This window comes from Aminobacter sp. MDW-2 (assembly GCF_014250155.1).
Taxonomy (GTDB): domain Bacteria; phylum Pseudomonadota; class Alphaproteobacteria; order Rhizobiales; family Rhizobiaceae; genus Aminobacter; species Aminobacter ciceronei.
Genome location: NZ_CP060197.1, coordinates 4,758,289 through 4,866,718, shown reverse-complemented (window position 1 = coordinate 4,866,718; position 108,430 = coordinate 4,758,289). Strand labels below are relative to the sequence as shown.

The 108,430-nt window shown below is 64.6% G+C and carries 115 protein-coding genes and 1 tRNA gene (2 of these 116 running past the window's edge); 69 read left to right on the top strand and 47 right to left on the bottom strand.

What is annotated here, in order from left to right; genetic code table 11:
- The 6 genes from H5P29_RS24115 to H5P29_RS24090 form a co-directional block, all read right to left on the bottom strand.
- Positions 1–188, bottom strand: the beginning of a protein-coding gene (locus tag H5P29_RS24115) for a type I secretion system permease/ATPase (RefSeq protein ID WP_067964256.1). It extends 1,552 nt beyond the left edge of the window; only the first 188 of its 1,740 coding nucleotides appear in the window; it begins with the start codon at positions 186–188; its stop codon lies beyond the left edge, outside the window.
- Between the two features lie 83 nt (positions 189–271).
- Positions 272–1,501, bottom strand: coding sequence for a CAP domain-containing protein (locus tag H5P29_RS24110; RefSeq protein WP_067964254.1), 1,230 nt, complete (start codon positions 1,499–1,501; stop codon positions 272–274).
- A 195-nt stretch (positions 1,502–1,696) separates the two neighbouring features.
- Positions 1,697–2,806 carry a pyridoxal phosphate-dependent aminotransferase gene (locus tag H5P29_RS24105; protein WP_067964252.1) on the bottom strand — a complete coding sequence of 370 codons (1,110 nt, stop codon included), beginning with the start codon at positions 2,804–2,806 and terminating at the stop codon, positions 1,697–1,699.
- Positions 2,807–3,086: 280 nt separating this feature from the next.
- Entirely contained in the window at positions 3,087–3,962 is an 876-nt protein-coding gene (locus tag H5P29_RS24100) for a site-specific integrase (protein WP_067966886.1), read from the bottom strand.
- A gap of 294 nt (positions 3,963–4,256) precedes the next feature.
- The gene (locus H5P29_RS24095) at positions 4,257–5,312 is read right to left on the bottom strand and encodes a porin (protein WP_067964251.1); all 1,056 of its coding nucleotides are present in this window, start codon (positions 5,310–5,312) and stop codon (positions 4,257–4,259) included.
- A gap of 147 nt (positions 5,313–5,459) precedes the next feature.
- Positions 5,460–5,550: transfer RNA gene (locus tag H5P29_RS24090), tRNA-Ser, on the bottom strand.
- Positions 5,551–6,001: 451 nt separating this feature from the next.
- Here H5P29_RS24090 and H5P29_RS24085 point away from each other — a divergent pair.
- Positions 6,002–6,973, top strand: coding sequence for a porin (locus tag H5P29_RS24085; RefSeq protein ID WP_067964249.1), 972 nt, complete (start codon positions 6,002–6,004; stop codon positions 6,971–6,973).
- Between the two features lie 205 nt (positions 6,974–7,178).
- Here the strand turns inward: H5P29_RS24085 and H5P29_RS24080 are convergent, their stop codons facing one another.
- Both H5P29_RS24080 and H5P29_RS24075 read right to left on the bottom strand, forming a co-directional pair.
- Positions 7,179–8,099: an alpha/beta fold hydrolase gene (locus tag H5P29_RS24080; RefSeq protein WP_067964247.1), complete on the bottom strand. Its 921-nt coding sequence runs from the start codon at positions 8,097–8,099 to the stop codon at positions 7,179–7,181.
- 142 nt (positions 8,100–8,241) lie between these two features.
- Complete coding sequence (locus tag H5P29_RS24075) at positions 8,242–10,284, bottom strand: lytic transglycosylase domain-containing protein (RefSeq protein WP_154385012.1); 2,043 nt, start codon at positions 10,282–10,284, stop codon at positions 8,242–8,244.
- 231 nt (positions 10,285–10,515) lie between these two features.
- On the opposite strand from H5P29_RS24075, the gene dapA reads away from it, so the two are divergent.
- The 3 genes from dapA to H5P29_RS24060 all read left to right on the top strand — a co-directional run bounded on the left by dapA (position 10,516) and on the right by H5P29_RS24060 (position 12,834).
- Positions 10,516–11,397 (top strand): 4-hydroxy-tetrahydrodipicolinate synthase, encoded by an 882-nt coding sequence (dapA, locus tag H5P29_RS24070; RefSeq protein ID WP_067966880.1) that lies wholly within the window; start codon positions 10,516–10,518, stop codon positions 11,395–11,397.
- A gap of 232 nt (positions 11,398–11,629) precedes the next feature.
- Complete coding sequence (gene smpB / locus H5P29_RS24065) at positions 11,630–12,109, top strand: SsrA-binding protein SmpB (RefSeq protein ID WP_067964246.1); 480 nt, start codon at positions 11,630–11,632, stop codon at positions 12,107–12,109.
- A gap of 503 nt (positions 12,110–12,612) precedes the next feature.
- The gene (locus tag H5P29_RS24060) at positions 12,613–12,834 is read left to right on the top strand and encodes a hypothetical protein (protein WP_154385013.1); all 222 of its coding nucleotides are present in this window, start codon (positions 12,613–12,615) and stop codon (positions 12,832–12,834) included.
- Between the two features lie 168 nt (positions 12,835–13,002).
- Here the strand turns inward: H5P29_RS24060 and H5P29_RS24055 are convergent, their stop codons facing one another.
- Together H5P29_RS24055 and H5P29_RS24050 are read right to left on the bottom strand one after the other, a co-directional pair.
- Positions 13,003–13,677 (bottom strand): uracil-DNA glycosylase, encoded by a 675-nt coding sequence (locus tag H5P29_RS24055; protein WP_154385014.1) that lies wholly within the window; start codon positions 13,675–13,677, stop codon positions 13,003–13,005.
- Complete coding sequence (locus H5P29_RS24050) at positions 13,677–14,258, bottom strand: NYN domain-containing protein (RefSeq protein WP_154385015.1); 582 nt, start codon at positions 14,256–14,258, stop codon at positions 13,677–13,679. The genes H5P29_RS24055 and H5P29_RS24050 overlap by 1 nt, the downstream gene beginning before the upstream one ends.
- A 276-nt stretch (positions 14,259–14,534) precedes the next feature.
- Between H5P29_RS24050 and rpoZ the strand changes: the two genes are divergently transcribed.
- The 7 genes from rpoZ to era all read left to right on the top strand — a co-directional run bounded on the left by rpoZ (position 14,535) and on the right by era (position 21,079).
- Complete coding sequence (rpoZ, locus tag H5P29_RS24045; protein WP_067964237.1) at positions 14,535–14,930, top strand: DNA-directed RNA polymerase subunit omega; 396 nt, start codon at positions 14,535–14,537, stop codon at positions 14,928–14,930.
- Positions 14,931–15,199: 269 nt separating this feature from the next.
- On the top strand, positions 15,200–17,434 hold the full coding sequence (locus H5P29_RS24040) for a bifunctional (p)ppGpp synthetase/guanosine-3',5'-bis(diphosphate) 3'-pyrophosphohydrolase (protein WP_154385016.1): 2,235 nt from the start codon (positions 15,200–15,202) through the stop codon (positions 17,432–17,434).
- A gap of 48 nt (positions 17,435–17,482) precedes the next feature.
- Complete coding sequence (gene pyrE / locus H5P29_RS24035) at positions 17,483–18,061, top strand: orotate phosphoribosyltransferase (RefSeq protein ID WP_154385017.1); 579 nt, start codon at positions 17,483–17,485, stop codon at positions 18,059–18,061.
- A gap of 100 nt (positions 18,062–18,161) precedes the next feature.
- Positions 18,162–18,578, top strand: a complete 417-nt coding sequence (gene acpS, locus H5P29_RS24030) for a holo-ACP synthase (protein ID WP_154385018.1) — start codon at positions 18,162–18,164, stop codon at positions 18,576–18,578.
- 103 nt (positions 18,579–18,681) lie between these two features.
- Positions 18,682–19,428, top strand: a complete 747-nt coding sequence (gene lepB / locus H5P29_RS24025) for a signal peptidase I (RefSeq protein ID WP_154385019.1) — start codon at positions 18,682–18,684, stop codon at positions 19,426–19,428.
- A 2-nt stretch (positions 19,429–19,430) separates the two neighbouring features.
- Entirely contained in the window at positions 19,431–20,153 is a 723-nt protein-coding gene (gene rnc, locus H5P29_RS24020) for a ribonuclease III (protein ID WP_067964232.1), read from the top strand.
- On the top strand, positions 20,150–21,079 hold the full coding sequence (gene era / locus H5P29_RS24015) for a GTPase Era (RefSeq protein ID WP_067964230.1): 930 nt from the start codon (positions 20,150–20,152) through the stop codon (positions 21,077–21,079). The genes rnc and era overlap by 4 nt, the downstream gene beginning before the upstream one ends.
- 27 nt (positions 21,080–21,106) lie before the next feature.
- On the opposite strand, the gene H5P29_RS24010 is transcribed toward era, so the two are convergent.
- Positions 21,107–21,412: a hypothetical protein gene (locus H5P29_RS24010; protein ID WP_115732927.1), complete on the bottom strand. Its 306-nt coding sequence runs from the start codon at positions 21,410–21,412 to the stop codon at positions 21,107–21,109.
- Positions 21,413–21,704: 292 nt separating this feature from the next.
- On the bottom strand, positions 21,705–22,622 hold the full coding sequence (locus tag H5P29_RS24005) for an AraC family transcriptional regulator (protein ID WP_154385020.1): 918 nt from the start codon (positions 22,620–22,622) through the stop codon (positions 21,705–21,707).
- 98 nt (positions 22,623–22,720) lie between these two features.
- Between H5P29_RS24005 and H5P29_RS24000 the strand changes: the two genes are divergently transcribed.
- The gene (locus H5P29_RS24000) at positions 22,721–23,464 is read left to right on the top strand and encodes an SDR family oxidoreductase (protein WP_154385021.1); all 744 of its coding nucleotides are present in this window, start codon (positions 22,721–22,723) and stop codon (positions 23,462–23,464) included.
- 45 nt (positions 23,465–23,509) lie between these two features.
- Here the strand turns inward: H5P29_RS24000 and H5P29_RS23995 are convergent, their stop codons facing one another.
- Complete coding sequence (locus tag H5P29_RS23995; protein WP_210328470.1) at positions 23,510–24,028, bottom strand: GNAT family N-acetyltransferase; 519 nt, start codon at positions 24,026–24,028, stop codon at positions 23,510–23,512.
- Between the two features lie 493 nt (positions 24,029–24,521).
- Between H5P29_RS23995 and H5P29_RS32880 the strand changes: the two genes are divergently transcribed.
- The 3 genes from H5P29_RS32880 to H5P29_RS23985 are packed head-to-tail and all read left to right on the top strand — an operon-like array spanning position 24,522 to position 25,775.
- A complete protein-coding gene (locus H5P29_RS32880; RefSeq protein ID WP_281406736.1) occupies positions 24,522–24,866 on the top strand; it encodes a PAS domain-containing protein in 345 nt (114 codons plus the stop codon).
- Positions 24,867–24,894: 28 nt separating this feature from the next.
- On the top strand, positions 24,895–25,449 hold the full coding sequence (locus tag H5P29_RS32875; RefSeq protein WP_305820780.1) for a sensor histidine kinase: 555 nt from the start codon (positions 24,895–24,897) through the stop codon (positions 25,447–25,449).
- Positions 25,450–25,460: 11 nt separating this feature from the next.
- On the top strand, positions 25,461–25,775 hold the full coding sequence (locus H5P29_RS23985; protein ID WP_115732923.1) for a response regulator: 315 nt from the start codon (positions 25,461–25,463) through the stop codon (positions 25,773–25,775).
- 112 nt (positions 25,776–25,887) lie between these two features.
- On the opposite strand, the gene H5P29_RS23980 is transcribed toward H5P29_RS23985, so the two are convergent.
- Positions 25,888–26,337 carry a helix-turn-helix domain-containing protein gene (locus H5P29_RS23980; RefSeq protein WP_154385023.1) on the bottom strand — a complete coding sequence of 150 codons (450 nt, stop codon included), beginning with the start codon at positions 26,335–26,337 and terminating at the stop codon, positions 25,888–25,890.
- A gap of 68 nt (positions 26,338–26,405) precedes the next feature.
- Here H5P29_RS23980 and H5P29_RS23975 point away from each other — a divergent pair, with 68 nt between their 5' ends.
- Positions 26,406–27,614, top strand: a complete 1,209-nt coding sequence (locus tag H5P29_RS23975) for an MFS transporter (protein WP_154385024.1) — start codon at positions 26,406–26,408, stop codon at positions 27,612–27,614.
- 48 nt (positions 27,615–27,662) lie between these two features.
- On the opposite strand, the gene H5P29_RS23970 is transcribed toward H5P29_RS23975, so the two are convergent.
- A complete protein-coding gene (locus tag H5P29_RS23970; RefSeq protein WP_154385025.1) occupies positions 27,663–28,274 on the bottom strand; it encodes a TetR/AcrR family transcriptional regulator in 612 nt (203 codons plus the stop codon).
- A gap of 88 nt (positions 28,275–28,362) precedes the next feature.
- Here H5P29_RS23970 and H5P29_RS23965 point away from each other — a divergent pair, with 88 nt between their 5' ends.
- On the top strand, positions 28,363–28,968 hold the full coding sequence (locus H5P29_RS23965; RefSeq protein WP_154385026.1) for an NAD(P)H-dependent oxidoreductase: 606 nt from the start codon (positions 28,363–28,365) through the stop codon (positions 28,966–28,968).
- A gap of 9 nt (positions 28,969–28,977) precedes the next feature.
- Here H5P29_RS23965 and H5P29_RS23960 read toward each other — a convergent pair whose 3' ends face one another.
- Both H5P29_RS23960 and H5P29_RS23955 read right to left on the bottom strand, forming a co-directional pair.
- A complete protein-coding gene (locus H5P29_RS23960) occupies positions 28,978–29,637 on the bottom strand; it encodes a pentapeptide repeat-containing protein (protein WP_154385027.1) in 660 nt (219 codons plus the stop codon).
- Between the two features lie 37 nt (positions 29,638–29,674).
- Positions 29,675–30,307 (bottom strand): LysE family translocator, encoded by a 633-nt coding sequence (locus H5P29_RS23955; protein WP_154385028.1) that lies wholly within the window; start codon positions 30,305–30,307, stop codon positions 29,675–29,677.
- Between the two features lie 243 nt (positions 30,308–30,550).
- Between H5P29_RS23955 and H5P29_RS23950 the strand changes: the two genes are divergently transcribed.
- Positions 30,551–31,279 carry a GNAT family N-acetyltransferase gene (locus tag H5P29_RS23950; protein WP_154385029.1) on the top strand — a complete coding sequence of 243 codons (729 nt, stop codon included), beginning with the start codon at positions 30,551–30,553 and terminating at the stop codon, positions 31,277–31,279.
- 28 nt (positions 31,280–31,307) lie between these two features.
- Here H5P29_RS23950 and H5P29_RS23945 read toward each other — a convergent pair whose 3' ends face one another.
- Together H5P29_RS23945 and H5P29_RS23940 are read right to left on the bottom strand one after the other, a co-directional pair.
- Entirely contained in the window at positions 31,308–31,727 is a 420-nt protein-coding gene (locus H5P29_RS23945; RefSeq protein ID WP_185910184.1) for a GNAT family N-acetyltransferase, read from the bottom strand.
- The gene (locus H5P29_RS23940; protein WP_154385030.1) at positions 31,720–32,748 is read right to left on the bottom strand and encodes a serine hydrolase; all 1,029 of its coding nucleotides are present in this window, start codon (positions 32,746–32,748) and stop codon (positions 31,720–31,722) included. Before H5P29_RS23940 ends, H5P29_RS23945 begins: the two co-directional genes overlap by 8 nt.
- Before the next feature lie 209 nt (positions 32,749–32,957).
- Here H5P29_RS23940 and H5P29_RS23935 point away from each other — a divergent pair, with 209 nt between their 5' ends.
- Complete coding sequence (locus tag H5P29_RS23935) at positions 32,958–33,878, top strand: hypothetical protein (RefSeq protein ID WP_154385031.1); 921 nt, start codon at positions 32,958–32,960, stop codon at positions 33,876–33,878.
- Positions 33,879–33,887: 9 nt separating this feature from the next.
- A complete protein-coding gene (locus H5P29_RS23930) occupies positions 33,888–34,283 on the top strand; it encodes a hypothetical protein (RefSeq protein WP_154385032.1) in 396 nt (131 codons plus the stop codon).
- Between the two features lie 32 nt (positions 34,284–34,315).
- Here the strand turns inward: H5P29_RS23930 and H5P29_RS23925 are convergent, their stop codons facing one another.
- On the bottom strand, positions 34,316–34,867 hold the full coding sequence (locus H5P29_RS23925) for a MarR family transcriptional regulator (RefSeq protein WP_182574383.1): 552 nt from the start codon (positions 34,865–34,867) through the stop codon (positions 34,316–34,318).
- A gap of 49 nt (positions 34,868–34,916) precedes the next feature.
- Between H5P29_RS23925 and H5P29_RS23920 the strand changes: the two genes are divergently transcribed.
- Both H5P29_RS23920 and H5P29_RS23915 read left to right on the top strand, forming a co-directional pair.
- Complete coding sequence (locus H5P29_RS23920; RefSeq protein WP_067964201.1) at positions 34,917–35,831, top strand: DMT family transporter; 915 nt, start codon at positions 34,917–34,919, stop codon at positions 35,829–35,831.
- Between the two features lie 28 nt (positions 35,832–35,859).
- Positions 35,860–36,090 (top strand): DUF4287 domain-containing protein, encoded by a 231-nt coding sequence (locus H5P29_RS23915; RefSeq protein ID WP_154385033.1) that lies wholly within the window; start codon positions 35,860–35,862, stop codon positions 36,088–36,090.
- A 78-nt stretch (positions 36,091–36,168) separates the two neighbouring features.
- On the opposite strand, the gene H5P29_RS23910 is transcribed toward H5P29_RS23915, so the two are convergent.
- Both H5P29_RS23910 and H5P29_RS23905 read right to left on the bottom strand, forming a co-directional pair.
- Entirely contained in the window at positions 36,169–37,674 is a 1,506-nt protein-coding gene (locus H5P29_RS23910; protein WP_154385034.1) for an amidohydrolase family protein, read from the bottom strand.
- Positions 37,675–37,829: 155 nt separating this feature from the next.
- Positions 37,830–38,402: a TetR/AcrR family transcriptional regulator gene (locus H5P29_RS23905; protein WP_154385035.1), complete on the bottom strand. Its 573-nt coding sequence runs from the start codon at positions 38,400–38,402 to the stop codon at positions 37,830–37,832.
- 90 nt (positions 38,403–38,492) lie between these two features.
- On the opposite strand from H5P29_RS23905, the gene H5P29_RS23900 reads away from it, so the two are divergent.
- From H5P29_RS23900 to H5P29_RS23830, 15 genes are all read left to right on the top strand, one after another.
- On the top strand, positions 38,493–39,401 hold the full coding sequence (locus H5P29_RS23900; protein WP_154385036.1) for an SDR family oxidoreductase: 909 nt from the start codon (positions 38,493–38,495) through the stop codon (positions 39,399–39,401).
- A gap of 88 nt (positions 39,402–39,489) precedes the next feature.
- Complete coding sequence (locus tag H5P29_RS23895; RefSeq protein WP_154385037.1) at positions 39,490–40,620, top strand: DSD1 family PLP-dependent enzyme; 1,131 nt, start codon at positions 39,490–39,492, stop codon at positions 40,618–40,620.
- A 70-nt stretch (positions 40,621–40,690) separates the two neighbouring features.
- On the top strand, positions 40,691–40,966 hold the full coding sequence (locus H5P29_RS23890) for a metal-sensing transcriptional repressor (protein ID WP_154385038.1): 276 nt from the start codon (positions 40,691–40,693) through the stop codon (positions 40,964–40,966).
- An 84-nt stretch (positions 40,967–41,050) separates the two neighbouring features.
- Positions 41,051–42,370 carry an MFS transporter gene (locus tag H5P29_RS23885; RefSeq protein ID WP_154385039.1) on the top strand — a complete coding sequence of 440 codons (1,320 nt, stop codon included), beginning with the start codon at positions 41,051–41,053 and terminating at the stop codon, positions 42,368–42,370.
- Between the two features lie 66 nt (positions 42,371–42,436).
- Positions 42,437–42,829, top strand: a complete 393-nt coding sequence (locus H5P29_RS23880; RefSeq protein ID WP_185910183.1) for a DUF2946 family protein — start codon at positions 42,437–42,439, stop codon at positions 42,827–42,829.
- A gap of 54 nt (positions 42,830–42,883) precedes the next feature.
- Positions 42,884–44,233, top strand: a complete 1,350-nt coding sequence (locus H5P29_RS23875) for a PepSY domain-containing protein (protein ID WP_154385041.1) — start codon at positions 42,884–42,886, stop codon at positions 44,231–44,233.
- A 121-nt stretch (positions 44,234–44,354) separates the two neighbouring features.
- A complete protein-coding gene (locus H5P29_RS23870; RefSeq protein WP_154385042.1) occupies positions 44,355–44,675 on the top strand; it encodes an SH3 domain-containing protein in 321 nt (106 codons plus the stop codon).
- A gap of 165 nt (positions 44,676–44,840) precedes the next feature.
- On the top strand, positions 44,841–46,022 hold the full coding sequence (locus tag H5P29_RS23865; RefSeq protein ID WP_067964187.1) for an MFS transporter: 1,182 nt from the start codon (positions 44,841–44,843) through the stop codon (positions 46,020–46,022).
- A gap of 81 nt (positions 46,023–46,103) precedes the next feature.
- Positions 46,104–46,880, top strand: a complete 777-nt coding sequence (gene recO, locus H5P29_RS23860; protein ID WP_154385043.1) for a DNA repair protein RecO — start codon at positions 46,104–46,106, stop codon at positions 46,878–46,880.
- Complete coding sequence (locus H5P29_RS23855) at positions 46,877–47,395, top strand: PaaI family thioesterase (RefSeq protein WP_154385044.1); 519 nt, start codon at positions 46,877–46,879, stop codon at positions 47,393–47,395. Before recO ends, H5P29_RS23855 begins: the two co-directional genes overlap by 4 nt.
- 26 nt (positions 47,396–47,421) lie before the next feature.
- Complete coding sequence (locus tag H5P29_RS23850; protein WP_154385045.1) at positions 47,422–50,163, top strand: DUF2339 domain-containing protein; 2,742 nt, start codon at positions 47,422–47,424, stop codon at positions 50,161–50,163.
- A 352-nt stretch (positions 50,164–50,515) separates the two neighbouring features.
- Positions 50,516–51,151 carry an outer membrane protein gene (locus H5P29_RS23845; RefSeq protein ID WP_154385046.1) on the top strand — a complete coding sequence of 212 codons (636 nt, stop codon included), beginning with the start codon at positions 50,516–50,518 and terminating at the stop codon, positions 51,149–51,151.
- A 183-nt stretch (positions 51,152–51,334) separates the two neighbouring features.
- The gene (locus H5P29_RS23840) at positions 51,335–51,799 is read left to right on the top strand and encodes a hypothetical protein (protein ID WP_154385047.1); all 465 of its coding nucleotides are present in this window, start codon (positions 51,335–51,337) and stop codon (positions 51,797–51,799) included.
- Between the two features lie 74 nt (positions 51,800–51,873).
- Positions 51,874–52,119 carry a type II toxin-antitoxin system VapB family antitoxin gene (locus H5P29_RS23835; RefSeq protein ID WP_154385048.1) on the top strand — a complete coding sequence of 82 codons (246 nt, stop codon included), beginning with the start codon at positions 51,874–51,876 and terminating at the stop codon, positions 52,117–52,119.
- Positions 52,116–52,541 carry a type II toxin-antitoxin system VapC family toxin gene (locus H5P29_RS23830; RefSeq protein ID WP_185910182.1) on the top strand — a complete coding sequence of 142 codons (426 nt, stop codon included), beginning with the start codon at positions 52,116–52,118 and terminating at the stop codon, positions 52,539–52,541. The genes H5P29_RS23835 and H5P29_RS23830 overlap by 4 nt, the downstream gene beginning before the upstream one ends.
- A gap of 53 nt (positions 52,542–52,594) precedes the next feature.
- On the opposite strand, the gene H5P29_RS23825 is transcribed toward H5P29_RS23830, so the two are convergent.
- Entirely contained in the window at positions 52,595–53,836 is a 1,242-nt protein-coding gene (locus tag H5P29_RS23825; protein ID WP_371818588.1) for an MFS transporter, read from the bottom strand.
- Positions 53,837–54,083: 247 nt separating this feature from the next.
- Between H5P29_RS23825 and H5P29_RS23820 the strand changes: the two genes are divergently transcribed.
- On the top strand, positions 54,084–54,602 hold the full coding sequence (locus H5P29_RS23820) for a sigma-70 family RNA polymerase sigma factor (protein WP_154385050.1): 519 nt from the start codon (positions 54,084–54,086) through the stop codon (positions 54,600–54,602).
- Positions 54,599–55,393 (top strand): anti-sigma factor, encoded by a 795-nt coding sequence (locus tag H5P29_RS23815; RefSeq protein ID WP_154385051.1) that lies wholly within the window; start codon positions 54,599–54,601, stop codon positions 55,391–55,393. Before H5P29_RS23820 ends, H5P29_RS23815 begins: the two co-directional genes overlap by 4 nt.
- 355 nt (positions 55,394–55,748) lie before the next feature.
- Here H5P29_RS23815 and H5P29_RS23810 read toward each other — a convergent pair whose 3' ends face one another.
- Positions 55,749–55,952: a hypothetical protein gene (locus H5P29_RS23810; RefSeq protein ID WP_154385052.1), complete on the bottom strand. Its 204-nt coding sequence runs from the start codon at positions 55,950–55,952 to the stop codon at positions 55,749–55,751.
- Positions 55,953–56,122: 170 nt separating this feature from the next.
- On the opposite strand from H5P29_RS23810, the gene H5P29_RS23805 reads away from it, so the two are divergent.
- From H5P29_RS23805 to H5P29_RS23765, 9 genes are all read left to right on the top strand, one after another.
- Positions 56,123–57,229 carry a peptidase C39 family protein gene (locus tag H5P29_RS23805; protein ID WP_154385053.1) on the top strand — a complete coding sequence of 369 codons (1,107 nt, stop codon included), beginning with the start codon at positions 56,123–56,125 and terminating at the stop codon, positions 57,227–57,229.
- Positions 57,226–58,686 (top strand): RimK family protein, encoded by a 1,461-nt coding sequence (locus H5P29_RS23800; RefSeq protein WP_154385054.1) that lies wholly within the window; start codon positions 57,226–57,228, stop codon positions 58,684–58,686. Before H5P29_RS23805 ends, H5P29_RS23800 begins: the two co-directional genes overlap by 4 nt.
- A gap of 61 nt (positions 58,687–58,747) precedes the next feature.
- Positions 58,748–59,134 (top strand): helix-turn-helix transcriptional regulator, encoded by a 387-nt coding sequence (locus H5P29_RS23795; RefSeq protein WP_154385055.1) that lies wholly within the window; start codon positions 58,748–58,750, stop codon positions 59,132–59,134.
- The gene (locus H5P29_RS23790; RefSeq protein ID WP_154385056.1) at positions 59,131–59,691 is read left to right on the top strand and encodes an SRPBCC family protein; all 561 of its coding nucleotides are present in this window, start codon (positions 59,131–59,133) and stop codon (positions 59,689–59,691) included. Before H5P29_RS23795 ends, H5P29_RS23790 begins: the two co-directional genes overlap by 4 nt.
- Before the next feature lies 1 nt (position 59,692).
- Positions 59,693–60,484, top strand: a complete 792-nt coding sequence (locus H5P29_RS23785) for an SDR family NAD(P)-dependent oxidoreductase (RefSeq protein WP_154385057.1) — start codon at positions 59,693–59,695, stop codon at positions 60,482–60,484.
- Between the two features lie 63 nt (positions 60,485–60,547).
- Complete coding sequence (locus H5P29_RS23780) at positions 60,548–60,820, top strand: DUF3303 domain-containing protein (RefSeq protein ID WP_154385058.1); 273 nt, start codon at positions 60,548–60,550, stop codon at positions 60,818–60,820.
- A gap of 97 nt (positions 60,821–60,917) precedes the next feature.
- The gene (locus H5P29_RS23775; protein WP_154385059.1) at positions 60,918–61,301 is read left to right on the top strand and encodes a DUF4087 domain-containing protein; all 384 of its coding nucleotides are present in this window, start codon (positions 60,918–60,920) and stop codon (positions 61,299–61,301) included.
- 91 nt (positions 61,302–61,392) lie between these two features.
- Positions 61,393–62,577, top strand: a complete 1,185-nt coding sequence (locus tag H5P29_RS23770) for a low temperature requirement protein A (protein ID WP_154385060.1) — start codon at positions 61,393–61,395, stop codon at positions 62,575–62,577.
- Positions 62,578–62,708: 131 nt separating this feature from the next.
- A complete protein-coding gene (locus tag H5P29_RS23765; protein WP_154385061.1) occupies positions 62,709–63,335 on the top strand; it encodes a glutathione S-transferase family protein in 627 nt (208 codons plus the stop codon).
- Between the two features lie 48 nt (positions 63,336–63,383).
- Here H5P29_RS23765 and H5P29_RS23760 read toward each other — a convergent pair whose 3' ends face one another.
- Both H5P29_RS23760 and H5P29_RS23755 read right to left on the bottom strand, forming a co-directional pair.
- Complete coding sequence (locus tag H5P29_RS23760) at positions 63,384–64,001, bottom strand: HD family hydrolase (RefSeq protein WP_154385062.1); 618 nt, start codon at positions 63,999–64,001, stop codon at positions 63,384–63,386.
- A gap of 3 nt (positions 64,002–64,004) precedes the next feature.
- Positions 64,005–64,871 (bottom strand): folate-binding protein YgfZ, encoded by an 867-nt coding sequence (locus tag H5P29_RS23755; RefSeq protein WP_154385063.1) that lies wholly within the window; start codon positions 64,869–64,871, stop codon positions 64,005–64,007.
- Between the two features lie 71 nt (positions 64,872–64,942).
- Between H5P29_RS23755 and H5P29_RS23750 the strand changes: the two genes are divergently transcribed.
- Positions 64,943–66,274, top strand: coding sequence for a dihydroorotase (locus H5P29_RS23750; RefSeq protein ID WP_154385064.1), 1,332 nt, complete (start codon positions 64,943–64,945; stop codon positions 66,272–66,274).
- A 277-nt stretch (positions 66,275–66,551) separates the two neighbouring features.
- Here the strand turns inward: H5P29_RS23750 and H5P29_RS23745 are convergent, their stop codons facing one another.
- From H5P29_RS23745 to H5P29_RS23730, 4 genes are all read right to left on the bottom strand, one after another.
- Entirely contained in the window at positions 66,552–67,403 is an 852-nt protein-coding gene (locus H5P29_RS23745) for a hypothetical protein (RefSeq protein WP_154385065.1), read from the bottom strand.
- Positions 67,404–67,576: 173 nt separating this feature from the next.
- On the bottom strand, positions 67,577–67,834 hold the full coding sequence (locus H5P29_RS23740) for a hypothetical protein (protein ID WP_067964147.1): 258 nt from the start codon (positions 67,832–67,834) through the stop codon (positions 67,577–67,579).
- A 133-nt stretch (positions 67,835–67,967) separates the two neighbouring features.
- Positions 67,968–68,345: a TIGR02301 family protein gene (locus H5P29_RS23735; RefSeq protein ID WP_371818587.1), complete on the bottom strand. Its 378-nt coding sequence runs from the start codon at positions 68,343–68,345 to the stop codon at positions 67,968–67,970.
- Between the two features lie 143 nt (positions 68,346–68,488).
- Positions 68,489–68,911, bottom strand: coding sequence for an NUDIX hydrolase (locus H5P29_RS23730; RefSeq protein ID WP_154385066.1), 423 nt, complete (start codon positions 68,909–68,911; stop codon positions 68,489–68,491).
- Between the two features lie 114 nt (positions 68,912–69,025).
- On the opposite strand from H5P29_RS23730, the gene H5P29_RS23725 reads away from it, so the two are divergent.
- Together H5P29_RS23725 and H5P29_RS23720 are read left to right on the top strand one after the other, a co-directional pair.
- Positions 69,026–69,802: an SOS response-associated peptidase gene (locus H5P29_RS23725; RefSeq protein WP_154385067.1), complete on the top strand. Its 777-nt coding sequence runs from the start codon at positions 69,026–69,028 to the stop codon at positions 69,800–69,802.
- A gap of 118 nt (positions 69,803–69,920) precedes the next feature.
- Entirely contained in the window at positions 69,921–70,529 is a 609-nt protein-coding gene (locus H5P29_RS23720; RefSeq protein WP_185910421.1) for a LysE/ArgO family amino acid transporter, read from the top strand.
- On the opposite strand, the gene H5P29_RS23715 is transcribed toward H5P29_RS23720, so the two are convergent.
- Positions 70,512–70,667, bottom strand: coding sequence for a transcriptional regulator (locus H5P29_RS23715; RefSeq protein WP_154385068.1), 156 nt, complete (start codon positions 70,665–70,667; stop codon positions 70,512–70,514). The genes H5P29_RS23720 and H5P29_RS23715 overlap by 18 nt on opposite strands.
- Positions 70,668–71,211: 544 nt before the next feature.
- Here H5P29_RS23715 and cysS point away from each other — a divergent pair.
- The 9 genes from cysS to rarD all read left to right on the top strand — a co-directional run bounded on the left by cysS (position 71,212) and on the right by rarD (position 78,956).
- Positions 71,212–72,630 carry a cysteine--tRNA ligase gene (cysS, locus tag H5P29_RS23710; RefSeq protein ID WP_154385069.1) on the top strand — a complete coding sequence of 473 codons (1,419 nt, stop codon included), beginning with the start codon at positions 71,212–71,214 and terminating at the stop codon, positions 72,628–72,630.
- Positions 72,631–72,865: 235 nt separating this feature from the next.
- Positions 72,866–73,255, top strand: coding sequence for an endonuclease domain-containing protein (locus tag H5P29_RS23705; RefSeq protein WP_154385070.1), 390 nt, complete (start codon positions 72,866–72,868; stop codon positions 73,253–73,255).
- Complete coding sequence (locus H5P29_RS23700) at positions 73,252–73,632, top strand: VOC family protein (protein ID WP_154385071.1); 381 nt, start codon at positions 73,252–73,254, stop codon at positions 73,630–73,632. The genes H5P29_RS23705 and H5P29_RS23700 overlap by 4 nt, the downstream gene beginning before the upstream one ends.
- A gap of 42 nt (positions 73,633–73,674) precedes the next feature.
- The gene (locus tag H5P29_RS23695; protein ID WP_154385072.1) at positions 73,675–74,169 is read left to right on the top strand and encodes a GFA family protein; all 495 of its coding nucleotides are present in this window, start codon (positions 73,675–73,677) and stop codon (positions 74,167–74,169) included.
- Complete coding sequence (locus H5P29_RS23690; protein WP_154385073.1) at positions 74,166–74,639, top strand: GFA family protein; 474 nt, start codon at positions 74,166–74,168, stop codon at positions 74,637–74,639. The genes H5P29_RS23695 and H5P29_RS23690 overlap by 4 nt, the downstream gene beginning before the upstream one ends.
- Positions 74,636–75,112, top strand: coding sequence for a GFA family protein (locus H5P29_RS23685; RefSeq protein WP_154385074.1), 477 nt, complete (start codon positions 74,636–74,638; stop codon positions 75,110–75,112). The genes H5P29_RS23690 and H5P29_RS23685 overlap by 4 nt, the downstream gene beginning before the upstream one ends.
- Positions 75,109–76,071, top strand: coding sequence for a prolyl aminopeptidase (pip, locus tag H5P29_RS23680; RefSeq protein ID WP_067964126.1), 963 nt, complete (start codon positions 75,109–75,111; stop codon positions 76,069–76,071). The genes H5P29_RS23685 and pip overlap by 4 nt, the downstream gene beginning before the upstream one ends.
- A gap of 235 nt (positions 76,072–76,306) precedes the next feature.
- A complete protein-coding gene (gene cimA / locus H5P29_RS23675) occupies positions 76,307–77,920 on the top strand; it encodes a citramalate synthase (RefSeq protein ID WP_154385075.1) in 1,614 nt (537 codons plus the stop codon).
- Positions 77,921–78,038: 118 nt separating this feature from the next.
- Positions 78,039–78,956: an EamA family transporter RarD gene (gene rarD / locus H5P29_RS23670; protein ID WP_371818586.1), complete on the top strand. Its 918-nt coding sequence runs from the start codon at positions 78,039–78,041 to the stop codon at positions 78,954–78,956.
- 152 nt (positions 78,957–79,108) lie between these two features.
- Here rarD and H5P29_RS23665 read toward each other — a convergent pair whose 3' ends face one another.
- Positions 79,109–79,720: a TIGR00730 family Rossman fold protein gene (locus H5P29_RS23665; protein ID WP_067964119.1), complete on the bottom strand. Its 612-nt coding sequence runs from the start codon at positions 79,718–79,720 to the stop codon at positions 79,109–79,111.
- A 110-nt stretch (positions 79,721–79,830) separates the two neighbouring features.
- Here H5P29_RS23665 and H5P29_RS23660 point away from each other — a divergent pair, with 110 nt between their 5' ends.
- The 5 genes from H5P29_RS23660 to pssA all read left to right on the top strand — a co-directional run bounded on the left by H5P29_RS23660 (position 79,831) and on the right by pssA (position 85,328).
- Entirely contained in the window at positions 79,831–81,288 is a 1,458-nt protein-coding gene (locus H5P29_RS23660) for a LysM peptidoglycan-binding domain-containing protein (RefSeq protein WP_154385077.1), read from the top strand.
- 67 nt (positions 81,289–81,355) lie between these two features.
- Positions 81,356–81,691 carry a helix-turn-helix transcriptional regulator gene (locus H5P29_RS23655; protein WP_154385078.1) on the top strand — a complete coding sequence of 112 codons (336 nt, stop codon included), beginning with the start codon at positions 81,356–81,358 and terminating at the stop codon, positions 81,689–81,691.
- A 14-nt stretch (positions 81,692–81,705) separates the two neighbouring features.
- Positions 81,706–83,604, top strand: a complete 1,899-nt coding sequence (locus tag H5P29_RS23650; protein WP_067964112.1) for an ABC transporter ATP-binding protein/permease — start codon at positions 81,706–81,708, stop codon at positions 83,602–83,604.
- A gap of 189 nt (positions 83,605–83,793) precedes the next feature.
- On the top strand, positions 83,794–84,492 hold the full coding sequence (locus H5P29_RS23645) for a phosphatidylserine decarboxylase (protein WP_067964110.1): 699 nt from the start codon (positions 83,794–83,796) through the stop codon (positions 84,490–84,492).
- Positions 84,492–85,328 (top strand): CDP-diacylglycerol--serine O-phosphatidyltransferase, encoded by an 837-nt coding sequence (gene pssA, locus H5P29_RS23640; RefSeq protein WP_154385080.1) that lies wholly within the window; start codon positions 84,492–84,494, stop codon positions 85,326–85,328. Before H5P29_RS23645 ends, pssA begins: the two co-directional genes overlap by 1 nt.
- 439 nt (positions 85,329–85,767) lie before the next feature.
- On the opposite strand, the gene H5P29_RS23635 is transcribed toward pssA, so the two are convergent.
- Positions 85,768–87,987: an AMP-binding protein gene (locus H5P29_RS23635; protein ID WP_067964106.1), complete on the bottom strand. Its 2,220-nt coding sequence runs from the start codon at positions 87,985–87,987 to the stop codon at positions 85,768–85,770.
- 559 nt (positions 87,988–88,546) lie between these two features.
- Between H5P29_RS23635 and H5P29_RS23630 the strand changes: the two genes are divergently transcribed.
- Positions 88,547–88,798 (top strand): hypothetical protein, encoded by a 252-nt coding sequence (locus H5P29_RS23630; RefSeq protein ID WP_067964104.1) that lies wholly within the window; start codon positions 88,547–88,549, stop codon positions 88,796–88,798.
- A 282-nt stretch (positions 88,799–89,080) separates the two neighbouring features.
- Here the strand turns inward: H5P29_RS23630 and H5P29_RS23625 are convergent, their stop codons facing one another.
- Positions 89,081–89,989 carry a DMT family transporter gene (locus H5P29_RS23625; RefSeq protein ID WP_154385081.1) on the bottom strand — a complete coding sequence of 303 codons (909 nt, stop codon included), beginning with the start codon at positions 89,987–89,989 and terminating at the stop codon, positions 89,081–89,083.
- Positions 89,990–90,120: 131 nt separating this feature from the next.
- On the opposite strand from H5P29_RS23625, the gene H5P29_RS23620 reads away from it, so the two are divergent.
- The gene (locus H5P29_RS23620; protein ID WP_067964099.1) at positions 90,121–90,627 is read left to right on the top strand and encodes an OsmC family protein; all 507 of its coding nucleotides are present in this window, start codon (positions 90,121–90,123) and stop codon (positions 90,625–90,627) included.
- 138 nt (positions 90,628–90,765) lie between these two features.
- Here the strand turns inward: H5P29_RS23620 and H5P29_RS23615 are convergent, their stop codons facing one another.
- The 3 genes from H5P29_RS23615 to H5P29_RS23605 all read right to left on the bottom strand — a co-directional run bounded on the left by H5P29_RS23615 (position 90,766) and on the right by H5P29_RS23605 (position 94,175).
- Positions 90,766–91,392, bottom strand: a complete 627-nt coding sequence (locus H5P29_RS23615) for a hypothetical protein (RefSeq protein WP_067964097.1) — start codon at positions 91,390–91,392, stop codon at positions 90,766–90,768.
- Positions 91,393–91,477: 85 nt separating this feature from the next.
- On the bottom strand, positions 91,478–93,244 hold the full coding sequence (locus H5P29_RS23610) for an SLC13 family permease (protein WP_067964095.1): 1,767 nt from the start codon (positions 93,242–93,244) through the stop codon (positions 91,478–91,480).
- Positions 93,245–93,428: 184 nt separating this feature from the next.
- Positions 93,429–94,175, bottom strand: coding sequence for an SDR family NAD(P)-dependent oxidoreductase (locus H5P29_RS23605; RefSeq protein ID WP_067966857.1), 747 nt, complete (start codon positions 94,173–94,175; stop codon positions 93,429–93,431).
- 202 nt (positions 94,176–94,377) lie between these two features.
- On the opposite strand from H5P29_RS23605, the gene H5P29_RS23600 reads away from it, so the two are divergent.
- Positions 94,378–94,800: a DoxX family protein gene (locus tag H5P29_RS23600; RefSeq protein ID WP_067966855.1), complete on the top strand. Its 423-nt coding sequence runs from the start codon at positions 94,378–94,380 to the stop codon at positions 94,798–94,800.
- A 27-nt stretch (positions 94,801–94,827) separates the two neighbouring features.
- Here the strand turns inward: H5P29_RS23600 and purF are convergent, their stop codons facing one another.
- From purF to H5P29_RS23580, 4 genes are all read right to left on the bottom strand, one after another.
- Positions 94,828–96,297 (bottom strand): amidophosphoribosyltransferase, encoded by a 1,470-nt coding sequence (gene purF / locus H5P29_RS23595; RefSeq protein ID WP_067964093.1) that lies wholly within the window; start codon positions 96,295–96,297, stop codon positions 94,828–94,830.
- A gap of 81 nt (positions 96,298–96,378) precedes the next feature.
- Complete coding sequence (locus H5P29_RS23590; protein ID WP_067964091.1) at positions 96,379–96,981, bottom strand: CvpA family protein; 603 nt, start codon at positions 96,979–96,981, stop codon at positions 96,379–96,381.
- A 28-nt stretch (positions 96,982–97,009) separates the two neighbouring features.
- Positions 97,010–98,413, bottom strand: coding sequence for a DNA repair protein RadA (gene radA, locus H5P29_RS23585; protein ID WP_067964089.1), 1,404 nt, complete (start codon positions 98,411–98,413; stop codon positions 97,010–97,012).
- 241 nt (positions 98,414–98,654) lie between these two features.
- Positions 98,655–100,154 (bottom strand): replicative DNA helicase, encoded by a 1,500-nt coding sequence (locus H5P29_RS23580; RefSeq protein WP_067964088.1) that lies wholly within the window; start codon positions 100,152–100,154, stop codon positions 98,655–98,657.
- 577 nt (positions 100,155–100,731) lie between these two features.
- Here H5P29_RS23580 and H5P29_RS23575 point away from each other — a divergent pair.
- Entirely contained in the window at positions 100,732–103,068 is a 2,337-nt protein-coding gene (locus tag H5P29_RS23575; RefSeq protein WP_154385082.1) for an autotransporter outer membrane beta-barrel domain-containing protein, read from the top strand.
- 31 nt (positions 103,069–103,099) lie between these two features.
- Here H5P29_RS23575 and H5P29_RS23570 read toward each other — a convergent pair whose 3' ends face one another.
- The 6 genes from H5P29_RS23570 to H5P29_RS23545 all read right to left on the bottom strand — a co-directional run.
- Positions 103,100–103,423: a YnfA family protein gene (locus tag H5P29_RS23570; protein ID WP_067964085.1), complete on the bottom strand. Its 324-nt coding sequence runs from the start codon at positions 103,421–103,423 to the stop codon at positions 103,100–103,102.
- Between the two features lie 101 nt (positions 103,424–103,524).
- Positions 103,525–104,892, bottom strand: a complete 1,368-nt coding sequence (locus tag H5P29_RS23565) for a cyclopropane-fatty-acyl-phospholipid synthase family protein (RefSeq protein ID WP_067964083.1) — start codon at positions 104,890–104,892, stop codon at positions 103,525–103,527.
- Positions 104,893–105,058: 166 nt separating this feature from the next.
- Positions 105,059–105,637: a 50S ribosomal protein L9 gene (gene rplI, locus H5P29_RS23560; RefSeq protein WP_067964082.1), complete on the bottom strand. Its 579-nt coding sequence runs from the start codon at positions 105,635–105,637 to the stop codon at positions 105,059–105,061.
- Between the two features lie 216 nt (positions 105,638–105,853).
- Complete coding sequence (rpsR, locus tag H5P29_RS23555; protein ID WP_018427106.1) at positions 105,854–106,102, bottom strand: 30S ribosomal protein S18; 249 nt, start codon at positions 106,100–106,102, stop codon at positions 105,854–105,856.
- Complete coding sequence (gene rpsF / locus H5P29_RS23550; protein WP_067964080.1) at positions 106,102–106,587, bottom strand: 30S ribosomal protein S6; 486 nt, start codon at positions 106,585–106,587, stop codon at positions 106,102–106,104. Before rpsF ends, rpsR begins: the two co-directional genes overlap by 1 nt.
- A gap of 525 nt (positions 106,588–107,112) precedes the next feature.
- Positions 107,113–108,430: the 3' portion of an LTA synthase family protein gene (locus H5P29_RS23545; protein ID WP_154385196.1), read on the bottom strand. 539 nt of this gene lie beyond the right edge of the window; 1,318 of the gene's 1,857 nt are visible here — the last part of the coding sequence; its start codon lies off the right edge, out of view — the gene reads right to left on this strand; the stop codon is at positions 107,113–107,115.

Sequence of the window (108,430 nt, the reverse complement as noted above, 5' to 3'; positions counted from 1 at the left end):
GTCGGCACGCTGCGGCTCGGCAGCACCCGGTCATAGACCTGCAGCATGAACAGCGAGCCCGACAGCATCAGGATGTTGATCAGGCCGCTGAAGCCGGCAACGGCGACGAAGGCGCCCTTGAACGAATGCAGCGCCTTGAAAAGCTCTGACGTGCGGTTCAGGTCAGTGGACGGGTGAGACAGGGTCATTCCCCTTGATGGCGGTCAATTGATTGACTGCAATACGGCGGGCCTCGCCGAACGAAGCCCGCCTTTTTGGAATCGCCAGAAAATCAGGCGACGACGTCGGCATTCTGATGGCTCGAATGGGCGGCCATCTGCGCCAGGATCTTGGCGACCGCCGCCTGGGCTGCGTCGCCCGCATCTGCCACCGCGTGACCATCCGCCGGCAGATGGGCCTGCAGCGTCGCGACAACGTGGTCGATGGCCTGCTGCACATGGCCGCCATCGACGATGTCGTTGACATGATCGGCATTCACATGTGCTGCCACCTTCGAGCTGAAGTTGAAGTGGTCGCCATCGAACGCCACCGTCTTCTTGGCAGAAGTCTCAGTGGAGCCGGCCACCTCGCGTACGCCACGCGTACCCGGGTCGCTACGCGTACCCTGGTCCTGGCCGAAATGGTCCATCTTCTTGAAGAAGTCGGCGAGCCAGTTGTTCGCAAGGTTTGCGCCGGTATTGTCGCCGCCGGTATCGGTGGTGTCGGCGACGTCGACCGTCTTGGTCGGCGTCGTCGGTGCTGTTGCGCCGGCATCGTCGACCGAAGCGGTGGCTGCCAGCGTGCCCGACTTCATCACCGGGTCGATCAGGTCCTTCTTGACGTTCTTGGTGCCGATCGTGACCGTCTGCGTCGAGGTCGCGATGTTGGCGCCAGTGAAGGTCACCGTGTAAGTGCCGGGCTTCAGCACCAGGTCGTAGCCGCCTGCCGCCGAGGTCGTGGTCTTGAAGGTCTGGCCGGCGGCGTTCTTGGCTGTCACGGTGATCGCGCCAAGCCCTTCGCCGGGATCGTAGAAGCGGTCGCCGTCCTTGTCGTCGAAGGTCACGCCGGTCAGGAACAGGTCGGAACCGGTCTTGCCGAAATCTTCGGTCACGAAGGCGGATGAACGGCCCTTGTAGTCACCGACCTCGAAGCCGAGGCCGACCTCGCGGAAGTTCGGGTTGAGAATGTTCGCCCGATGTCCGGAGGAGTTCATCAGGTTGGTGTGAAGCAGCTTCACTTCGTCGACATAGCCGGTCGGCGCGCGGGTCGTGGCCCAGGCGATGTTCTCGCCCGTCGCCCAGGAGCCGCTGAGCGTGTAGCCGGCCGCCTTCATGCGTGTCGTCGGCGACGAGCCGCCGGAGCCTGTGTGTGAAAAGACATCTGCCGAGAGCATCCACTTGTCGTGGTTTTCGGCGGCTTCGCTTAGGTCGTTGTCGAATGCCAGAGGCTGGGCGCCGACTTTGGCGCGCTCCGCGTTGATGAGCTCGAGCAAATACTGCTCGTTGGCGCTGTGCTGAGGCATAGGGTCTCCCCGGTTTGGTTCTTGATTGCTGATGAACCCCCAAATGTCCCGTCCGTCCCACGTCCGGCCTAGGCAGGAAGTGTGTTGATGATGCGGCGCTGAAATGAATAAATTAGGATATACGCATATATCTTCGCGCGAGACGACAGGGCGCGGATGCGCCGTCTATCGACGGTTGAAAATCCCGTGTCGTGATCAGCCGCGGGCGGCAGCGATCGCCTTGGACAGTTCTTCGGCGAAGATGTCGAGCTCGTGGTCGAGCCCGACGCTCACCCGGATGCAGCGGTCGAGCGCCGGCGCCATCGGTTTGCGGATGAAGACGTCGCGGGCAAGCATGTTGCGCATCACGGCAAGCGCGAAGGCAGCATCGCCGCCGCAGTCGATGGTGACGAAGTTTGTCGCCGAGGGCAGGGGCTTCAGCCCGTTGTCCGCAGCGATTCCAGCGATCCGCTTGCGTCCGGCGTCGACCTTGGCGACCACCTGGGCAAGATAGGCCTGATCCGCGAGCGCTTCCTCGCCTGCGATCTGCGCCATGCGGCTGACGCCGTAGTGGTTGCGCACCTTTTCAAAGTTCGCGATCACCTCGGCATCGCCAAAGGCATAACCGCAGCGGATGCCGGCAAGCCCATAGGCTTTGGAGAAGGTGCGCATGCGCACGACATTGAGGCGCGCAATGTCGACCGGCGGCAGCGCCGAGGCTGGCGCCGTCTCGCCATAGGCTTCGTCGAGCACCAGCATCGTCGTCTCGGGCAAGGCCTCGGCAAAGCGAAGAATCTCCTCCGCTTCCCACCAGCTGCCCATCGGATTGTCCGGGTTGGACAGATAGACGACAGGCGCATTCTCGCGCTTCACCGCGTCGAGCAGGCCCTGGAGATCTTCCTTGTCGTCGCGGAACGGCACCGGCACCAGGCGCGCGCCGACGCTGGCGACGTGGAAATTGAAGGTCGGATAGGCGCCGAGCGAGGTCACCACTGGTGTACCCTCGCGGGCATACATGCGCACGACGAGGTTGAGCAGGCCGTCGATGCCTTCGCCAACAACGACATTGTCGACGCCGAGCCCGAGATGGCGCGCCAGTGCGACCTTGAGATCGTAATTATCCGGATCGCAGTATTTCCACATCTCAGCCGCGGCCTCGGCCATCCGTGCGATCACGCGCGGAGAAGGTCCGAAACCGCTCTCATTGGCACCGATTCGGGCGCGAAACGGCGTGCCGCGATCGCGCTCCTGCGCCTCCGGCCCGACAAACGGCACGGTAACGGGCAGGGCGTCGATGACGGGGGTGAGGGCAGGGCGGTTGGTCATGGCAGCATACTCGATGGCGTCATCCGGCCCTGGCCGGGCGCGGCAATCTCTGGATGTTTTGCCTATACGACAAAAGCAGCCGGGCAGGGATATGATTTGTGAGCCTATTTGCGCGCCAGCGACCGGCTTCACGCCACCGCGACGTGGCGATCCGGCAAAGTCCGAGCGGTCGTGACGGCGTGACGACGAGCAAGCCCGCGAGCCATTGCAACGTGTTGCTGCCGGCGCGCGCGCAGATGCGGCCCGAATCCGGGCGCATCATGCGAATCATTTGCCGGCATCAGTGCCGCTCCAGCACCACCACGCAGCGGTCGAGATCGTTTGTCGCGAGATGGGCGTAACGCATCGTCATCGACAGCGTCTGGTGACCGAGCCACATCTGCACGCGGCGGATGTCGATGCCGCCCTGGACCAGGCGCGAGGCGCAGGTGTGGCGCAGGATATGCGGCACCACCTGATCGTCGGCGCCGAGACCCACTTCCGCCTTGGCCTCGTTCCAGATTGCCCGGAACTGCGGCTGCGTCAGCATGGCGAACGGTCCTTTCGGACGCGGCCCACGATCAGCCGGCCATTTGGCCGTTTCTCTGGCGCGTGCGGTCAGGGGAATCGTCCGGCTGCGCCCGGATTTGGTGATCCAGAAGCTGACGCGTGTGTCCTGGATGTCGTTCCAGATCAGTCCGATCGCCTCGCCGAGGCGGCAACCGGTATCGACCAGGAAAACGGAAAGCCGGTAGGCGTCTTCACTCTTGGCCCGGATGGCAGCAAACAGCCTGTCCTCTTCCTCGAGCTCGAGAAAACGGATTCGTCCCGCCCGCTCCTTCTGGCGGCGGAACTCGGGCAGGCTGTGGACATCTCCCATCTTGTAGGCCTTGCGCAGCAGTTTGCTCAAAGCGGCCATCTTCCGATTGATGGTCGCGTTGCTGTTACCGCGTTGGCGCAGGGAGCCTATCAGGCCGTCGAGTGTCTCCTGGGAAAATGCGCTGAAGCGCTCGCCTAGAAGAATCTCGTCGATCTCGCCGATGAAGGAGCTGACGTTGTATTTGTGCTTGCCGTCGTCCCAGAGAATGTCTTTGTAAGAATTAAAAAGGTCTATGACCCTGAATGACTTTACTTCTTTAATTGTATTGAAATTGTAAGTTACCTTGCAATCAGTCATCAGGGCGGCTGAAATGTGGCCGCTCACAATATCGTCCTTTGAAGTTGCTTTTTTCATAAGTCCTCGGCAACTCCCCCGCGCGCAAAGTTACGCACTCGGGCCGCCAAGGCAAGGGGACTAATGGATCAAGCTTCGGGCTGTTGAACGGGCAGGGGCAGATCGACCCGGGCTCGGCTTCAATAGCCTGACAGCGTCGTGCTTCTCCCTTTCGGTTCGATGTCCCAGCCGCTTTCCGCTGGTAGAAAAACGGCCCGGGTCTAAACCCGGGCCGCTTATGCTTAAGACGTCAGTCGATTAGAACGATGCGTCGAGACGGAGGAAGCCGTTGAACGAGCCGTCCGTGAAGCTGTCGCCGTCGTCGTAGTTGACTGCGAGCTTGGCGTTCAGGTTCTCGACGATCTTGTAGTCGATGACCGCGCCGATCGACCAGTCGTCGTTGCCGACTTCGGTCGTGGTGTTGGTGAGGAAGTTGCCGAAGTGGCTGTCAGCGAAGTACTGACCACCGGCGCCGACGGTCAGGCGATCGTTGACGGCATACTTCAGGTAACCGCCGACCGACCATTCGTAGCCGGCATAGAAGTCAGCCAGACCGAACCAGGTGGCGCCCGACTCATAAGCTGCGAGCAGCTCGAGCGTCAGAGCATCGGTTGCCTTGATCTTGGCGACACCCTTCAGAGCGAACTCCGAGAAGCGGTCGTCATAAGCGGCGAACAGGTCGACCGAACCCCAGCCCTGGGCAACCGAAACCTTGCCGACGACGAGCGGGACGTAGTCGAAGTTGTTGTCTTCTTCTTCGAGAGCCACCGACACTGCGATGCCGTTGCCGGCGTCGAAGGTGTAGCGGATCGAGTTGATGAAGTCGCCGCCGCCGGCGTCGAATTCACCCGACAGGGCGCCGTCGAACAGGGTGTCGTTACGACCGATCATCAGGCCGCCGAGTTCGAAGAAGGCATAACGAATCCAGGAGCCCTGGGTGTCTGACCACTCGGACGAGCCATCGGTCGTGTCAACGACGTATTCCTGGCCGTTGTGCTGGAAGTGCAGCTCGATGAAGCGGCGGAACGTGCCGTATTCGGTTTCCGAACGAGCATCCAGGTTCACGCGCGCAGCAGCGGTCTTGCGCCAACCTTCATCCTGGTCGTCCCAGTCGATCTGGTAGCGAACGAGGCCGCCGATCTTGAGGCAGGTCTCGGTGCCGGGGATGTAGTAGAAGCCCGCGCCGTAAACGTCGCAGATGCGGACGTATTCCATGGGTTCCGGCTCAGCGACGACGACAGCGTCGGCCGCACGAGCGCCGGAGACTGCGAGCAGAGCCGCAGCGGAGCCGAGAAGAAGGCTCTTAATGTTCATTTTCTGACCTCCAGTCAGAATCGCGGCTGGAGATCGAGGAATTCAGGCGGAAAGCCATGAAAATCCGGCTTCACCGCGCGCAATGGCGCCGCAAGCGATTGAAATAGCTGAAGGTTCTGAGATCTGAAAGGGAAGGTAGCCTGAGGCTGGCGGAGAGGATGGGATTCGAACCCACGAGAAGCTTTTGACCTCTACTCCCTTAGCAGGGGAGCGCCTTCGACCACTCGGCCACCTCTCCGTTGCGCCGCTGGATAAAGAAAAGGCGCGGCACAATCAATAAGCCATTCTACATATCGGCATGAAAAAGCACCGCCTGGCGAGCTCGGCGTACGAATCGTCCGCTTAGCCGGGCTCCCGAAGAATCGGATCACCCACGATTCTGCGGAAAGAGTCCTCGATCAGGATCTGTGCCAGGCGCAAAAGCTGCGCTGGAATGGCTCCATTTCTTAATGACTTCTTTATGGGGGGTATCAAATCGTGTCATTTGTGCAACATGCCCCGGCGATCCAGCGTTGCGGGAGGCTTGCGGGCCGTGTTGGCTGTTGAACCGCGAACGCTCATGGGTAATGTCGGGGTCGAAGAGGGAGCGCGGTGCGCATCTTTTTCAAACGGGGATGGGGCAGGGAACGCTGTCCTTCAGCAAAAAATACCCAGACCCTCTTTTGAAACTTTTGACTGGAGGTCAGAAAATGAACATTAAGAGCCTTCTTCTCGGCTCCGCTGCGGCTCTGTTCGCAGTCTCCGGCGCTCGTGCGGCCGACGCTGTCGTCGTCGCTGAGCCGGAACCCATGGAATATGTCCGCATCTGCGACGTTTACGGCGCGGGCTTCTACTACATCCCCGGCACCGAGACCTGCCTTAAGGTCGGCGGCCTCGTTCGTTACCAGATCGACTGGGACGACAACGATGATGGCTGGCGCAAGACGGCTGCTGCTCGTCTGAACCTCGACGCGCGTTCGGAGACCGAATACGGCACGTTCCGTCGTTTCATCGAGCTGCACTTCCAGAACCAGTCGGCATACGATGATACGGCTGTGTGGATTCGCTACGCCTACTTCGAACTCGGCGGCCTGATGATCGGTCGTAACGACACCCTGTGGGATGGCGCGCTTTCGGGCGAGTTCGACAGCGGCGGCGGCGACTTCATCAACTCGATTCGCTACACCTTCGACGCCGGCAACGGCATCGCAGCGTCGGTGGCACTCGAAGAGGCCGACTACGACTACGACTACACCCCGAACGTCGCCGGCAAGCTGTCGATCGCCCAGGGTTGGGGTTCGGTCGACCTGTTCGCCGCTTACGATGCGACCGCTGAAGAGTACGGCCTGAAGGCCGTCGCCAAGTTCAAGGCAACCGACGCTCTGACCCTGGAAGCTCTGGCAACCTACAACTCCGGCCCCAGCTTCTACAGCTTCGGCTACGAGTGGTCGGTCGGCGGTTACGCCAAGTACACCGTCAATGACCGTCTGAGCATTGGTGCTGGTGGTCAGTTCTTCGGCGACGACTTCGTCAACAGCCAGGACGACTGGGCTATCGGCGCTGTGGTCGACTACAAGGTCGTCGAGAACCTGAACGCCAAGCTCGCCGTCAACTACGACGATGGCGACAACTATGCAGACGGCTCGTTCTCGGGCTTCCTGCGTCTCGACGCTTCGTTCTAATCAGCTCACAAGGCTGATTCAGGGAAAACCCGGCGGGCAACCGCCGGGTTTTTTCGTTTTGTCGCGGTGGTCGGGTGACGCATCACAGCGTGCAGGGCGAACCGTTGCCAGTTTGCTCCAACCATGCCTGTTCGTTGTGTGCTCTATGGCAAGTCGACAATCTGGCGGCGAAGCCAGCCCGATATTCGGTCGGCCCCGCCGCCGATCAGGCTTTCACAGCCTTCGCCTCTGCTTGTCGCAGAAAGGCGGCGATTGTCGCCGGCAGGTTTCCCGTCTCCAGCAACGGTGCGTGGCCTTGTCCGTCGACGGTGACCGCTTCAAGGCGCGGATGGCGTCGGCCCATTTCATCAATGGTTTCTGCCGTCAGCAGCCGCGAGTTGGCGCCGCGGATGGCAAGCACCGGCACGGATGCAAGCGCCTCGAACTGCGGCCAGAGATCGGGCAGCGGCTGGCTGAGGTCCATCACCAGCACGGTGTTGAGCAAGGCAGGGTCGTAATCGGCGACGGGCACACCCGCCTCGTTGCGATAGATGGCGTGGACGAAGCGGTGCCAGTCGGTATCAGACAGCGCCGGAAACGCCTCGCCATGGACCGCCTTCTGAATCTGGACGGCATCGGAAAAATCAACGGGGCGAGGGGCGTTTTCCAGATAGGACCTGATATGGGCAAGACCTGCCGTCTCGATCACCGGGCCGATGTCGTTGAGCACGACCGCCTTGATCAGGGCAGGGCGCATCATCGCCAGCACATGGATGATCAGCCCGCCGCGCGACGTCCCGACGAAGGCTGCTTCAGTGACGCCAAGGGCGTCGAGGCCGGCGATGACATCGGTCGCTTCCATGCCGACATTATAGTTCTGCCAGTTCGGGTCATAGGCCGACCGTCCCCGGCCGCGATAGTCGAAGCATATGATTCGGCGAGGGTTTTCGACGTCGTTGGCAAGATGCAGTGCCAGCTCGTGAAAGTCCCTGGCGTTGCGGGTCAGGCCAGGCAGGCAGACGACCGGGCGGTTGCCGCGGCGAGCGGGATCTTCGTGACCAGCCTCGGCGCCATAAAGTCGCGCGTGCAGCCTGAGCCCGTCCTGCGAGGTGTAGAACAAGTCCGCAAAGCCTTGCGCATCGGTCATCAGGCTGCCTCTCCGCTCCCGACACGACCTCGTGTCGGCCCGACCTAGCTAACGAAGCCATGGGGCGCGGTCAAACCCGCCGCCGATCTGCGGGGGCGACGCCGCAATGTGGCTGGATGCACCGAGACCTGCCTGGGCAAGCCTAGCGGCCATTCACCAGGTCGCCATTGATGTCGTAGCTGCCCGACAGCCGCATCTTGTAGACCTGATAGTTCTCCATCACGCGCTGGACGTAGCTGCGCGTCTCCGCATAGGGGATGCGCTCGATCCAGTCGACGACGGTGTCGACATCCTTGCCACGAGGATCGCCATATCTTGATATCCACTGGTCGGCACGGCGCGGGCCGGCATTGTAACCGGCGAAGGTCAGCACATAGGAGCCGTTGAAGCGGCCGAGCTGCTCGCCGAGGAAGCTCGCGCCCAATGTGGCGTTGTAGCCGGCATCCGACGTCAGGCGCTCCTGCGAAAACGCCATGCCGGCTTTCTTCGCCAGATCCCTTGCTGTACCCGGCATCAGCTGCAGCAGGCCGCGCGCGCCGGCGCTCGAGACGGCCGAGACCTTGAACTCGCTTTCCTGGCGCGCGATCGCATAGGCGAGCGCCTTGCCGGAGCCCGAAATGTTGGCCGAGCCGGGGATGACCCCGATCGGATGCGACAGGGCGCCGACGTCGAGCCCGCGCTGGGCCGCGATCTTGCCGACGCGCAGCGCCAGATAATGGTTGTCCTGCTTCTCGGCCATGACGGCGAGCAGCGCGAGTTCGCCTGGGCTGTTCAACTGCGAGGCGAGGTCGCGATAAAGCATCTCGGCGTAAGCGGCATAACCCGCGCCCTCGAGCCGGGTGATCGCGCTGACCGCCTCACGCTGCGCAAAGGCCTGGCGGTCGGCCGAAGTCGGCGCAGGATAAACGACATTGAGCGCCTTGCGGCCGATGCGTTCGGCGGCAAGCTGGCCGTAGAAGCTGGTGCCATAGGTTGCGGCGCGGGCGAAATAGTCCTTGGCATTGCCGGGACCGCCGGCTTCGGCGCTGCGGCCGAGCCAATAATAGGCCCGCGACAGCGAGATCGGGCTGCCGGCGATCTTGGCGATGCGCTCGAAATGGCCTGATGCCAGCTTGGCGTCGTTGAGGCCGCGCAGCGCATACCAGCCGGCGTGGAATTCGGCGTCGGCGGCATTCGTCGCGTTTTCGGCCGAATGGGCCGCGGCAATCCGGTAGGCGGTCTTGACGTCGCCCTCGTCGAGCAGTTCGCGCGACAGCACGCGGCGTTCCACCCACCATGTGTCGGGGTCGATCAGGCTGGCGCGATCCCTGGGCGCCTTCAGCATGACGGCTGCGGCTTCGGTGAACTTCTCCTGCTTGCGCAAGAGGCGCGCCTTGGCAAAGACATAGCCGGCCGAACGCTGGCTTGCGGGCACCGCATCGAGCAGCGCTTGTGCCTTCTTGTCGCCCTTGATGACGGCAGCCCAGGCGTCGGCCAGCGGCTTTGCCCCGGCTAGCTCGGCGACACGCGCGGCGGAATTGACCCGGTCGGCATAGAGCATGCGCTCCATGCGGATGCGATGGTCGGCGGCGGGGATCAGGTTGCCGAAATCCTTGAGGATCGCCACCTCATATTTGGCATCCAGTTTTTCGGTGCGCCAAAAGGGCTGGAGTACCGCAAGTGCCGCCTTGGCATTTCCGAGCTCCTTGTGGGCGCGGGCGAGCAAAAGCGCACCTTCGATGGTTTGCGGTTCGCTGCCGGCAAAGGCCGAAACCACGATATTGGGCCCAGGCGTTTCGCGCGCCATGGCGCGCTCGCTGTTGCGGCGCAATGTGGCAAGGCCCGGCCAGCCCGGCAGGGCCTGGGCCGCCGCCGCGATATCGGCACTCGGCACTTGGTCGCCGCCATTGATGGCGATCGCCCACATCAATATGTGGCGGTCGAGCGCTGTCGCGGGCAGGGCGTCGCGCACCGCGCGCGCCTGCGCCAGATCGCCGCTCGACAGCGCGTCGAGCCCGCTCTTGAGCTGGTCGATGGTGCCGAAGGCGGCACGGGCGGCGTCACCCTTGCCGATGCTGGCGAAGGGGATGGCCGAGGTTGCCTGCGGGTCGAGCGCCGAACTGCCGGCGGGGACGGGCGCCAGGGCGATGAAGGCGCTCAACAGCGCGATATGATGCGGCCTGGCAGCCGGAATGATCCTGGTCATTCCTTATCCTTGCGGGTGACGATCGGGAGCAGGGCTTTCGAGCCTAGGTTCATGTGGTGAAGAGCGGGTTAATGAAAGGTTAGCGCGGTCGTTCGATTCGGTCGGATATGGGGTGCGGCCACACTTGCCGCAAATTGGTGTCGAGACTATGGTGCCCGGCCCTGCTTTCGGCTAGAAAGCCGGCGGCATTGAAAAGGCTGTGAAACCGTAGGATTCCCGGAGTTGGACGACATGCTGAGAGGCTCACTTACCGCGCTCGTGACACCATTCGAAAAGAATGGCCGTCTCGACGAGAAAGCCTTTCGCGAACTCGTCGAATGGCAGATCGCCGAGGGCACCACGGGCCTCGTGCCGGTCGGCACCACGGGCGAGTCGCCGACGCTGACCCATGACGAGCACCGCCATGTCGTGAAGATGTGCGTCGAGGTTGCGCGCGGCCGCGTGCCGGTCATTGCCGGCGCCGGCTCGAACAACACCGAAGAGGCCGTCGGTCTGGTCAAGTATGCCGAGAGCGTCGGCGCCGACGCCGTGCTCGTGGTCACGCCCTACTACAACAAGCCGACGCAGCGCGGCCTTTATGCGCATTTCGCAGCCGTTGCCCAGGCAACGACGCTGCCCGTCATCATCTACAACATCCCGCCGCGCTCGATCATCGACATGACGCCAGAGACGATGGGCCGGCTGGCCCATGACTTCAAGAACATCGCCGGCGTCAAGGACGCGACCGGCAAGGTCGAGCGTGTCTCCGAGCAGCGCATCACCTGCGGCACCGATTTCATCCAGCTGTCGGGCGAGGATGCCTCGGCGCTCGGCTTCAACGCCCATGGCGGTGTCGGCGCCATTTCGGTGACCTCGAATGTCGCGCCGCGCCTTTGCGCCGAGTTCCAGAACGCCAGCCTGTCGGGCGACAACGCCAAGGCGCTCGAGCTGCAGGACCGCCTGATGCCGCTGCACAAGGCGATCTTCATCGAGCCGGGCGCTTCGGGCGCGAAATATGCGCTGTCGCGTCTCGGCCGCATCGAGAACGTGCTGCGTTCGCCGCTGGTGACGATCGAGCAGTCGACGGCCGACAAGATCGACGCGGCAATGAAATTTGCCGGCCTCATCAACTGAGTGCCCAAGGGTTGCGAAACAGCCGCTTCGCAGCCATGTAAGCGCTCTTCGAATTGTGCGTCCTTCGAGGCTTGCTGTTGAGCTCGTGCCTCGGGAGAGGGGCAGTCAGCACATGGCGTCCGGGATCTGATGCGCTGTTGGCGCAGGGTTGTGGGCGCGCAGTGCTTTCCCATCCTGAGATGCGTGCCCGGCGGCCGAGCATCGGTGGACGCACCAGAAAAGTAGCGACGTCATGAGCCAGGGCAAGAAATCCGACCCCAACAACAAGATCGCCGCGGAAAACCGCAAGGCGCGCTTCAACTATGAGGTTCTCGACACGCTCGAGACCGGCATCGTGCTGAGCGGCACCGAGGTCAAGGCGCTGCGCCTGGGCCAGGCCAATATCCAGGATTCCTACGCCTCGTTCGAGGGTGGGGAATTGTGGCTGATCAATTCCTACATCCCGGAATATCTGCAGGCCAACCGCTTCAACCACGAGACACGCCGCCGCCGCAAGCTTCTGGTCAGCAAGCGCGAAATGGCCAGACTCGCCCAGAACATCGAGCGCGAAGGCATGACGCTGATCCCGCTCAAGATCTATTTCAACGATCGCGGCATGGCCAAGATGCTTCTCGCCGTCAGCCGCGGCAAGAAGCTGCACGACAAGCGCGAAAGCGAAAAGCAGCGCGACTGGAACCGCGAAAAGGGCCGGCTGCTGAAAGAGCGGGGGTAGGGGACGCTACAGATCGCCCCCTGGGGAGACGAGGTGACAACGCTTCGTCATCCCGGGCGAGCGCAGCGAGACCCGGGACCCATTGACTGGATCATCTTGGCGAACGGCCGGGTCCTCGTCCTGGCCTTCATGAATGCAACCGCGAACCCCGATCCCGGCCGCGTCGGTCAATAGGTCCCGGTTCTCGCTTCGCTCGGCCGGGATGACGGCGCTGGCGCTGATAACCTCCGCTGCGCTTCGGTTTCCGGGATGACGCGTCGATGTTGGCGCGCCAAGCTTGTTCACCAGCTCGCATAATCCTGGCGCGTGCGGCCGGCGCAATCGCTTAACCAACGCGCTGATTCCCCTGCCGACGTCCCGTCGAAATACGGCATCTGCCGTATGCACAAGTCAGCGCATTGCTGCCACTTCTCTACGCAGACCACGAGCGGCGCGGCGTGGTTTGGCACCGGGGGCGGTGCCTGAGCGCCTGGAGGGCCGGGTAACAGGTGAAAGGAGCAGAAATGAAGACGATCATGATGGCAGCGGCGGTGTCGCTGCTGCTGGCGCCGACGGCTTATGCCGCAGCGCCGGTGGCGAATGAGGACGGTGCCAAGGCCGCAATCAGTGCGCAGGCGACCAAGGACGACGCTGTCCGGCTGGCCGCCGGCCGCAACAGGTCCGGGAGCATCGGATTACCTCGCAGCAACGGCCTCGTGCCGGGCCGGGGTTTCGGTCTCGGCTGATCCTGTCGCGGGCGTCGGCCCTGGCTGGTTCCGCCGCACGCGACCGCACCATCTACCGGCTGGCGCAGTAGCCAGCCGTTCCATTTGCAGGTGCCCCTTGCCCGGTTGTGCTCTCAGCGCAACCGGCTTTTTTTCATGCGCGGTGGAAAGGCGGTCTATATGGGCCGTCTATTGCTGCAGGAATTCGGCCACGTCACGGAAGACGTTGACGAACATCTCTTCGGTCAGCACGCCTGTATTGGTGTTGTAGCGCGAGCAATGATAGCTCGAAAACACCGCGATGTTGCCGACATCGCATCGCGCGCCGTGCTTGAAGGGCACGGCCGCGACGCGCGCGCCGAGCGCCCTGACCGTCGACTGGTGGCCGATCGAGCCCAGCGTCAGGATCGCCTTCAGGTTGGGAAAGCGCGCGATCGTCGGCACCAGGAAGGAACGGCAGGTGTTGATCTCCGCGCCCACCGGCTTGTTGTCGGGCGGCACGCAGCGCACGGCATTGGTGATCGCCGTGCCGATCAGTTCCAGGCTGTCGTCGGGCCGCGCCTCGAACACGCCGCGGGCCATGCCGAAGCGCTTGAGCGTCGAGTAGAGCAGTTCGCCGGCATAGTCGCCGGTGAACGGGCGTCCGGTGCGGTTGGCCCCGCGTACGCCCGGTGCCAATCCGACGATCAGGAAACGCACCGCCTCTTCGCCTTCGGGAGGAAGGAAGGAGCGGACGGGTCCGTTGTACCAGCCCGGCTCGCGGGCGCGCCAACTGGCGATGAAGTCGTGCAGGCGCGGGCAGAGCGGGCAGTCCCGGTCGGGATCGACCGGCAAGGCAGGCCGGCTGGCTTGAATAGCGGGCATCAAATCTCGTCGGCCGGAGGTTCGACCGGGTCGGGCTTGCGCGCCGGACGTTCGGACGGTTCGCGGCCGATCTCGGCCTTTAGCGTCATCAGGTCGATGAAATGGTCGGCCTGGCGGCGAAGATCGTCCGAGATCATCGGCGGCTGGGAAGCCATCGTCGAGATGACCGAGACCTTGCGGCCGCGGCGCTGCAGCGCTTCGACAAGCGTGCGGAAATCGCCGTCACCGGAGAAGATGACGTAGTGGTCGACGACATCGGCGAGTTCCAGGGCATCGACTGTCAGTTCGATGTCCATGTTGCCCTTGATCTTGCGCCGGCCCGAGGCGTCGGTGAATTCCTTGGCCGGCTTGGTGACGACCTTGAAGCCGTTATAGTCGAGCCAGTCGATCAGCGGGCGGATCGAGGAGTATTCCTGGTCCTCGACGAGTGCAGTGTAATAATAGGCGCGCAACAGATAGCCGCGCTTCTGGAAGCTGGAAAGCAGTTTGCGATAGTCGATGTCGAAGCCGAGGGAGCGGGAGGTTGCGTAGAGATTAGCTCCGTCGATAAAAAGTGCGATTTTCTCGCGAGGATCAAACATAGGAAAATTTCCTTGTTGAAATAGGCTGACGCCACATGCGCTGAACCGAGCGCCCGTTCCCCCAAATCAATGACTTACCCCACTGCGGCAAATATCGCTCGCGATGGTTCATTCCAAGGGGGCACCGTCGCGGAGCGGTAAATTAATTGTGGGTGGATGGCTGTCCGAAATCCGACGCGTCGGTGGCAAAGCCGGCTTGATGCTTGAATTGCGCGGCCGTTCAGGTTATGGCACGCGTCAGCTTTCCGTCAAATCCATGCATGAAAGGGGCACTTCATGGCCCGCGTAACCGTTGAAGACTGCATTGACAAGGTCGACAACCGCTTTGAGCTGGTGCTGCTCGCCGGCCACCGCGCCCGCCAGATCTCGCAGGGCGCGCAGATTACCCTGCCGCGCGACAACGACAAGAACCCCGTCGTGGCACTGCGCGAAATCGCCGATGAGATGCTGTCGCCCGACGATCTCAAGGAAGACCTGATCCACTCGCTGCAGAAGCATGTCGAAGTCGACGAGCCGGAGCCCGAGGCACCCGAGCCAGCCGACCAGACGACCGCCTCGGCGATCGACGCGGACGAGCCGGAAGAGAACATCAACTTCGACCGCATGTCGGAAGAAGACCTGCTCGCCGGCATCGAGAGCCTCGTGGCTCCCGAAAAGAGCGACGACTACTGAGACCTATCGAGAATTCTACCCTGCCGGCCACCTGACGCGGCTTTCTCCGCTTCCGGTGCTCACGGACCCGAAAGTCCGCTCCGCTCCGGTTCTCGAAAGCCACGCCATCTGACTCGGCAGGGCGAATTCTCAAAAAGGTCTCGCGGCGTGCCAAAACGCTGCCAAACCGGCTTATCGGCACTTCCGCGCCGCCATATCTGTGTTTATCTATGACATGCGTCGCAAGCCCTTGCGGCGCATGATTCATTTCGAGTTCCGGGAAGCCGCCCATGATGCGTCAGTATGAGCTTGTCGAGCGCGTCCAGCGCTACAAGCCTGACGTCAACGAAGCGCTGCTCAACAAGGCCTATGTCTACGCCATGCAGAAGCATGGCCATCAGCGCCGCGCCTCTGGCGATCCTTATTTCTCGCATCCGCTCGAAGTGGCGGCGATCCTCACCGACATGCATCTCGACGAGGCGACCATCGCGGTCGCCCTGCTGCATGACACCATCGAGGACACCTCGGCGACCCGCGCCGAGATCGACGAGCTGTTCGGTCCCGACATCGGCAAGCTTGTCGAGGGCCTGACCAAGCTCAAGAAGCTCGACCTCGTCTCCAAGAAGGCCGAGCAGGCGGAAAACCTGCGCAAGCTTCTGCTGGCCATCTCCGAGGACGTGCGCGTGCTCCTGGTCAAGCTCGCCGACCGGCTGCACAACATGCGCACGCTGCACCACGTGCCCGAGAGCAAGCGCCTGCGCATCGCCGAGGAGACGATGGACATCTATGCGCCGCTCGCCGGGCGCATGGGCATGCAGGGCATGCGCGAGGAGCTCGAGGAGCTCGCCTTCCGCTACATCAATCCCGAGGCCTACCGCACCGTCACCGAACGGCTGGCCGAGATGTCGGAGCGCTCGAAGGGCGTGCTCGGCGACATCGAGAAGGCGCTGTCGGCGCAGTTCGAGAAATACGCCATCAAGGCCGAGGTGAAGAGCCGGCAGAAGAAGCCGTGGTCGGTGTTCCGCAAGATGGAGACCAAGGCGCTGTCGTTCGAGCAGCTGTCCGACATCTTCGGCTTCCGCGTCGTCGTCGAGTCCGTCGAGGATTGTTATCGTGCGCTGGGTTCGATCCACACGACATGGTCGATGGTGCCGGGGCGGTTCAAGGACTACATCTCGACGCCGAAGCAGAACGACTACCGCTCGATCCACACCACCATCGTCGGTCCGTCGCGCCAGCGCATCGAGCTGCAGATCCGCACCCGCGAGATGAACAAGATCGCCGAATATGGCGTCGCCGCGCACTCGATCTACAAGGACAATGCCGGCAAGGCCACCAATGGCGCCGGCCACACCATCTCCAAGGAAACCAATGCCTATGGCTGGCTCAGGCGCACCATCGAGCAGCTCGCCGACGGCGACAATCCCGAGGATTTCCTCGAAAACACCAAGCTCGAGCTGTTCCAGGACCAGGTCTTCTGCTTCACGCCCAAGGGCATGCTGATCGCGCTGCCCAGGGGGGCGACCCCGATCGACTTCGCCTATGCGGTGCACACCGACGTTGGCGACACCTGCGTCGGCGCCAAGGTCAACGGCCGGGTGATGCCTTTGATGACCGAGCTCAAGAATGGCGACGAGGTCGAGATCATCCGCTCCAAGGCGCAGGTGCCGCCGGCGGCGTGGGAATCGATCGTGGTCACCGGCAAGGCGCGCTCGGCGATCCGGCGGGCGACCAAGAACGCCATCCGCAAGCAATATTCCGGCCTCGGCGCCCGCATCCTCGAACGCGCCTTCGAGCGCGCCGGCAAGAAGTTCTCCAAGGACAGCCTGAAGTCGGTGCTGCACCGCCTGGCGCGCAAGGACATCGAGGACGTGCTGGCGTCCGTCGGTCGTGGCGAGCTGTCGTCCAACGACGTCGTCCGCGCCGTCTTCCCCGACTACAAGGAAGAGCGCGCCACCCATCCGGCCAAGCCGCGCGAGGAGGGCTGGTCGAAGATCCGCAACGCCGCCGGCATGCTGTTCCAGATTCCCGGCCGCTCGACCGCGCCGTCGCGCAAGGAACAGAAGGCGCAAGGCAGTGCCGTGCCGATCCGCGGCGTCAGCGGCGACCTGCCGGTGCGTTTCGCCCCCGAGGGTGCGGTGCCGGGCGACCGCATCGTCGGCATCATGCAGCCGGGCTCCGGCATCACCATCTACCCGATCCAGTCGCCGTCGCTGATGGCCTTTGACGACCAGCCGGAGCGCTGGATCGACGTGCGCTGGGACCTCGACGAGGGCTCGAAGGAGCGTTTCCCTGCCCGGCTTTCGGTGACCGCGATCAATGCGCCGGGCTCGCTCGCCGACATCGCCCAGGTGGTGGCGGCCAACGACGCCAACATCCATACGCTGTCGATGATCCGCACCGCACCCGACTTCACCGAAATGCTGCTCGATCTCGAAGTCTGGGATCTGAAGCACCTGAACCGGCTGATCTCCCAGCTCAAGGACAACTCGAGCGTCAGCGATGCCCGCCGCGTCAACGGCTGAGGCAGGGGCTGAGGCAGGCGCGCTGGACTGAAGACAGGAAAGACGACGATGCAGACACAAGACGTTCTCGACATTTTCCGCTCGGCGGGCGCGGTGCTCGAAGGCCATTTCATCCTGACCTCGGGCCTGCGAAGCCCGGTGTTCCTGCAGAAGGCACGCGTCTTCATGCATGCCGACAAGACCGAAGCTTTGTGCAGGGCGCTGGCCGACAAGATCCGCGCCGAGGTCAAGGGCGACATCGACTATGTCGTGGGCCCGGCGATCGGCGGGCTGATCCCGGCCTATGAGACCTCCAGGCACCTCAAGGTGCCGGCGATCTGGGTCGAGCGCGAGCAGGGCACCTTCCGCCTGCGCCGCTTCGAGATCGAGAAAGGCGCGCGTGTCGTCATCGTCGAGGACATCGTCACGACGGGCCTGTCGATCCGCGAGACCATCGCTTGCCTGAACGAACTCGGCGCCGAGGTGGTGGCCGCCGCCTGCATCATCGACCGCTCGGGCGGCAAGACCGATGTCGGCGTGCCGCTGGTAGCCCTTGCCGAATATGAAGTGCCGGCCTATCCGGCCGACCAGCTGCCGCCGGAACTGGCGGCGATCCCGGCGATCAAGCCGGGCAGCCGGAATATCTGAGGCTTCAGTTGAGCCCGGTCACCCCCCTCTGGCCTGCCGGCCATCTCCCCCGCAAGGGGGGAGATCAGCAGCTTGGGCCAATTGCCCCGAGAGGGAAAATATGATCCTCGGCATCGGCAGCGATCTTGTCGACATCAGGCGGATCGAGAAATCGATCGTCCGTCATGGCGAGCGCTTCATCCAGCGTATCTTCACCGATGCCGAGCAGGCGCGCGCCGAGGGGCGGCGGGGGCGGATCGCGTCTTATGCCAAGCGTTTCGCCGCCAAGGAGGCCTGTTCCAAGGCGCTCGGCTGCGGTATATCAGAAGGTGTGTTCTGGCGCGACATGGGCGTGGTCAACCTGCCGGGCGGGCGGCCGACGATGGAGCTGACCGGCGGCGCCGCGCACCGGCTGGCGACGATGTTGCCCGAAGGCCATCGCGCGGTGGTGCACCTGACCATCACGGATGATTTTCCGCTTGCGCAAGCCTTTGTGATCATCGAGGCGCTGCCGGTCGAACAACCGCCACTATCTTAGGCTTTTGGCACCGGCTTGGACATTGCTCCTGGGGCGGTGAGCCCTTATACCCATCGCGCCCCCAATCGGTGACGACAAGGGCGTGGTTGAAAACGAGGACGACATGAGCGTGGCTGAAAAACAGAAGAAGTCCGGCGGGCTCGGCGAGACCGTGAGCGTCATCGTCCAGGCGCTGCTGCTCGCTTTGGTGATCCGGTCGCTGCTGTTCCAGCCGTTCTCGATTCCGTCGGGCTCGATGCGGCCGACGCTGCTCGAGGGCGACTATCTGTTCGTCACCAAGTGGGCCTATGGCTATTCGCGCTATTCGCTGCCGTTCTCACCGGACCTGTTCTCGGGCCGCCTCTTCGGCTCGGATCCCGAGCGCGGCGACGTCGTCGTCTTCAAGTTCCCGCCCAATCCGTCGCTCGACTACATCAAGCGCGTCGTCGGCCTGCCCGGCGACCGCATCCAGATGAAGGACGGCCAGCTCTACATCAACGGCACCGCCGTGCCGCGCGAGAAGGTCGGCCAGATCGACAACCCCGATATCACCGAGGTCAACCGTCCGGTCGACGTCTATCGCGAGACGCTGCCGAACGGCGTCTCCTACGACACGCTCGACCTGACGCCGGATGCGATCGGCGACAACACGCGTGAATTCGTCGTGCCCGAAGGCCACTTCTTCATGATGGGCGACAACCGCGACAACTCGACCGACAGCCGCTTCAATGTCGGCTTCGTGCCTGCCGATCACCTCGTCGGCCGCGCCAACATCATCTTCTTCTCGATCGCCAGCGGCGCAAGCCCGCTCGAGATCTGGAAGTGGCCGACCGAGATGCGCGCCTCGCGCCTGTTCAACTTCGTCCGATAGGCATGGCAGGCAAACGGCTCACCGCCACGGAACTCGCCGACGCGCTGCAACTCCGCACCGGCCATAATTTCCGCGACCATCAGCGCCTGCAACGGGCGCTGACGCATGGCAGCGCGCGCAGCGCCAATGCCGGCGTCGACTACGAGCGTTTCGAGTTCCTGGGCGACCGGGTGCTCGGCCTCGCCGTTGCCGACATGCTTGTGTCGGATTTTCCCGATGCGCCCGAAGGCGAGCTGTCGGTCCGTCTCAACGCGCTGGTCAACGCCGAGGCGCTGGCCCAGATCGCCGACGAGATCGGCCTTGCCGAACTGATCCGCGCCGGCTCGGAAGTGCGCAATCTGGCCGAGCGCAAACGCGTCAACCTGCGTGCCGACGCGCTGGAATCGCTGATCGCCGTCATCTATCTCGACGGCGGGCTGGACGCGGCCAAGCGCTTCATCCACAAATTCTGGAAGCCGCGCGCCAAGGCCGTGGGGGCGGCACGCCGCGACCCCAAGACCGAACTGCAGGAATGGGCGCACCAGGCGTCGACTTCAGTGCCTGCCTACGAGATCGAAAGCCGCACCGGCCCTGATCACGACCCCGTCTTTTCGGTGATCGTGCGGGTCGGACAATTTTTGCCCGCCACCGGCACCGGACGCTCCAAGCGCGAGGCCGAGCAGAGCGCTGCCGCAGCCTTGCTGGTGCGCGAGGGCGTATGGAAGAATGAGGAGACCGCATCGTGACCGATGCCCCTGAAACCACACTGCCCGCAACGGGCGGCACCCGCTCGGGTTTCGTCGCCCTGCTGGGTGCGCCGAATGCCGGCAAGTCGACGCTGGTCAACCAGCTCGTCGGCGCCAAGGTGTCGATCGTCACCCACAAGGTGCAGACCACCCGCGCCATCGTGCGCGGCATCGCCACTCACGACACCGCCCAGATCGTGTTCATCGACACGCCGGGCATCTTCAAGCCGAAGCGCCGCCTCGACACCGCGATGGTGACGACTGCCTGGGGCGGCGCCAAGGATGCCGACCTGATCCTGGTGCTGATCGATGCCGAGCGTGGCATCAAGGGCGATGCCGACGCCATCCTCGAACGGCTCAAGGATGTGCGTCAACCCAAGGTGCTGATCCTCAACAAGGTCGATCGGGTCGATCCCGAAAAGCTGTTGAAGCTGACCGCAACCGCCAATGAGCGCGTCGACTTCGAGCGCACCTTCATGGTGTCGGCGCTGACCGGCTCAGGCTGCAAGGATCTGCTCGACTATCTCGCCAGGCGGCTGCCCGAGGGGCCGTGGTATTACCCGGAAGACCAGATCTCCGACCTGCCGATGCGCCAGCTGGCGGCCGAGATCACCCGCGAAAAGCTCTATCTCAGGCTGCACCAGGAATTGCCTTACTCCTCGCATGTCGAGACCGAGAAGTGGGAAGAAAAGCCCGACGGCTCGGTGCGCATCGAGCAGGTCATCTATGTCGAGCGCGACAGCCAGAAGAAGATCGTGCTCGGCCACAAGGGCGAGACCATCCGCGCCATCGGCCAGGCCTCGCGCATGGAAATCGGCGGCATCCTCGAGCAGAAGGTGCACCTGTTCCTGTTCGTCAAGGTGCGCGAAAACTGGGGCGACGACCCCGAGCGTTATCGCGAGATGGGGCTGGATTTCCCGCGCTAGCGCATTTTCTTGCGCAGCAAGGCACGATCAGTTCAGCCCTGCGATCCTGTGGGCTGCAAAGCCCGCCAGGGCGCTGATCGGAATGGCCGCCGCAGATGGGGCGGCCATGAGCAGCATGGCGATGGCGAACAGAGGATGTTCGCCTGCGATCAGCAGGCCCAACGCCATGAGGGCGGCGACCACGAGCGCTGCGCCCGTCCATATCGCCGCCGAAACCGCTGCAATGATCGAGCCACGGGTTCCAAGGCGCTGGATTGTCCGCCATTTCACAAGTGAATAGGCGCAAAAAATGATCGGCGCGAGCAGCAGCGGCCAAGCCATGATGCCCCACATGCCAAGCCTGTCGCCCGCCCGTAGGGCCAAGTAAAACCCTATCGTCAGCAGAGTATATGTTGCGCAGGATACCAGGGCTCGCCTCACCGCGGAGCCTGCTCTGTTGTTCGCATGGACAGGCTCATTTTGGCCAAACCTCGCAGGCTTTTCCACGCAAGACAGTCTAAGGAACAAGTTCGTGTTGGAGCAACAAGTTCAGCTTGGGCTGGTTACCGATCTGGAACTATCGCTCTCGCAATGCTTTTTCTGAATCGGGGCGAGGTGGTGCGACATGCACATGACCGCCCTTTCATCACTCCCGATCGCCGCGCGCGTAGCGGCCCGGCGATTGCCCGACATGGCGGCTGAAGGCGGTGCTGAAGGTGCTGGCCGAGCCGTAGCCGACCTGGCGGGCGACTTCGTCGAGTGCGATGTCCTTGCCGGCGAGCAGCTTCTTGGCCAGTGCCATGCGCCAGGCCTGCAGATATTCCATCGGCCTGACACCGACGGTGCGGGTGAAGCGGTCGAAGAAGGCCGAGCGCGACAGGCCGGCCGCGCCGGCCAGTTCGGCCACCGTCCACGGCCGCTGTGGATCGCCATGCATCCGCCTGATCGCCCCTGAAATCCTGGCGTCCGCAAGTCCGCTGAGGAAGCCGGGCGCCGAGCCCCTGGCGCGGCTTGCCCTGAGCGCTTCGATCAGAAGAATCTCGACGAGGCGGCCGAGCACCAGCTCGCGGCCGGCATTGTCGCCGCTCGCCTCCTCGCCGACGAGCCGCACCAGCGTCGAAAGCCGCTCGACACCGCTGATGTGGATCATGGCGGGCAGCAGCGACACCAGAAGGGCCGCATCGGGCGAGCCGAAGACGAAATAACCGCCGAGCAGGCGGACATCGGCCGGGCCGTCCTGCCGGCCGTGGCGAACTTCCTCCGTCGGCGCCGGGGTCGTCTTCGGATCGATGCGCCTTGGCGTCACCGGCTCGAAGCCGGACATGGTGAAAGCAGGGGTGGCCGGCAACAGCACGAAGTCGCCCTGTTCGAGCACAACCGGTGCCTCGCCGTCGACGGCGAGACGGCAGCTGCCTTCGAGCACGGCGCAGAAACCGGGCTGGCCGAATTCGGAATAACGCACGCCCCATGCTCCGGCGCCGCTGATCCCCTTCGAGAAGATGGTGCGCGGCTGCAGCAGCTCAATGATTTGGGCGAGCGGATCGGTCGTGAGCACGTCAGTCATATCAGGACTATCGCCAATTAATTATGGACTAGAGATTGATGATAGTCCTGATTTTGGACGGTATTTTTATGGCGTCAACATCACTAGGGAAAAACACCATGAAAACCGTACTGATCACCGGATGCTCCTCGGGTTATGGCCTGGAGATCGCCCGCCACTTCCATGCCGGGGGCTGGAACGTCGTCGCCACCATGCGCAGCCCACGCCAGGACATCCTGCCGCGCTCCGAGCGGATGCGCGTCGTCGCTCTCGACGTCACCAATGAGGACAGCATCGCCGCAGCACTTGCTGCCAGCGGCCCGATCGACGCGCTGGTCAACAATGCCGGCATCGGTCTCGTCGGCGCCTTCGAGGCGATGCCGATGGCGCATGTGCGCAAGCTGTTCGAGACCAACACCTTCGGCGTCATGGCGATGACCCAGGCGGTCATCCCGCAGTTTCGCGCGCGCCGGTCGGGCGTCGTCGTCAATGTGACGTCGAGCGTGACGCTGGCGCCGATGCCGCTGGCCGCCGCCTACACCGCAAGCAAGATGGCGATCGAGGGTTTCACCGGCTCGCTCGCCCATGAACTCGGCGCCTTCGATGTCAGGGTCAAGCTCGTCGAGCCGGGTTATGCCCCGACCACGCGTTTTGCCCACAATACCGAGCTGCGCGTCGAAGATCTCATTCCCGAGGCCTATGCCGGCTTTGCCGGGCCGATCTTCGCCGGTTTTGCGACGCCTGACATGGTGACCAAGGAGACCGACGTCGCCGAAGCCGTGTGGCTGGCGGCAAACGATGTGTCGGGGCAGCTGCGCTTTCCGGCGGGACCCGATGCGGTGGCCCTGGCGCAGGCGGGCTGAGTCAGAGCATGATCCCGAAAAGTGGGTGCCGGTTTTCGGAAAAGATCATGCTCCAACAAGAGTCAGATCGTAGCGCAGCACGTGGTTGGGGTAGAACTGGTCGTCGATCTGGAAGCGGGTTTCGCCGGCCTTGGCAAAACCCTTCCTCAGATAGAAGTCGGTGGCGCGCTGGTTTTCGGCATTGACCGCAAGCCAGACGTCGGGCCGGCCGGTGCCGGCGCAGATGCGCAGTGCCGCCTCAAGCAGCCTGCCGCCGGCGCCCGAGCCCTGGTGGCGGGGCTGGACATAGAGCTTGGCGATTTCGAGATCGGAACAGCCGGGCACAGGGGAGGGGGCGCCCGATGTGATCTGGATGAAGCCGTCGATCCCGACGGTGTTCTGCGAGACCAGGATTGTCTGGTCTGTCCGCGCCAAGATCTCCTCGAAACCGGCGGCGGTGAAATGCTCGAGCGCATAGTCGGCGAAGAAGGCACTGACACCGTTGCGGATGTAGGTGTTCAGCCAGACTTCCAGCCCGAGTGCTGCGAGGCTGGAGGCATCCGTCAAGTTGGCCGGCCTGATCACGTCTCGATCCATTCTGTCCGCTAAGAGCAAGCCGCGAATAAAGGATGCTTTGATGTTTTGGAAGGTGTGATCCTTAAAACTCAATGTTGCCGGTTGAACGATAAAAATGTTCGCGCGAATAGAGCGCCAGAGTCGCTGTTTCGTTGGAACAAGAAAGCATGTGAAACGTTGTTTAGTGTTGGAGTGCGATGAGCGGGCAATGCACCGCTCCGTGAGGTGCACGAGCACTCCCAGGAGACTGACATGGATACCACCACTCTTCTCATCATCCTTATCGTACTTGTTCTGCTGGGCGGCGGCTGGTTTGGCCGCGGTCGCTGGTATTAATCAACGCTTTCAAGAGCGGGCGTGGCGGTAATTTTGCGCTTCTTGTTCGGCAAGACGTCAGCGACGCAGGTCATAGCCTCGTGCTCGCACTCGCATCAACGACTCCGCACGGCTCCAAACGTTGCCCGTTAGCTGCTGCCTGCCGCCAATCGAATGAAGTTGAGGCATGGCTGAACCAGTAATCAAATCCGAAGGCCAAAAGGTCGCCGGAGCTGAAGTCGAAAGCTTTCGGAGGGATCTCGGACCGTTTGTCGTTGCCGCTGAAACGACACGCATGGCGATGGTTTTCACGGATGCGAAAGAGCCCGGCAGTCCGATCATTTTCGCCAATGACGCCTTTCTCCGTCTGACCGGATATTCGCGCGACGAGTTGCTCGGCCAAAGCTTCAACTTCCTGATCGCGGGCGGCACCGACCTCGATTCTCTGGCGCGCATCGAAGCCACTTTCGTGGGCGACGCCAATGGCGGCTCGGAAATCTGCTACCGCCGAAAGAACGGCAGCGAGTTCTAGTCATCGGGTGAAGAATACGCTTGCCACTGTGCAGTCGATTGTCTGGCAGGCGCTGCGAAACACCTCCAATCCCGACGTGATCAGGGACTCCATCGAGTCGCGCCTCTTTGCGCTCTCACGGTCGCATGACCTGTTGACCCGCGAGAACTGGGAAGGTGCGGGGTTGCTCGATCTGATCAAGGCAGCCCTGGAGCCGTTCGGGATCGCAAATGGCAGGTCGCAGCACGTTGTCATCACCGGCAGCAACATCCGCGTCTCACCCAAGGTTACCCTGGCACTGGGCATCGCCTTCCATGAACTTGCGACCAATGCGGTAAAATACGGCGCGTTTTCCAACAATGTTGGGTCCGTCCTGATTTCATGGACGATCGAGCCCTCGCCTGAGGGCGGTCGGCTTGTCGTGCGCTGGCAGGAGAAGGACGGTCCGCCGGTCATGCCACCGTCCAGAAAGGGTTTTGGCTCGCGGGTCCTGGAGCGCGGCCTGGCACACGAACTGGATGGCGCGGTCGATCTCGACTACCGGGTGGAAGGCCTTGTCTGCACGATGGACTTTCCTGCCGCCTGTGGTGTTCGCGATGAATAGGCTGCTTTGTGATGCTCGTCCTCCTCATGATCGAAGACATGCTGGCCGACCTCGGCTGCGTGTCGGTGATCGCTGCCGCCACGGTCGAGCAGGCGCTTGCCCTCATCACGGCGCATGATTTCGATGCCGCCATGGTGGACATGAACCTGAATGGCGACAACACCTATGTCGTGGCCGACGCGCTCGCCGCGCGCGGCGTACCTTTCGTCTTTTCGACGGGCTATAGCGGCCACATGAAGGACGGCTACCGTGATCGGCCGGTCCTGAAGAAGCCGTTCATGGACAAGGAACTGGCCGAGATGTTTGCCCACCTGCTGTCAGGCTGACCGGCAAAATCAGGAAACGCCGCGCCCACTGCTGCTCTGAAAAAGAGCTGGCGTCCTGTTGGGTCCCTGGACGGCCAGCATGCGCAGCCGCTGCCCACGCCACATCAGTAGGCTAGCGTTGGCGTGCGGACCTGGCCCGTGCCGGCGGTGGTTTCGGCGAACGGCTGACAGGTGCAGTCGTCGTCGACTTCAGCAGTTTGCGAAAGCTCGGGCACTCCATATGCGACGGCGCCGGGCAGTCGGCGACGTGGCGGATGACGTCGCGCAGCATCCTGAGCTCGATGATCTGGCGTTCCAACTCCTTGGCCCTTTTGTGCAGTTGGTCGCGCGGAATGTCCGGGCGGTCGTCGCTGCCGAACATGGCCGATATTTCGGGCAGCGAGAAGCCGGCGGCCTTGCCCATGCCGATGAGCGACAGTTTCATCAGCACGTCATGGTCGAACTGCCGCCGCAGGCCATGCCGCGCGACAGAGCGGATCAGGCCGATCTCCTCGTAATAGCGCAGCGTCGACGGCGGCACGCCGGTGCGTTCGACGACCTCGCCGATATCCAGGAAATGCATGCTTGACCTCAAGTTGGCTTGAAGTCGTAGGTTCTGCCTATCGATCGAATTCAGCAAGAGGAAAAATCATGCAAGTCGTTCAACAAACTTTGGAAAGACCGGTCTGGCTGGATGGGCGGGCGGTGGCACTGCTGCTTGCCGCGTCGCTCACCACAATGGCCAATGCGACGATCAGCCCGGCGCTGCCCGGGCTCGAGCGGCTGTTTGCCGACGACCCCAACGCGGCGATGCTGACCCGGCTGCTGGTGCCGGCGCCGTCGCTCGCCGTCGCCCTGTTCGCGCCCTTCGCCGGCCTGGCGGTGGACCGGTTCGGCCGCCGCCTGCTGCTGCTTTGGGGCGTGATCCTGTTTGCCGTCGCCGGCTGCGCCGGGCTGGTCCTGCCCGACCTGCCCAGCATCTTCATGAGCCGCCTCGTTCTCGGCGTGGCGGTGGCATTGATCATGACGGCGCAGACCGCCCTTGTCGGCGACTATTTCAGCGGCGACAAGCGCAGCGCCATGACCGGGCTGCAGATCTCGGCGCGCAATTTCGGCGGCCTCGTCTTCATCTCGCTTGCCGGCTGGGTGGCGGCGAACTCGCCGCGCTGGCCCTTCGCCATCTATGGCCTCGCCCTGGTCTTCCTGCCCCTGATGTGGATGGTCATTGTCGATCCGCCCCGGCGTTTGCAGGCAACGGGTGCCAAGGCAACAAGTGACGCCGCCGGGCATCCGTCATGGGTGCTGCTGCTGTCGCTGCTGGTGCTGCTGCAGGCGCTCACCAACATGATCTTCTTCGTCATGCCGACGCAGATGTCGTTCTTCCTCGACGCGAAGGGATATGACGCCGCGATGATGACCGGCGCGATCCTCGGCACGGTGATGCTGTCCGGCGGCAGCTTCGCACTCATATATCCCAGGGTGCAGCGCGTCACGGGTTATGCCGGCATCTTCCTCATCGGTTATGCCGCGATGGCGCTCGGCTTCCTGCTTTTGCTCCTGGCCGGAACGACGCCAACGCTGTTTGCGGCAGCGGCTTCGATCGGAGCGGGTTATGCGCTTGTGTCGCCGAGCTTCGTTGCGCTGACCCTGGACCTTGCGCCGCTGCGGCGCAGGGGCGTCAGCGGCGGCGTGCTGACGGCGTCGATCTTCATCGGCCAGTTCATCTCGCCGCTGCTGGTCACGCCTTTGATCGCCAGGCATGGCTACGGAACGCTGTTCGGCGGCACAGCGCTGCTGCTGGCGACGATGGCGATTGCGGCGGGAGCGGCCTGCGCCGCTGCCAAGGTCCGCAGACGCTGAGGCATGTCTTCGAAACCGGCGGCGAGCCGATCCGCCGCTGTCGAACAATCAGCGCGCGTTTCGGGCTGCTATGGCGAGGATGGTCTGGAACAGCTCGTCCTTGGCCTCGTCAGGCGTGATGTCGCCGCATGCGGCGGCGAAGGACAGCGCTTCGGCCGCCCCCAGCATCGCCAGAAGTCCTGACGCAGCGATGGTGCCTCCAGGCGCGAAAGGGGCGAGCAGGCTCCGGCACTTCTCCATGAAAACAGCTTCATAGTCGCGCTTGACCCTGGCCAGCTCGGGCGAGCCGGCCAGCGCCGAGATCACGCCGGGGATCTCGCGGCCCTGTTCGAGCACGCAGTCGACATAGGACGCGGCGATGACCATCGCCCGGCTTGGCAGGGTCGGCTCGCTGGCCTGGAAGGCGGCATCCATCAGCGCGGTCTGGTGGGTGTCGAACTCCTGGTAAAGGGCGGCGAGCAAAGCGGGACGCGTGGCGAAATGATCATAGACGACGGGTTTTGCCACGCTCGCCTGCTCGGCCAGCCGGGGCAAGGTCAGCGCCTCGGTGCCGTCCTCGCGGATGATGCCCCAGGATACGGCGATGAGCTGCCGGCGCCGCTCCTCCCGCGACAGGCGGCGGCGCGGTGTCTGTTCCAGCGTTTCAGTGCTTGACGTCATAATGTACCAAAAGTATATACCGAAGGTAGGTTACAAAAAGTATATAAGCTGTGACCGTCGCCCGCAACCACGAAACAGGAATATCGACATGCACGCGCTCATCGTCGTCGCCCATCCCGATCCGCAGTCGCTCAGCCACGGCATCGCAGCACAGCTCGCCGCAGGGGTTGAGATGGCCGGCCATACCTATGAGATCGCCGACATCTCAGCGGAAGGTTTCGACCCGCGTTACACCGCTGGCGACCTTGCCGTTCACCGCCGGGAAGTGGCGCCTGCCGCCGACGTCGTCGCTGAGCAGGCGCGGATCGACCGCGCCGACACGCTGGTTCTGGTCTATCCCGTCTATTGGTGGTCGATGCCGGCTTTGCTCAAGGGCTGGATCGACAGGGTGTTCGCCAATGGCTGGGCCTATGACGAAGGCGCCGGCATCAAGCCGGTGAAGCGGCTGCGTCACCTCAATGTGCATCTTGTCGCCATTGGCGGCGCCAGCACGCGGACCTATGCCCGGCACGGCTATTTCGGCGCGATGAAGACGCAGATCGACCATGGCATCTTCGATTATGTCGGTGCGCCCGTCGCCACCTCGGAGCTTTTGCTCGACACCGAAACACTGGGGGCGGCCGAACATCTGGACGCGGCACGCAGCATCGGCCGCACCCTGTTCGCGGCTAAGAGGCAGAGCGAGGCGGCTTGAAGCGTGGGGCTACAGCACCAAAAGGCCCAAACCGCGCAGCAGCTCGGTCGCCTGGCTTTTCGAGATCGCGGCACCTTTGAGGATCGCCGCTTCGTTGAGCTTCAGCGGGCCGAGGTCGCAGCCGCGCAAATCGGCGCCTTCGAAGCGGCAGGAGCGCAGGCTGGCGCCGCGCAGGCTGCAACCGTCGAAGATCGCCTCGCGGAAATCGCAGCCGGTGAGCTCGGCATCGCTGAAATCGAGATGGTCGAGCGTCTTGCGCCGGAACGAAATCGCCGGCAGCAGGGCGCTGACCATCAGGCATTGCTGGAAGTCGGCGCCGATGAAGCTGCAATGGGCGAAATTCGCCCCAGTCAGCTTGCTCTGGCTGAATGTCGCGCCGTTGAGCCGCGACCGTGTCCAGTCGGTGTTGGAGAGGTCGCAATTCTGAAACTGTGCGTCGACGCCGTCGATGGCCATGAGCCTGGCGCCCGCCATGCGGCAGCCGGTCCAACTGGTGTCGGTCAGCGTCGCAGCCTGGAGGTCGGCACCCGTCAAATTGCAGTCGGCGAATGTGCAGCCGCTGAAGTCGAGCCGCGACAGATCGTGGCCTGCCAGTTGCAGGCCACTGAAGGAGCGCTGCCCCTGGGCGATGAGGTCGACGAGGGCGGTGGCGGGCGGGTCGGCTGGCATGGTTTTTTCGAAACTGTCGCGTCGCGGTGTCGGCGGTTCAGCTTTTCTGCAGCGCGACGTGGACGCCAAGGCCGACGAGCACCGCACCGCCGGCGCGCTGCATCAGCCTTTGGGCGCGGCGCGACCGCTTGAGCCGGTCGGTCATCGCCCCGGCCAAAAGGACGCCGAAGACGTCGGCCAGGGTGAACATCGCATTGACCACGGTGCCTAGGATGAAGAACTGCAGCCAGACCGGAAAGGCCGCCGAAGCGTCGATGAACTGCGGCAGGAAAGCCATGAAGAAGATCGCCGTCTTGGGGTTGAGCACCTCGACGGCGATGCTCTCGACGAAGGCGCGGCGGGCGGATTTCGGCGCGATGGCGGGCAGGTTGCCGTCACCCTCATTCCTGGCGCGGAACATGGCGATGCCGAGCCAGACGAGATAGGCGGCACCGGCAAGCTTGACGACCAAATAGGCCAGCGGCACGGCGTGGAACAGCACCGACAGGCCGGCGGCGGCGGCTATGACGTGAACGTAGCCGCCGAGATGGATGCCGAGTGCCGCCATCAGCCCCGACCAGCGCCCGCGCGCCAGCGTCTGGGCTGCGGCATAGAGCATGGCCGGACCCGGCATGAAGGCGAAGATCGCGGTGGTGGCGACAAAGGCGATCAACAGTTCGGCTGACGGCATGGCAGGCTCCCCGTCGCACCAAAATGGCGCGACCCATGCCGGCAAATTCGCACAGGGCGCGATCGTTCGGTAGGCGAAACCCGTCTGCCAGCCCGGCCTATATTTGGTCCAGCGATCGCGAAGCGCTGTTATGCCGCACATTTGCCGGTTTTTGCTGGCTACGGCTTTCTTCACGAAGTCGTGAGAATCGTGGGACTACACTTTCCGCGCTCACGCTCGTCCAGACGAGACCGAGTATTCACAATGTCATATTTTTCGCAGACGATCGTCGATTTTTGGCGGGCGCAGTTTCTCAACGGCGACATTCTCCACAGCGACGACAATTTTACTGTCGCCGCCGACCCTGATCTCGACGAGGACTGCCGGGTCATGGTGCTGGAGACGATCGATGGTCGGGCCATGGCGGTGGTGACGCCCGAGCTGGCGGCCAGGGTCGGCCTGCGCAAAAGGCAGGGCCTGTCCATCGCCGGCTTTCGCCACGCCCTTGATGGAGCGGGTGTGATGCTGCATGGCGCCGACCGCATCTATCATTTCACCGAGGCGGAGAAGAAGCGGCTGGCACTGGACGAGCCGGTTGTTGGGCCGAGGCGTCTGAGCGCCGAGGATGCGGCGCTGTTTTCAGGTTTCCAGGCGCAGGCGTCGGAGCAGGACCTCGATGGTGCCTCGGTCGAACTCGACCACTGGCTGGTGTTCGGTTCCTTCGAGCAGGACCGTCTTGTCTGTGCCGGCAGCATGTATCCCTGGATGAACGGGCGCGTCGCCGATCTCGGCGTGCTGACGCTCGAGCCCTACCGGGGCAAGGGCCACGCCCGCAAGGTGGTGCGTTCGATCAGCCGGCACGCCTGGGACCTGGGCTATGAGCCGCAATATCGCTGCCAGCTCGACAATGCGGCGTCGATCCTGCTCGCCGGCAAGGCCGGCCTCGAGCTGTTCGGCACCTGGGAGGTGGTTTCGCCCGATTCCGCCGCCTGATCCCGGCGGCGGTCCTCATCGTGGCCGGCTACGGCAAGTGGACGAGCCCGGCCTGTGTCGGCTCGAAGCCGCAGGCATCGAGATAGAAGCCGCGCAGATGCGGATCGAAATCGACGTGAAGCCATTCGCAGCCCGTGTTCCTGGCATTGTCGATCGCCAGCCGGACGAGGGTCGCGGCATGGCCGCGCCGGCGCAGCGGTGCGGCGACCATCGTGTCGAGCAGGAAGGCATGGAGGCCGCCGTCCCAGGCGACATTGACGAAGCCGGCGAGGCTGCCGGATTGCCGCATGCAGACCCAGCCGAGGCTGAACCTGTTGACCTGCGTCCACCAGTCGTCGTCGAAGAGCCGGTGCTCGAAACATGCGGCGTGCAAGGCGTTCAGCTCGGCATTGGCAAAGGCACCGCGCCATTCGAACAGCGGTTCGCTGCCGGTGGCGGGGTCAGCCACGCCAGTCCTCGGCGGCGAGCACCTGCTGGATGACCGACACCAACGTGTCGCGTGCGTCGCGCCGGGTCGCAAAACCGGCGACGGCAATGCCCTTTGCCGGTGCGTAATAGGCCGCAGTGCCCCAGAAGCCGAGATGCGAGTAGACCTCGGCACCGTCGACGGTGTCGACTGATATGCCGAGGCGATAGGTGGCGGCACCGTCGTGGCTGCCCTGGGAGAGCATTTCGCGCAGCGTGTCGGGGCTGTCGAAGACACGGCCTTCGAACAGCGCTGCAAAGAGGGTGGCGAGGTCGCGCACCGACATCACCAACCCGCCGCCGCCATAAAGATCCATCGAGGCGCTGATCCCGGTGGCATCGACATCGCCGAAAAACTGGCGCGCCCGCGGCTCGACGTGCACAGGCTGCGGCTCTGATATCTCCCACCAGCTCGTTGCAAGGCCGAGCCGCTCGAATCCCATCTCGCGCCGGACGGTTGCCGCAAGCGTCGTGCCCGAGATGCGCTCGATGATGTCGCCAAGCAGGATATAGCCGGTGTCGGAATAGCTGAAGCGCGTGCCCGGTTCGCTGAGCGGCGCCGAGAATTTGGCGCCGAGGCGAACCTGCTCTTCGCGCGTCCACAAATGCTGCGGCTCGCGCAGGACGGTGGCAAAGAATTCGGGGGCGTTGGTGTGGTCGACAAGGCCGCCGCTGTGGTTCAGCAGGTGGCGAAGGGTGATCCTGTCGGTGCGGTAGCCGGCGGCAGCGAGCAACGCGTTGAACAGCGGGTCGATCAACCGTGCGATCGGGCCGTCGAGATCGATCAGCCCGCGTTCCCAGAAGCGGAGGATGGTGGCGGCAACGAAGGTCTTTGTGTTGCTGGCGACCCGGAGCGGCGTGTCGAGCGACATCGGTCGGCCGGCTTGTTCGTCGGCCATGCCCGATGCCGTGGCCCAGGGCCGCTCAAGGCCCTGGCCGGTGGCGTAGAGTGCCAGCGGGATCCGCTGGTCACGGACAAGGTCGACAAGCGTTTCCCGGTTCATTCCATATTCCCAGTGGCGACGCGGCCGCATCATGATTCGCGGGTCAGTCTCTCCGGCGGTGCCGGCGAGGCATAGCGCCAGTTGGCGTAACAGCCTGGCCAGCCGTGTCGGCGGCGCGACGAACGTCTCTCCAGTCGGCCTGTATTCTTCGATGTGGGTTTGCTAATATGCTGTCGTTGCCAAGTTGTTCGTGGGGCGCAGGGCGCTTTATGACCGATACCGAATTGCTGGAAAGCCTCGCAAAGATTCGCAGTTACAGCGAAGCCCGTGGATTCGACTTTGCTCTCGACTGGGATCCGTCGATCCTGCTGTCGATACGCGAGGTCATCGGCTTCGTTGCTCTTTTTGGTCATCCAGGCAAAAGCTCATCGGTGCGCCTTGGCGCTTTCGAGCGATCGTCACTGGACGAGCGGACCAGAAACCTGGAGTGGCTGCTGCGCGAGGTGACTGGTCAAGAGACCGGTTCGGCGGCGGATGTGTCCGAATTGCAGCGGTTGCTGTGGGTCGCGGCAAGCAAGCTGCAGCACATCGACGACGGACTTCGCCAGTATCAGCCAGGCGCGGCAAAAGCCCTCGAGGTCCTCGTCGGGGCCGGTTATGTCGCAAGCATGCCAAAGCGTTTTCAGGATCTCCTCGATCGATCGCCCGATGTCGCCCCCGATTTCGGCGGCGACGGGGCAAATGACGGACAGCGCCCGGCCGAGGTCGCCGGTGCGGCTGAGCCGGAGCCCGTTCGAGAGCCTGTTCCGACAGCCGTCCTGGTGGATGAAGGTTACGGCAAGCGGTCACAGCTCTGGCCGCTGCTGTCGCTGTCGGCCGCCGTGATCCTGCTCGCCGCGATGATCCTGGCGCCCACCCTGGGCATTAACCTGCCCCGCTTGTTTGGCGCTGAGGCAGACATTCTTCATGGCGCGGTGGTCGTCGGGCTCTGCATCATCGGCGCCGCCGTGGTGGCGGTGCGGCTGCAGGGCCTGCTTGCCGACCGGCGGGCCATCGAGAGCACTGAGCGAAGTCTCGCCACCGCCAGGCTGGAGGCTGCGCGGATTTCGCGTGGTCTCGGGTATCGTGACGCAGCATCGGGTGCGCAACGGGAGGAGGCTGAAAGCGGCTACGCCTCTCCAGGCGGCTGACCTGCTGTCATGTCCCGCTTTGCCGGATTTCCCCAGGCAGAGTTGTTGAAGGAACGGGCCGCCAGGCGGGCGGAAGTATCAGCCATTTCGGTCGAACTCGACCAGCTCGAGGCCGAGCTGAAGGTCCGCAAGGCGGAACTGCGGTCGGCTGGCCTGTGGTTGGCCGCCGACGGCACCGTCTTCGTGATCGGGATCATCGCTTCGCCTGTCACCGGCGGCCTGTCGCTGGCCATCGCCGCCTATGAGCTGCTGCGCCTGGGAATGGGCGGACTGGACGCAGCACGAATCAGCGGTCCCGTGCGCGAGCTGCAAAGACGCATCCTCGGCTGCCTGCTGAAACTGGAGCAGGCGGGTAGGGAGATCGGCCAGATCGACCGGGAACTGGCGCGCAGGACGAAGTCCTGAGCGAAGGCTCGGCGAGGCGGGGCCGACGGTCTTCACTCCAGCGACGGCGAACTGCCGAGCGACAGCGCCAGCTTGCGCAGCAGCCGCGCGAGTTGCGCCTGCTCGTCCCAGCTCAGGCTTTCGAGCATCAGCGTTTCCACCGCCATGTCGGCCTCGAAGGCCTCGCGGGCACGGGCAAGACCTTCCTCGGTCAATTCGACCGGCAGGCTGCGGCCGTCGCCATCGGACGCGACCTGCCTGATCAGGCCCGCCTTGACCAGCTTGACGATGCGGTTGGTGGCGCCGCCCGACGAGATCATCATCGACTTGTAGAGCTCGGTCGGACGCAGCCGGTAGGGCGGGCCCGAGCGCAGCAGCGTGAACAGCACGTCGGCCTCGCCGGTGTCGAGCCCGTAGGAGGCGAAGATCGCCTCGATCTTGGGCCGGGCGGCAAGCGTGATCCAGCGGGCGCGGCCGAGGATCGCCATGCCGCGCGTGTCGAGATGCGGCAGTTCCCTGGCCCATTGCGCCCGGCGGGCATCGATGCCGTCCTGCAGGCCGTCGCCGGCCAGTTCCCCAATATTCTCGTCGAGATGTCTTGACACTAAGATAATTCCATATTTATCTTAGTGCTAAGATATCTCGGAGATGACCATGACGCAACAGGAAGTTCTTCGTTTGCCGGTGTCCTATGCCGCGCGCTCGCCGCTGATCCTGCTGGCCTTGTGCGGCCTGGTCTTCGCCACCCGCATCATGATCTCCAAGGCGGCGCTGAATGCCGGCATGCAGCCATTCCAGCTGGCGCTGGTCGCCAATGTCGGCGCCGGCATGGTGCTGCTGCCGCTGCTCGCCGCTTCCGGGCAGGGCATTCCGCGCCAGCGCAGCCACATCCTGCTCTATCTGGTGCTCGGCATCATCAGCTTCACCGTGCCGACGGTGCTCGGCTACTACATCGTCGACCGGGTCGGGCCGGCCTACACCTCGACGGTCTATTCGCTGTCGCCGCTGCTGACGATGAGCTTTGCCGCCGGCCTCGGCATCGAGCGCATGTATTTCAGGCGTTTCGCCGGCATCCTGATCGGCCTCGCCGGCATGGCGGCCCTGGTGCAGCAGCAACTGGCCGAGATCGACTTCTCGCAGACTGTCTGGGTGCTGCTCGGCATCATCGTTCCGGCCTGTGCCGCCGCCGGCAACATCATCCGCACGGCGTACTGGCCCAAGGGCTCGTCGGCGCTCGCCTTTTCCTGCGGCATCCTGTTGAGCTCGAGCCTGATGGTGGCGCTGGTGGCACCGTTCTTCGAGGCGCCGTCGAGCTGGGTCTTTTTCGACCGCGACATCCTGTTCTGGATCGGTTGCATGGTCGCGACGTCAGCCTCGTCCTATCTGCTCAACTTCCGCCTGCAGGAGATCGGCGGGCCGGTGTTCTTCAGCCAGCTCGGCTATTGGGGCACCGGCTTCGGTGTGGTGCTGGCGGCCATGCTGTTCAACGACGTGCTGACTGTGCTGTCGGTCGCAGGTCTGGCGGCGATCATCGCCGGCGGCGTGCTGGCCAACCGCAAGCGCGCCTGATCAATCAAACTTCAACGAGGAGAACGACATGTCCTTCCAGGCCTATCTCGACACCATCAAGACCAAGACCGGCAAGGGACCGGAGGAATTGGCCGCACTCGCCGACGGCAAGGGATTTTCCGACGCCGGCAAGCTGAAGGCTGGCGTGAAGGCCGGGCAGATCGTCGAATGGCTGGGCTCCGAGTTCGGCCTCGGCCACGGCCATTCGATGGCGGTCTATGCGCTGCTCAGCGGCAAGAGGAAGCCCGGCGACAAGTAGCTGTCGCCGTCTGCTGGACACTCGTCTGGCTGCGAGATCAGGCATCCGGGCGCAGGCGAAACCTGCGCCCGGCCCGCACTATCCCTTTTTGTTCAGCTGCTCGACGCTTTCCTTCGTGTTGGCGATGATGTGCTCGAGCTTTTCGTGCATGGCACGCCCGGCCTGTTCGGCCTTCGCCACCACGTCGGATCCGTCGACCCGGACATGCTGGCCAGATTTCACGACCAGGACGCCGTCAACGATGACGGTGTCGACGTTGCGTGCGCCTCCCGAGAAGACCAGGGAGAAATACGGATCGATCACCGGCGCGATGTTGAGATCGGTCTTGCGGACCAGAATGATGTCGGCCTTCTTGCCCGGCGTCAGCGAGCCGATCTCCCGATCGAGGCCGAGGGCCCTGGCGCCTCCGAGCGTAGCGATTTCAAGGATCCGTTTCGGCTCAAGCGTCCGGTCGACGTCGGCACGCTGCTTGTGGGACCATTGCAGCGCCCGCATGACGGTGAAGAAGTCGGCGGTCGCCATGGCGCTCGACGCGTCGACGGACAGGCTGAGGCTCGCACCCAACTGCTCGAGCTCGGCGAACTGAATGTAGCCATTCCTGACCGTCGAGTAGGGGATCTCGATCGCTGGCGACATCGAGAACTGCACGTTCTTGGCAACGAGCGTGTTGCGCTCTTCTTCGGTCAGTCCTTGGGTATGGATGAAGAGGATATGGGGCCCAAGCAAGTCGTGCTTGTCCATGAAGGCAACCAGCCCGTGGGCGGTATTGCCGTAGTGGAGCGAAATTGGCAATCCGAGCTCTTTTGCAAACCGCGCTTCTGCGACGAACTTGTCGTCGTCGCCGCCGCTTTTCAGGATGTCCGGGGCGGGCGTCTGGAGGTTGACGCCGATCGTGATGAGGGGGTGTCCTGTGGCCCACTGCTTGCGCACCGCTTCGACGCCGTTGGTGTCGAGGCGTTCTCCGCGGCCTGGCGTTCCATAGGAGTACCGAGTGCGGACTCCGAGATCGATCGAGGCGCGTATCTCGGCGTTGGCGTGCTCGACCGAACGGGTGTTGTGGCAGAAGTTGTTGATGCAGGTGGTGCCGGAGAGAACCGCTTCCAGAAGCCCGAACCTTGCCGAAGCGGACGCGTCGTTCGGCGTGCACAGCGGGGCTGCCCTGTTGGTCGTCGGGAAGTAACCCCGGACCGGATCGTCGCCTCTTATCGAACCGCGCAGGAAGGCATTCCAGAGATGGGAATGTGTGTCGACGAAGCCAGGCATGACGATCATGTCGGTGGCATCGACCGCCTCGATCCCCGCAACACTCAGTTTCTCGCCGACCGCAACGATCCGGCCATCCTTGACGTGAACCTCGCCGCTGGCGAAATCACCAACGTCCCCATCCATGGACAGGATGTGACCGGCGCGAATGACGAACTCGTTGCCCAATGCCGGATTTCCGGCTGCAGCGCCCTTGGTCTGCGCACTGCTGCCGACGGGCGCGGCAGCGGCGGCGCCCATGGCCAGCGTTGCCTTCAGAAACCCACGACGGCCGATCTTCAATGCAGGTGCTCCGCTATCCGTGGAACCGGAATGGCTCATAAAGTTCCTCCCAATCAGCACTCAAATTATTTTGAGCTTAAATTTTTTAAGTCTAAAATAACCTAGCGTCAATGCAGGTGTCCCTGCGCTATGGAGAGGCTCATGAGGTGGCCGAACAGGCTCGCGGCAGGCTGCGGGGTGCCATGCCAGCCCTCTCATTTCCACGTCGGTTCGGCCAGCACCGCCGCAACGAAATCGCGCAGGCCGGCGGCGACAAAATCCTCGACCCGCCCCTGCGGGTCGAAACCCCACCACAACAGCGAGCCTTGCCACTGCGAGGCCATCAACAGGCCGATGCCCATGGGCGCTGCGGCAACAGCTGTGAAGCGCTCGTCGAGGGCGGCCGACAGTGCCGCCTTCCAGGCAGCGCCGCGCGCCCTGAGCACGGGATCGCGCAGATCCTCGCGCAGCACCAAGAGACCTTCGGCATAGGTTTCGATGCCGCCATAATCCGACAGGCCGACAAGCAAGGCGATTGCACCCTCGGGCGTTTTCGGCGTCGAGGCGGCGAGCGCCGCCGTCTTGGCGTCGAGCCCGTCCCAGGCATGCAGAAGCGTTGCCTGCTTGAGCCTGGCTTTGGTCCCGAAGCGCTGCACCAATGTCGCCGGCGACAGGCCGCAGGCGCGCCCCAGGCTTTCGAAGGTCAGCGCGTCGGGGCCATGCTCATGCAGCAGCCGCGAGCCAGCGACCAGGACCTCTTCGTCGGACAGGGTTTTACGGCGGGGCATCTTGACCTTTATTTATAAACGAATATTCATTTATATATCGCTTCGAAGCCGATGACCAGCCTGCGAAAGAAACACTCTCGGGAGAGATCGATGACACTGCAAGGAAAAGTAGCGCTCGTTGCCGGCGGCAGCCGCGGCGCGGGCAGGGGCATTGCCACGGAACTGGGCGCGGCCGGCGCCACCGTCTACGTCACCGGGCGGACGACGCGCGACCACCAGTCCGAATACCAGCGGCCGGAGACGATCGAGGAGACGGCGGAGGCCATCGAGGCGCTTGGCGGCACGGGCATTGCGGTGCGCGTCGACCACCTCGTTTCCGACGAGGTGCGTGATCTCGTCGCGCGCATCCGCAAGGAACAGGGTCGTCTCGACATCCTGGTCAACGACATCTGGGGCGGCGAAAAACTGTTCGAGTGGAACAAGCCGGTGTGGGACCACAATCTCGACAACGGTCTCAGGATGCTGAGGCTGTCGATCGACACCCATCTGATCACCGCCCATCACGCGCTGCCGCTGATGATCGAAAAGCCCGGCGGGCTCCTGGTCGAGGTCACTGACGGCACCGCCGAATACAATGCGGTGAACTATCGCCTGTCACCCTTCTACGACCTGTGCAAAGCGGCGGTGCTGCGCATGGCCTGGGCGCATGCCAAGGATCTTGCCCCGCATGGCGCGACCTCGGTGGCGATCACGCCGGGCTGGCTGCGCTCGGAAATGATGCTGGAGCATTTCGGGGTCACCGAAGCCAACTGGCGCGACGCGCTTGAAAACGTCCCGCATTTCGCCATTTCCGAGACGCCGCGCTTCGTCGGCCGTGCGGTCGCGGCCCTTGCGACCGACCCCGATGTGGCGCGCTGGAACGGCCAGTCGCTGTCGAGCGGCGGCCTGGCGCAGATCTATGGCTTCACCGACCTCGACAACTCCCGGCCCAACGCCTGGCCTTACGTCGTCGAGGTGCAGGATGCCGGCAAGCCGGCCGACACGACAGGTTATCGCTGACCCCGCATTCCAGCTCCCGCCAGTCCGACCGCGTGGCGAAGGCCGGCCGGCGGCGCTATCATGGCGTCGCCTGATGGGGGATGCGGTCATGGGTGCCAGTCTGGAAAATCTCGCGACGCCGAGCCTGATCCTCGACGAGACGATCATGCTCCGCAACATCGAGCGGCTGGAGCGCCGGCTGGCCGCGCTCGGAGTGTCGGCGCGGCCGCATCTGAAGACGGTCAAGTCGGTCGACGCGGCCAGGCGCGTGCTGCGCAACGCCAAGGGCGCGACGGTCTCGACGCTCCGGGAAGCCGAGGTCTTCGCCGAGGCCGGCGTCACCGACATCCTCTATGCCGTCGGCATTGCGCCGCAGAAATTGCCGCGCGTGCTCGCCATCAGGGCCAAGGGCTGCGATCTGGTGGTGGTGCTCGACTCGCTTGACCAGGCGCGCGCCACAGCCGAGGCCTCGCGCAAGGCGGGGCACGCGATCCCCGCTTTGATCGAAATCGACTGCGACGGCCATCGATCCGGCCTCGCGCCTGACGACCCTAAGGTCGTCGAGATCGCCAGGATCCTTGTCGACGGCGGTGCTGAACTGCGCGGCGTCGTCACCCATGCCGGCGAGAGTTATGGCGCGCGCGGCGAGGCAAGCCTCATCGCTTTCGCCGAACGGGAGCGCGACGCCGTGGTCGTGGCGGCAGCACTGCTTGGTGATGCCGGTTTCGCCTGTCCGGTGGTCAGCGTCGGGTCGACACCGACGGCGCATTTCGCCCGCAACCTCATTGGGGTGACCGAGCTGCGCGCCGGTGTCTATGTCTTTTTCGACCTGGTGCAAACAGGCATCGGCATCTGCGGGCTGGAGGATATCGCGCTGTCGGTGCTGACCACTGTCATCGGCCACCAGCACGAGCGCGGCTGGATCATGATCGATGCCGGCTGGATGGCGCTGTCGCGCGATCGCGGCACCGCGTCCCAGACGATCGACCAGGGATATGGCGTGGTCTGCGACATCGACGGCCAGGTGCTCGACGGCCTCATCGTGACTATCACCAACCAGGAGCACGGCGTCATCGCCCTCCGGCCGGGCAGCGGGGCGAAACTGCCCGACATGCCGGTCGGCACGATGCTGCGCATCCTGCCCAACCACGCCTGCGCCACCGCGGCCCAGTTCGACGGCTACCATGTCCTCACCACAAGTGGCGGGCTCGACTACTGGACACGCTTCCGCGGCTGGTAAGGGAATTGTCCCGCAGTTTCGCGCCGAGCCGGTCTTGACCATATCCCCTCCGGGGGGATAGCAATTGGGCATGTCAGAACATACTCATACCTCCCATCCCGACACCATCAAGCGGCTGAAACGGGCCGAGGGCCATCTGCGCGGCATCATCGCCATGATCGAGGCGGGCCGGCCGTGCCTCGACATCGCCCAGCAGCTTCATGCCGTCGAAAAGGCCGTCGGCCAGGCTAAGCGCACCTTGATCCAGGATCATCTCGACCATTGCCTGGAGGATGCGGTCGGAAGCCTGCCGCGCGCGCAGCGCCAGTCGATCGACGCGTTCAAGGAAATCACCAAATATCTTTAGGTCACGCCGGCCGTTCTGCCGCCGCGCCCGATGCCGAAGACCTGACTGGCCCTTGGGCCGCCTGTTATCGCCAGAGCCCGTCTCATGCTTCAGATCCTGTCCAACCGAACCTATCGCCATCTGTTTGCAGCGCAACTGATCGCGCTGCTCGGCACCGGTCTTGCCACCGTGGCGCTCGGGCTTTTGGCCTATGAGCTGGCAGGACCGGATGCGGGTGTCGTGCTCGGCACCGCGCTGGCGATCAAGATGATCGCCTTCGTCCTCGTCGCACCTGTGGCCGCAGCCTTTGCCGAGCGGCTGCCCAGGCGGTCGCTGCTGGTCAGCCTCGACCTTGTACGCGCGGCGGTGGTGCTGCTTTTGCCCTTCGTCACCGAGGTCTGGCAGGTCTATGTGCTGATCTTCGTGCTGCAGTCGGCCTCGGCCGGCTTCACCCCGGCATTCCAGGCGACGATTCCCGACGTGCTGCCCGATGAGAAGGACTATACGCGGGCGCTGTCCCTGACCCGGCTCGCTTATGATCTGGAGAGCCTTGTCAGCCCCATCCTGGCGGCAGCGCTTTTGACACTGGTCAGCTTCCACGATCTGTTCGCCGGCACGGTCATCGGTTTTCTTGCCTCCGCAGCCCTCGTGGTCTCGGTGACGCTGCCGAGCCCGAAACCGTCGGTGCCGCGCGGCATCTATGAGCGCACGACGCGCGGCCTGAAGATCTATCTGGCGACGCCAAGGCTGCAGGGACTGCTGGCGGTCAGCATGGCGGTGGCGGCCTCGGGCGCGATGGTGATCGTCAACACCGTCGTCATCGTGCAGGGCGAGTATGGCCTGACGCAGAAGGCGACCGCAGTGGCGCTCGCCGCCTATGGCGCCGGCTCGATGACGGCAGCACTGATGCTGCCCAGAATTCTCGACCGGGTGCCGGACCGCTCGATCATGCTGGCGGGCATTTCCCTTCTGGCTGTCGGGCTTGTTTCCGGCACGCTGGTCCAGGGTTTTGTGTCGCTGCTGCCGCTGTGGTTCCTGCTCGGCCTCGGCTATTCAATGGCGCAGACGCCGGCGGGCCGGCTGCTCCGGCGCTCGTCGCATGCCGAGGACAGGCCGGCGCTGTTTGCCGCGCAATTCGCGCTGTCGCATGCCTGCTGGCTGGTCACCTATCCGCTGGCCGGCTGGCTCGGCGTTTCGGTCGGCCTGCCCATGACCTTCGTCATCATGGCCGGCATCACGGCTGCGGCGGTCGCCACGGCTCTCTCGCTGTGGCCGTCATCTGACCCCGACATCGTCGACCATCACCATCATGGCCTCGCCGATGACGACCCGCACTGGAGCGAAGGCGGACACCGTCATGGCCACCGCCATGCCCATGGCTTCGTCATCGACACTTTGCACCAGCAATGGCCGCGCCACGGCTGAGGCGCCAAGCGCGCGTGCCGCAGTGACTTTGCGGCGGCATTGTGGCATGGCGCTGACATGAAGGGGATGCGGCTCATCTTGCGGGACAGGCTGTCGGCTGGCGCCATCGCCGGCATGATCGCCTTCATGCTTGTGTTCCAGGCGCTGCTTTCGGGTTTTGCCTCCGGCGCCATGGCCGCCTCCGCCGCTGATCCGCTCGGCGTCATCTGCACCATCGAGGGCATGGGCCCGGCCGGCGGCGACAAGCAGCCCGCCCGCAGCCCGGCCGACTGTCCCTGCGGCACGCTCTGCCAGCTGGCGGTCGCGACGACGCCCGGCCTGCCGGGCGGGCAGCTTGCCTTCATTCTCGAACGGCCCGAAGCCGCCGGCACCGTCATTGCCGAACAAAGCCTGCCGGCACCTCAAGGCCAACGCGGCCTGATCGCCGAGGCGAGGGCGCCTCCGTCCTTCTCCGTCTGACGTCGAAACCTGCCGACCCGCGCGGCCGGCATTTCCACCGATATGGAGAAAAAAATGTCCGATACGACCCTCGGACGGGAGAACGCCGTCGCGCGCTCCGCGTCCAACCTCTACCGCGCCGTCTGGCGCTGGCACTTCTATGCCGGGCTGATGGTGCTGCCCTTCATGATCACGCTCGCCGTTTCAGGCGCGCTCTATCTGTTCAAGGACGAGATCGACACGGCAGTCTATTCCGAACTCAAGCGTGTGACCGTCGCGCAGACGAAAGTCTCGCCCGAAATCATGGTCGATGCCGCCCTCGCCAACTATCCCGGCACGGCGGTGAAATATCTCGACCCGGCGACCCCTGAGAGTTCGGCCGAGATCACCGTCGCCACAGCCGATTTTGGCAAGCTCGCCGTCTATGTAAACCCTTATGACGGAGCCGTGCTCGGCGCCTTGCCCGATCGCGGCACCATCATGTGGACCATCCGCTATCTGCACAGCCTGAAATATTTCGGCGACGGCGCGCGTATGGTGATCGAACTCGCCGGCGGCTGGTCGATCCTGCTTGTCGGCACCGGCATCTATCTCTGGTGGCCGCGCGGCAAGAAGGGTGTCGTCACCGTGCGCGGCAAGCCGGAAAACCGCATGTTCTGGCGCGACCTGCATGCGGTGACCGGCCTGTTCGTTGGCGTCTTCATCGTCTTCCTGGCGATAACAGGCATGCCATGGTCGGGCGTCTGGGGCGAGAAGGTCAATGAATGGGCCAATGGCAGCAATTTCGGCTACCCCTCCGGCGTGCGCGTCGACGTGCCGATGTCGGGCGAACATCTCGACCATGTCGCCAAGACGTCGTGGTCGCTGGAGCAGGCCAGGCTGCCGGAATCGTCTGCTGCCGCGGGCACGCCGATCGGGCTGAACAGGGCCGTCGAGACTTTTGACAGGCTCGGGCTGCATCGCGGCTATACGGTGGCGATCCCAGGCAAGCCCACTGTCGTCTACACCGGCTCGGTCTATCCTGACGCTGCCAGCCAGCAGCGGGTGATCCATCTCGACCAGTATAGCGGCGAGCCGCTGATCGACATGGGTTTTGCCGACTACGGCCTCGGCGGCAAATGGATGGAGTGGGGCATCTCGGTGCATATGGGCCAGGAGTTCGGCCTGGTCACCCAGCTCGTGCTGCTCGCCGCCTGCCTCGGCATCGTGCTTCTGGCCGTCTCTGCCGGGGTGATGTGGTGGAAGCGCCGTCCCGCCGGTTCGCTCGGCGTGCCGCCGCTGCCCGAGGACCCGAAAGTGTTCCGCGGGCTGATCGCCATCCTCGCCATTGGCGGCATCGCCTTTCCGCTCGTCGGCATTTCGCTGCTGGTGATGCTGGCGCTCGACTGGGCGGGAATGCGGGCGATGCGGCCACGCTTCGCCTGACATGCTTTGCCTGGCAGGGGGGCGGCCGCCGCTTGATCGGCGGCGGCCGCCTTGGCGCAGCTCAGTCGTCGGGCTAAGCTCACGCGCCGGCGTCATCGGCCGGGAGCAAGCGAGGACCAACATGCGGAGAGCATTTCTGGCAGCACTGCTGACGCTGACCATCGCCACGCCTGTGATGGCGACCTCGGGGCCGGGCTGCCTTGTGGTGGTCAATGTCGCTGGCAATGATGCGCTCAACATGCGGGCGCGGCCCTCGGCCAATGCCCGCATCGTCGACGTGCTGCCGCCTGAGACGCACGGCATCATCCATCTCGACGCCGCCTGCCGGCCGGCGAGCGCCCCTTGGGCGAGCCGCTGGTGCCCGGTCACCCATTACAATGGCGACCGCACCACCAAGGGCTGGGTCAAGGCGCGTTTTGTCCGCGACAGCGACTGCCCGTAAGGCTCGAACGGCTTTCGCCAGCAAGCTGGACCAACCGGCTTTGCTTGACCCGTGGCCTGTCCTGGGGCACTGACGCCGTCCCGAAAAAGCCCTCGATCCAGGACTGGCCCAAGACCGGGATCGGTCCAAGGTCAAGGCTGGGCCAAGACAAGAACAGGCAAGACAATGACAACCGGCAAGCATGGCGGCCATGCAGGCATCGCCTTTGCGCTCATCGTGACAAGCACCGTGCTCGGCATCGCCGGCACCGACCTCGTGCTGCCGGCCGTGCCTGGCTTGCCCGAGGTGCTGGGCGGCACCTATGCCCAGGCGCAATTCGTGCTGGCGGCCTTCGTCACCGGCGCTGCAGTTGGCCTGCTGGCCTTCGGCACGCTCGGCGCGCGTTATGACCAGCGCCGCTTGCTGGTCGGCTCGCTTGTCGCCTATGGCCTGGTCTCGGCGCTGGCCGGCTTCAGCACCTCGCTCGACATGCTGATCGGCCTGCGCTTCCTGCAAGGGGCGGCGGGATCGGCCGCGGCGGTGTTCGCACCGGGCATGATCCGCGCGCTCTATGGCGACGAGCGCGCCATAGGCAAGCTCGGCCTGCTCGGAAGCATCGAATCGCTGACCCCTGCCTTGGCGCCGGTAGCCGGTGTCTGGCTGTTGTCGGTCGCCGGCTGGAATGCCTCGTTCGAGGTCATCGCCGCACTCGCGCTGCTGCTTGCCGCGGCCGTCGCCACGCTTGGGCGGCACCTGCCCGCTGTCGTCAGCGGCCGCCGCAGCGGCGGCTATGCCCATCTGCTGCGCAACGCCACCTTCCTGCGCTATGCGGTGAGCCATGCCTTCACCCTGGGGGCTCTTCTGGTGATCGTCTTTGCCGCACCGACGGTGTTCGTCGCGGCCCTTGGCGCAGGGCTCAGCGATTTCATCGCCATGCAGCTGACCGGCATCGCCACCTTCATCGTTGCCGCCAATGCCACCGGCAGGCTGACGGCGCGTTTCGGCGCCGAACGGATGATCTGGTTCGGCACTGCACTTTCAGCCCTCGGCGGCGTGGCGATGCTCGCCTATGCGCTGATCGGCGGGGCGAGCACGCTGGTGGTGACCGCACTGTTCGTGCCGTTCAACTTCGGCCTCGGCTTCCGTGGTCCGCCCGGCTTCCACCGCGCGGTGGTTGCCGCGCATGGTGACGATGCCCGCGGCGCAGCCCTCGTGGTTGTCGCCATCCTCGGCACGACGGCGGCCGGCACGGCAGTCGTCGCGCCCTTCATCACGCTTGGCCTGTTGCCGCTGGCGCTCGCCGCAGCGGCACTGGTGTTGGGCGCGTTGCTGCTGCTGGCACTGATCCCGCCGCTGCCCGAGCGCTGAGCCGCCGGGCCTGGTTCCGGCCAACCGTCTTGGCCAGCCATAGTTCTTGATTTCGTCGCTCAACCGGCTGATGGTCCGGCCATGGAGTGGCGCGACGAAGGAATCATCCTCGGCACCCGCAGGCATGGCGAAACCTCCGCCGTGCTGGAGGTGATGACGCGCGCCCATGGCCGGCATCTCGGCCTGGTGCGCGGCGGCCGCTCGCGCAAGCAGCAGCCGGTGCTGCAGGCCGGCAACCGCGTCGAGCTGATCTGGCGCGCCCGCCTCGACGAACATCTCGGCACCTTCCAGGCCGAGCCGATCGAGCTCAACGCAGCCAGGCTGATCGACAGCGCGGTTGCCGTCTATGCGCTGCAGACACTCGCCGCCCATCTCCGGCTGTTGCCCGAGCGCGACCCGCATGCCGGCCTCTACGAGACGCTGGCGATCCTGATCGAACATCTGAGCGATGCCGACGCCGTCGGCGAACTCGTCGTGCGCTTCGAGCTGCTGGTGCTCGATGAACTCGGCTTCGGCCTCGATCTCACCGAATGCGCCGCCACCGGCGCGCTCGAGGAGCTGACCTATGTCTCGCCGAAGTCGGGCCGCGCCGTGTCGCGCGCCGCCGGCGAGCCATGGCGCGACAAGCTGCTGCCGCTGCCACATTTCCTGCAGCGCGGGGCGCGGCAGGGCGCCGACCTCAAGGCCATCGAGGATGCCTTCCGGCTGTCGAGCTTCTTCTTTGCCCGCCATGTCTACGAGCCGCGCGGCATCGAGCCGCCGGATGCGCGCGGCGGGCTTCTGACGGCGCTGCGGAAATTCCACGCCGCCCGAGCCATCTCGCCCGGCGCGATTTCCCATGGAGACACTGCCGCATGAGCGAAGTCGAACTGTTCCCCGGCCTGGTGTCTCCGCTTGGCCTGGGCACGATCCCGCATGAGGACGTGCATCTCTATTCCGGCACCGAGCTTTTGCAGCGCGTCGTCGACGGGCTCTACCCCGCGCCGCCGATCGCGGCTGCGATGAATTTCGGCCTGACCGAGGTCGAAACGGGCCGCGCGGTGTTTCGTGGGCTGCCAGGCGACCGCCATCTCAACCCGCTCGGCACGGTGCATGGCGGCTGGGCCGCGACCTTGCTCGATTCGGCGCTGGGCTGCGCCGTGCACAGCACGCTGGACAAGGGCGAGGCCTACACGACTGTCGAGTTCAAGGTGAACCTGACCCGGCCGATCACGCCGAAAACCGGTGAAGTGGTCTGCGAGGGCAGGGTGATCCACAAGGGCCGCACGCTTGCCGTGTCGGAAGCGACGCTGAAGGACAAGGACGGCAAGCTGCTCGCCTTCGGCACCGAAACATGTTCGATCTTTCCGGTCGCCAATCTGGCGGCGCGGTAAGCCGGCCAATCTGAGGGGGAACGGCCATGCTTGAGAGCCTGTTGGGCGTCATCGCCATCGTGGCGCTGTTCATCATCATTTCGAAGCAGCAGAGCCGGCTCGGCCTGCTCGAGCGCGAGTTGGGCGCGCTGCGCTCGCTGGTGCTGTCGGGCGCCGCACCGGCGCCTGCCGCCAAAGCGGCGGAGGCCAGGCCGGCGGAGGTCAGGCCGGCGGAGGTCGCGGCCGAGACGGTGAGCGAGGTGCCCGAGGCGCCGGCGGCGGCTGAACAGCCCACCGCGGCAGCGGCGCCGGAAACGATACCGGAGACAGCCCCTGCCGAAGAGCTTCCCGTGGCGGCGAATGTCGAGGCGGATGCGGCAGCTTCCGGGCCGTGGGCGGCCGCTCGCGCCGCGCCGGCACAGGCAGCCGCGCGTGCTGCGCCCGACATTGAAACAACGCTCGGCACCCGCTGGGCGGTGTGGGTCGGCGGCCTGGCGCTGGCCTTCGGCGCCGTGTTCCTGATCAAGGTTTCCATCGAATCCGGCATCTTCGGTCCCGGCCTGCGCTTGAGCATGGCCGCACTGCTCGGACTGGTGCTTGTCGGCGGCGGCGAATTCATCCGCCGCACCGGCTACCGCGTGCCGATCCAGAATGGCTCCAATGCCTATATTCCGGCGATCCTGACGGCGGCGGGCGCCTTCACCCTGTTCGGCACCATCTATGCCGCGCATGGCATTTACGGCTTCATCGGCGCCGGCCCGGCCTTCGTGCTTCTGGGCATCGTCGGTGTCGCGACGATTGCCGCGGCCCTTGCCCACGGCCAGGCGCTGGCCGGGCTCGGCCTTCTCGGCTCGATGGTGACGCCGGTGCTGGTGGCATCTACGGCGCCGAGCTACTGGGCGCTGTTCGGCTATCTCGCCATCGTCCTGGTGGCGACATCAGCCGTTGCCCGTATCCGCCGCTGGTCGCTTTTGATGGGCGCTGCCTTCATCGGCACCGGCCTGTGGACGCTGCTCTATCTCGCCGACGCCCCGCTGGCGAGCTTCGCCGTCGTGCTGTTCATCAGCGCGGTGACGCTGGGCGCGCTTGCGTTTGTGTGGCTCGGCCGCGACGAGGAGCCATCGGCGCTCGACTGGCCGTCCATGGTGCCGGCCTTTTTCGTCGCCGTGACCGCCGTCGTGCTGTTCATCCACCCGACCTATGCCTCGCTTGGCGGACCGCTGCGCGGCACCATCCTTCTGGTCGGCATGCTGGCGGTGGCGCTGTATCGCCCGCAAGCCTTGTCCTTGCTGTTTGCCGCAGGCATCGCCTCGGTGCTGGTCTATCTGCGCAACGCGCTGGGCGGCACCTTCGACCTCGACCTGCCGATCGGCGCGCTGACCGTCGAGGGGCTGCCGATCGAGGTCGCCGGCTCGTCGCTGACGCCGATCGGCTGGCTGCTCGGGCTGGTCTTTGCAGCGGCCGGCCTGTGGAACGCACGGCGCGAGGTCGTAGCAGCTCCTTGGCGTGCGGCGTCCTGGGCCGGCTGGGGCGTTGCCGTGCCGCTGGCGGTGCTGTTCTCGCTCTGGCTCGCTTATGGCAATCCCGACCGCGATCTCCTGCGCGCGCTTCTCGCCGTTGCCATGGTTGCCGCCTTCGTTGCCGGCGGCGAATGGATCGCCCGCAGCGAGCAGCCGCCGCTGGCCGGAGGGCATGCCGTGTCCTTCGCCCTTGGCGGGGCAGGGGTGTCGCTGCTGCTCGCCCTGCATATGGGTTTCGGCTCGGGCTGGACGACGGTGCTGCTGGGGGCTGCCGCCGCACTGCCGGCGCTGGCGACCAGGCAGCGCTCCTATCCGGTGCTCGGCTGGCTGAGCGTGGCTGCGGCCGTTGCCGTGCTGGCGCGCATCGCCTTCGACCCGACCATCGTTGGCGCCGACGTGCTGGGTACCACGCCTGTGTTCAACTGGATCCTGCCGGGCTATGGCATCCCGGCGGCAGCCTTCGGTTTTGCCGCCTGGCAACTGGCGCGCACCACCAATGGCCGGCCGCGGCTGGTGATGGAGGCGGTGGCGGCATTGTTTGCGCTTTTGACGCTGGCGATGCTGGTGCGTCACGCGATGAATGGCGGCGTCATCACCTCCGACGTGCCGACGCTGGCCGAACAGGCGATCTACACGCTGATCGCGCTTGGCGGTGGCGCCATGCTGGTGGCGCTCGACATGCGCTCGCCGAGCCCGGTGCTGCGCTACGGCTCGCTCGGCATCGGCGTCGTGTCGGTGCTGTCGATCGTCGGCCAGCACTTCCTGGTGCTCAATCCGCTGTTCACCAACGAAAACACCGGCACCATCGTCTTCTTCAACCTGTTGTTCCTCGCCTATCTGCTGCCGGCGGCCGCCGCTGCCGGCCTCGCGCTTTATGCCCGCAACAAGCGGCCGCACTGGTATTCGGCGATGCTGGCGCTGGTCGCAGCCCTGCTGGTCTTTGCCTATGCCACGCTGTCGGTCCGGCGCCTGTTCCAGGGCGAGCATATCGGCATGTGGGCCGGGCTGGGTCAGGTCGAGACCTACAGCTATTCGGCGCTGTGGCTGGTCATGGGCGTCGGTCTGCTCGTCGCCGGCGTGACGCTGAAGTCGCAGGTCCTGCGCATCGCCTCGGCAGCGCTGATCTCGATCGCGGTGGCCAAGGTCTTTTTGTTCGACATGTCCGAACTGGAAGGCGTGCTGCGGGCGCTGTCCTTCATCGGCCTGGGCGGCGTGCTGATCGGCATCGGCCTGTTCTACCAGCGCCTGCTGACGCGGGCGGCACGCTGAACCTGTCGGGCCGGCGTGTCAGCGCCGGCCTCGCTTCCAGCGAGCCAATCTTCACGACGCGTTGCCTTCAGCTGCGGTTCGGTTGATCCCGGGCCGCCGCCTGTCCGCGCGTGTCAGCCCAAGAAAGGCTTAATGAAGATTACCGAAAGGTTACCGCTAAATAGTTGATTTTATTATATTCGATGCAATGTTGCTGCAATGCAGAAGGCTCAGGTTACGCTCGCAACCAATGATATGGTGCACGGGACTTGGCCGGCGGGTTCTCCCCCCGTTGCCGCTGCGTCGAGGCCCCGTCAACGGGCTGCGAGGCTTTGCTTCGCAGCCCCACGCAAATGTCGGAGCAAGATCTATCATGTCCACGCGAAATCTGTTTTTCGTCGTATTCGCGGGCCTCGCGCCTTTCGCCATGCCTGCAATGGCCGCTGATATCGCCCAGAACTATGAGGCGCCGCAGGACTTTTCCAACCAGGCCTATGACTGGTCGGGCACCTATGCCGGCGTCCATCTCGGCTCGGCCTCCTCGGGCTTCCCGAACCCGTTTGCCGACAAGAGCGGCTGGCAGCTCGGCGGCCAGGTCGGCACCAACTTCCAGTCCGGCTCGATGGTCTATGGCGCCGAACTCGAAGGCAGCTACTCCAAGGGTTCGAAATACAATCTCGGCGGCGGCGCCGAATTGCAGCGCACCTGGAACGGTGCGGCCAAGGTCCGCGCCGGTGTCGCGCTTGACCGCACGCTGGTCTACGGCACGGCCGGCTACTCGATGGCCAAGTTCAAGGGCAAGGGCAACGTCATATCAGACGACAAGTGGGAAGGCGGCTACCTTGTCGGCGGCGGCATCGAACAGGCCTTCGACGGCGGCCTCAGGGCCCGTGTCGAGTACAACTACGTCAACTACGGCGACGTCAACGCCGTGGTCAAGGGCGGCGGAAAACGCAGCGAAGACCTCGCCAGCCACAGCGTCAAGCTCGGCCTGAACTACGGCTTCTGATCAGCACTTTCCGGGCGCTCACGTCGCCCGGGAGGAGATTGCCCGTCAAGGCGCTGGCCAGCGTCCCGGTCCTCCAGGGGGACGCGAGCCGCGCCGACAACGCTGACCCATCACATCGAAGACAGGCCCAGCTCCCAATCGGCCTGTTTTCGATGACCGGGCTAGGCCCGGAAAGGATGTCTCATGTCCGTGTCACGGATCCTGGCTTGCGCGATTGCCGCCAGCCTGCTCACAAGCTTGCCGGCGCAGGCCGGCGGCAGCCTGCCCACAAGCCTGCCGGCACAGGCCGGCGGCAGCTACACCGGCAACGCGCCGGTGCTGCTGGTCGGTGGCGGCTATTGGGACGACGATGACGACATCGACTGCGACTGGCCGCGTGACCGCTACGAGCGCCGCCAATGCGAGCGCTGGCGCGACAGGCAGGATCGCCGCGACCGCCACAAGCGCGACAAGGACACCGAAGCCGCCATCGGCCTCGGCATCCTCGGCCTCGCCGTCGGCGCGATCGTCGCCGGATCGGTGGCCGAGCAGAATTCCCGGGATCGCCAGCGCGACCAGTGGAGCGGCCCGTGCCACCGGCGCTACGGCTACGACCGCCGCAGCAACACCTTCATCGGCGAGGGCGGCCGGCGCTTCTACTGTCGATAAGGGCCGGCAGTCGCGTGGTGGCCTTGAATGAATATGCAAAATGGGATATCTGAATATCTTCAAGGAATATTCAGATGCCGCTCTACATCAGAGACAATGAAGTCGATGCCCTGGCTGCCGAGCTGCAGGCGGTCTCGGGTGCCGTAAGCAAGACTGAGGCGGTGCGCACAGCACTTCTGCATGAACTTGCGCGCAACCGCGCCAAGGTGCCGCTGCGCGACCGGTTGGCCAAATTGCAGGCCAGGGCTGCCGGCATCGGCCTGCCCAACAGCGATTTCGACATGAAGAAATTCAGCGACGAGATGTGGGACGGCGAATGATGTTCGTCGATGCGTCGGTCATCGTCGCCATACTGAACCAGGAAGCCGGCTGGGAAGAGCTGGTCAAGCGGCTGGGCGACCTGCCCAGCGCCTTTCATGTTTCGCCACTTGTTCGCTTCGAGGCGGTGATGGCCTTGGCTCGCGCTGCCGCCGAGCCTACGGGACGGAAGCCGACGCCCGACCTCGTCGAGCGGGCGCGTGAACTGGTCGATGACTTCATTGTCGAGATCGGGGCGCTGGACATGGCGATCTCAAGCGATGTCGGTTCGCTCGCCATCGATGCCGGCATGCGCTACGGCAAGGCGGTCGGCCATCCGGCCGACCTCAATTTCGGCGACTGTTTTGCCTATGCCTGCGCCAGGTCGCTGGGCGCAAGGCTGCTCTACAAGGGCAGCGACTTTTCCAGGACCGATGTGGCCTGACCGATCTTGCCTTGCCAAGTTGGCCTGACAGGTACGTCAGGCCAATGGGCAGATCACTCCGCCGGGGCCAGCACCGCCGGCCGGGCGACCGGGCGCTCCTTGATCGGCCAGTGCACGGCGGCGGCAAAGAGGCCAAGGATCACACCGAGCCACCAGACCGGGTTGTAGGACCCGAAATGGTCGTAGAGATAGCCGCCGAGCCAGACGCCGAGGAACGAGCCGATCTGGTGCGAGAAGAAGACGATGCCGCCGAGCATGCCGAGATGGCGGGTGCCGAACATGATGGCGACAAGGCCGTTTGTCGGCGGCACCGTCGACAGCCACAACAGGCCCATGATGATGGCGAAGACGACGACTGATGTCGGCGTCTGCGGCAGCAGCAGGAAGGCGGTCACCAGCGCCGAGCGGGCGAGATAGATCCAGGCGAGGAAATGCGGCTTGGAGTATTTCTGGCCGATGACGCCGGAGGCGAGCGAGCCGATGACGTTGAAGAAGCCGATCAGCGCCAGCGCGATCACGGCATAACGCGCATCGATGCCGATGTCCCTGATATAGGCCGGGAAGTGGGCGGTGATGAAGGCGACCTGGAAACCGCAGACGAAGAAGCCGGAGACCAGAAGGAGATAGCTCTTGTGGCCGAAGGCCTCCGACAGCGCCTGACCGAGCGTCTGTTCGATCTCGGCCTGCGAGACCTTGCCGGAGCGCGAATTGCCGACAAGCGGGATCGCCAGCACCGGGATCACCAGCATGGCGAGCGACATGTAGACCAGCGTGTCGGACCAGCCATAGGCGTCGATCAGGCCCTGGCTGATCGGGGCGAAGATGAACATGCCGGCGGAACCGGCGGCGGTGCCGATGCCGAACACGATCGAACGGTTCCGCGGGTTGGTGTTGCGGGCGAAGGCGGCCAGCACGATGCTGAACGAGCCGGCTGCAACACCGAGGCCGACGAGCACGCCGCCGCCGAGATGCAGCATGCCGGCGCTGTCGGCATGCGCCATCAGATAGAGGCCGAGCGCATAAAGCACGGCACCCAGCGTCAGCACGCGCCAGCTGCCGAAACGGTCGGCGATGGCGCCGAAGATCGGCTGGCCGAGGCCCCAGCACAGGTTCTGGATCGCCATGGCGAGGCCGAAGGTGGTGCGGTCCCAGCCCTTTTCGGCAAGCATCGGCAGCTGGAAGAAGCCCATCGCCGAGCGCGGGCCAAAGGTCAGCGCTGCGATCAGGCAGCCACAAATGATGATGAGCCAGGGTATTTTCGACCCCGACCTGGTGTTCACCGCCGCTGCCGTCATCGTCAAGTCTCCCGTGAGTGGAGTGTTTTTACCCGATCCGCCGCGATGTTCAAAATCAATTGAACTAGGGAAATGGTTCAAGATTTCTGATGTGTCGGGAAGAGAATGGCGCAGCCATTCGTTAGTTGTGCGCTTGGGTGGCCGGGGTGGCGAAAGCCGTGGCCGGGTGCTTGCGCAGCGCCGACAAGCCGCGTTCAATTGGGCGCGTTCAATCGGCGTGGAAGAGGACGGCTTGCGATCCCGGCTCATGGACGACAAGAAGGCAGCGATACTTCAGGAAATCCCCCGCCTGCGCCGCTATGCCAGGGCGCTGCTGCGCGACCGCGATTCCGCCGACGATCTTGTCCAGGACAGTCTCGAGCGCGCGCTTTTGCGCATGGACAACTGGCGAACAGGAGAAAGCCCCAGGAGGTGGCTGTTTACCATCATGCATCATCTCTTCATCGACCAGATGCGCAAGGTCAGCCGCCGCGGCGAAGCGGCGATCCTGCCGCTCGAGGCAAGCGAGGCGCTGGCAACGCCGGCGATCCAGGCCGAGAGCGTCGCCTCGCGCGAGATCGTCGACGCGTTGCAGCAGATCAGCCCCGACCGGCGCGCGGCACTGGTGATGGTGGCGATCGAAGGTTTTTCTTATGCCGAGGCCGCAACCATGCTCGGCGTGCCGGCCGGCACGCTGATGTCGCGCATCGCGCGTGGCCGCGAGGAATTGCGCGGGCTGCTAGACGACCAGGCACGCCGGCGGGCGATAAGGATCGTCGAGAAATGAGCGCGCGCAGCTTCACCGACCGTGACATTCATCTGGCTCTCGACGGCGAGCTGCCCGAGGACGAGCGCGCCGCCTACCAGATGTGGCTGGAAGCCAATCCCGACATGAAGGCGAGGAGCCTGCGTTATGCTGCCGACAACGCCGCCTTGCGCAATTTGTTTGCCGGCGTGCTCGAGGAGCCGGTGCCGGCGCGGCTGGAGGCTGTGGTCAATGGCGAGGGACCCAGGCGTAAGCAGGCGACGCCGTGGTGGCGCATGGCGGCGGCAGCTTCATTGCTGATCGCAGGCGGTCTCGGCGGTTATCTTGCCGGCATGAACGGCCTTGGCATCGGCGGCGATTCCGACGACCGCATGGCCCAATTGGCGATCGCCGCCCACCAGACCTTTGCCGCAGACAAGAACCGGCCGGTCGAGGTCGACGGCAGCGACCAGGCCTATCTGACCGGCTGGCTCTCCAAACGCACTGGCCTCACCCTGGTGGCGCCCGATCTCAGCAAGGACGGCTTCACGCTGCTCGGCGGCCGCCTGGTGCCGGCGGATGGCGCCACCGCGGCGCTGATGCTTTATGCCGACGCCGACGGCAACCGCATCTCGGTCTATGTCGTGGCCGAAGGCACCGAGCGGAGCAAGGGCACCTTCACCCTGGCGAGTGGCGGCCCCGAGGCCGTCTACTGGCAGGATGAAGGTTATGGCTGCGCCATCGTCGGCACGCTGCCGCCCGAGCAGATGGGAACGGTCGCCAGGAACGCCTACAAGCAATTGATCGCCGGGGCGGGGCAGGCGCGGACTTGAGCGTCGGCGTTGGTCGTGTTTGTTTCTCTTGAGCGCAATGGCTTGAGTGTCATGGCCTGATCCTGACGGCCTGATCCTGACGGCCTGATCCTGATGGCCTGCGGTCGTTGGGAGGTCACGGCATGGATCCTGGGGTCTCCGCGACGGAGCTGCGCTCCTGCTCCGCCCCAGGATGACGAAGGTGCGGGAGCGCTCCGCCAATCGCCAACGTTTCCTGTTGGCGGAAGCCTTGAGCCAAGCGTCGGAGATTGGCCGACAACGTCTGCGCCTTCGTCATCCTAGGGCGAAGCAGGGAGCGCAGCGAACTGCGTAGACCCTAGGATCCATGCCGTGACGGTCGAACGGCCACATGCCATCAGGAGAAGCCGGGAGAGACGGCAACGGCTTTGCAGATCATCCACATGCGCAACATGGCGATCACCAGCTGCCATGCCGTGACAGTCGAGTGGCCACACGCCATCAGGTTCAAGCCGGGAGAGATGGCAACGGCTTCATCCATCCACCACGACACGGCGATCACCAGTTGGCGAGATCGGGAAACAGGGGGTGCCGGCACCACCTGATTTCGCCATTCTCCCCATCAGATTCATATGCCCGACCAGCCCCCGCCCATGACACAATAAGGCCCGAATCGAGGCGTGAATGCGCAGGGCAAATGCGGCGCGCGCCAGCGCTTCGCAGGTCATTCCTTCAGGGCTCCTCCTGCCCAGACGAGGTTCTCAGGACCAGATGGCTGCCGACATTCGTACGGCCCGCGCTGAAGATGTCGATGCGCTCGTCGCCATCGAGAACGCTGTCTTTCCGGGCGACAGGATCTCGCGCCGCTCCTTCCGCCAGCTGATCGATCACGAAACCGCCGAGGCGCTGGTTGCGGAAAGTGGCGGCCGTCTTGTCGGCTACGCCATGGTGCTGTTTCGTAAGGGCAGCGGCGTCGCCCGGCTCTATTCCTTTGCCATCGCCCCCGACTTCGGCGGCAAGGGCATCGGCCGCCTGCTGCTCGATGCTGCCGAAGACGTCGCCTACGGGCATGGCCGCATGCTTCTGAGGCTCGAGGTGCGCCAGGACAATGCCCGCGCTATCGGCCTCTATGAAAAGAACGGCTACCGCCGGATCGGCCACGAGCCCGACTATTACGAAGACGGCATGGCGGCCCTTCGCTACGAAAAGACGCTGCGCGGCGACGTGCCGGTGGCAACCAGGGTGCCGTTCTACGCCCAGACCTGTGATTTCACCTGCGGCCCGTGCTGCCTGATGATGGCGATGGCCAATTTCGACCGCACATTCGTACCCGACCCGGTGATGGAGGTCAGGCTGTGGCGTGAGGCGACCACCATCTTCATGATGTCGGGGCCGGGCGGCTGCGAGCCGTTCGGGCTGGCGGTGGCAGGGCACGAGGCCGGGCTTGGCGCCGAGATCTTCGTCTCGGCCGAAGGCGCCTTGTTCCTGCAGTCGGTGCGAACAGCCGAAAAGCGTCGGGTGATGGAGCTGGCCCAGGCCGATTTTCGCGCCCGCGCCGAGAAATACGCCATCCCCGTGACCTACCGTCCCTTCGCGCTCGACGACATCAGGGCCAGGCTGGCTCAGGGCAAGCTGGTGCTGGTGCTGATCTCGGGCTTCCTGATGTTCGGCAAGAAGGTGCCGCACTGGGTGCTGGCCATCGGCGACGATGGCGGCCACATCCTGATCCATGACCCCTGGATCGAGGACGAGCAGCGCGAGACGGCGTCGGACGCCGCCAACATTCCCGTCCCCTACGACATCTTCATGCGCATGGCGCAGTTCGGCCGCGACGGCCTGCGCGCCGCCATCACTCTCGGAAAGCCTTCGAAACGATGACCTGGGTCATTCTTACCGGCCGCCAAAGCGATCTCGACCAGACGGCGACGCCGCACAAGATCATCACCAACCGCGACTATCTCGCCCACCCCGCGCTGTTTCGCGGCCAGCGGCCGAAGATCATCAACCTGTCGAACCGTTATGCCTATCAGAGCCGGGGCTATTACGCCTCGCTGCTGGCCGGCTCGCGCGGCCACAAGGTGATCCCGACGGTCGAGACGATGATCGACCTGTCGGAACGCAAGCTCTATGAAAACGCGCTGCCCGAACTGGAGCTGGCGCTGAACAAGTGCCGCAAGGATCTCGGCGGCTCGTTTCCGGCCAAGGTGACGATCTTTTTCGGCATCGGCCCGTCCAAGGCCTGGGATCGCTTCAGCAGGCTGTTGTTCGACTGGTTCCGTGCGCCGGCGCTGGAGGTGGCGATCAAGGACGGCGAATGGGCCTCGATCCACAGAATAGGTTTTGCCGCACTCGGCCGGCTCGACGATGCCGACAAGAAGCGCTTCGTTGCGGCGCTCGAGACCTATACCAGCCGGGAGTGGCGCGACACCAAGGCGCGCACGCCGTCGCGCTACACCTTCGCCACGCTGATCGACCCCAACGAGCAGCTGCCGCCGTCGGAGATATCGTCGCTGCGCTACTGGGCCCGTATCGCCGAGAAGATGGGCGTCGAGGTCGAGCCGATCACCAAAAAGGACCTGGCCAAGCTCGCCAATTACGATGCGCTCCTGATCCGTGAGACGACCTCGATTTCCAACCACACCTACCGCTTCGCCCGGCGGGCGCAGCAGGAGGGCATGCCTGTCATCGACGATCCGCTGTCGATGATCCGCTGCACCAACAAGGTCTATCTCAACGAGCTGATGACCTACAACAACGTGCCGGTGCCGCCGACGGTGATGATTGCGGGTGTCTCGGACCTGCAGCTCGCCGCCGACACGCTTGGCTTTCCCTTGGTGCTGAAGATCCCCGATTCGTCGTTCTCGCGCGGCGTCAAGAAGGCGTCGAACTTTGACGAGCTGAAGGCGCTGGCAACCGCCTGGCTCGAGGATTCCGACCTGTTGATCGCGCAGAAGTTCATGCCGACGCAGTATGACTGGCGTGTCGGCGTGCTCGGCGGCCAGCCGCTGTTTGCCATCCACTATCTGATGGCCAAGAAACACTGGCAGATCGTCAACCACGACCGCGCCGGCAAGCCCGACGAGGGCGGCATCAAGACGTTCACGCTGAAGCATGCGCCGGTCCATGTCATCGACACCGCCGTGCGCGCCGCGCGCTGCATCGGCGACGGGCTCTACGGTGTCGACCTCAAGGAGACCAAGGAGGGTGTCTTCGTCATCGAGGTCAACGACAATCCCAACCTCGACCACGGCGTCGAGGACTCCGGCGAGAAGGACGAGGTCTGGGTGCGCCTGACCCAATGGTTCCTCGACCGGCTGGAGCGCAACGGCAAGTAGCCTCGGAAAACATTATACCGAACGGTTGACTATTCGTATTTGCAGCCATATATTATACCTTATGGTTGAGCATTCCGAACATCTTGACGCGATCTTCCACGCGCTGTCCGATCCGACCCGCCGGGCGATGCTCCAGGGTCTGGCCAAGGGGCCACGCAATGTCGGCGACCTCGCCGCACCCTTCGAGATGACGCTGGCTGCCGCCTCTAAGCACATCAAGGTGCTGGAGAAGGCCGGGCTGGTGCGCCGCAGCGTGCAGGGGCGCACCCATCTCTGCAGCCTCGACGCCATGCCGATGCATGCCGGCGTCGAGTGGATGCGGCACTACGAGAAATTCTGGAACCAGCAGCTCGACGTCCTCGAAGCCCTGCTCGTCGCCGAGGACCAGGCCGCGGCGAACAAACCATCCGAAACCACTGAAGCGAAGAAGAAAGGGAAAAGGTCATGAATATCCATACTTCTTACGGCGTCGTCACCGAGCCCGGAACCGTGCGCATCGAGCGCCTGCTGCCCGGCCCGGTCGAGCGCATCTGGAGCTATCTCACCGACTCCGAAAAGCGCAGCACCTGGCTTGCCGGCGGCCCGATGGAATTGCGCGCGGGCGGCAAGGTCGAGAACCGTTTCCGCAACTCCGAACTGACCCGCAACGACGATCCGCCGCCCGCCCATCTCGCCGCTTTCGCCGAACACCGGGTGCCGGGCGAGATCATCGCCTGCGAGCCGCCGCATCTTTTGGCCTATAGCTGGGGTGGGGCTGCGGAAGCCGGCGAAAGCTCCGAAGTGCGCTTCGAGCTCGAGCCGCGCAACGACAAGGTGCTGCTGACGGTCACCCATCGCCGGCTCACCGACCATGGCGCGATGCTCAATGTCGCCGCCGGCTGGCACACCCATCTCGGCATCCTGGCCGACAGACTCGAGGGCCGCGAACCCGACGGCTTCTGGCGCACCCACACAAGGCTTGTCGGCGAATATGCCGAGCGTATCGGCAGTGCGGGTGGAGCGTGACATGTCGCTCGTGAACCGCGTTGCGGTTGTCTATGGCGGCGGCGGCGCGATCGGCGGCGCCGCTGCCCGGGCCTTCGCCCGCGACGGGGCGCGTGTGTTCCTCGCCGGGCGGACGCGGGCGAAGATGGAGGCGGTTGCCGGCGACATCCGGGCGCTGGGCGGTGACGTCGATATCGCCGTCGTCGACGCGCTCGACGAGGACGAAGTCGAACGCCACGCCGAGATGGTGGCGGCCAAAGCAGGCGGCATCGACATCGCGCTCAATGCCATCGGCATATCCCATGTCCAGGGCACGCCGCTGGCGGAGCTGTCCTATGCCGATTTCGAGCTGCCTGTCGCAGCCTACACCAGGACCAACTTCCTGACCGCGAAAGCGGTGGCGCGGCACTTCAGGGGCAGGGGCGTGATCCTGACCCTGTCGACACCGGGCGCGCGGCTGTCGGGTGCAGGCTTTCTCGGCAACGGCGTGGCAAGTGCGGCGGTGGAGGCGTTTTCGCGCATCCTCGCCGGCGAGCTCGGGGCGCAGGGCATCAGGGTGATCTGCCTCCGGCCCGACGCCATCCCGGAAGCGATTGATGTTTCGCATGTCCGCGCGGCCTTCGAGGGTTTTGCGCTGCGCGCGGGCATGTCGGTCGACGACATGCTTTCCGCCCGCGCCGCCAGCGGGCCGTTGCTCAGGCGCTTTCCGACGCTGGCCGAGATCGGCGATTTCGCCGCCTTCGCCGCATCCGACCGTGCCGGCGCGATGACCGGGGCAATCGCCAATCTGAGCTGCGGCACGCTGGTCGACTGACCGCTTGCCAAGTTCCGTGCCCCCTGATCTTCTCCCACGGAGAGTTGGGGGCACGGACAAAAGATGCTTTTCTTTGTCATCGAGGATTTTCGCGGGCGCGACCCGAAGGCGATCTACCGCCGATTTCGCGACAAGGGACGGCTGGCACCCGAAGGCTTCATCGTTCACCACAGCTGGATCGCCGCCGACATGAGCCGCTGCTTCATGCTGGTGGAGGCCGAAAACGTCACGCTGCTGCAGCGCTGGGTCGTCGAATGGGCCGACCTTGTCGGCTTCGAGATCGTGCCGGTGGCATCGAGCAAAGATACCGCCGCGGGGCTGGCGCCCCATCTTTGAGCCGCGTGTGCTCGCGCGCCATATCAATCGAGACTTGCAAATGCCGCTTGCAAATGACCGGGCGGCTTGTTTTCCTGCCGATGCATTGGAGGCGTGCATGCGGCGGATTCTCTCTCTTGCTCTTGCGGTTGGAGCACTCGCGTCGCTGGGTGATGCATCGGCGGCCGAGCGCCGCTGCGGCTGGTACGCCAACCCGACGCCGGGCAATCTCTGGCTCATCGACAAGGATGCGACCTGGACGATCACATCGCAGGGCGAGGCCGACGGGCCCGACGCGGCCGGTGCCGACAAGGCGCCTGACTTCAATCCCAGGCAGTTCGTCGAGACCAATGTGCGGGGGGCCGGCTATGGTTATGGCTGCGCCTGCATGACCGTCGAGACCGATGCCGGCAACCAGCGCATTAGAAAGGTTTTTGCCGGTGACATCCTGCCGCTCGCCAGGTGCCGGGCCGACAAATCCTTGCCGCCGCCGCCGGATTGAGTGGCAAGGCCGTCCGGTCAGCCCGTGCATGGGCCCGGACCGAGCGGAATGCCGCAAGGCTATCGATGATTGAACATCAGGGGAAACAGGCATGGCATTGAGCGGTGCAAGCAACGACTACCAGCGCAAGCGGCAGCAGGGCGAGAGCGCCAGGGTCGAGTTCGTCGAGCTGTTTTTCGACCTCGTCTTTGTCTTTGCGGTGACGCAGCTGTCGCATTTCCTGCTCAAGCATCTGTCGGTGGCAGGCGCGCTCGAGGGACTGCTGATGCTGGTCGCCGTCTGGTGGGTGTGGAACTACACCGCCTGGGTGACCAACTGGCTCGACCCGCGCAAGGCGCCGGTGCGCGGCATGTTGTTTGCCCTGATGCTGGCCGGGCTGATGCTGTCGACCTCTATCCCCGAAGCGTTCGAGGGTCGTGGCCTGCAATTCGCGCTCGCTTATGTCGTCATGCAGGTCGGGCGCACCCTGTTCGTGATCTGGGCGCTGAAGAACCACAACCGCGACAACTATCTCAACTTCGTCCGCATCGGACTTTGGCTCACATTGTCGGGTGTGTTCTGGATATCAGGCGGACTGGCCGAGCCCGAGAACCGTTTCGCGCTGTGGGCGGTGGCCCTGCTGATCGAACTGGTGTCGCCGGCGCTCGGCTTCTGGACCCCCTGGCATGGCGCCTCGTCGACGACGGGCTGGGACGTCGAGGGCGGCCACATGGCCGAGCGCTCGGCACTGTTCATCATCATCGCGCTCGGCGAATCGATCCTGGTCTCCGGCGTGACCTTTGCCGAGCTCGAACTGAACTGGGTCAATCTGGCGGCATTCCTGACCACCTTCTTCGCCTCGGTGGCGATGTGGCTGGTCTATTTCAACGTCGGGCAGGAACTCGCCCACCACAAGATCGCCTCGGCCTCAGACACCGGCCAGATCGCCCGTGTCGCCTACACCTACATCCCGGTCATCCTGGTCGCCGGCATCATCGTCGTGGCGGTTTCGGACGAGCTGGTGCTTGCCCATCCGCTCGGCCATGCCGAGCCGGCGCTGATCTGGACGGCGATCGGCGGCTCGGCGCTCTATCTCGCCGGCAACCTGCTGTTCAAATTCTACGTCGTCGGCCGCGCGCCGCTGTCGCACATCATCGGCATCGCCATCCTTGCGGCCATGGTGCCCTTTGCCAGCCACCTGTCGCCGCTGGCGATCGGGGCGGCGACCACTGTCGTGATGGTGCTGGTTGCAGTGCTCGAACTCAGGGGGCAGCCGGCCAGACATCACGCGCATTAGCTCTGGACGAAGAACTGGAGCTCTGGACGAAGAACCGGAGCTCTGGACGAAGAACCGGCGCGGCCAGGCTTCTGGAACGGCACTCTGCCTCGTGTACTATCCCCCGAGGTTTCGCTCCGGGACGTTACGACATGATCCTCATCGGCCAGTATGACAGCCCTTTCGTCCGCCGCGTCGGCATCGCTCTCAGGCTCTACGGCATCCCGTTCCGGCATGAGACCTGGTCGGCCTTCGGCGACGCCGACAAGATCCGTGCCTACAACCCGCTGACCCGGGTGCCGACATTGGTGCTCGACAATGGCGAGGTGCTGATCGACAGCCACATGATGCTCGACTATCTCGACCACCTTGCGCCTTCAGGCGAGGCGATGTTCCCCCAGGCCGAGCCGGCCCGGCACCAGGCGCTGAAGATAGCGACGCTCGCCACCGGCGTCGGCGAGAAGGCGGTCAGCCTGTTCTACGAGAAGCGGCTGCACACCCATGTCTCGGAGGTCTGGGTCGAACGCTGCCGCACGCAGATCGCCTCGGTGCTGGCGGTGCTGGAGGCCGAGCGCGCCAAACGCGGCAGCGCCTACTGGTTCGGCGACCATATCGGCCATGCCGACATTGCCGTTGTCTGTGTGCTGCGCTTCATCAACGACGCCCATCAGGGCCTGCTCGACATGGCCGAATTCCCCGCCCTTGCCGCCGATGCAGCACGGCTGGAGGCAACGGCGGTGTTCAAGGAGATCAGCCAGGAGTTCATCCCGCCGGCCTGAGGATTTTCGGCAGAGCCTGCCCGGAAACAGACGGGCGGTTTTTCGCGTTCACGCCCTGAAAGCGCGCAGCTTCTCGATCGCGGCAAAACGTTTGAGGAAGGCCTCCTGCACACGTTTGGCCGGCTGCGGTGACAGCTCGAGCCCGTCGGCGGTGATGCCGCGCGGGCGGCCGAAGAACTCGGTCGCCTCGGTGACCGAAAAGCCGGCAAGCACTGTCGCCTCGAAATAGGCCGATATCTGGTCGGCGCGCTTGATGTCCTTCTTCAGGCCCTGGCCGATCTCGGCCGGTAGGCCGACACGCAGATGGATGGCGTGCTGCAGCCGCTCCTCGCAGCTTTTGTAGCCGCCGCCGACGACCGACTTGAACGGCGAGATCATGTCGCCGATGACATATTCCGGCCCGTCATGCAGCAGCGCCGCCAGCAGCGCCTCGGGTGCGGCATCCGGCACGATCCGGCGGAAGATCTGCTCGACAAGAAGCGAGTGCTGCGCCACCGAGAAGGCGTGGTCGCCCGAGGTCTGGCCGTTCCAGCGCGCGACACGCGCCAGGCCGTGGGCGATGTCTGATATTTCGACGTCGAGCGGCGAGGGGTCGAGCAGGTCGAGGCGGCGGCCCGACAGCATGCGCTGCCAGGCGCGGGGCGGGGCGCCGGGACGGTCGGCCATGGCTCAGGCGTCTTCCGCACTGGTGGCTTCGGGATAGGTGAAGCTGGCCCAGGCAGGGATGGCGAGCGCCACGGTGACGTCGCCGGCGGTGATGGCGCTGCCGGCGTCGAGTGCGGCCTTGACCCTGTCGATGCGGGCGATGGCGAGGCCGTTCGAGCCATCGACGGAGCCGAGCGTGCCCAGAACCTTGCCGTCGGCCTTAAGTTCGGTGCCCGGCGCCGGCAGGCCTGAAGCAGCCGAGACGAGCAGCACGCGGCGGCGGGCGGTGCCGCGATGTTGCATGCGCGACACGACCTCCTGGCCGATGAAACAGCCTTTCCTGAAACCGATGCCGCCCATCTGGTCGAGCAGCACGTCATGCGGGAAGGCGTCGGAGAGCGCGTAGTCGGGGCCGCTTTCGGCGACGCCATTGTCGATACGGAACGCGTGCCAGTCGGCCTCGGAGGCTTCCTGGGCGGTGGGGGCCGCGGGGGCAGTGCCGTAATGGCGGAAGACAGGCTGCTGGAAGCGGCTGTCGCGGACAGTTGAATCAGAGTGCGAAGCAGCTGAATCATCTTGCCACGTAACCGCAACAACAGCCTGATCCTGCTTGGAAATATCGGCCTTGGCACGCAGCCGGTAGAGCATCAGGCGGCGGACGAAATCATCCGCAATGTCGGCCCGGCATTCCAGCCTGAGCGCATTGTCTGTGCTGCGCGAGACCAGGAAATCGAACATGATCTTGCCTTGCGGGGCGAGCAGCGCGCCGGGTTTGGCCTCGTTGCGGCCAAGCGCATCGAGGTCGAGCGTCAGGATGTTCTGCAGAAAATGCTCGGCATCGGGGCCGGAAACATCGATGATGGCGCGGTCGGCGAGGATGGCTGTCGGCATGGACCTGATCTTGCATTTCGGAGAGCCATTACGTAAGCCGCAGGCAATTCCCAGACAAGGGCACGCGCGACATGGCTACCACCTTCGATCTCATCCTCAAGGGCGGCACGGTCGTCAATCATGACGGCAGCGGCGTTCGCGACGTCGGCGTCACCAATGGCAGGATCGCCGCCATCGGCGATCTCGGCCGCGCTTCGGCCGGCGAGACCATCGATTGCACCGGCCTGCACATCCTGCCCGGCGTCGTCGACAGCCAGGTGCATTTCCGCGAGCCGGGGCTGGAGCACAAGGAAGACCTGGAGAGTGGTTCGCGCGCGGCCGTTCTCGGCGGCGTCACCACAGTTTTCGAGATGCCCAACACCAACCCGCTGACGACGAGCGAAGCGACGCTGGCCGACAAGGTCAGCCGGGCGACCGCGCGCATGCATTGCGACTTCGCCTTCTGGGTCGGCGGCACCCGCGACAACGCCGGCGACGTCGCCGAGCTGGAGCGTCTGCCGGGTGCTGCCGGCATCAAGGTGTTCATGGGCTCGTCGACCGGCGACCTTCTGGTCGAGGACGACGAGGGTGTCGCTTCGATCCTGCGCAACACCCGCCGCCGTGCCGCCTTCCACTCGGAAGACGAGTTCCGCCTGCGCGAGCGCCAGAACCTGCGCGTCGAAAACGACCCGTCCTCGCACCCGATCTGGCGCGACGAGATCGCAGCACTTCAGTGCACCGAGCGGCTGGTGCGCATCGCCCGGCAAGAGCGCGCCCGCATCCATGTGCTGCACATCTCGACGGCGGAGGAAATCACCTTCCTCGAACAGCACAAGGACGTCGCCACCTGCGAAGCGACCCCGCATCATCTGACCATGAGCGCGGACGACTACGCCCGTCTCGGCACGCTGCTGCAGATGAACCCGCCGGTACGCGCAGCACGTCACCGCGACGGCATCTGGCACGGTATTTCGCAAGGTATCGTCGACGTGCTCGGCTCCGACCATGCGCCGCACACGCTGACTGAAAAGGCCAAGCCTTATCCGGCCTCGCCCTCGGGCATGACCGGCGTGCAGACGCTGGTGCCGATCATGCTCGACCACGTCAATGCGGGCCGGCTGACGCTGGAGCGCTTCGTGGACCTTGCGAGCCACGGCCCCAACCGCATCTTCGGCATGGCCCGCAAGGGCCGCATCGCCGCCGGCTACGACGCCGACTTCACCGTCGTCGACATGAAGCGCGAGCAGACCATCACCAACGCCCAGGCCGGCTCCAAGGCGGGCTGGACGCCTTATGACGGCAAGAAGGTCACCGGCTGGCCGGTCGGCACCATCGTCCGCGGCATCCGCGTCATGTGGGAAGCCGAGATCACCACGCCGTCGCAGGGCAGGGCGGTGGAGTTTTCGGAAGCCGTGGTGAAGTAGTCTTTCCTCCCGCCGTTCGTGGGCGAGATCGGACTGCAGGGCATGGGGGTCGCTCGGTCATGCGACCTCAATGGCTGACAATCCTGCCATCCGCGAGCGGCCTCTCCAATTCGTCATCCCAGTCCATGCCGTTGCTGGAAGATCGACTGGTGCGAAAGCCCTGTGAAAGCGAAGCCGGCGATCGGGAGTGCCCTCCACATTTGCCGGCCGTCAGCGCCGCCCCTCATCCAGCCCTTCGGGCCACCTTCTCCCCGTGAACGGGGCGAAGGAACGAGGGTCAATCACCCGCGACGAAAAACGCCCAGCGGCCTTCGGGAGTGATGCCGAGGCGATAGAAGACGTAGGCGCCATATTGCTTCATGTCTTCGTAGTCGCCGGCGGTGACGATCTTGAACAGCTCGACTTTCTGGCGCGGATCGAGCTTGTCGAGCGGGATGCCGAAGAAATAGGGCCAGACATAGAGGTCTTCGTCGGTGCCTTCGCCCAAATGGACGTAGCCGGCGTTCAGCACCTCTTCCATGATGGCGAGGATTTCCTGGCCTTCGCCGTCGCCTGATAGCCCCTTGATGAAGGCGATCGGATCGCCCTCGATGTCGCCGAACGACAATTGCGGCATCGCTTCGCCCTGGCCGACCAGCGGCCGCAGCTTTTCGATGTCGCCGGTCTTGGCGGCTTCGACCAAGAGGCTGCGCATGCGCGCCACCGGCTCGGGCAGGCGGCTGAGGTCGTAGACGATTTCGGGCAGCGGGCCTTCCGGATCGAGATTGGGGGCGGCGGGACCGGTGGCGCCGCCCGGTTCGGTGGGCGTGGCATCCGGTTCGGCCGGCTGGTCGTCGGCCGGTTGCTCGGAACCGGACGGTGCTTCGGTGCCTGCAGGTGCTTCGGTCCCTTGAGGTGCCGTGGTCGCCGGCGTCTGGATCGGGTCGGGCATCGGCACCGACTTTTCCGGCACGGCATCCTGGTCGGCGGCCGGCTTGGGCGGCATGACGGGGGCGGGGATTTCCTCGCGCTTGATTTCGGAAAGCGCAAAAGCCGTCGAGGCGTGAAGCGGCAGGACGAGCGAGGCGGCAAGGCCGAGAACGGCAAGTCGCAATGCGCCGCGGGGCGCAGTTTCAGTCTTTGGCCGCATCAGATCCCTGGCTCCGGTATTCCCGAGCGTTTGCCCCCTCTCGGGCCGACGCTGCAACGCTTTCAATCGCATGACCCCGCCCGGAATCATGTTCCGACAATGCGTGGTTACGCCCTCAATGTGCCAGCATGATGCCGAAACCGTGTCGGCTAGTCAAAGAAGTGGGGCGGCGCTCAATGCCGCAGGCGCACCGGCTCGAAGTCACCGGCTTCCACCCTGGCGCGCATGCGATCGAGCATGGCCAGTGCTGCAGGCTCGCCATTGGCGGCGACGATCTCGGCAAAAGCCGTGGCAAGGGCTGCTTCGGCGATGATCTCGGGCTCGATGCCGGCGGACAGGCCTTCGGCCCACGCCTCATTGTGGCTCTCGACAGCGGTCAGGCGCTTTTCTTCCCGAACCAGGGCGTCGATGTCGCTTACGCTTTGTTCCATTGCGGTCTTTCACCCTGCCCAGCGACCCGATGATTCGGATCAACTTGAGCTATCCCTTTAATGTCCCGTTAAGACACCTAGCACAATCGCCCGTTCGTGTACGGCAAGCAATGCCGGGAGAGTAAATAGCCTGTTAATTACCGAAGCGGGAGGCGATGTCGCGGCTCAAAGCCTCGCCTTCCTTCATGTAGCGGCTGATCGCTTCGGTCGCCGACGGCGTGCAGGCGGTGTAGGTGCCGTCGAAGGAGCGATAGCCCCGGTTGAAGGACGCGATGAACCGGGCGCGGCGCTCGGGCGAGGGGTCCTCGGCCTGCAGCAGCTTTTCCATCTCGCCGCGCCACTGGCTGCCCTTTTCGCCGCACAGATTGCGCAGGAAATGCAGCGAGCCGAGAACCTCGGCAAGGCGCATCAGGCCCGGCTCGAACGGCGCTTCGACGGCGCGCACCGGTGCTGCGAACGCGGTCGTCGCGGCAAGCGTGATAGCCATGATGTAGGTCGAAGCGCGCATCATAAGCTTTTGTGGCGAAACAATTTGTCCCCGGCAAGGCCGCCGAGGCCTCTATCCCTTTCGCTTTTCGTCGAAAAGCGGAATCCCTCGATCTTCGACTTGCGAAATCCTTGGGATGCGCGCTGCACGGTTTTCCTGGAATTGCGCTATGCCGGCAGTACGACCGCACCGCCGAGCAGTTCGAGCACGATTTCGAGCGTCGAATCGGTCAGCGGCAGGCGTTCGATCTCGGCGAGGTCGAAATAGGCGGCCTCGTCGGCATCGTCGGCGGCAACCGGTTCGCCTTCGAGGTGGCGGGCGCCGAAGACGGTGAGCAGGTAGACCGAGCCGCTGTCGTTGCGGCTGTCGATGAGCAGCTCGCGCAAGCGGACGAGGTCGCCGACCGCAATGCCCGTTTCCTCCATCAGCTCGCGGCGGGCGGCATCTTCCAGCGCCTCGCCTTCTTCGACACGTCCGCCGGGGAAGGCGTAGAGCCCTTTCGACGGCGCGCGGCCGCGGCGCACCAGCATGATCGAGCGGTCGCGCAGCACGGCGACGGAGACGGCAGGGATGATGGTCGCGTCGATCATGATTTTACCTCGGGCAATGCGTTCCATTGTGGAACAGCCGATCCTATCCGCTTTAGCGGTTGCGGCCGGCGCGATCCATCGCCACTTTCAGGCGATGAACCGGAACCTGACCTGATGTGCGGACGCATTGCGGTATTGGCGTCGCCCGACGCAACCTCCGCCTTTCTCGGGCTGGACGATCTCGAGAGCTTTCCGCCGCGCTACAATGTGGCGCCGACCCAGCCGATCCTGGTGGTGACGGCAGGGCCGCAGCGGCCGCCGGGCTCGAATCGCTCAGACCGCATGGCGCTTCTGGCGCGCTGGGGGCTGATCCCGGCCTGGACAAAGAACCCGGCCGACATGCCGCTGTTGATCAATGCGCGTTCCGAAACGGCGATCGAAAAAGCGTCGTTCAAGACCGCGATGCGCCACAGGCGGGCGCTGATCCCTGTCTCGGGTTTCTATGAGTGGAAAAAGCTGCCTGGCAACCGGCGCCAGCCCTATTGGCTGAGGCCGCGCAAGGGCGGGCTGGTGGCGCTGGCCGGGCTGATGGAGACGTGGAGCGAGCCGGGCGGCTCGGAGATCGACACCGCGGCGATCCTGACCACCGGTGCCAGCGCCGACATCATGCATATCCACGACCGCATGCCTGTGGTGATCCAGCCGGAGGATTTTGCCCGCTGGCTCGACTGCCGCACCCAGGAGCCGCGCGATGTCGCCCGTCTGATGCGGCCGGCGCAGCCGGATTTCTTCGAGCAGATCCCGGTGTCGGAGCTGGTCAACAAGGTCGCCAATACAGGGCCGGAGATCCAGGCGCGGGTCGAGCCGCTGCCTGAAGCAGCACCTGAGCGGGCGGCGAAGCCGAAGCCGGAGAAGCAAAAGCCCGATGACGGCCAGATGACGCTGTTCTGATTGCAGCAGAACAGCGCGCTGCTGGGCGCTCTGGCATCATCAATCCCTGCATCCTGCCTGCCGGAATTCGATTTTGATTTTCCGGGCAGTGCATTAGAAGAGCGGCGTGTCCACGCCCATTCTCACCGCCGCCATCTCCGGATTCCTGCTTGGTGCCTCGCTGATCATCGCCATCGGCGCGCAGAACGCGTTCATCCTGCGCCAGGGGCTGCTGCGCCAGCATGTCTTCATCCTCAGCCTGATCTGTGCCGCCTCGGATGCGTTGCTGATCGGCATCGGCGTCGCCGGGCTAGGCACGCTGATTTCGCAGTCGCCGCGCCTGATATCAGTGGTGACGGTCGGCGGCGCGCTGTTCCTGTTTGCATATGCGATCATTGCCTTCCGCCGCGCCATGAAGCCGGCTGCAATGCAGGCGGCAAAATCGGTCGGGACGAAGCTATGGCCTGCGGTCGCCGCCTGTCTCGCCTTCACCTTCCTCAACCCGCATGTCTATCTCGACACGGTGGTGCTGCTGGGCAGCCTTTCGGCAGCCCATGAAGGACAGGCGCGCCTTGCCTATGGCATCGGCGCTGCATTCGCATCGTTCGTCTGGTTTTTCGGGCTCGGCTATGGCGCCCGGCTGCTGGAGCCGGTCTTTGCCCGGCCTGCCGCGTGGCGCGTGCTCGATGTGCTGATCGGCATGGTGATGGCGGCGATCGGCCTGAGCCTTTTAGGCAGCCTTGTTTAGCTTGGCGGCCGTCTTGTCTTTCTTCGGCGCGCAGATCAGCGCGGCAAGAATTGCGGCGGGGCCGATGGCCCGGTAGTGCTTGGTCAGTTCGGCGTACTGGTGACGCGCTCGGTCCTGGTCGGATTGTTTTCGTTTCATCGGTCTCTTCCCTAAAGTCAGCTCTGTTGAGTGCGGCTGCATTTGCTTACGGATTCGGTCGAATTCGTGGCAGTGCGGCGCCTTTTATCCGGGCGATGTTTCATTACGGTGCCGGGATGTTTAACAAAGTGTTTCAGTACCGCTTCCGTTCCGGTCCGGGCGGTAAAGTTTCATGTCGATGCGTCTTGACGGCAACAGCCCGCTGAGGCGATAAAGCCCCTGATGAAAACGTCTTTCGCCATTTCCGGCATTTGTTTTATTGGCTAGCGTTCGCGCTGGTCAGGACGTTTTCGCCTCATCTTCACACGAGACAGGTTGAACGCCCGGGCCAGCAGGCCACGGCGCCGCGCGTCCTTACGGGCACGCCGTGAAACTGAAGGCACGGCGCCGCGCGTCCGTTTGGATGCGCAAAGGACGCCGTGAAACTGAAGGCACGGCGCCGCGCGTCCGTTTGGACGCGCAAAGGACGCCGTGAAACTGAATTTGCGTGCATGATCCTTGGCGAAAATCGGAGATTTTCGGGGCTACGCACACGGGGAGAACCATGTCTGACGCATTCAAGGGCTTGCGCCTTACCAACACGCTGACACGCACGAAGGAGGACTTCGTGCCGATCGATCCGCAAAACGTGCGGATGTATGTCTGCGGCCCGACGGTTTACGACTTCGCCCATATCGGCAATGCGCGCCCGGCGATCGTCTTCGACGTGCTGTTCCGCCTGCTGCGCCATGTCTATGGCGACGACCACGTCACCTATGTGCGCAACCTCACCGACCTCGACGACAAGATCAACGCCCGCGCCTTGCGCGATTTTCCTGATCTGCCGCTCAATGAGGCGATCCGGCGGGTCACCGAAAAGACCGCCAACCAGTACCAGGCCGACGTCAAGGCGCTCGGTTGCCTCGAGCCTTCAGTCGAGCCCAGGGCGACCGAGTTCGTGCTCGCGCGGCCGGACGGCAAGACGGATATGGTGTCGTTGATTCAACGCCTGATCGAACGCGGCCATGCCTATGAAGCGCAAGGCGAAGTGCTGTTCGACACCGGCTCGATGGAAGATTATGGCCAGCTGTCGAAGCGCAATCTCGACGAGCAGCAGGCCGGCGCCCGCGTCGAGGTCGAGGCGCACAAGAAGAACCCCGGCGACTTCGTGCTGTGGAAGGCGTCTTCACCCGAGGAGCCGGGCTGGGATAGTCCCTGGGGCCGCGGCCGCCCGGGCTGGCACATCGAGTGCTCGGCGATGTCGGCCGCTTATCTCGGCGAGGTCTTCGACATCCATGGCGGCGGGCTCGACCTGATCTTCCCGCACCACGAGAACGAGATCGCCCAGTCGCGCTGCGCCCACGGCACCGAGGTGATGGCCAATTACTGGCTGCACAACGGCTTCCTGCAGGTCGAGGGCCAGAAGATGTCCAAGAGCCTGGGCAATTTCTATTCGATCCACGAACTGCTCGCGACGGAGAATTTCGGCGGCCGCACCTGGCCGGGCGAGGTGCTCAGGCTGGCGATGCTGATGACGCATTACCGCGAGCCGATCGACTTCTCGCTGCGCAAGCTGGAGGAAGCCGAAAACACATTGCGCAAATGGAAGCGTGCGGCCGACAGCGCCGGCGAGGCCGAAGCCGAGGTGCCGGCGGCACTGATCGCCGCATTGAGCGACGACCTTGCCACGTCGAGCGTCTTCCAGGGCCTGTCGCAGCTGGCCGGCGAGGCGGCCGGCAATGTCCAAGCCGCGGCCGAACTCAAGGCAGCGCTGCTGTTCCTCGGCTTCGGGCTCGAGGCGGCCGCGGTCGACGAGGCGGCGGTCGCGGTTACCATCGCGCGGCGGCTGGAGCTGATCAACGCCAAGAACTGGGCCGAAGCCGATCGCATCCGCGACGAACTTCTGGCCCAGGGCGTCCAGCTCAAGGACGGCAAGGACGCGGTCACGGGTGAGCGCGTGACGACGTGGGAAGTGAAGCGGTGATGACGGCGGGGCAGGATAGGGTGGCAATGGCTGCGGGACAGCGCCCCCCTCTGTCCTGCCGGACATCTCCCCCACGAGGGGGGAGATCAGCCTTCATGCCGGCTTTCGCCAATCGCCGACATCGCAGGATGAGCGGTCTGAGCGCAGCTGCCAATCTCCCCCCTCGTGGGGGAGATGCCCGGCAGGGCAGAGGGGGGCAACGTAGGGCTACGACCTCACCAAGGGGGCATCGCTGATGCCACACACGCCGGTCGCGCCCGCCAACCGCAAGAATGCCAAGTCGATGCGTCGGAAGATGACCGATGCCGAGTTGAAGCTGTGGAATGAGCTGCGCGCCCACCGGTTGATGGGGCTCGGATTTCGTCGCCAGTATCCAGTTGCAGGCTACATCGTCGATTTCGCTTGCCCGACACACAAGCTGATCGTTGAGCTGGACGGCTCACAGCATGCTGAACCGGCCAATGCGGAGGTCGATGCCGTCCGAACCCACCGCCTGGAACAGGACGGCTGGACCATTCTCCGCTTCTGGAACGATGACGTTGTTCGCGATATGGATAACGTCTGCCAGAACATTGTGATCTCGGCCGGGATGGCCGTCCGCATGACGGAGGAGTTCGTGCAATGATCGACCATACGGGAATTTCAGTCGCCGATTTCGACAAGGCGCAGGCGTTTTACGACAAGGCGTTCGCGCCGCTGGGGGCACAGCTTCTGATGATGGTGCCGGGCGAATATACCGGCGGGGTCAAGGTCGGCGGTTATGGCCGCGAGCGGCCGGTGTTCTGGCTGCACGAGGCGCCGGCCGGACCGGGGCGGCATTATGCGTTCACCGCGCGCAGCCGGGCCGAGGTCGATGCGTTTTATGCCGCCGCCATCGCCGCCGGCGGACGGGACAATGGCGGGCCGGGGCTGAGGCCGCATTACCATCCCGACTATTACGCCGCCTTCGTCTTCGATCCCGACGGCAACAACATCGAGGCGGTGTGCCATGTCCCGGCGTGAGGATTTGAAGCGTGAGGGTTTGAAGCGTGAGGGTTTGACGCGATGAGCCTCGACAACAGGCCGCATTATTCCGGCGGGTGCCAGTGCGGCGCCGTGCGTTTCCATGTCGACGGCAAGCTCGGCGCCGCCTCGGTCTGCCATTGCCGCATGTGCCAGAAGGCGTTCGGCAATTTTTATGCGCCGCTGGTTTCGGTGCATCGCGACTCCAGGCTCGTCTGGACGCGTGGCGAGCCGAAGCGGTTTCGCTCGTCGAATTTCGGCCTGCGCGGCTTCTGCGGCGACTGCGGCACGCCGCTGACCTACGAGGCACCCGACGGCGTGGCGCTGGCGATCGCCGCCTTCGACGAGCCGGAGGAGATCGCGCCGACGATGCAGTGGGGGCTCGAGGGCAAGCTGCCCTATGTCGACAATATCCACGAGCTCGAGGGCTATTCGACCGAAGAGGACCCTGACGCTGCCGACTTCGTCAACGACATCGTCTCGTTCCAGCACCCCGACCACGACACCGAGACCTGGCCGCCGGAGGAGCGCACATGACCGTTACGACAGGCGGTTGCCAGTGCGGTGCCGTGCGCTACCGCATCGACCAGGCGCTGGAGAATGCGCATATCTGCCATTGCCGCATGTGCCAGAAGGCATCGGGCAACTACTTCCAGCCGCTGGCGCGCACGCCGAAGGCGAAGTTTTCGGTGACGCGCGGCGAGATCGGCTGGTTCCGCTCGTCCGACATCGTGCGCCGCGGCTTCTGCCGCGACTGCGGCACGCCGCTTCTGTTCGACGTGATCGACCGTGACACGATCAATGTCGTGCTCGGTGCGCTCGACCATCCCGAAGCGGTGAAGCCGACATTCCAGTGCGGATCCGCCGAGAAGATGCCATGGTTCGGCGGACTCGACACGGTCGAATTGTCAGACGATGAAACCGCCTGGTACGCGGCGGTTGCCCCTTCGAACCACCAGCACCCCGACCACGACACTGAACAATGGCCAGCGGAGAAAAGGTCATGACCGAGACTGCAAGGACAGGCGGCTGCCAGTGCGGCGCCGTCCGCTTCCGTATCCACGGCGCGCTGGGGCGCAGCTCGATCTGCCATTGCCGCATGTGCCAGAAGCAGTTCGGCTCGTTCTTCGGCGCCTTCGTCGCGGTGCCGGTGGATGGCGTCGAGTGGATCCGCGAGGAGCCGAGCTACTTCCAGTCGTCGATCAACATATCGCGCGGCTTCTGCCAGCGCTGCGGCACGCCGATGGCCTACCGCCACGCGGAAGGCCTCGAACTGTCGATCGGCTCGTTCGACGACCGCTCCGACCTCGCGCCGACGATCCAGATCAATCATGGTTTCCGCCTGCCCTGGGTCGAGACGATCTTCGACCAGCCGGTGCTCGACAATCCCGACTATTACCAGCGGCAGGAGCAGATCATCTCCTTCCAGCATCCCGATGAAGAGACGGCCCATTGGCCGGAGCATGGACTGAAGATATGACGACTGAGCTGCGCGGCCTCTATCCCGAGATCGAACCCTTCGACAGCGGCATGCTCGATGTCGGCGACGGCCATCAGGTCTATTGGGAACGTTCGGGCACCAAGGGCGGCAAGCCGGCGGTGTTCCTGCATGGCGGCCCGGGCGGCGCGACCTCGCCCAAGCATCGCCGCCTGTTCGACCCCAAGCTGTACGACATCATGCTGTTCGACCAGCGCGGCTGCGGCAAGTCTTTGCCCAACGCCTCGCTCGACGCCAACACCACCTGGCATCTGGTCGCCGACATCGAGCGGCTGCGCGAGATGGCCGGCCACGACACATGGCTGGTGTTCGGCGGCTCCTGGGGCTCGACGCTGGCGCTCGCTTATGCCGAGACGCATCCGGATCGCGTCAGCGAACTGGTGGTGCGCGGCATCTACACGCTGACCCGCGCCGAGCTCGACTGGTATTACCAGTTCGGCGTCTCCGAAATGTTTCCCGACAAATGGGAGCGTTTCGTCAAGCCGATCCCGGAGGCCGAGCGCGGCGACATGATGGGCGCCTACCGCAAGCGCCTCACCGGCGACAACCGCAAGGCCAAGGTCGAGGCAGCTTTGGCCTGGAGCCTGTGGGAAGGCGAGACGATCACGCTTCTGCCCGACCCCGACACGTCAGGCAAGTTTGGCGAGGACGACTTCGCCGTCGCTTTCGCCCGCATCGAGAACCACTATTTCGTCCATGCCGGCTGGATGGAGGAAGGCCAGCTGATCCGCGACGCCCACAGGCTGCGCGACATTCCCGGTGTCATCGTCCATGGGCGTTATGACATGCCGTGCCCGGCCAAATATGCCTGGGCACTGCACAAGGCCTGGCCCGAGGCGGAGTTCCACCTGATCGAGGGCGCCGGTCACGCTTATTCGGAACCGGGCATATTGGACCAGCTGGTCCGGGCGACCGACAGGTTTGCAGGGAAAACGTCGTGACCGCTTCCGCCCTACGTTGCCCCCCTCTGTCCTGCCGGCCCCCACAAGTGGGGAGATCAGCTGGCATGCCGGCTTTCGCCAATCGCCGGCGTTGCAGGACGGAGCGAGGCGTCAATACTGCCGATCTCCCCCCTCGTGGGGGAGATGTCCGGCAGGACAGAGGGGGGCGCCAAAGGGCGCTGGCCCCCAAGGACAGACGGGGGTGCCATAGGGCGCTAGCCCACAAGGTGTTGCCATGAAAGAACGCATCTATCTCTTCGACACGACATTGCGCGACGGCCAGCAGACGCCGGGCATCGACTTTTCCGTCGAGGACAAGATCGCGATCGCGGCGATGCTCGACGAGTTCGGCCTCGATTATGTCGAGGGCGGTTATCCCGGCGCCAACCCGACCGACACCGCCTTCTTTGAGGAAAAGCGGACCAGGCGGGCGAAGTTCGTCGCCTTCGGCATGACCAAGCGGGCAGGGGTGTCTGCCTCCAACGATCCGGGCCTGGCAACCCTGCTGCAGGCCAAGGCCGACGGCATCTGCTACGTTGCCAAGAGCTGGGACTACCATGTCCGCGTCGCCCTCGGCGTCACCAATGAGGAAAACCTTGAAACGATCCGCGCTTCGGTCGAGGCGGCGCGTGCCGCCGGCCGCGAGCCCCTGGTCGACTGCGAGCACTTCTTCGACGGTTTCAAGGCCAATCCCGACTACGCGCTGGCCTGCGCGCGGACGGCCTATGACGCCGGCGCGCGCTGGGTGGTGTTGTGCGACACCAATGGCGGCACCCAGCCGTCGGAGGTGCGCGACATCGTCGCCCAGGTGATCGCCGCGGGCATTCCGGGCGCCAATCTCGGCATCCACGCCCATGACGATACCGGCCAGGCGGTGGCCAATTCGCTGGCGGCGATCGAAGCCGGCGTGCGCCAGGTGCAGGGCACGATCAACGGCATCGGCGAGCGCTGCGGCAACGCCAATCTGGTCACCATCGTCCCGACGCTGGCGCTCAAGCCGCATTTCGCCGAACGTTTCGAAACCGGCGTCTCGGCCGTGGCGCTGGCGGGCCTTTCCAGGCTGTCGCGCGCCTTCGACGAATTGCTCAACCGCGCACCGGAGGCGCAGGCGCCTTATGTCGGCGCATCGGCCTTTGCCACCAAGGCAGGCATCCACGCCTCGGCGATCGTCAAGGAGCCGAAGACCTACGAGCATGTGCCGCCGGAGACGGTGGGCAACCGCCGCAAGGTCATGGTGTCGGACCAGGGCGGCAAGGCCAACTTCATCGCCGAGCTCAGGCGGCGCGGCATCGACGTGCCCAAGGATAGCAGCCGGCTCGATGCGCTGATCGCGGTGGTGAAGGAGCGCGAGGCCGAGGGTTATGCCTATGAAGGGGCGGATGCCAGCTTCGAGCTTCTGGCGCGCGGCATGCTGCACAGCCTGCCGGATTTCTTCCGGGTGACCTCGTTCCGCTGCCTCGTCGAGCGCCGTTTCGACGCCAATGGCAATCTCAAGACCGTGTCGGAAGCCGTGGTCAAGGTGATGGTCGACGGCGAGGAAAAGATGTCGGTGGCCGAAGGCGACGGCCCGATAAATGCACTCGACATCGCCTTGCGCAAGGATCTCGGCAAGTTCCAGGACGAGATCGGCGACCTCGAGCTCGTCGACTACAAGGTGCGTATCCTCAATGGCGGCACCGAGGCGATCACGCGCGTGCTGATAGAATCGCATGACTCGACCGGCGCCCGCTGGTGGACCGTCGGCGTGTCGACCAACATCATCGACGCCTCGTTCCAGGCGCTGATGGATTCGATCATCTACAAGCTGATGAAGAACCGCGAGATGGCCGGGCTGGTGGCGGCCGAATAGGCGCGGTGAGCGATGATGGGCCAGCCGCAGCGGCTGGCCCTGTCGATTGATCCATCAACGAAAAGCGGGTGGACCATCACTATTTTGAAATGGCATGCGCTGGCGGGCGGGCGCATAGGTGCCCGCCATGAGCACCAACACGCCTGCGATTTCCCGCGACGAAGCCACCCGCGGCTTCCTGTTTGCCCTGTCGGCCTATCTGATGTGGGGCTTCCTGCCCTTCTACATGAAGGCGGTGGCCCATATTCCGGCGCCCGAGGTGATCGCGCACCGCATCACCTGGTCGATCCCGATTGCAGCGTTGCTGTTGTGGTGGCTCGGCCGCACCTCCGACATCAAGACCGCCTTGCGCACCCCGCGCACTTTGGCGATGGGCACGCTGACGGCGACGCTGATCACCATCAACTGGGGCGTCTATGTCTGGGCGATCGGCAATGACCGGGCGCTCGAAACCGCACTCGGCTATTACATCAACCCGCTGTTTTCGGTGTTCCTCGGCGCTGTCGTGCTCGGCGAGAAGCTGACGCGGGCGCAGATGGTGGCGATCGGGCTTGCGGTGATCGCGGTGGCACTCCTGACCTGGGAAAGCGGCGGTTTGCCCTGGGTGTCGATCGTGCTGGCGCTGTCCTGGGGTTTTTACGCGCTGTTCAAGAAGACGCTGCCGATCGGCCCGGCGCAGGGCTTTTTCCTCGAAGTGCTGATCCTCGGCATCCCGGCGCTGGTCTACATTGCCTATCTCCAGGGCAGCGGCGTCGGCCATTTCGGCACCACCGGGATGACCGACGTCTGGCTGATGCTCGGCTGCGGCATCGTCACCGCCGTGCCGCTGATCCTGTTTGCCAATGGCGCCAAGCTGCTGCGCATGTCGACCATCGGCATCATGCAGTACATCGCGCCGACGATGATCTTCGTCATCGCCATCTTCATCTTCAGGGAGCCGTTCTCGAGCGAACGCGCGGTTGCCTTCGCCCTGATCTGGGCGGCACTGGCGATCTATACCTGGTCGATGTTTTCCGAGCGCGCCAAGAACGGCTGAGGTTCAGGAGAGGCCGGCCTGCAAATGGCCGTTGCCTGCGCTTCCGGTATTCGCGTACCCGAATGTGCGCTCCGCTCCGGTTCTCGGTAACGACCATCTTTGGCTCGGCCTGACCTGAACCAGGCCGAGCGTGGTTCGATCCGACCGCGAACCTACATCTTGTCGATGACCGACTGGACGCCTTCGGTCGGCGTGGAATCAGCACCCGCGGCGACCATGATCGCCGAGACCACCGCTTCCGGCTGGTCGACGACAAGCGGCTGGACCAGATGCGAGGTATGGACGAAACCCTCTGTCTTCATATGGTCGAGCAGCGTCAGCATCGGATCCCAGAAACCCTTGACGTTGGCAAAGACGATCGGCTTGCGGTGATGGCCGAGCTGGGCCCAGGTCATGATCTCGACGATCTCCTCGACCGTGCCGATGCCGCCGGGCAGTGCCACGAATGCGTCCGATTTCTCGAACATAAGATGTTTGCGCTCGTGCATGTTGTCGGTGACGATGACTTCGTCGAGCTTGGTCAGCGCGCTTTCCGTCGCTTCCCTGTTCATCAGGAAGCGCGGGATGATGCCGGTGACCTTGCCGCCGGCGCGCCGCGCGCCATCGGCGACAGCGCCCATGATGCCCTTGGTGCCGCCGCCATAGACGAGCCGGACGCCGGCCTTGGCAATCGAATGGCCGAGCAGGTGCCCGGCCTTGATGTAGACCTCGTCACGGCCCGGCGAGGAGCCACAATAGACGCAGATGGATCGAATCTTGTTCATCGGCTGATTGGGTATTGCCTCCACAGGCAGGGTCAAGCCCGAACCGGGCTTTTTCTTGTCGCTGCCGGCAAAACAAGGTATGCCCGGCGGGCGGCTAGGGGCAGAGGAATATGGCGATCAATCCGTTGAAGATTTTCCTACTCGCAGCAGGTGGCTCAGCCGCTGCTGCGACCGTTGCATATGTGTCGGGAGCACTCGATCCCTATCTGGCGCCGCCGGCCGCGATCGCGTCACTGCCGGCACCCGCGACAACGACGCCGACGAGCGACAAGCCCGCAGATCCGGCCAAGCCGGCAGCCGGCGCAGAGACGCCTGCCGCGGTCGCGCCGGCACCAGCAGCGCCTGCCGCAGCCGCTGCCGTGATCGCCCCGTCCTTCGACGTGGTGCGTGTCGAAAACAACGGCTCCGTGGTCATCGCCGGCAAGGCCGCCGGCAATTCCAAGGTCGAGATCGTTACCGGATCGAAGGTCATCGGTGCGGCGGTTGCCGGCGCTGACGGCGATTTCGCCGTCGTGCTCGACGATCCGCTGAAGCCGGGCGACTACCAGATCGTGCTGCGCGCAACCGCGCCTGACAATGTCGTGGCGACCTCGACGGAGACAGCGGTGGTTTCGGTGCCGTCCGATCCGGGTGGCCAGGTGCTGGCCCTGGTCGAGGAACCGGGCAAGCCGGCGCAGCTGATCACCGTGCCGAAGCCGGCTGACGCGCCGGCGGCGCCGGCCAGCGGCGAGCAGCAGGCCAGCGCGCCTGCGACCGCCCCCGCAGCAGAACCCGCACCGGCCAAGTCGGCCGCGCCGGCAGCGGAGATCAAGGTCGCCGTCGAGGCCGTCGAGATCGAAGGCAAGAAGATCTTCATCGCCGGCTCGGCCGATGCCGGGCGCAAGGTGCGCGCCTATGCCAACGAGATCCTGATCGGCGAGACGCAGACCTCGCCCGAAGGCCGCTTCCTGATCGAGGCCGAGCGTGAATTGCCGGTCGGCGACTACATCATCCGCGTCGACGCGCTCGAGCCGAACGGCGCCAAGGTCGTCGCCCGCGCCGCCGTGCCGTTCCAGCGCGAGCCGGGCGAGGCGGTGGCAGCGGTCGCGCCGCAACCGACGGTATCAGCAGCGCCGGCCGTCGATGCAACCGCGCCCGCAGCCGCAGCCGCACCCGCTGCTGAATCAACGGCCGAGGCCAAGACGGCGATGGCGGGCGAAGTACCTGCCAAGCCTGCAGACCCGGCTGCCGAAGCGACGGCAACTGCTCCGGCCGCCACGGCTACTGCCGACAAGCCGGCTGAAGTCGCCGCCGCACCTGTTGCGCCAGAGACCACGGCGCCCAAGCTCGAAGCCGTCAATGGCGCCGTCATCATCCGTCGCGGCGATTCCTTGTGGCGCATCTCGCGCCGCGTCTATGGCCACGGCGTGCGCTACTCCAACATCTATCTCGCCAATCAGGACCAGATCCAGGATCCGGACCGCATCTGGCCGGGCCAGGTGTTCCGCGTTCCGGAAAAGTCGAAAGAGGGTGAGGCCGCCAATATGGGCGCCATGGGCGAGCAGGCGATGCCGGCGCCCAAGCCGTAAGTGCCGGGAACGGTTTTCCGCTTTCCCGGTTGATTGGAAAGAGTTCATCGTCTATCGTCGATAAACGATGAATTCTTTCTCCTCCCCGCCATCCTGCTGCAGCTCCGTCACCGACGTGACGCAGAAGCTTGCCGCGCTGTCGCATCCGGCGCGGCTCGAAATCCTGAAATGCCTGGCCGGCGGCAGGTCATGCTGCTGCAAGGAAGTGGTCGAGCATCTCGACCTCGCCCAGTCGACAGTCTCGCAACATCTGAAAATCCTCGTCGAAGCCGGTCTGGTGCGTTACGCGCCGGAGCGGCAGCGCTCGCGTTATGAGATCGACCAGGCGGCGCTGCGCGCCGTCTCCGTGTCGGTCACGGCGCTGGTCGACACCTTTTGCGCCGCCGACGGCGTGCACATCTAATCAAGGCAAGCACAGTGGCCAGCAAAACCGTATCCGCCGAACGCGGCTCGACCTTCAGCACGATCAGGAACCTGTGGCCTTATATGTGGCCGGAAGACCGACCCGACCTCCGGGCGCGGGTCATCTGGGCGACGATCTTCCTGTTCGTCGCCAAGCTGACCCTGGTCGCCGGCCCGTATTTCTTCAAATGGGCGACCGATGCGCTCGCCGGCGACCAGCGTTCGCCTTTGCCGCTGCCGGCCTTCCTGGTGGCGCCGGTGATGCTGGTGATCGCCTACAATGTGGTGCGCATCGTCCAGCTCGGCTTCAACCAGCTGCGTGACGCGCTGTTTGCCCGCGTCGGCCAATATGCGGTGCGCCAGCTTGCCCACCGCACCTTCGTGCACATGCACCAGCTGTCGCTGCGCTTCCATCTCGAGCGCCGCACCGGCGGCCTGTCGCGCATCATCGAGCGCGGCACCAAGGGCATCGAGACGATCGTCCGTTTCACCATCCTCAACACCGCACCCACGGTGCTGGAATTCGGCCTCACCGCCGGCATCTTCGGTTTCGCCTATGGCTGGAAATATGTGGCCGTGGTGGCCGCGACGGTGTGGCTCTACACCTGGTTCACCGTCTGGGCGAGCGACTGGCGCATCGGCATCCGCCGCGAGATGAACGATTCCGACACCGACGCCAACACCAAGGCGATCGATTCGCTGCTCAATTTCGAGACGGTGAAGTATTTCAACAATGAGGCCATGGAGGCCGAGCGTTTCGACCGCTCGATGGCGCGCTACGAGACGGCGGCGACCCGCATCTGGACCTCGCTTGGCTGGCTGAATTTCGGCCAGGGCGTCATCTTCGGCATCGGCATGACCATCGTCATGGCCATGTCGGCGATGGAGGTGATGGCCGGCACCCAGACCGTCGGCGATTTCGTCTTCATCAACGCCATGCTGATGCAGCTGTCGGTGCCGCTCAACTTCATCGGCTTCATCTATCGCGAAATCCGCCAGGGCCTGACCGACATCGAACAGATGTTCGACCTGCTCGACGTCAGCCAAGAGGTGACGGACAAGCCGGATGCCAAGGCACTTGTCGTCGGCACCGGCCGCGTCGAGTTCCGCGACGTGCATTTCGCCTATGACCCGAACCGCCAGATCCTGAAGGGTGTCAGCTTCGAAGTGCCGGCCGGCAAGACGGTGGCGATCGTCGGTCCCTCGGGCGCCGGCAAGTCGACGATTTCGCGCCTGCTGTTCCGTTTCTACGACATTCAGCAGGGCGCGATCCTGATCGACGGCCAGGACATTCGCGACGTGTCGCAGCAGAGCCTGCGCGGAGCGATCGGCATGGTGCCGCAGGACACGGTGCTGTTCAACGACACCATCGCCTACAACATCCGCTATGGCCGGGTGAACGCCGACGAGGAGGATGTGCGCAAGGCAGCCGAGCTGGCGCAGATATCGGGCTTCATCCAGCGCCTGCCGGACGGCTACAAGGCGATGGTCGGCGAACGCGGCCTGAAGCTGTCGGGCGGCGAAAAGCAGCGCGTGGCGATCGCCCGCACCATCCTCAAGGCGCCGCCGATCCTGATGCTCGACGAGGCGACCTCCGCACTCGACACCCAGACCGAGCAGGAAATCCAGAGCGCGCTCGACCTGGTTAGCAAGGGCCGCACCACGCTCGTCATCGCCCACCGCCTGTCGACGGTGATCTCGGCCGACGAGATCATCGTGCTCGCCGATGGCGGCATCGCCGAGCGCGGCACCCACGCCGACCTGCTGGCGCAGGGCGGGCTCTACGCCTCGATGTGGGATCGCCAGCGCGAGGCGACCGAGGCCGAGGAACGCCTGCGCCAGGCCCGCGAGGGCGACGAGCTCGGCGTCGTCGTGCGCCGCCGCACGCCTGAGGTGACCAACGACGCGGAGTGAGCCGCCGGCTCGCTAGCCGGCTGAGACGAACAGCCTGCCATGATCAGGCTCGCATGATCATTTCTCATGCGAGCGGCGACAGCGCCGTTTGCCGCCGGCGATAGCGGTGGGCGCCGGCAATGCCGCGTTGCGGCTGACGGTCGTTTCCGGTAAGCACTCCGGGACTTCAACAGCAACGGCCTCCACTTCATGAGCATAGCCGACACGATCCGCAACGCCTTCGTTCCGGTCCATCGCGAGGGATATCCCTTCATTGCCGGATTTGCGGCTGTTGCCGTCCTGCTGGGCTTCTTTTCTACTTCGCTGTTCTGGATCGGCGCGATCCTGACGGCCTGGTGCGCCTATTTCTACCGTGACCCAGAGCGTGTCACCCCCGTTGACGACAGGCTGGTGATCAGCCCGGCCGACGGCGTGGTGTCGGCCGTCGGCCCCGCCGTGCCGCCGCGCGAACTCAATCTCGGCACCGCCGAGATGACCCGCATCTCGGTGTTCATGAATGTCTTTTCCGTGCACATCAACCGCGCCCCGGTGCGTGGCAAGATCGTCCGCATCGAGCATCGTCCCGGAAAGTTCCTCAATGCCGAGCTCGACAAGGCAAGCCAGGAAAACGAGCGCAACGGCATCGTCATCGACAGCCCCAACGGCCAGGTGGCGGCGGTGCAGATCGCCGGCCTCGTCGCCCGCCGCATCCTGTGCTGGGCCGATGTCGGCGGCAACATCGCCGTTGGCGAGCGTTTCGGCCTGATCCGCTTCGGCTCGCGCGTCGACGTCTTCCTGCCCAACCATGCGGTTGCCCGCGTTTCCGTCGGCCAGACCGCGGTCGCCGGCGAAACCGTGCTTGCCGAATTCGGCGGCGCCAGCCATCCGCCGCTGGTGCGGGTCTCCTGATGGTCGCGCCCTTCAAGCCCTTTGAACCGCATGGCAGCGGCGGACCGCGCATTCGCGAGATCCCGCTGCGCATGGTGCTGCCCAATCTGATCACCGTGCTGGCGATCTGCGCCGGCTTGTCGGGCATCCGGCTCGCCTTCGAGGGCCGCTTCGAATCGGCCGTCGTGATGGTGCTGCTGGCGGCCTTTCTCGACGGCATCGACGGCCGCCTGGCGCGCATGCTCAAGGCGACCTCGCGCTTTGGCGCGCAGATGGACTCGCTCGCCGACATCGTCAATTTCGGCGTCGTGCCGGCGCTGGTGCTCTACGCCTACCTGCTCGACAAGGCCGGCTCGCTCGGCTGGATCGCGACGCTGTTGTTTGCCATCGCCATGGGGCTGAGGCTGGCGCGCTTCAACGTGCTCGACGAAGATCTAGACCGGCCGGCATGGCAGGCCGAATATTTCGTCGGCGTGCCGGCGCCGATCGGCGCCATCACCTTGATGCTGCCGATGTATCTCGGCTTCCTCGGCCTCGAAGGCACTCGCAACGCCGCCTACATCGCCACCGTTTTCACCATTCTGGTCGCCTTCCTGCTGGTCAGCCGCTTGCCCGTTTATTCCGGCAAGAAGCTGAAGATCAAACGCGAGCACCTGCTGCCTGTCATGCTTTTGGCGGTGTTCTACGTGCTGCTTCTGACCGTCTATCCCTGGCAGACGCTGACCGCCTCGGTCGGCGCATATCTGATCTTCCTGCCGCTCAGCGCCAGCGCCTATGCGCGCCGCTCCAAGCTCGAAGCTGCTGCAGCTGCGGCTGCGGCCGAAGCGGCTGAAACGCCCGCCGAACCCAAGGCCTAGTCGGGACAGTTTTGAGCCGTACCGAAGCGACGTCGCTGAGACCCTAGGATTCATTCCGTGATGCTGCAGCAGTGCACAGACGGTTGAGAAAGCCTGCACTTTCCTCCACCCGGATCACGCCCTTTACCCTCACGGCATGGATCCTCGGGTCAGGCCCGAGGATGACGAAGCGGGGACGTTGCCGGCTATTCTCCAACGCCTGTCTCGAGCCAATAGGAAACGTCGCAGATTGGCGGAGAACGCCACCTGCCTTCGTCATCCTAGGGCGGAGCAGGAGCGCAGCTCCGTCGCGGAGACCCTGGGATCCATGCCGTGACATTACCGCCAGGCTCAAGCCGTCACGAACGTGTGTTCTTTCTCAACCCTGCATAACATTCCTCACCCTCACGGCATGGAACCTCCGGTCAAGCCTCTGGGATGACGAATTGGAGGTCCTGCGTCAGGCCGCCAGCCCGAGCTGGTCGAGCGCCAGGCGGCGGGCGGCGACATAGTCCGTCTTGCCCGAGCCGAGCACCGGGATTTCATGCACCTTGATGATGTCGTGCGGCACCATCAGCTCGGTGGCGCCGGCCTGCTTGCCATGGAGGCGCAGGGCCTCGGCATCGGCATTTCCGGCTGTCGTGACCAGCACGATGCGCTCGCCCCGGCGCTTGTCGGGCACGGCGACCGCGGCGTGGCGCTGTTCCGGCCACAGCGCCTGGACCAGCATCTCGACCGCGCCGAGCGACACCATTTCGCCGGCGATCTTGGCGAAACGCTTGGCGCGGCCCTTGATGGTGATGAAACCCTCGCGGTCGACCGAGACGATGTCGCCGGTGTCGTGCCAGCCGTCGAGCGGCTGCAATTCGCCCGGCCGGTCCGATGTCATGTAGCCCATCATCAGGTTGGGGCCGGTGAGCCAGAGCTGGCCGCCCTCGGCGACGCCCTCGACCTCTTCGAGGCGCATGCGCATGCCGGGCAGCAGCCGCCCGACGGTGCCGTCGCGGCCATGCGTCGCCGTGTTGACGGCAACGACGGGTGCGGCCTCGGTCAGGCCGAAACCCTCGATGATCTCGGCATTGAAGCGGCTGCGCCAGACCCGGCGCGTCTCCGCCCTGACAGGTTCGGCGCCGGCGACGACAAAACGCAGGCTGGAAAAATCGCCGTCCTCGGCGGTGCGGGCATAGGCGGCGAGGAAGGTGTCGGTGCCGAACATGATCGTCGGACGGATCTTGCGCGCGACATCGGGAATGATCTTGTAGTGCAGCGGCGAGGGGTAGAGGAACAGCCTGATGCCGGTCAGAAGCGGCAGGATGGTGCCGCCGGTGAGGCCGAAGGAGTGGAACACCGGCAGCACGTTGAACAGCTTGTCTTTTGGCGAGATGCTGATGCGCGCTTCGGCCTGCATGGCATTGGCGACGAGGTTGCGGTGCGACAGCACCACCGCCTTGGGCGTGCCCTCGGAGCCTGAGGTGAACAGGATGACGGCCGGCTTTGACGCATCCTGTGGCGCAAGCGGCCGCGACCATTGCAGGGCGGCCGTCAGCTTTTCCTGCGTCGTGACGCTGTCGCGCAGCTCCTCCAGCCAGACGATCTTGGCGCCGGCCTGTTCTGCCGCCGCAACGACGTCGCCGAGATCGGCCTTCTGGACGAAGGCGCGTGATGAGACGATGGTCGTGATCGCCGCTGTCTTCACCGCCGAGGCGACATTGGCGGCTCCCGCCGTGTAGTTGATCATCGCGGCGACGCGGCCGGCCGAGATCAGGCCGAGCATCGCAAGCACCACGCCATTGGCGTTGGGCAACAGGATGCCCACGGCTTCGCCCTGTTTGGACATGGCTTCGAAGCGGCTGCCGAGCACGCGCGCGCCGACAAGCAGCTTGCGGTAGCTGAGCGCGCCGCTGACGACATCCTCGACGATCGGCTGCGACGGGCCGTAGCGCCTGGCAGCGTCGACCATTGCGCCGAACACGCCCCTGTCGAGATCGGTGCCGGCAAGGCGGGCCTCGGCGAAGCGGTCGAACAGGGCGTTGGCCGTCGTCGTCTGGCTGTAGCCGGCGCGCTGCAGCAGCTCGGCCATGGTCATCGGGGCGAGGGCTGATATCCGGAGGCGCTGGAACCAGTGGCGCGGCGCCCGTTCGGCCGGCGCCAGCGAAAACGGCAGGTGGCGGGCGCCGCTGACGAAGATCGGCACGATGCGCGCGTCGGCCTGCATGGCGATGCGGGCGACGGCGCGGAACAGCCGGAAGGCTTTGACGTCGGGCTCGACGGTGTCGGGCAGGTAGACGGCGAGGCGGCCCTTGCCGCGCAACACGCGAACCAGCCGGCGGCTGACGAAGACATGCTCGGCGTTGAAGGCGATGGTGCGGCCAAGCTCGCGCCACGGCTCGAGCCAGAACGCCTGGGCCGAAGCATCGTCGAGGATATGCAGCGTCTGATCGGGCAGCAGCGACAGCATCAGTGCCGGTTCGAGGCGCGACTGGTGTGAAATGACATAGATGACGGGCGCTTCGGCGTCGCGGGCCTGGATCAGCGCGCGGTCCTCGATCCGGTAGATCAGCTTGAGCGGCAGATAGAGCAGCGCCTGGCGGAAGCGGATGCCGCGTCCGTGCATCAAGACGCCTGATGCAAGCATCCATGCCGCAACGAAGCCGAGCACAATTGCACTGGCCAGGACCATGCCGCACCTCCCAATGCACGCGAAGCCCACCGCGCGCATCGAAACTAGACGATGACGGCGCAACGTCAATGCGCATCGTCATTCCCCACCCCCGCTGCCATCAGGCCCGCTGCCGTCGGGCCTTGGCACCAGGACAGGAAAAAGCCGGTCTTGCGACCGGCTTGAAGCAGAGGGACGGGTGGAGGGGATGGGGGGATGGGGCAACCCGTCCTGAGCCCAACAACGCGGTCGCTAACATTTGGTTCCACGGCAATCATGCTTTTTGTGATTCTTTTTCGATCGGGCCGGGCAGGGGGCAGTTCTCGCCGGCTGACGGTATCCTTCTGCGCAGCCGGAAGTGCGCTGCCGGCGAGCGGCGACGATGGGGCCTGATGTGTTCGAGCATCTGGTTTCGGGCGCAACCAGGACAAGCTGCTCACCTTTACCGGATCGCTTGCAGTATTCGGCATGACGTATTGACCGCGACCCTCGCCAAGGCGATGTTCATATTAGACCGTGCTTGTAAGTCCGTGTTTAGTCGCGCCGCTCCTGCCAACTTGGAAAGGCGACGGAGGCCCTGATGCCCAATACTCTAGACAGACAGTATGTTGAGGATCACCTAGGCGCTCACAATTACGAGTCCTTCGGGCGCAGCATTGTTGCAGCTGTTCTCGAAGAGGCGCTGGAGCAAAGAAGCCGGGACGGCGGAGGAGACCTGAAGTTCAAGGTCGAGACCAAGCTCGAAGCGACATCCTCCGGCTGCACCTGGCTCATCATGATCGTCAATGGCCGGCGGATCAGGATCCATCAGCCACCCATTACCAGCTTCTAGACGTTCTGGCCCGGAAGCGGGCTGCATCAGGCGACGGCAGGCACCAAGCGGCGCGTCCTGTCGCGAACCGCCATATCGATGCGGTCGTCGCGCCGGTCCAGGCAGAGAAGCAGCCGAGAGACGGAGAACGTGCCCGTGCCGGAGGTCGCGACCGCCGACAGGTCGGGCAGGCGGCTGTGTTCGTGCGAGCAACAGGGCTCTTTCTTCCACCCCGCTCCGCATTCCTCCGCACGCCTCACATTCCTCACCTTCACGGCAGGATCTCGAATTGCCACTGGCTGTCTAGCTCGTTTCACGGCGGAATTTTCCGCCAGTCGCGAACCGATCAGCCGAGCGGGCGTCGCGCCAGGCGTGCCAGAACACCGCGCCAAGCACGATGGCGCCGCCGAAAAGGCTCGCCGTCGGCGGCAGCTCGGCCAGGAACAGCCAGGCGAAGAAGATGCCGAACGGTACCTCGGTCGTGCCGAGCAGGCCCGCCTCCGCTGCCGGAATGCGGCGCGCGCCTTCGGTCCACAGGATGACGGCAAGGGCGAAGGTGAAGCCGAAGAAAACGAGCGGCGCGATGCTCGACCGTGGCACGGTGAGCGGATCGCTCAGAAGCCATGCCGGGATCACGCCGAGAAAGGCGGAAACGGCCCCCGCCCAGACGACGGAGGCGTTGCGGAACCGCCTGACGAGGGCGGCGTAGAAGGCAAACAGGCAGGTCATCATCAGCGCCAGCGCATCGCCGAAGGCATGGCCGCCGCCGAGGCCGGACCAGAACATGATGGCGACGCCGGCGAGGCACACCGTCGCTGCCACTGCCGTCTGGCGCCGGAACACCTCGCCGGCGATCACCCAGGCGAAGAGGGCGACGACGAACGGAACGGTGGCGTAGATGACCACGACATTGGCGACATAGGTGTTCTTGAAGGCGGCGATGAAGGCGACGCTGGAGATCGTGCCCAGCACGGCCAGCAGCCAGCCCTGCCAGCCGAGATGCAGGCTTTCGCCCGTGCCGTTTCGCCGTCGCCACAGCACATAGGCCGATATCAGCATGCCGCCGACCAGCCCGCGCCAGGAGGTGATGGTCAGGGGATCGGCGTCGACCGACTTTGTCAGGATGCCGGCAAGGCCGAAAACGGCCGCCGATGCTGCCACAAGCAGCATGCCGAGCCGGTGCTGCGCGGCGGTTTCGCTTGCTGTCGTCATCCTCTTTTCCCGGTCAGGGGCCCAGTCTGTCGGGTCCAGCCTATCCCAGGGCACTGCCAGCCTGCTGTCAGCAGGCCGGCATGCTAGGGTGGCTGCCAGGATGGTACGCCACGTCGACCGGGAGGAAAATGATGGATGCTGCTGGGTTGAAGGCGCTGCAGGCGCCGATGAAGGACGCCTATCGCGCGGATGCCGGGCGCGCCCTGATCACGCTTCGGGCGCGCGGCGCCGTCGACGAGCAGTCGATTTCCTGCAAGGTCGACACCGGCAAGGCAATCGTCACCGCCGGGCTGCACCCGGCGACGGGCGGCAGCGGAATGGAGCTGTGCTCGGGCGACATGCTGCTCGAGGCACTGGTCGCCTGCGCCGGCGTGACCCTGAAGGCGGTGGCGACCGCACTCGAGTTCCGCCTCGGTGAAGCCGTGGTGTCGGCCGAGGGCGACCTCGATTTTCGCGGCACGCTCGGCGTCGCCAGGGATGCGCCGGTCGGCTTTCGCGCCATCCGGCTTGCCTTCAAGCTCGACACCGACGAGCCGCAGGAGCGCATCGATGCTCTGATCAGGCTGACCGAACGTTATTGCGTGGTGTTCCAGACATTGAACGTCCGGCCGGAACTGAGCGTTTCGGCCGAACGCTAAGGTTCGGGACGTACAGTTGCGCCGACCCCTTGCGGCGAACGTTGACGCCCGGCGCGCCTCAGATGTGCAAAGGCTCACCGGGTGGCGGTGAGCCTTCACAGATCAGCTGTTCCAGGCGCCGCGGCCTGACGCTTGCCATCAATTGGCGGCGAAGCAGTAGAACAGGGCGTCGCCGCCGGTTCCCTTCAGCGCTTCCTGGCTGCAGCCGCCGCGCGAGGCATGCGACGAGTTCCAGGATTTGGCCGCCGCGGAATCGTCGAGGCCCATGCGGTCGTGATGGCCCATCATCGCAGCACCTTCGGTGCCGTCGAGGGTCCAGTCGCCGCAGGTCTGGTCGGCGATGCGGGTGCCGTCGGGTTTGGAACCGGTCAATATGTCGTGCTTGTTGGGCTGGTCGCCGCGGCCATTGATGGTGTTGCCCTTCTCATCGAGGGCGGTTTCCTTGTTGATGTTGTTGGCGTCGCTGTGCAGCGACGCCACGTCGTCGGCGATCTTCTGGCCCTTGGCGTTGACCCATGGTCCCTGGCCGATGCGGTCCCTGGCGTCGACGTCCTTGGTCGAGAGATAGGCGTGCCAGGTCTTGCCGGTCGAGCCCGCGGCCTCGGCCAGGCTCTGGCAATGGGCGTCGGCGCCAGCGAGGCCGCCGAGATTGGCGCCCTTGCCGATGCCGCTGCTGGTGACGAAGAAGCTCATCGTGGCGTCCTGCGCGCTGGCCGCCGACAGGCCTGATAAAAGCAGCGCAGACATCAGAAGAATGCGTTTCATCGCGTGGTCCTCCCTCATTTTCTTGATTTGAGGGCCGCAAAACTAGGACTGGCCGAATTCACCGGCCAATCACGCTTGCGTGTCGCTACATCGGCCAGACCAGCATCAGCATCGGCACGGCGACGACGATGACCAGCAGCGACAGCGGCAGGCCGAGGCGCGGATAATCGGAGAATTTGTAGCCGCCGGGGCCCATGACAAGGGTGTTGCACTGGTGGCCGATGGGGGTGAGGAAATCACAGCCGGCGCCGATCGCCACCGCCATCAGGAAGGCTTCGGGGCGGAAGCCGAGCGTGGTGGCAAATCCGGCGGCAATCGGTGCCACGACGAGCACGGTGGCGGCATTGTTGAGGAACGGCGTGACCGCCATCGCCACGACCATGATCAATGTCAGCGCCCCGGCAGGCGGCAGCGTCGAGGCGAATTCGGCGAGCCAGGCCGAGATGATGTCGGTGGCGCCGGTCCGGCGCAGCGAGTCGCTGACCGGGATGAGGGCGGCGAGCATCACCAGGATCGGGCCATCGATGGCGCCATAGACTTCGCGCAGCGGGATGACGCGAAACAGCACCATGGCGACAGCGGCGGTGAAGAAGGCGAGCGGCACCGGCAAAAGGCCAAGGGCGGTGGCGCCCATCGCGGCGACGAGAATGGCGAGGGGCACGACGCCGCGCCTGACGCTGCCGAGCAGGATCGGGCGCTCGGCCAAGGGCAGGCAGCCGAGCTCGCGCAATATGTCGGGCATCGTCTGCGGGTTGCCCTGCAGCACGACGACGTCGCCGAGGCGCAGGATGACGGCGCCGAGCCGCTCCTGGATGCGTTCGCCCTTGCGGCTGACCGCCAGCAGGTTGACGTTGAAACGGTCGTAGAGCGCCAGGCGTTGTGCCGAGCCGCCGATCAGGGTCGAGTGTTCGCCGATGATCGCCTCGACGGCGGTGGCCGCATGCTTGCCGCCGGCGGAATCACGGCTGCCGGTGACGCTGAGCTTGGACTGGGTGACGATGCGGTCGAGCGCTTCAGGGGCGCCCTCGATCAATAGGATGTCGCCCTCGCGCAGCACGACGTCGGGGAACGGCGTCACATGCAGGGCGCGCGAGCGCAGGATAGAGGTTACCACCGCGCGGCTACCGCCGAGCTTCAACAGGTCGGCCAGCGACTTGCCGACGACGGTGGAGTCGGCGACCAGGCGGGCCTCGGTGACGTAGTTGTTGACGTCGAGCGCCTCGTGGATCGAGGCCGAGGCGCGGGTGCGGATCGGCAGGAGCCAGTAGAACAGCACCAGGAAGACGAGGCCGGCGACGGCAAGTGCTGCGCCGACAGGGGTGAAGTCGAACATCGAGAAGGCGTCGCCGGTCATGTCCTGGCGCACGCGCGACACGACGATGTTGGGCGAGGTGCCGACCAGCGTCATCAGCCCGCCGAGCAGCGAGCCGAAGGCCATCGGCATCAGGAAAACCGAGGGCGAGGTGTTGGAGCGGCGGGCGAACTGGAAGGCGATGGGGATCATGATCGCCAGCGCGCCGATGTTCTTCACGAAGGCGGACAGGATGGTGACGATGATCACCAAAAGCGCCAATTGCGCCCTGACGCTCGAGACGTCGGGGGCGAAGCGCTGGATGGCATATTCCATGATGCCCGAGCGCGCGACGCCGGCGCTGACCAGAAGTGCCGAGCCGACGATGATGACGATGTCGTCGCTGAAGCCGCTGAACGCTTCGGCCTGCGGCACGATGCCGATCGCAACCGCTGCGATAAGTGCGCCGCAGGCGACGAGATCGTAACGGAACCGGCCCCAGACGAATGCCGCCATCATCAGCGCTATGACGGCGAAGGACATCAACTGGTCGGTGGTCATGCGGCCGATGTCCCCCACATCAGTATAGAGCGCCCGGGCGCCTGGGCATAGAGCGCCCGGGCGGGCACTTGCAAGACTTTCGTTCCACGCATCGCTGCGATGCGCTCAAGCAGTGGTCAACGCGACGGCGGCAACATCGTTGCCGGCATCGCCGCTAGCCGCAGCGACGCGTCGCGCGGAAAGATCAGGCCGGCTTCTGGTGCGAAACCCAGCGCTGCTCGCGGATCTGGTAGATCTGGCCCGTGCGGGTCAGCGCAGGGTCGACCATGCCAAGGATGTGGCGCGCCGTCTCAGACGGATGGGTGACGGTCGCCGGATCCTCGCCGGGCACGGCCAACGCCCGCATCGCGGTGCGGCTGGTGCCGGGGTCGAAGATGTTGACGCGCAAGGCGGTGTTTTTGGTCTCGTCGGCCCAGGAGCGGGCGAGCGCCTCGACGGCGGCCTTGGAGGCGGCATAGGGCGCCCAGAAGGCGCGCGCCGAATGGGCGGAGCCGGAGCTGACGATGACGGCGCGGCCGGCATCCGACTTGCGCAGCAGCGGATCGACCGAGCGGATCAGGCGCCAGGTGCCGGTGACGTTGACGGCCATGACCTTGTCGAAGACCTTGGCCTCGACATGGCCGATGGGGGCGATGACGCCGAGCACGGCGGCATTGGCGACCAGAATGTCGAGCTTGCCCCAGCGGTCATTGATCGAGCTGCCGAGACGGTCGATGCCGGCCATGTCGGTGAGGTCGAGCGGCACCAGCGTCGCCTGGCCGCCTGATGCCTTGATCTCGTCGTCGAGCTCTTCCAGCCCGCCGACCGTACGCGCCACGGCAATCACATGCGCACCCGCCGCGGCAAGCTGCTTGGCCGTGTTGTAGCCGATGCCGCGCGATGCGCCGGTGACGAGCGCGATGCGGCCGGAGAGGTCGGGAGTGGTTGTCATCATGGCATCCAGTTCGATCTTGTCGGTCCGCAGCCTGATAGGACGATTTTGTCCCGAACAAAACCCCACGCATCCGGAATGGATGCCGCAGGCGCCGGCGGCGGGCCATATTTCTCGCCGTCGCCCTATTTCCTGCCGACGATGTCGGGAATGCCGGCCGGTATCCGTCCTAGGGATGAAACATACCCTGGAAGAGGACATGATGGGCAGAAGCGTTGCAATCCTGGTGGCCAGACTGATCTTCGCCGGCGCTTTCGGCATGGCGGCCTTGTTCAAATTCGCCGGAATGACTGAAACCGCCGCCTACATCTCGGCCGCCGGCTTTCCTTTTGCCTTGCCATTGGCATGGCTGGCGGCCTTTTTCGAACTCGGGCTTGTGCTGGCCTTCCTCACCGGCGCGTTCTTTTCGGAGGCGGCCCTGCTGGCCGGCGCCTATGTCGTTTTCCTGGCCTTCGCCTTCCACGGTCCGTCGCACTGGCAGGGAAACCCAGCCGAATTCGGCTTCTTCGTCGATCACTTCACCTTCCTGGCCGGACTGCTTTACGCAGCCGTCCACGGCCCGGGCGAGCGGCTCGCGCTGCGGCAAGGCTTGATCTGGAAGGACAAGGCTGCTTCCGCGCATTGACGCGGAAGCATGCTGAAGGTGTCGCTGCTACAGCCCGCCGGTGGCCAGAAGCGACAGCGAGCGCACATTGTCGGCGCCTTCGAGGTCGAGCAGGCGGGTCGGGTACTGGCCGGAGAAGCAGGCATCGCAATATTGCGGCTGCTCGTCATTGCGGCTCGCCTCGCCGACGGCGCGGTAGAGACCGTTCATCGACAGGAAGCCGAGCGAGTCGACACGGATGAACTCGGCCATTTCCTCGATCGTCATGCGCGAGGCGAGAAGCTTGGACTTTTCCGGCGTGTCGACGCCGTAGAAGCAGGAGGCGCGGGTCGGCGGCGAGGCGATGCGCATATGCACCTCCTTGGCACCGGCATCGCGGACCATCTGCACGATCTTCTGGCTGGTGGTGCCGCGGACGATGGAATCGTCGACCAGCACGATGCGCTTGCCTTCGATCATGCGGCGGTTGGCATTGTGCTTCAGCTTGACGCCCATGTGGCGGATGGAATCGCCCGGCGAGATGAAGGTGCGGCCGACATAGTGGTTGCGGATGATGCCGAGCTCGAAGGGGAGGCCGGCGGCTTGCGAGAAGCCGATGGCTGCCGGGGTGCCCGAATCCGGCACCGGCACGACGATGTCGGCGTCGACGGGGCTTTCAAGCGCCAGTTCGGCGCCGATGCGCTTGCGCACGTCATAGACGTTGCGGCCCTCGACCGAAGAATCGGGACGGGCGAAATAGACATATTCGAAGATGCAGAAGCGCGGCTTCTGCGGCTCGAACGGGAAGATGCTCTCGATGCCCTTGGAGGTGACGATGACCATCTCGCCGGGCTTGAGGTCGCGCACGAAACGCGCGCCGATGATGTCGAGCGCGCAGGTCTCGGAGGCGAGGATCCAGGCGCCGTCGAGATCGCCGAGCACCAGCGGGCGGATGCCGAGCGGATCGCGGCAGCCGATCATCTTCTTCGACGACAGCGCGACCAGCGAGAAGGCACCCTCGACCTGGCGCACCGCATCGATGAAGCGCGCATTGAGGTCGCGTTCCTTCGAGGTGGCGACGAGATGCAGGATGGTTTCGGTGTCGGAGGTCGACGAGAAGATCGAGCCCTGCTTCTGCAGCGCGCGCTGCACCGTCATCGCATTGGTCAGGTTGCCGTTATGCGCGACAGCGAAGCCGCCATCGGCGAGTTCGGCGAAGAAAGGCTGGATGTTGCGGACGCCGGCGCCGCCCGTCGTGGCGTAGCGGGTGTGGCCGATGGCGCGGTTGCCCTTGAGACTGTCGATGACACGCTGCTTGGTGAAGGTGTCGCCGATCAGGCCGACATGGCGCTCGACGTGGAACTGGCTGCCGTCATAACTGACGATGCCGGCGGCCTCCTGGCCGCGATGCTGGAGCGCATGCAGCCCCAGCGTGACGATTGCCGCGGCGTCCTGTCGGCCAAAAATGCCGAACACACCGCATTCGTCGTGGAAATGATCATCGGCTTCCGCGGAAAGCACGTCAGCTGCGTCTGCCATCGGGGGCGGCCTCTTCTAGCAAAAACGCTATATAGTGCGATGAGGCGGCAAGGGCAACGCGCCATCCCGCCTCAGGCGCAATCAGTTGTTGGTCGGTGCCGGCTCGGCCGGCGCCTCGCCTTCGGCAGGCGCCTCGGCAGGCGGCGTGGTGGCGCCGGCTTCCGGTTCGCCGGTCTGCGAATTGAGCTTCTTGAGGATCGAATTCTCGGGATCCTCGGGCAGAAGGTTCTCGATCGAGGTGCCGATGCTCTCGAGCAGCGGCCGCGACTTCGCCTCCGCGACCCAGGCCGGAGCGTTGGGGCCGACCAGCCAGTTGAAGAACAAAAGGCCGACGGCAACGACCAGGATGCCGCGGGCGGCACCGTAGAGGAAGCCGAGCGTGCGATCGAGCGCGCCGATGCGGCTGTCGATGATGAAATCGGCGATCTTCATGGTGATGATGGTGACGACGATCAGCGCGATGATAAAGACGATGCCGGCGGCAGCCGCCATGGCGATCTTTTCGTTGTCGATATAGGGCTGAACGTAAGGCACGACCGGCTTGTAGAAGAAGAAGGCGGCAGCGGCGGCAGCGGCCCATGAGGCGACCGACAGCACCTCGCGGGAAAAACCGCGCACCATGGCGAGCATCGCCGAGACCAGGGTGAAGCCGACAAGAATTCCGTCAAGCAGCGTAATCGGCATCGTGTCCACTCACTCCATGGCGACGGTTTCAGTCCGTCTCTTCCGCGCGGCTTCGCCTTGAGCCGGCTATCCGCGCCACCAGATCCGCCAGTGCGGTCGGCTGGAACGAACCGGCTCCGATTCCACCTGCGAGCTCCCCGCTGCCGGAGGGCAGCACGGCCCTTCCGAAGCCCAGCTTTTCGGCCTCTTTAAGGCGTTGCTGCGCATGCGCAACCGGCCTCACGGCGCCAGAAAGGCTGATTTCGCCGAAATAGACGCAATCAGCAGGTAGGGCAATACCGGTGAGCGATGAAACCAGTGCGGAAGCCACGGCCAGATCGGCCGCCGGCTCCGAGATGCGGTAGCCGCCGGCAACGTTGAGATAGACGTCGTGCTGGCCGAAGCGCACGCCGCAATGCGCCTCGAGCACGGCGAGGATCATCGACAGCCGCGACGAATCCCAGCCGACGACGGCACGGCGCGGCGTGCCCAGGCTGGAGGCGGCGACAAGCGCCTGGATCTCGACCAGCACCGGTCGCGTGCCTTCGATGGCGGCAAAGACCGCGGCTCCCGGCGCCTTGGAATGGCGTTCGCCGAGGAACAGCTCGGACGGGTTGGCGACCTCGCGCAGGCCCTTGTCGGACATTTCGAAGACGCCGATCTCGTCGGTCGGGCCGAAGCGGTTCTTGACCGTGCGCAGGATGCGGAAATGGTGGCCGCCTTCGCCCTCGAAATAGAGCACGCCGTCGACCATGTGCTCGACGACGCGGGGACCGGCGATCTGGCCTTCCTTGGTGACATGGCCGACGAGCACCACCGCCGCACCCGTCGACTTGGCGTAGCGGATCATCGCCTGGGACGCCGCCCGCACTTGGGTGACGGTACCAGGCGCCGAATCGGCGAGGTCGGTCCACAGGGTCTGGATCGAATCGATGATGACCAGGTCCGGCCGCTTGCCGTCGGCGATGGTGGCGAGGATGTCTTCGACATTGGTCTCGGCGGCGAGTTCGACCGGTGTCGAGGCGACGCCGAGGCGCTGGGCGCGCAGCCTGATCTGGGCAACCGCTTCTTCGCCCGAGACATAGACGACGCGGTGGCCGCGCGCGGCGAGCGCCGCCGCCGCCTGGGTCAACAGCGTCGACTTGCCGATGCCGGGATCGCCGCCGATCAAAAGCGCCGAGCCGCGCACGAAGCCGCCGCCGGTGGCGCGGTCGAGTTCGCCGATGCCCGAGACGATGCGCGGCGCATCCTCGATGTCGCCGTCGAGCGAGGTCAGCGTGACGGCGCGGCCTTTTCGCGCGCTCTTCAGCGAACCCGGACCGCTGCCGATGCCGCCCGCCGTGCCTTCCTCGACCAGCGTGTTCCACTCGCCGCAGGAATCGCACTTGCCGGCCCAGCGCTGATGCGCGGCACCGCAGTTCTGGCAGATGAATTGAACGCGGGCTTTAGCCATGGAGGGGATGCCTTTCGGAAAAATGGAAAGGCAGAGTTCTATGTTGCCCCCCTCTGTCCTGCCGGACATCTCCCCCACAGGGGGGGAGATCAGCCGTCAGGCGCGACGGTGCCTCAATCTGCGGCGCTCCAAATTGGCGAGAGGCGAGCGGCCAGCCAATCTCCCCCCTTGTGGGGGAGATGTCCGGCAGGACAGAGGGGGGCGCTGCCCCGCCGCCATCACCAGAGAGAAGCTCCATGCGCTACTCTTCCCCGAACCTGTCCGGCAGATGATGCTCGGGCGCGAGGTCGAAGAAGCGGGTGAATTCGCCCTGGAAGCCGAGGCTGACGGTGCCGGTGGGGCCGTGACGCTGCTTGGCGACGATGACTTCGGCCTTGCCGCGCACGTCGTTCATGTTGGCTTCCCACTGCAGGTATTCGTCGGTGCCGGGCTTCGGCTCCTTGTTCTTGAGGTAATATTCCTCGCGATAGACGAAAATCACAACGTCGGCGTCCTGCTCGATCGAGCCCGATTCACGCAGGTCGGAGAGCTGTGGGCGCTTGTCGTCGCGGCTTTCGACCTGACGCGACAGCTGCGACAGCGCGATGATCGGAACGTTGAGCTCCTTGGCCAGCGCCTTGAGGCCGGTGGTGATCTCGGTGATTTCCTGGACGCGGTTCTGCGACGCCTTGGCCGACGAGCCCTGCATCAGCTGGATATAGTCGATGATGATCAGGTCGAGGCCGCGCTGGCGCTTGAGGCGGCGGGCGCGTGCCGCGAGCTGGGCGATGGAGATACCGCCGGTCGAGTCGATGAACAGCGGGATCTTCTGCAGCGTCTGGGTGCAGCTTACCAGCTTTTCGAAGTCGGCCTCGGTGAGATCGCCGCGGCGGATCTTGGAGGAGGGCACCTCGGCCTGCTCTGAAATGATACGGGTGGCGAGCTGCTCGGACGACATTTCGAGCGAGAAGAAGCCGACCACGCCGCCGTTTTCGGCCTTGAACGAACCGTCCGCCTGCTGTGCCGGCACATAGGCATGGGCGACGTTGAAGGCGATGTTGGTGACCAGCGAGGTCTTGCCCATGCCCGGGCGGCCGGCGAGCACGATCAAGTCGGAGGACTGCAGGCCGCCCATGCGGGCGTCGAGGTCGTGCAGGCCCGAGGCGACGCCGGAAAGATGGCCGTCGCGCATATAGGCGGCGCTGGCCATGTCGATGGCCGTCTTGACCGCATCGGAGAAGCTTTCGAAGCCGCCGTCATAGCGGCCGGTTTCGGCGAGCTCGAACAGGCGCCGTTCGGCGTCCTCGATCTGCTCGGCCGGCGACATGTCGACAGGCGCGTCATAGGCGATGTTGACCATGTCCTCGCCGACGGTGATCAGCGCCCGGCGGGTGGCCAGGTCATAGACGGCGCGGCCATAGTCGGAGGCGTTGATGACGGTCACCGCGTTGGCGGCAAGGGCGACGAGATACTGCATGACCGTCATGTCGCCGACCTTCTCGTCGGCCGGCAGGAAGGTCTTCAGCGTCACCGGGTTCGCCATCTTGCCCATGCGGATGAGCTCGGCGGACACCTCGAAGATCTTGCGGTGCAGCGGCTCGTAGAAATGGGTCGCCTTGAGGAAGTCGGAGACGCGGTAGAAGGCGTCGTTGTTGACCAGTATCGCGCCGAGCAAGGCCTGTTCAGCCTCGATGTTGTTGGGGGCTTCCCGATAGAGCGGGGTCGCCTCCGCCACTTCGAATTTGCGCGCTGCCTCTGCCAATGTCGTCCCCGTCGCTGAACCAGATACTCCCGTAGCAGAGTCCGATATCGAAGTGCTGGCTCAATCTGCTTTAGCTGGGTTTCAAGGCCAGTTTGCCCAAGAATTCACAGGTCGGGCGAAACCATCCACAGGACATGAATCCTACTGCCGGAATCAATTTGACTGTTGCCGAATCCCGGCTCGCGTATTTCTCCAAAACCATCGAATCCTTAGGGCCGAACTGCACGCGGCACGGCATCGAACCACGGGAAAGATGCCTCCTGCGAGTCAGACTCCCCACGGCACAGCCGCCGGCAGCGGAAACCGGTCCGCGAATCGGCGCAATCGTAACCGGAAATCGGAAGGAACAAAACAGGAATATTCCTCAAGCAGTTTTGTTTACCAAGAAGCTGCTCAGCATAATTCCAGGGTCGTTCGTATACATCCGCTGTTGATTTTATTCAGACATTCGCTGATCCTTGCCATCCCGAGGGCTTGTTCATCGCGATGCGGCACATGGCGAAGCATATGTCCGAGGGCTGTCAGGGGCCAATTCTGCGCTGCTGCGGCGCGGGCCTCGTCTGCTTGAGGAGGCAACATGCACGTTCTTCGCCCGGCACCGGCCCGACTGGTCTGGCTGGCTTCCACCGCCATGGTTCTGTTGGCCTCGACCGAGGCCGGTTTCGCCGCCTGCGACCTGACGCCGACGGCCGGCAACAGCGTCTATGTCTGCGACAGCGGCGCCAGCGCCGGGCTGACTGACACGGACGGCACCAATGCGCTGACGATGCCTGCTGGCGGCACCGGCACGATCAACGGCGACGTCGTCTTCGGCAATTTCCGCGATGTCGTCACCATCCATTCAGGGGTGATCAATGGCGCGGTCAACCAGAGCGGCGGTATCGACGACTTCGTCATGTCAGGCGGCGTGATCGGATCGCTCAACCAGGGCAGTGCCCTCGATACGGCGACGATCAGCGGCGGCCACATCATCGGTGAATTCTTCGCCGGCGACTTCGTGACCATGACCGGCGGGCGCATCGGCAACGTCAATCTCGAGCAGGCCAACAACGAGATGCGGATGTCGGGCGGCAGCGTCGACACCTCGATTGTCGCGGTGCAAGGCAACGACCTGCTTGAAATCTCCGGAACCGCCGCTGTCGGCACGTTCATCAATCTCGGCAACGGCAACAACATTTTCCGCTGGCTCGGCGGCGGCAGCATCGGCGGCAATGTCACGATGGGCACCGGGCAGGACACGGCCTTGCTGCGCGGCCTGACGGAGGCCAGTTTTGCCGCCGGCCAGCTCATCGACGGCGGAACCAGCGCCAGTATCGACACGCTGACCTTCGAGGGCACCGGTTCGACCTCGGTCGCCCGCTACGTCAACTGGGAAACCGTCAATCTGACGCAAGGCTCCCAATTCACGCTCGACGGCGATCTGGTGCTGGGCGATGGCCAGTCCAACACCGGCAGCCTGAGCATCGACGCGTCGAGCACGCTGCGCGCCGGGGCCGGCGTCAATGCCGCCGCTCGCGCCTTCACCGGAGGCAATGCGGTGATGCTGACCAATGCCGGCACCGTCGACCTGACCAATGGCGCGGCAAGTGCCACAGACAGCTTCACCGTCGTCGGCAACTACATCGGCGCCGGCGGTTACATCAGGCTCGACACGGTTGTTTCAGGTGACGGCGCGCCGTCCGACCGGCTGGTGATCGAGGGCGGCAACGCCAGCGGCTCGACCGGCATCATCATCGTCAATCTCGGCGGCACCGGCGAGCAGACCGATGCCGACGGCATCCTGGTCGTCGAAACGACCTCGGGCGGCACCACCGATGCCGGCGCCTTCACGCTGGCGAGCCCGGTGGCTTATGGCGCCTACGAATATCTGCTGTTCCGGGGCGATGCCGCGGGGCTGGGCGAGAACTGGTATCTGCGCTCCGAACTGGTCAACCCGGTCGACCCGAGCGAGCCCGGCATCCCGCTGATCCGGCCCGAGACGGCTGATTATTCCGTGATGCCGCCAATGGCCCGCGACGTCGCGCTGGCGACGCTCGGCACCTTCCACGAGCGCCGCGGCGAGCAGGGTTTCCTTGCCGGCGGCGATGATCTTTCGGTCGGATGGGGACGGGTGTTCGGCTCAAGCTCCAGCCAGGACTGGGCCGGCACGGTGTCGCCGTCGGCCGACAGCACGACGCTCGGCATCCAGGCCGGCCTCGATCTCTGGCGCGGCGAGACCGAAGCGGGCGCGCGTCACGCCGCCGGCCTGTTCCTCGGTTATGCCAGCCTCAACGCCGATATCCGCGGTGCGGTGCAGGGCCAGGCCGATCTGGCCGCCGGCAAGCTCGACCTCGATGCCTACAGCGTCGGCGGCTACTTTACCCATGTCGCTGCGGGCGGCTGGTATTTCGATGCCGTGCTGATGGGAAGCTGGCTCGGCGGCGATGCAGGCTCCGACCGCGCCATCGCCATCGATGCCGACGGCCGCGTGGTGACCGCCTCGCTGGAGGCGGGGGCGCCGATCGCTTTGACCGCAAGCTGGATGCTCGAGCCGCAGGCCCAGATCATCTGGCAGGATGTGTCCCTTGAAGACGCCGACGACACCTTGTCGGGCGTGCGCTTCGACGAGGGGCGCGGCGTCACCGGCCGCATCGGCGCGCGCCTCGAGGGCACGTTCGACACCGCCTCGGGCCAGCTCAAGCCCTATCTCAAGGCCAATCTCTGGCACGGCTTCGACGGCGAGGACGTCACCTATTTCGACAGCGACGCGATCCGGGTTGAAACCGGCGGCACCCGGCTCGAGCTCGGCGCCGGCATCAGCCATGCCTTCACCGACAAGGTCAGCGCCTTTGCGGTCGCCGATTACAGCTTCAATCTGGGCGGCGAGCGCAGCCGCAGCTTCGAAGGCAATATCGGCCTGCAGGTCAAATGGTGACGAGGCCGCGCGCGGTTTGGCCGGAGGTCAGCTAGGCCCCGCGCGGCGCAAGCAGGATGACCGAGGCGCCGAGGATGCAGATGGCGGCGCCGATCATGTCCCAGCGGTCGGGGCGGATGCCTTCGGCGAGCCAAAGCCAGGCCAGCGACGCTGCGATGTAGATGCCGCCATAAGCGGCGTAAGTGCGGCCGGCGGCGTCGGCATCGACCAGGGCCAGCAGCCAGCCGAAGGCGATGAGCGCGGCGACGCCGGGGATCAGCCACAGCGCCGACTTGTCGAGCCGCCACCAGGCCCAGAAGGAAAAGCAGCCGGCGATCTCGGCAAGGGCTGCCAGGACGTAGATGGCATAGGTCATCGAGGAAACCCTGGGGTCATGAAAAAAGCCCGGCTCATGGCGAGACGGGCTTTTTCCTATGGCAGACGCATGAGGCGCAAGGGCCAGGCGTGGTTGCCATGCTATTCCTTGTCGGCAACCTTCCTGCGGCGGCCGATCTTTCCAGCTTCAGCCTGGGCGGCTCCGGCCTTGGCGGCAGGTTGAGCCCTGGCTGCAGGCTGGGCGGCAGGTTTGTCCTCGGCGGCGAGCTTCGCCTGCCGGTGCCCCATCTCGTGCATGGCCAGCGCCTTTTCGCATTTGCCGATATAGTCGCGGGTCAGCGGCAGCGTGTCGTTGCGGTGGCTGAGCTGGATCTGGAACACCATCAGGTCCTGCCAGCGGAAGGCAGCCTCGGACGCCGCGAGATAGAACTCCCACATCCGGCAGAAGCGCTCGTCATAGATCGCCTTGGCCTTGTCTCGGTTGGCCTGGAAACGCAGGCTCCAGTGCCGCAGCGTCTCGGCATAATGCAGCCTGAGAATCTCGACGTCGGTGACCATCAGGCCGGCCTTTTCGATCGCCGGCAGCACTTCCGACAGCGCCGGAATGTAGCCGCCGGGGAAGATGTGCTTGCGGATGAAGGCGCTTGTCGAGGCCGGCGGGCCGGCGCGGCCGATCGAATGCAGCACCATCACGCCGTCGGGTTTCAGCCGCTTGGCGACATTGTCGAAGAAGGTGCGGTAGTGGTTGACGCCGACATGCTCGAACATGCCGACCGAGACGATGCGGTCGAAACGCTCGACGAGGTCGCGGTAGTCCCTGATTTCGAAATGGACCCGGTTTTCCAGCCCCTCGGCCTGGGCGCGCTCGGTGGCGACCGCATGCTGCTCGGTCGACAAGGTCACGCCGAGCACCTGGGCCTCGAAGGTGCGGGCGAGGTAGAGCCCGAGCCCGCCCCAGCCGGAACCGATGTCGAGCACGGACTGGCCCGGCCTCAGCCGCATCTTGGCTGCGATATGCGCCTTCTTGGCGATCTGGGCTTCTTCCAGCGTCATGTCGGGATCGGCGAAATAGGCGCAGGAATATTGCATGTCGGTGTCGAGGAAGAGCCGGTAGAGATCGCCCGACAGGTCGTAGTGGCGCTGGACGTTGCGCTTGGCGCGGGCTGTGGTGTTGACCTGCTGGAAGCGGCGGAAGGCGAGCCGGAGATTGTCCAGCGCCTTGGTCCAGGCAGTGTCGATGCTGCCATTGCCGAGGTTCTGGAACACCACCCGCATCAGCCCGAGAACGTCGCCGCCGACGATGTCGACATCGCCGTCCATATAGGCCTCGGGCAAAGCCAGCATCGGGTCGAGCGTGATGGCGTTTTCGGCACGCCGCGTCTTGATCAGGAGGTGGACAGGGTCGCCCGTATCATCGCCGAAACGGTGCGATCGACCGTTGGGGCCGGTGACTGTCAGATTGCCGGTGCGCACAAGCTTCCCGACGATGCGTTGCAACAGCATATTCATGGCGTGCTCGCGAAAAGGTCAGTCGTATGGTCCTTCTCAAGATAGGAGCGACGCTGCCAAGTTCCACGCCTGGCACAAAAAAAGCCCGGATGTCGCCATCCGGGCTTGGTCCAGAAAACTGGCCGGAAGACCGGCCGGTAAACTTGGATCGGGACAGAAGGCTGGATCAGCCCTCGTCGCCTTCGCCGTCCTCGTTCGGATCGAAGAAGCTGTCCGGACGGGCGTTTTCGTTGATGTCGTCGCCATAGATGGCTTCGGCGGTGGTCAGCGTCTCGCCCTTCGACTGACGCTCGGCTTCGTCGGCCGTGCGTGCGATGTTCAGCGTGATGGTGACTTCGACTTCGGCGTGCAGCGCGATGGCGACATTGGTCAGGCCGATGGTCTTGATCGGCTGGTTGAGCTCGACCTGGTTGCGGGCAACCGTGAAGCCTTCGGCGATCAGCAGATCGGCGATGTCGCGGGTCGAGACCGAACCGTAGAGCTGGCCGGTTTCACCAGCCGAACGCACGATGATGAACGACTTGCCGTCGAGCTTGTCGGCGACCTGCTGGGCTTCCGACTTGCGCTCGAGGTTGCGGGCTTCGAGCTGGGCGCGCTGGCCTTCGAACTTCTTCTTGTTGGCTTCGTTGGCACGGAGCGCCTTGCCCTTGGGCAGCAGGAAGTTACGGGCAAAGCCGTCCTTGACCTTGACGGTGTCGCCCATCTGGCCGAGGCGGGAAATGCGTTCGAGGAGAATGACGTCCATTGTCCTTGTCCTTTCGTTGGCTGCAAAGGCAGCGGAAAAATTCAACGGGCAAGGAAGCAATGAGGGCGTTGCCGCCGGTTTCGCTGTCCTGCCTGTCGCGGCAGTTAGGATTTCCCTTAGAAATCCAACCCGGGATTTGAAGGTTCACCCGACCGCGCCCGTCGCGGCAGGGAATGGTCCGGCCCGGGGGCGAATGCCGCCGGGCCGGAACCGATATCACTTCACCACGTAGGGCAGCAGGCCGAGGAAGCGGGCGCGCTTGATCGCCTGGGCGAGTTCACGCTGCTTCTTCTGGCTGACGGCGGTGATGCGCGAAGGAACGATCTTGCCGCGCTCGGAAATGTAGCGCTGCAGCAGACGCACGTCCTTGTAGTCGATCTTCGGAGCGTTGGCGCCGGAGAACGGGCAGGTCTTGCGACGACGGTGGAAAGGACGACGGGTCGGGATCTGGTTGATGTCGACCATTATTCTGCACCCCCTTCAACACCTTCGCGCGGACGGCGCGGGCCACGATCACCACCGCCATCGCGGTCGCCGAAGCTGCGCGGACCACGGTCGCCGCGATCGCCGAAGCTGCGCTGCGGACGGTCGCCGAAGCCACCGCGTTCGCCACGCTCGGAGCGCTCTTCGCGCTTCTGCATCATGGCGGAGACGCCTTCTTCATGCGCCTCGACCTTGACGGTCATGAAGCGCAGGACGTCTTCGGACAGGCCCTGCTGACGCTCGACTTCCTTGACGGCAGCCGACGGCGCGGTGATGTCCATCAGCGTGTAATACGCCTTGCGGTTCTTGTTGATGCGGTAGGTGAGGGACTTCAGTCCCCAGTTCTCGACCCGGCCAACCGATCCGCCAGCTGCAGTGATGATGCCCTTGTAGTGTTCGACAAGTGCATCGACCTGCTGCTGCGAGAGGTCCTGGCGGGCAAGAAACACATGTTCATAAAGAGCCATAGTTTTTGCCTTTCTTCGTTTCCATCTTCCGGTCCCGGCGGCTAGAGCCTCTGCGACTTCCCTGATCCTTCGAGGGCCATTGGCCACCTCGGGAGAAGAAAGGTGCACGACGAGACGGTCGAGAGCGGAGACACGGGAGGCGGAAGCGTTTTCGCTTCACACGGCGGCTTTCAAGAAAGCCTCCGGCCCTCCGTTCAGCCCCCAGCTGGGACCGGCAGATGGCGGGCGTCTATACGCTAAGGCGATACAAGGCAAGGGGGGAGGCCGAGATTCCCTGAGAAATCGGGCTTTTGCGCCCGATTTCGACGTTCAGCCGAAGGCTTCCGGGAAGAGAAATCGGGCTTTTGCGCCCGATTTCGACGTTCAGCCGAAGGCTTCCGGGAAGAGAAATCGGGCTTTTTGCGCCCGATTTCGATGTTCAGCCGAAGGCTTCCGGGATGAGAAAGCGGGCTTTTTGCGCCCGATTTCGATGCTCAGCCGAAGGCTTCCGGGATGAGAAACCGGCCTTTTCAAGCCGGTTTTGGCTCAGCTGAATGCCTCGTCCCGGACGAACAGCGGCGAGCGCGTGCGGTTGGCGACGACCTTGTCGACGGTCTCGGGGAAGAAGCCCTTGGCGCCGCGGCGCTTGCCGAACATCATGTCATATTGCAGCCAGCGGAAATCGCGGATCGCCGGGTCGAGTTCCTTCTGGCGCGACCAGTCGAACACCGATTGGCCCTGTCGCGGCATCAGCATGTTGCGGTCGACGACGCGGTAGCGGTCATGCAGGTCGCCGAGGAAGCCGGTGTAGTAGGGGTGGCTGATGCCGGCGGTCTCGAGCACGTGCAGCGGCAGGAAGGCCGGGCTGATCGAGCCGATGTCGCGCGCAGCACCGGTGCGGTTCGACCACACCACCAAGGGCGTCTCGTGCTGCACCAGCATCTCGTCGAGCGGCGCCTTGCGCTTGGCGACCGGCTCTTTCATGAAACCGGTCTCGACATAGACGGGGCCGAGCGGCGGCAGGTGGTCGCCGAAGAAGGCAATGACCGTCGGGCGTTCACGCTTGCTGGCCCAGTCCATCAGCCGCTTCAGGCCACGGTCGGCATCGGAGGCACCTTCGGCATAGGTCAGGATCGAATCGCGCGTCCACTGCGAGGTCGGCGCATCGACCTTGTGGGTGGTGTCGCTGTAGCGGTTCGGCTCATAGGGGCCGTGGCTCTGCAGCGAGACGGCAAAGAAGAAGAAGGGGTGGTCGGTGGCGTCGGCCTGGCGGATGATCTCTTCGGTCAGCGCGGCGTCGGAGACCAGAGGCCCGCGCTTTTCCAGCGGCGGCAGGTTCTCTTCCGACAGGAATGTATCGAAGCCGAAGTCCTTGTAGACAAACGAGCGGTTCCAGAACCAGCTGCCGAAGGGATGGATGGCCTTGGTGTCGTAGCCTTCGCTCTTGAAGAAGGTGGCAAGCGAAGGCACCGGCGCGCGGACATATTGCTGGTAGGGGATCGAGCCGGCCGGCAGGAAGGCGTTGGAGAAGCCGGTCAGCGCCTCGAACTCGACATTGGCGGTCATGCCGCCGAACTCGGGCGAGAAGACGTGGCCGGACTGCGCGGCGCGCACGTTCTGGATCGGATCCGGCGTGATCGAAACACCGGGCAGCCGCGTCGGATCCCAGAAGGATTCGCTCATCACGATGATGACGTCGGGCTTTTCCTCGGGCAGGACGGCGGCTGCCTGCGACGGTGCCGCGATGGCGTCGATGGCCTTGTCGGAATAGCCCTGCGGCGCCTTGACCTTGGCCATCGGCACGTTGAGCGCAAAGGCGATGGCAAAGCCGTTGGAGGCGTAGTTTTCCTTCTGGTCCCACATC

What these genes read in the sequence shown, in the direction of transcription:
- H5P29_RS24110 (WP_067964254.1), bottom strand. Translation starts at nt 1,501, where the DNA reads ATGCCTCAGCACAGCGCCAACGAGCAGTATTTGCTCGAGCTCATCAAC.
- H5P29_RS24105 (WP_067964252.1), bottom strand. Translation starts at nt 2,806, where the DNA reads ATGACCAACCGCCCTGCCCTCACCCCCGTCATCGACGCCCTGCCCGTT.
- H5P29_RS24100 (WP_067966886.1), bottom strand. Translation starts at nt 3,962, where the DNA reads ATGACTGATTGCAAGGTAACTTACAATTTCAATACAATTAAAGAAGTA.
- H5P29_RS24095 (WP_067964251.1), bottom strand. Translation starts at nt 5,312, where the DNA reads ATGAACATTAAGAGCCTTCTTCTCGGCTCCGCTGCGGCTCTGCTCGCA.
- H5P29_RS24085 (WP_067964249.1), top strand. Translation starts at nt 6,002, where the DNA reads ATGAACATTAAGAGCCTTCTTCTCGGCTCCGCTGCGGCTCTGTTCGCA.
- H5P29_RS24080 (WP_067964247.1), bottom strand. Translation starts at nt 8,099, where the DNA reads ATGACCGATGCGCAAGGCTTTGCGGACTTGTTCTACACCTCGCAGGAC.
- H5P29_RS24075 (WP_154385012.1), bottom strand. Translation starts at nt 10,284, where the DNA reads ATGACCAGGATCATTCCGGCTGCCAGGCCGCATCATATCGCGCTGTTG.
- dapA (WP_067966880.1), top strand. Translation starts at nt 10,516, where the DNA reads ATGCTGAGAGGCTCACTTACCGCGCTCGTGACACCATTCGAAAAGAAT.
- smpB (WP_067964246.1), top strand. Translation starts at nt 11,630, where the DNA reads ATGAGCCAGGGCAAGAAATCCGACCCCAACAACAAGATCGCCGCGGAA.
- H5P29_RS24060 (WP_154385013.1), top strand. Translation starts at nt 12,613, where the DNA reads ATGAAGACGATCATGATGGCAGCGGCGGTGTCGCTGCTGCTGGCGCCG.
- H5P29_RS24055 (WP_154385014.1), bottom strand. Translation starts at nt 13,677, where the DNA reads ATGCCCGCTATTCAAGCCAGCCGGCCTGCCTTGCCGGTCGATCCCGAC.
- H5P29_RS24050 (WP_154385015.1), bottom strand. Translation starts at nt 14,258, where the DNA reads ATGTTTGATCCTCGCGAGAAAATCGCACTTTTTATCGACGGAGCTAAT.
- rpoZ (WP_067964237.1), top strand. Translation starts at nt 14,535, where the DNA reads ATGGCCCGCGTAACCGTTGAAGACTGCATTGACAAGGTCGACAACCGC.
- H5P29_RS24040 (WP_154385016.1), top strand. Translation starts at nt 15,200, where the DNA reads ATGATGCGTCAGTATGAGCTTGTCGAGCGCGTCCAGCGCTACAAGCCT.
- pyrE (WP_154385017.1), top strand. Translation starts at nt 17,483, where the DNA reads ATGCAGACACAAGACGTTCTCGACATTTTCCGCTCGGCGGGCGCGGTG.
- acpS (WP_154385018.1), top strand. Translation starts at nt 18,162, where the DNA reads ATGATCCTCGGCATCGGCAGCGATCTTGTCGACATCAGGCGGATCGAG.
- lepB (WP_154385019.1), top strand. Translation starts at nt 18,682, where the DNA reads ATGAGCGTGGCTGAAAAACAGAAGAAGTCCGGCGGGCTCGGCGAGACC.
- rnc (WP_067964232.1), top strand. Translation starts at nt 19,431, where the DNA reads ATGGCAGGCAAACGGCTCACCGCCACGGAACTCGCCGACGCGCTGCAA.
- H5P29_RS24010 (WP_115732927.1), bottom strand. Translation starts at nt 21,412, where the DNA reads ATGTGGGGCATCATGGCTTGGCCGCTGCTGCTCGCGCCGATCATTTTT.
- H5P29_RS24005 (WP_154385020.1), bottom strand. Translation starts at nt 22,622, where the DNA reads ATGACTGACGTGCTCACGACCGATCCGCTCGCCCAAATCATTGAGCTG.
- H5P29_RS24000 (WP_154385021.1), top strand. Translation starts at nt 22,721, where the DNA reads ATGAAAACCGTACTGATCACCGGATGCTCCTCGGGTTATGGCCTGGAG.
- H5P29_RS32880 (WP_281406736.1), top strand. Translation starts at nt 24,522, where the DNA reads ATGGCTGAACCAGTAATCAAATCCGAAGGCCAAAAGGTCGCCGGAGCT.
- H5P29_RS23985 (WP_115732923.1), top strand. Translation starts at nt 25,461, where the DNA reads ATGCTCGTCCTCCTCATGATCGAAGACATGCTGGCCGACCTCGGCTGC.
- H5P29_RS23980 (WP_154385023.1), bottom strand. Translation starts at nt 26,337, where the DNA reads ATGCATTTCCTGGATATCGGCGAGGTCGTCGAACGCACCGGCGTGCCG.
- H5P29_RS23975 (WP_154385024.1), top strand. Translation starts at nt 26,406, where the DNA reads ATGCAAGTCGTTCAACAAACTTTGGAAAGACCGGTCTGGCTGGATGGG.
- H5P29_RS23970 (WP_154385025.1), bottom strand. Translation starts at nt 28,274, where the DNA reads ATGACGTCAAGCACTGAAACGCTGGAACAGACACCGCGCCGCCGCCTG.
- H5P29_RS23965 (WP_154385026.1), top strand. Translation starts at nt 28,363, where the DNA reads ATGCACGCGCTCATCGTCGTCGCCCATCCCGATCCGCAGTCGCTCAGC.
- H5P29_RS23960 (WP_154385027.1), bottom strand. Translation starts at nt 29,637, where the DNA reads ATGCCAGCCGACCCGCCCGCCACCGCCCTCGTCGACCTCATCGCCCAG.
- H5P29_RS23955 (WP_154385028.1), bottom strand. Translation starts at nt 30,307, where the DNA reads ATGCCGTCAGCCGAACTGTTGATCGCCTTTGTCGCCACCACCGCGATC.
- H5P29_RS23950 (WP_154385029.1), top strand. Translation starts at nt 30,551, where the DNA reads ATGTCATATTTTTCGCAGACGATCGTCGATTTTTGGCGGGCGCAGTTT.
- H5P29_RS23940 (WP_154385030.1), bottom strand. Translation starts at nt 32,748, where the DNA reads ATGAACCGGGAAACGCTTGTCGACCTTGTCCGTGACCAGCGGATCCCG.
- H5P29_RS23935 (WP_154385031.1), top strand. Translation starts at nt 32,958, where the DNA reads ATGACCGATACCGAATTGCTGGAAAGCCTCGCAAAGATTCGCAGTTAC.
- H5P29_RS23930 (WP_154385032.1), top strand. Translation starts at nt 33,888, where the DNA reads ATGTCCCGCTTTGCCGGATTTCCCCAGGCAGAGTTGTTGAAGGAACGG.
- H5P29_RS23920 (WP_067964201.1), top strand. Translation starts at nt 34,917, where the DNA reads ATGACGCAACAGGAAGTTCTTCGTTTGCCGGTGTCCTATGCCGCGCGC.
- H5P29_RS23915 (WP_154385033.1), top strand. Translation starts at nt 35,860, where the DNA reads ATGTCCTTCCAGGCCTATCTCGACACCATCAAGACCAAGACCGGCAAG.
- H5P29_RS23910 (WP_154385034.1), bottom strand. Translation starts at nt 37,674, where the DNA reads ATGAGCCATTCCGGTTCCACGGATAGCGGAGCACCTGCATTGAAGATC.
- H5P29_RS23905 (WP_154385035.1), bottom strand. Translation starts at nt 38,402, where the DNA reads ATGCCCCGCCGTAAAACCCTGTCCGACGAAGAGGTCCTGGTCGCTGGC.
- H5P29_RS23900 (WP_154385036.1), top strand. Translation starts at nt 38,493, where the DNA reads ATGACACTGCAAGGAAAAGTAGCGCTCGTTGCCGGCGGCAGCCGCGGC.
- H5P29_RS23895 (WP_154385037.1), top strand. Translation starts at nt 39,490, where the DNA reads ATGGGTGCCAGTCTGGAAAATCTCGCGACGCCGAGCCTGATCCTCGAC.
- H5P29_RS23890 (WP_154385038.1), top strand. Translation starts at nt 40,691, where the DNA reads ATGTCAGAACATACTCATACCTCCCATCCCGACACCATCAAGCGGCTG.
- H5P29_RS23885 (WP_154385039.1), top strand. Translation starts at nt 41,051, where the DNA reads ATGCTTCAGATCCTGTCCAACCGAACCTATCGCCATCTGTTTGCAGCG.
- H5P29_RS23880 (WP_185910183.1), top strand. Translation starts at nt 42,437, where the DNA reads ATGCGGCTCATCTTGCGGGACAGGCTGTCGGCTGGCGCCATCGCCGGC.
- H5P29_RS23875 (WP_154385041.1), top strand. Translation starts at nt 42,884, where the DNA reads ATGTCCGATACGACCCTCGGACGGGAGAACGCCGTCGCGCGCTCCGCG.
- H5P29_RS23870 (WP_154385042.1), top strand. Translation starts at nt 44,355, where the DNA reads ATGCGGAGAGCATTTCTGGCAGCACTGCTGACGCTGACCATCGCCACG.
- H5P29_RS23865 (WP_067964187.1), top strand. Translation starts at nt 44,841, where the DNA reads ATGACAACCGGCAAGCATGGCGGCCATGCAGGCATCGCCTTTGCGCTC.
- recO (WP_154385043.1), top strand. Translation starts at nt 46,104, where the DNA reads ATGGAGTGGCGCGACGAAGGAATCATCCTCGGCACCCGCAGGCATGGC.
- H5P29_RS23855 (WP_154385044.1), top strand. Translation starts at nt 46,877, where the DNA reads ATGAGCGAAGTCGAACTGTTCCCCGGCCTGGTGTCTCCGCTTGGCCTG.
- H5P29_RS23850 (WP_154385045.1), top strand. Translation starts at nt 47,422, where the DNA reads ATGCTTGAGAGCCTGTTGGGCGTCATCGCCATCGTGGCGCTGTTCATC.
- H5P29_RS23845 (WP_154385046.1), top strand. Translation starts at nt 50,516, where the DNA reads ATGTCCACGCGAAATCTGTTTTTCGTCGTATTCGCGGGCCTCGCGCCT.
- H5P29_RS23840 (WP_154385047.1), top strand. Translation starts at nt 51,335, where the DNA reads ATGTCCGTGTCACGGATCCTGGCTTGCGCGATTGCCGCCAGCCTGCTC.
- H5P29_RS23835 (WP_154385048.1), top strand. Translation starts at nt 51,874, where the DNA reads ATGCCGCTCTACATCAGAGACAATGAAGTCGATGCCCTGGCTGCCGAG.
- H5P29_RS23830 (WP_185910182.1), top strand. Translation starts at nt 52,116, where the DNA reads ATGATGTTCGTCGATGCGTCGGTCATCGTCGCCATACTGAACCAGGAA.
- H5P29_RS23825 (WP_371818588.1), bottom strand. Translation starts at nt 53,836, where the DNA reads ATGACGGCAGCGGCGGTGAACACCAGGTCGGGGTCGAAAATACCCTGG.
- H5P29_RS23820 (WP_154385050.1), top strand. Translation starts at nt 54,084, where the DNA reads ATGGACGACAAGAAGGCAGCGATACTTCAGGAAATCCCCCGCCTGCGC.
- H5P29_RS23815 (WP_154385051.1), top strand. Translation starts at nt 54,599, where the DNA reads ATGAGCGCGCGCAGCTTCACCGACCGTGACATTCATCTGGCTCTCGAC.
- H5P29_RS23805 (WP_154385053.1), top strand. Translation starts at nt 56,123, where the DNA reads ATGGCTGCCGACATTCGTACGGCCCGCGCTGAAGATGTCGATGCGCTC.
- H5P29_RS23800 (WP_154385054.1), top strand. Translation starts at nt 57,226, where the DNA reads ATGACCTGGGTCATTCTTACCGGCCGCCAAAGCGATCTCGACCAGACG.
- H5P29_RS23795 (WP_154385055.1), top strand. Translation starts at nt 58,748, where the DNA reads ATGGTTGAGCATTCCGAACATCTTGACGCGATCTTCCACGCGCTGTCC.
- H5P29_RS23790 (WP_154385056.1), top strand. Translation starts at nt 59,131, where the DNA reads ATGAATATCCATACTTCTTACGGCGTCGTCACCGAGCCCGGAACCGTG.
- H5P29_RS23785 (WP_154385057.1), top strand. Translation starts at nt 59,693, where the DNA reads ATGTCGCTCGTGAACCGCGTTGCGGTTGTCTATGGCGGCGGCGGCGCG.
- H5P29_RS23780 (WP_154385058.1), top strand. Translation starts at nt 60,548, where the DNA reads ATGCTTTTCTTTGTCATCGAGGATTTTCGCGGGCGCGACCCGAAGGCG.
- H5P29_RS23775 (WP_154385059.1), top strand. Translation starts at nt 60,918, where the DNA reads ATGCGGCGGATTCTCTCTCTTGCTCTTGCGGTTGGAGCACTCGCGTCG.
- H5P29_RS23770 (WP_154385060.1), top strand. Translation starts at nt 61,393, where the DNA reads ATGGCATTGAGCGGTGCAAGCAACGACTACCAGCGCAAGCGGCAGCAG.
- H5P29_RS23765 (WP_154385061.1), top strand. Translation starts at nt 62,709, where the DNA reads ATGATCCTCATCGGCCAGTATGACAGCCCTTTCGTCCGCCGCGTCGGC.
- H5P29_RS23760 (WP_154385062.1), bottom strand. Translation starts at nt 64,001, where the DNA reads ATGGCCGACCGTCCCGGCGCCCCGCCCCGCGCCTGGCAGCGCATGCTG.
- H5P29_RS23755 (WP_154385063.1), bottom strand. Translation starts at nt 64,871, where the DNA reads ATGCCGACAGCCATCCTCGCCGACCGCGCCATCATCGATGTTTCCGGC.
- H5P29_RS23750 (WP_154385064.1), top strand. Translation starts at nt 64,943, where the DNA reads ATGGCTACCACCTTCGATCTCATCCTCAAGGGCGGCACGGTCGTCAAT.
- H5P29_RS23745 (WP_154385065.1), bottom strand. Translation starts at nt 67,403, where the DNA reads ATGCGGCCAAAGACTGAAACTGCGCCCCGCGGCGCATTGCGACTTGCC.
- H5P29_RS23740 (WP_067964147.1), bottom strand. Translation starts at nt 67,834, where the DNA reads ATGGAACAAAGCGTAAGCGACATCGACGCCCTGGTTCGGGAAGAAAAG.
- H5P29_RS23735 (WP_371818587.1), bottom strand. Translation starts at nt 68,345, where the DNA reads ATGATGCGCGCTTCGACCTACATCATGGCTATCACGCTTGCCGCGACG.
- H5P29_RS23730 (WP_154385066.1), bottom strand. Translation starts at nt 68,911, where the DNA reads ATGATCGACGCGACCATCATCCCTGCCGTCTCCGTCGCCGTGCTGCGC.
- H5P29_RS23725 (WP_154385067.1), top strand. Translation starts at nt 69,026, where the DNA reads ATGTGCGGACGCATTGCGGTATTGGCGTCGCCCGACGCAACCTCCGCC.
- H5P29_RS23715 (WP_154385068.1), bottom strand. Translation starts at nt 70,667, where the DNA reads ATGAAACGAAAACAATCCGACCAGGACCGAGCGCGTCACCAGTACGCC.
- cysS (WP_154385069.1), top strand. Translation starts at nt 71,212, where the DNA reads ATGTCTGACGCATTCAAGGGCTTGCGCCTTACCAACACGCTGACACGC.
- H5P29_RS23705 (WP_154385070.1), top strand. Translation starts at nt 72,866, where the DNA reads ATGCCACACACGCCGGTCGCGCCCGCCAACCGCAAGAATGCCAAGTCG.
- H5P29_RS23700 (WP_154385071.1), top strand. Translation starts at nt 73,252, where the DNA reads ATGATCGACCATACGGGAATTTCAGTCGCCGATTTCGACAAGGCGCAG.
- H5P29_RS23695 (WP_154385072.1), top strand. Translation starts at nt 73,675, where the DNA reads ATGAGCCTCGACAACAGGCCGCATTATTCCGGCGGGTGCCAGTGCGGC.
- H5P29_RS23690 (WP_154385073.1), top strand. Translation starts at nt 74,166, where the DNA reads ATGACCGTTACGACAGGCGGTTGCCAGTGCGGTGCCGTGCGCTACCGC.
- H5P29_RS23685 (WP_154385074.1), top strand. Translation starts at nt 74,636, where the DNA reads ATGACCGAGACTGCAAGGACAGGCGGCTGCCAGTGCGGCGCCGTCCGC.
- pip (WP_067964126.1), top strand. Translation starts at nt 75,109, where the DNA reads ATGACGACTGAGCTGCGCGGCCTCTATCCCGAGATCGAACCCTTCGAC.
- cimA (WP_154385075.1), top strand. Translation starts at nt 76,307, where the DNA reads ATGAAAGAACGCATCTATCTCTTCGACACGACATTGCGCGACGGCCAG.
- H5P29_RS23665 (WP_067964119.1), bottom strand. Translation starts at nt 79,720, where the DNA reads ATGAACAAGATTCGATCCATCTGCGTCTATTGTGGCTCCTCGCCGGGC.
- H5P29_RS23660 (WP_154385077.1), top strand. Translation starts at nt 79,831, where the DNA reads ATGGCGATCAATCCGTTGAAGATTTTCCTACTCGCAGCAGGTGGCTCA.
- H5P29_RS23655 (WP_154385078.1), top strand. Translation starts at nt 81,356, where the DNA reads ATGAATTCTTTCTCCTCCCCGCCATCCTGCTGCAGCTCCGTCACCGAC.
- H5P29_RS23645 (WP_067964110.1), top strand. Translation starts at nt 83,794, where the DNA reads ATGAGCATAGCCGACACGATCCGCAACGCCTTCGTTCCGGTCCATCGC.
- pssA (WP_154385080.1), top strand. Translation starts at nt 84,492, where the DNA reads ATGGTCGCGCCCTTCAAGCCCTTTGAACCGCATGGCAGCGGCGGACCG.
- H5P29_RS23635 (WP_067964106.1), bottom strand. Translation starts at nt 87,987, where the DNA reads ATGGTCCTGGCCAGTGCAATTGTGCTCGGCTTCGTTGCGGCATGGATG.
- H5P29_RS23630 (WP_067964104.1), top strand. Translation starts at nt 88,547, where the DNA reads ATGCCCAATACTCTAGACAGACAGTATGTTGAGGATCACCTAGGCGCT.
- H5P29_RS23625 (WP_154385081.1), bottom strand. Translation starts at nt 89,989, where the DNA reads ATGACGACAGCAAGCGAAACCGCCGCGCAGCACCGGCTCGGCATGCTG.
- H5P29_RS23620 (WP_067964099.1), top strand. Translation starts at nt 90,121, where the DNA reads ATGGATGCTGCTGGGTTGAAGGCGCTGCAGGCGCCGATGAAGGACGCC.
- H5P29_RS23615 (WP_067964097.1), bottom strand. Translation starts at nt 91,392, where the DNA reads ATGAAACGCATTCTTCTGATGTCTGCGCTGCTTTTATCAGGCCTGTCG.
- H5P29_RS23610 (WP_067964095.1), bottom strand. Translation starts at nt 93,244, where the DNA reads ATGACCACCGACCAGTTGATGTCCTTCGCCGTCATAGCGCTGATGATG.
- H5P29_RS23605 (WP_067966857.1), bottom strand. Translation starts at nt 94,175, where the DNA reads ATGACAACCACTCCCGACCTCTCCGGCCGCATCGCGCTCGTCACCGGC.
- H5P29_RS23600 (WP_067966855.1), top strand. Translation starts at nt 94,378, where the DNA reads ATGGGCAGAAGCGTTGCAATCCTGGTGGCCAGACTGATCTTCGCCGGC.
- purF (WP_067964093.1), bottom strand. Translation starts at nt 96,297, where the DNA reads ATGGCAGACGCAGCTGACGTGCTTTCCGCGGAAGCCGATGATCATTTC.
- H5P29_RS23590 (WP_067964091.1), bottom strand. Translation starts at nt 96,981, where the DNA reads ATGCCGATTACGCTGCTTGACGGAATTCTTGTCGGCTTCACCCTGGTC.
- radA (WP_067964089.1), bottom strand. Translation starts at nt 98,413, where the DNA reads ATGGCTAAAGCCCGCGTTCAATTCATCTGCCAGAACTGCGGTGCCGCG.
- H5P29_RS23575 (WP_154385082.1), top strand. Translation starts at nt 100,732, where the DNA reads ATGCACGTTCTTCGCCCGGCACCGGCCCGACTGGTCTGGCTGGCTTCC.
- H5P29_RS23570 (WP_067964085.1), bottom strand. Translation starts at nt 103,423, where the DNA reads ATGACCTATGCCATCTACGTCCTGGCAGCCCTTGCCGAGATCGCCGGC.
- H5P29_RS23565 (WP_067964083.1), bottom strand. Translation starts at nt 104,892, where the DNA reads ATGAATATGCTGTTGCAACGCATCGTCGGGAAGCTTGTGCGCACCGGC.
- rplI (WP_067964082.1), bottom strand. Translation starts at nt 105,637, where the DNA reads ATGGACGTCATTCTCCTCGAACGCATTTCCCGCCTCGGCCAGATGGGC.
- rpsR (WP_018427106.1), bottom strand. Translation starts at nt 106,102, where the DNA reads ATGGTCGACATCAACCAGATCCCGACCCGTCGTCCTTTCCACCGTCGT.
- rpsF (WP_067964080.1), bottom strand. Translation starts at nt 106,587, where the DNA reads ATGGCTCTTTATGAACATGTGTTTCTTGCCCGCCAGGACCTCTCGCAG.